This window comes from Haladaptatus sp. DYSN1, from assembly GCF_029489995.1.
Lineage (GTDB): Archaea > Halobacteriota > Halobacteria > Halobacteriales > Halococcaceae > QDMS2.
This window is the reverse complement of sequence record NZ_CP120470.1, coordinates 450,809-559,807: the sequence shown is the minus strand read 5'-3', so window position 1 is coordinate 559,807 and position 108,999 is coordinate 450,809. Positions and strand designations below refer to the sequence as shown.

120 protein-coding genes, 1 tRNA gene and 1 pseudogene (2 of these 122 only partly in view) are annotated in these 108,999 nt (G+C 63.0%); 65 read left to right on the top strand and 57 right to left on the bottom strand.

The features are described 5' to 3' along the window. On the bottom strand, positions 1-286 hold the 5' portion of the coding sequence (locus tag P0648_RS02935) for a DEAD/DEAH box helicase (RefSeq protein WP_277505157.1). It extends 2,057 nt beyond the left edge of the window; only the first 286 of its 2,343 coding nucleotides appear in the window; the start codon lies at positions 284-286; its stop codon lies beyond the left edge, outside the window. An 88-nt stretch (positions 287-374) separates the two neighbouring features. After that, positions 375-1,796, bottom strand: a complete 1,422-nt coding sequence (locus tag P0648_RS02930) for an MATE family efflux transporter (RefSeq protein ID WP_277505156.1) — start codon at positions 1,794-1,796, stop codon at positions 375-377. 189 nt (positions 1,797-1,985) lie between these two features. Here P0648_RS02930 and lipA point away from each other — a divergent pair, with 189 nt between their 5' ends. The 9 genes from lipA to P0648_RS02885 all read left to right on the top strand — a co-directional run bounded on the left by lipA (position 1,986) and on the right by P0648_RS02885 (position 12,320). Beyond that, on the top strand, positions 1,986-2,924 hold the full coding sequence (gene lipA / locus P0648_RS02925; protein ID WP_277505154.1) for a lipoyl synthase: 939 nt from the start codon (positions 1,986-1,988) through the stop codon (positions 2,922-2,924). Positions 2,925-3,186: 262 nt separating this feature from the next. After that, on the top strand, positions 3,187-4,293 hold the full coding sequence (gene pdhA / locus P0648_RS02920) for a pyruvate dehydrogenase (acetyl-transferring) E1 component subunit alpha (RefSeq protein WP_277505153.1): 1,107 nt from the start codon (positions 3,187-3,189) through the stop codon (positions 4,291-4,293). Then, positions 4,294-5,280: an alpha-ketoacid dehydrogenase subunit beta gene (locus tag P0648_RS02915; RefSeq protein ID WP_276245739.1), complete on the top strand. Its 987-nt coding sequence runs from the start codon at positions 4,294-4,296 to the stop codon at positions 5,278-5,280. It abuts the gene before it with no gap. 1 nt (position 5,281) lies between these two features. Beyond that, entirely contained in the window at positions 5,282-6,784 is a 1,503-nt protein-coding gene (locus P0648_RS02910; protein ID WP_277505150.1) for a 2-oxo acid dehydrogenase subunit E2, read from the top strand. Next, positions 6,785-8,209 carry a dihydrolipoyl dehydrogenase gene (lpdA, locus tag P0648_RS02905; protein WP_277505148.1) on the top strand — a complete coding sequence of 475 codons (1,425 nt, stop codon included), beginning with the start codon at positions 6,785-6,787 and terminating at the stop codon, positions 8,207-8,209. A gap of 64 nt (positions 8,210-8,273) precedes the next feature. After that, positions 8,274-8,480 (top strand): hypothetical protein, encoded by a 207-nt coding sequence (locus tag P0648_RS02900; RefSeq protein WP_276274608.1) that lies wholly within the window; start codon positions 8,274-8,276, stop codon positions 8,478-8,480. Positions 8,481-8,584: 104 nt separating this feature from the next. Next, positions 8,585-9,010: an Hsp20/alpha crystallin family protein gene (locus tag P0648_RS02895; protein WP_276245743.1), complete on the top strand. Its 426-nt coding sequence runs from the start codon at positions 8,585-8,587 to the stop codon at positions 9,008-9,010. A gap of 103 nt (positions 9,011-9,113) precedes the next feature. Beyond that, the gene (gene leuS / locus P0648_RS02890) at positions 9,114-11,942 is read left to right on the top strand and encodes a leucine--tRNA ligase (protein WP_277505147.1); all 2,829 of its coding nucleotides are present in this window, start codon (positions 9,114-9,116) and stop codon (positions 11,940-11,942) included. A gap of 75 nt (positions 11,943-12,017) precedes the next feature. After that, positions 12,018-12,320 (top strand): hypothetical protein, encoded by a 303-nt coding sequence (locus P0648_RS02885; RefSeq protein WP_276245745.1) that lies wholly within the window; start codon positions 12,018-12,020, stop codon positions 12,318-12,320. Between the two features lie 6 nt (positions 12,321-12,326). On the opposite strand, the gene P0648_RS02880 is transcribed toward P0648_RS02885, so the two are convergent. Then, positions 12,327-13,322 carry an ornithine cyclodeaminase family protein gene (locus P0648_RS02880; RefSeq protein ID WP_276245746.1) on the bottom strand — a complete coding sequence of 332 codons (996 nt, stop codon included), beginning with the start codon at positions 13,320-13,322 and terminating at the stop codon, positions 12,327-12,329. A gap of 131 nt (positions 13,323-13,453) precedes the next feature. On the opposite strand from P0648_RS02880, the gene P0648_RS02875 reads away from it, so the two are divergent. From P0648_RS02875 to P0648_RS02855, 5 genes are read left to right on the top strand one after another with little or no spacing between them, the layout of a single operon-like run. Beyond that, complete coding sequence (locus P0648_RS02875; protein ID WP_277505145.1) at positions 13,454-14,392, top strand: hypothetical protein; 939 nt, start codon at positions 13,454-13,456, stop codon at positions 14,390-14,392. A gap of 8 nt (positions 14,393-14,400) precedes the next feature. Further along, a complete protein-coding gene (locus tag P0648_RS02870) occupies positions 14,401-16,635 on the top strand; it encodes a hypothetical protein (protein ID WP_277505144.1) in 2,235 nt (744 codons plus the stop codon). Next, positions 16,632-17,549: a hypothetical protein gene (locus tag P0648_RS02865; protein WP_276274610.1), complete on the top strand. Its 918-nt coding sequence runs from the start codon at positions 16,632-16,634 to the stop codon at positions 17,547-17,549. The genes P0648_RS02870 and P0648_RS02865 overlap by 4 nt, the downstream gene beginning before the upstream one ends. Further along, the gene (locus P0648_RS02860) at positions 17,549-19,069 is read left to right on the top strand and encodes a hypothetical protein (RefSeq protein ID WP_277505141.1); all 1,521 of its coding nucleotides are present in this window, start codon (positions 17,549-17,551) and stop codon (positions 19,067-19,069) included. Before P0648_RS02865 ends, P0648_RS02860 begins: the two co-directional genes overlap by 1 nt. A 23-nt stretch (positions 19,070-19,092) precedes the next feature. Further along, positions 19,093-19,983, top strand: a complete 891-nt coding sequence (locus P0648_RS02855; protein ID WP_276274612.1) for a hypothetical protein — start codon at positions 19,093-19,095, stop codon at positions 19,981-19,983. A 63-nt stretch (positions 19,984-20,046) separates the two neighbouring features. Here the strand turns inward: P0648_RS02855 and thsB are convergent, their stop codons facing one another. Beyond that, entirely contained in the window at positions 20,047-21,720 is a 1,674-nt protein-coding gene (thsB, locus tag P0648_RS02850; protein WP_369685306.1) for a thermosome subunit beta, read from the bottom strand. A 303-nt stretch (positions 21,721-22,023) separates the two neighbouring features. Here thsB and P0648_RS02845 point away from each other — a divergent pair, with 303 nt between their 5' ends. Both P0648_RS02845 and P0648_RS02840 read left to right on the top strand, forming a co-directional pair. After that, on the top strand, positions 22,024-22,605 hold the full coding sequence (locus tag P0648_RS02845) for a hypothetical protein (protein WP_276245752.1): 582 nt from the start codon (positions 22,024-22,026) through the stop codon (positions 22,603-22,605). Positions 22,606-22,696: 91 nt separating this feature from the next. Next, positions 22,697-23,287, top strand: a complete 591-nt coding sequence (locus P0648_RS02840) for a hypothetical protein (RefSeq protein WP_276245753.1) — start codon at positions 22,697-22,699, stop codon at positions 23,285-23,287. Here P0648_RS02840 and P0648_RS02835 read toward each other — a convergent pair. From P0648_RS02835 to P0648_RS02820, 4 genes are all read right to left on the bottom strand, one after another. Further along, positions 23,284-23,637 (bottom strand): DUF5518 domain-containing protein, encoded by a 354-nt coding sequence (locus P0648_RS02835; RefSeq protein WP_276245754.1) that lies wholly within the window; start codon positions 23,635-23,637, stop codon positions 23,284-23,286. The genes P0648_RS02840 and P0648_RS02835 overlap by 4 nt on opposite strands. A gap of 135 nt (positions 23,638-23,772) precedes the next feature. Beyond that, positions 23,773-23,854: transfer RNA gene (locus P0648_RS02830), tRNA-Ser, on the bottom strand. 44 nt (positions 23,855-23,898) lie between these two features. After that, the gene (locus P0648_RS02825; RefSeq protein WP_276245755.1) at positions 23,899-24,090 is read right to left on the bottom strand and encodes a hypothetical protein; all 192 of its coding nucleotides are present in this window, start codon (positions 24,088-24,090) and stop codon (positions 23,899-23,901) included. Between the two features lie 52 nt (positions 24,091-24,142). Next, positions 24,143-24,526, bottom strand: a complete 384-nt coding sequence (locus tag P0648_RS02820; protein WP_276245756.1) for a Rid family detoxifying hydrolase — start codon at positions 24,524-24,526, stop codon at positions 24,143-24,145. A 97-nt stretch (positions 24,527-24,623) separates the two neighbouring features. Here P0648_RS02820 and P0648_RS02815 point away from each other — a divergent pair, with 97 nt between their 5' ends. After that, a complete protein-coding gene (locus P0648_RS02815; RefSeq protein WP_276245757.1) occupies positions 24,624-25,484 on the top strand; it encodes an SDR family NAD(P)-dependent oxidoreductase in 861 nt (286 codons plus the stop codon). Then, positions 25,477-26,436, top strand: a complete 960-nt coding sequence (locus P0648_RS02810; RefSeq protein WP_277505136.1) for a patatin-like phospholipase family protein — start codon at positions 25,477-25,479, stop codon at positions 26,434-26,436. Before P0648_RS02815 ends, P0648_RS02810 begins: the two co-directional genes overlap by 8 nt. Here the strand turns inward: P0648_RS02810 and ilvA are convergent. The 3 genes from ilvA to citZ all read right to left on the bottom strand — a co-directional run bounded on the left by ilvA (position 26,412) and on the right by citZ (position 29,489). Further along, positions 26,412-27,623, bottom strand: coding sequence for a threonine ammonia-lyase (gene ilvA / locus P0648_RS02805; RefSeq protein ID WP_276245759.1), 1,212 nt, complete (start codon positions 27,621-27,623; stop codon positions 26,412-26,414). The genes P0648_RS02810 and ilvA overlap by 25 nt on opposite strands. A gap of 267 nt (positions 27,624-27,890) precedes the next feature. After that, complete coding sequence (locus tag P0648_RS02800; RefSeq protein WP_277505134.1) at positions 27,891-28,283, bottom strand: gamma-glutamylcyclotransferase family protein; 393 nt, start codon at positions 28,281-28,283, stop codon at positions 27,891-27,893. A gap of 63 nt (positions 28,284-28,346) precedes the next feature. Then, a complete protein-coding gene (gene citZ / locus P0648_RS02795; protein WP_276245761.1) occupies positions 28,347-29,489 on the bottom strand; it encodes a citrate synthase in 1,143 nt (380 codons plus the stop codon). 103 nt (positions 29,490-29,592) lie between these two features. Between citZ and P0648_RS02790 the strand changes: the two genes are divergently transcribed. Then, positions 29,593-30,822, top strand: a complete 1,230-nt coding sequence (locus P0648_RS02790) for a potassium channel family protein (RefSeq protein WP_276245762.1) — start codon at positions 29,593-29,595, stop codon at positions 30,820-30,822. Here the strand turns inward: P0648_RS02790 and P0648_RS02785 are convergent. Continuing rightward, on the bottom strand, positions 30,798-31,055 hold the full coding sequence (locus P0648_RS02785; protein WP_276245763.1) for a hypothetical protein: 258 nt from the start codon (positions 31,053-31,055) through the stop codon (positions 30,798-30,800). The two genes, P0648_RS02790 and P0648_RS02785, sit on opposite strands and share 25 nt — an antisense overlap. 88 nt (positions 31,056-31,143) lie before the next feature. On the opposite strand from P0648_RS02785, the gene P0648_RS02780 reads away from it, so the two are divergent. After that, positions 31,144-32,100 carry a succinylglutamate desuccinylase/aspartoacylase family protein gene (locus P0648_RS02780; protein WP_276245764.1) on the top strand — a complete coding sequence of 319 codons (957 nt, stop codon included), beginning with the start codon at positions 31,144-31,146 and terminating at the stop codon, positions 32,098-32,100. After that, the gene (locus tag P0648_RS02775; protein WP_277505133.1) at positions 32,100-33,182 is read left to right on the top strand and encodes a threonine synthase; all 1,083 of its coding nucleotides are present in this window, start codon (positions 32,100-32,102) and stop codon (positions 33,180-33,182) included. The genes P0648_RS02780 and P0648_RS02775 overlap by 1 nt, the downstream gene beginning before the upstream one ends. A gap of 328 nt (positions 33,183-33,510) precedes the next feature. Here the strand turns inward: P0648_RS02775 and P0648_RS02770 are convergent, their stop codons facing one another. Then, positions 33,511-33,744 carry a hypothetical protein gene (locus P0648_RS02770; protein WP_276245766.1) on the bottom strand — a complete coding sequence of 78 codons (234 nt, stop codon included), beginning with the start codon at positions 33,742-33,744 and terminating at the stop codon, positions 33,511-33,513. A gap of 166 nt (positions 33,745-33,910) precedes the next feature. After that, on the bottom strand, positions 33,911-35,173 hold the full coding sequence (locus P0648_RS02765) for a tRNA(Ile)(2)-agmatinylcytidine synthase (protein WP_276245767.1): 1,263 nt from the start codon (positions 35,171-35,173) through the stop codon (positions 33,911-33,913). A 148-nt stretch (positions 35,174-35,321) separates the two neighbouring features. On the opposite strand from P0648_RS02765, the gene P0648_RS02760 reads away from it, so the two are divergent. Continuing rightward, positions 35,322-36,284 carry a transcriptional regulator gene (locus tag P0648_RS02760; protein WP_276274618.1) on the top strand — a complete coding sequence of 321 codons (963 nt, stop codon included), beginning with the start codon at positions 35,322-35,324 and terminating at the stop codon, positions 36,282-36,284. A gap of 1 nt (position 36,285) precedes the next feature. On the opposite strand, the gene P0648_RS02755 is transcribed toward P0648_RS02760, so the two are convergent. From P0648_RS02755 to P0648_RS02735, 5 genes are all read right to left on the bottom strand, one after another. Beyond that, entirely contained in the window at positions 36,286-36,675 is a 390-nt protein-coding gene (locus P0648_RS02755) for an SHOCT domain-containing protein (RefSeq protein ID WP_276245769.1), read from the bottom strand. A gap of 136 nt (positions 36,676-36,811) precedes the next feature. Then, on the bottom strand, positions 36,812-37,057 hold the full coding sequence (locus P0648_RS02750; RefSeq protein WP_276245770.1) for a glutathione S-transferase N-terminal domain-containing protein: 246 nt from the start codon (positions 37,055-37,057) through the stop codon (positions 36,812-36,814). Between the two features lie 71 nt (positions 37,058-37,128). Beyond that, positions 37,129-38,568: an NCS2 family permease gene (locus tag P0648_RS02745; protein WP_277505131.1), complete on the bottom strand. Its 1,440-nt coding sequence runs from the start codon at positions 38,566-38,568 to the stop codon at positions 37,129-37,131. A gap of 83 nt (positions 38,569-38,651) precedes the next feature. Next, entirely contained in the window at positions 38,652-39,368 is a 717-nt protein-coding gene (locus tag P0648_RS02740) for a phosphoribosyltransferase family protein (protein WP_276245772.1), read from the bottom strand. Between the two features lie 245 nt (positions 39,369-39,613). Beyond that, positions 39,614-40,159, bottom strand: coding sequence for a CDP-2,3-bis-(O-geranylgeranyl)-sn-glycerol synthase (locus P0648_RS02735; protein WP_276245773.1), 546 nt, complete (start codon positions 40,157-40,159; stop codon positions 39,614-39,616). Positions 40,160-40,261: 102 nt separating this feature from the next. Here P0648_RS02735 and P0648_RS02730 point away from each other — a divergent pair, with 102 nt between their 5' ends. From P0648_RS02730 to P0648_RS02710, 5 genes are all read left to right on the top strand, one after another. Next, positions 40,262-41,098, top strand: a complete 837-nt coding sequence (locus tag P0648_RS02730) for a proline dehydrogenase family protein (RefSeq protein ID WP_277505130.1) — start codon at positions 40,262-40,264, stop codon at positions 41,096-41,098. A gap of 108 nt (positions 41,099-41,206) precedes the next feature. Further along, positions 41,207-41,824: a DUF502 domain-containing protein gene (locus tag P0648_RS02725; RefSeq protein WP_277505128.1), complete on the top strand. Its 618-nt coding sequence runs from the start codon at positions 41,207-41,209 to the stop codon at positions 41,822-41,824. Between the two features lie 39 nt (positions 41,825-41,863). After that, the gene (locus P0648_RS02720) at positions 41,864-42,361 is read left to right on the top strand and encodes a DUF367 family protein (protein ID WP_276245776.1); all 498 of its coding nucleotides are present in this window, start codon (positions 41,864-41,866) and stop codon (positions 42,359-42,361) included. A 41-nt stretch (positions 42,362-42,402) separates the two neighbouring features. Beyond that, positions 42,403-42,615: a hypothetical protein gene (locus tag P0648_RS02715; protein ID WP_276245777.1), complete on the top strand. Its 213-nt coding sequence runs from the start codon at positions 42,403-42,405 to the stop codon at positions 42,613-42,615. 53 nt (positions 42,616-42,668) lie between these two features. Next, positions 42,669-42,818, top strand: coding sequence for a 50S ribosomal protein L40e (locus tag P0648_RS02710; protein ID WP_276245778.1), 150 nt, complete (start codon positions 42,669-42,671; stop codon positions 42,816-42,818). Here P0648_RS02710 and P0648_RS02705 read toward each other — a convergent pair. The 3 genes and pseudogenes from P0648_RS02705 to P0648_RS02700 form a co-directional block, all read right to left on the bottom strand. Further along, complete coding sequence (locus tag P0648_RS02705; RefSeq protein WP_277505126.1) at positions 42,815-42,970, bottom strand: GNAT family N-acetyltransferase; 156 nt, start codon at positions 42,968-42,970, stop codon at positions 42,815-42,817. The two genes, P0648_RS02710 and P0648_RS02705, sit on opposite strands and share 4 nt — an antisense overlap. A gap of 32 nt (positions 42,971-43,002) precedes the next feature. After that, positions 43,003-43,080 (bottom strand): annotated as a pseudogene (locus tag P0648_RS20535) (hypothetical protein); the annotation flags it as partial. A gap of 41 nt (positions 43,081-43,121) precedes the next feature. Then, positions 43,122-43,730, bottom strand: a complete 609-nt coding sequence (locus tag P0648_RS02700) for an MBL fold metallo-hydrolase (RefSeq protein WP_277505125.1) — start codon at positions 43,728-43,730, stop codon at positions 43,122-43,124. 164 nt (positions 43,731-43,894) lie between these two features. On the opposite strand from P0648_RS02700, the gene P0648_RS02695 reads away from it, so the two are divergent. From P0648_RS02695 to P0648_RS02675, 5 genes are all read left to right on the top strand, one after another. Then, the gene (locus P0648_RS02695; protein ID WP_276245781.1) at positions 43,895-44,071 is read left to right on the top strand and encodes a DUF5786 family protein; all 177 of its coding nucleotides are present in this window, start codon (positions 43,895-43,897) and stop codon (positions 44,069-44,071) included. Continuing rightward, entirely contained in the window at positions 44,068-44,619 is a 552-nt protein-coding gene (locus tag P0648_RS02690; protein WP_277505122.1) for a DUF99 family protein, read from the top strand. Before P0648_RS02695 ends, P0648_RS02690 begins: the two co-directional genes overlap by 4 nt. A 26-nt stretch (positions 44,620-44,645) precedes the next feature. After that, positions 44,646-45,233 (top strand): uracil-DNA glycosylase family protein, encoded by a 588-nt coding sequence (locus P0648_RS02685; RefSeq protein WP_277505120.1) that lies wholly within the window; start codon positions 44,646-44,648, stop codon positions 45,231-45,233. A 50-nt stretch (positions 45,234-45,283) separates the two neighbouring features. Beyond that, positions 45,284-45,943 carry an imidazole glycerol phosphate synthase subunit HisH gene (gene hisH, locus P0648_RS02680; RefSeq protein ID WP_276274619.1) on the top strand — a complete coding sequence of 220 codons (660 nt, stop codon included), beginning with the start codon at positions 45,284-45,286 and terminating at the stop codon, positions 45,941-45,943. A 61-nt stretch (positions 45,944-46,004) separates the two neighbouring features. Beyond that, on the top strand, positions 46,005-46,523 hold the full coding sequence (locus P0648_RS02675) for a hypothetical protein (RefSeq protein WP_277505118.1): 519 nt from the start codon (positions 46,005-46,007) through the stop codon (positions 46,521-46,523). On the opposite strand, the gene P0648_RS02670 is transcribed toward P0648_RS02675, so the two are convergent. Together P0648_RS02670 and P0648_RS02665 are read right to left on the bottom strand one after the other, a co-directional pair. Beyond that, positions 46,520-46,867 carry a hypothetical protein gene (locus P0648_RS02670; protein ID WP_276245786.1) on the bottom strand — a complete coding sequence of 116 codons (348 nt, stop codon included), beginning with the start codon at positions 46,865-46,867 and terminating at the stop codon, positions 46,520-46,522. The two genes, P0648_RS02675 and P0648_RS02670, sit on opposite strands and share 4 nt — an antisense overlap. A 46-nt stretch (positions 46,868-46,913) precedes the next feature. Next, positions 46,914-47,423: an HPP family protein gene (locus tag P0648_RS02665; RefSeq protein WP_276245787.1), complete on the bottom strand. Its 510-nt coding sequence runs from the start codon at positions 47,421-47,423 to the stop codon at positions 46,914-46,916. Between the two features lie 87 nt (positions 47,424-47,510). Between P0648_RS02665 and P0648_RS02660 the strand changes: the two genes are divergently transcribed. Beyond that, positions 47,511-48,623, top strand: a complete 1,113-nt coding sequence (locus tag P0648_RS02660; protein WP_277505117.1) for a tRNA (guanine(26)-N(2))-dimethyltransferase — start codon at positions 47,511-47,513, stop codon at positions 48,621-48,623. Here the strand turns inward: P0648_RS02660 and P0648_RS02655 are convergent. Continuing rightward, complete coding sequence (locus P0648_RS02655) at positions 48,616-48,987, bottom strand: hypothetical protein (RefSeq protein ID WP_277505116.1); 372 nt, start codon at positions 48,985-48,987, stop codon at positions 48,616-48,618. The genes P0648_RS02660 and P0648_RS02655 overlap by 8 nt on opposite strands. An 87-nt stretch (positions 48,988-49,074) precedes the next feature. On the opposite strand from P0648_RS02655, the gene P0648_RS02650 reads away from it, so the two are divergent. Genes P0648_RS02650 through P0648_RS02640 form a run of 3 tightly spaced genes read left to right on the top strand, consistent with a single transcriptional unit; the run spans position 49,075 to position 52,025 of the window. Further along, complete coding sequence (locus P0648_RS02650; RefSeq protein ID WP_276245790.1) at positions 49,075-49,872, top strand: YihY/virulence factor BrkB family protein; 798 nt, start codon at positions 49,075-49,077, stop codon at positions 49,870-49,872. A 21-nt stretch (positions 49,873-49,893) separates the two neighbouring features. After that, the gene (locus P0648_RS02645) at positions 49,894-51,141 is read left to right on the top strand and encodes a YihY/virulence factor BrkB family protein (RefSeq protein WP_276245791.1); all 1,248 of its coding nucleotides are present in this window, start codon (positions 49,894-49,896) and stop codon (positions 51,139-51,141) included. Then, positions 51,138-52,025 (top strand): phosphatase PAP2 family protein, encoded by an 888-nt coding sequence (locus tag P0648_RS02640; protein ID WP_277505114.1) that lies wholly within the window; start codon positions 51,138-51,140, stop codon positions 52,023-52,025. The genes P0648_RS02645 and P0648_RS02640 overlap by 4 nt, the downstream gene beginning before the upstream one ends. A 21-nt stretch (positions 52,026-52,046) precedes the next feature. Here P0648_RS02640 and glnA read toward each other — a convergent pair whose 3' ends face one another. After that, a complete protein-coding gene (gene glnA / locus P0648_RS02635) occupies positions 52,047-53,420 on the bottom strand; it encodes a type I glutamate--ammonia ligase (RefSeq protein ID WP_276245793.1) in 1,374 nt (457 codons plus the stop codon). A gap of 126 nt (positions 53,421-53,546) precedes the next feature. On the opposite strand from glnA, the gene lrp reads away from it, so the two are divergent. Together lrp and P0648_RS02625 are read left to right on the top strand one after the other, a co-directional pair. After that, positions 53,547-54,005 carry an HTH-type transcriptional regulator Lrp gene (gene lrp, locus P0648_RS02630; RefSeq protein ID WP_277505113.1) on the top strand — a complete coding sequence of 153 codons (459 nt, stop codon included), beginning with the start codon at positions 53,547-53,549 and terminating at the stop codon, positions 54,003-54,005. A 63-nt stretch (positions 54,006-54,068) separates the two neighbouring features. Next, complete coding sequence (locus tag P0648_RS02625; RefSeq protein WP_277505112.1) at positions 54,069-54,293, top strand: hypothetical protein; 225 nt, start codon at positions 54,069-54,071, stop codon at positions 54,291-54,293. Between the two features lie 145 nt (positions 54,294-54,438). Here the strand turns inward: P0648_RS02625 and thsA are convergent, their stop codons facing one another. The 7 genes from thsA to eif1A all read right to left on the bottom strand — a co-directional run bounded on the left by thsA (position 54,439) and on the right by eif1A (position 61,591). Beyond that, positions 54,439-56,103, bottom strand: coding sequence for a thermosome subunit alpha (thsA, locus tag P0648_RS02620; RefSeq protein WP_276248446.1), 1,665 nt, complete (start codon positions 56,101-56,103; stop codon positions 54,439-54,441). A gap of 133 nt (positions 56,104-56,236) precedes the next feature. Next, positions 56,237-56,785, bottom strand: coding sequence for a pre-rRNA-processing protein PNO1 (locus P0648_RS02615; RefSeq protein ID WP_277505111.1), 549 nt, complete (start codon positions 56,783-56,785; stop codon positions 56,237-56,239). A 50-nt stretch (positions 56,786-56,835) separates the two neighbouring features. Next, entirely contained in the window at positions 56,836-58,077 is a 1,242-nt protein-coding gene (locus tag P0648_RS02610) for an MFS transporter (RefSeq protein ID WP_277505109.1), read from the bottom strand. A gap of 95 nt (positions 58,078-58,172) precedes the next feature. Next, the gene (locus P0648_RS02605; protein WP_277505106.1) at positions 58,173-59,033 is read right to left on the bottom strand and encodes a helix-turn-helix transcriptional regulator; all 861 of its coding nucleotides are present in this window, start codon (positions 59,031-59,033) and stop codon (positions 58,173-58,175) included. A 39-nt stretch (positions 59,034-59,072) separates the two neighbouring features. Next, positions 59,073-60,224 (bottom strand): tryptophan--tRNA ligase, encoded by a 1,152-nt coding sequence (locus tag P0648_RS02600; protein ID WP_276245799.1) that lies wholly within the window; start codon positions 60,222-60,224, stop codon positions 59,073-59,075. 176 nt (positions 60,225-60,400) lie between these two features. Then, on the bottom strand, positions 60,401-61,243 hold the full coding sequence (rio1, locus tag P0648_RS02595; RefSeq protein WP_277505103.1) for a serine/threonine-protein kinase Rio1: 843 nt from the start codon (positions 61,241-61,243) through the stop codon (positions 60,401-60,403). A gap of 51 nt (positions 61,244-61,294) precedes the next feature. After that, entirely contained in the window at positions 61,295-61,591 is a 297-nt protein-coding gene (eif1A, locus tag P0648_RS02590; protein WP_276245801.1) for a translation initiation factor eIF-1A, read from the bottom strand. Positions 61,592-61,693: 102 nt separating this feature from the next. Here eif1A and P0648_RS02585 point away from each other — a divergent pair, with 102 nt between their 5' ends. Further along, a complete protein-coding gene (locus tag P0648_RS02585; RefSeq protein ID WP_277505101.1) occupies positions 61,694-62,755 on the top strand; it encodes a zinc-dependent alcohol dehydrogenase family protein in 1,062 nt (353 codons plus the stop codon). Positions 62,756-62,801: 46 nt separating this feature from the next. After that, complete coding sequence (locus P0648_RS02580) at positions 62,802-62,990, top strand: hypothetical protein (protein WP_276245803.1); 189 nt, start codon at positions 62,802-62,804, stop codon at positions 62,988-62,990. Here P0648_RS02580 and P0648_RS02575 read toward each other — a convergent pair. Then, complete coding sequence (locus tag P0648_RS02575) at positions 62,987-63,217, bottom strand: hypothetical protein (RefSeq protein ID WP_277505100.1); 231 nt, start codon at positions 63,215-63,217, stop codon at positions 62,987-62,989. The genes P0648_RS02580 and P0648_RS02575 overlap by 4 nt on opposite strands. A gap of 128 nt (positions 63,218-63,345) precedes the next feature. Here P0648_RS02575 and P0648_RS02570 point away from each other — a divergent pair, with 128 nt between their 5' ends. Further along, entirely contained in the window at positions 63,346-65,013 is a 1,668-nt protein-coding gene (locus P0648_RS02570) for a bacterio-opsin activator domain-containing protein (protein WP_277505097.1), read from the top strand. 220 nt (positions 65,014-65,233) lie between these two features. Here P0648_RS02570 and P0648_RS02565 read toward each other — a convergent pair whose 3' ends face one another. The 3 genes from P0648_RS02565 to rnz all read right to left on the bottom strand — a co-directional run bounded on the left by P0648_RS02565 (position 65,234) and on the right by rnz (position 69,424). Then, positions 65,234-67,210, bottom strand: coding sequence for a DUF460 domain-containing protein (locus P0648_RS02565; RefSeq protein WP_277505096.1), 1,977 nt, complete (start codon positions 67,208-67,210; stop codon positions 65,234-65,236). Between the two features lie 125 nt (positions 67,211-67,335). Further along, the gene (locus tag P0648_RS02560; RefSeq protein WP_277505095.1) at positions 67,336-68,511 is read right to left on the bottom strand and encodes an MFS transporter; all 1,176 of its coding nucleotides are present in this window, start codon (positions 68,509-68,511) and stop codon (positions 67,336-67,338) included. Further along, on the bottom strand, positions 68,504-69,424 hold the full coding sequence (rnz, locus tag P0648_RS02555; protein ID WP_277505094.1) for a ribonuclease Z: 921 nt from the start codon (positions 69,422-69,424) through the stop codon (positions 68,504-68,506). Before rnz ends, P0648_RS02560 begins: the two co-directional genes overlap by 8 nt. 141 nt (positions 69,425-69,565) lie before the next feature. Between rnz and P0648_RS02550 the strand changes: the two genes are divergently transcribed. Then, the gene (locus tag P0648_RS02550; protein WP_277505093.1) at positions 69,566-70,612 is read left to right on the top strand and encodes a DUF4382 domain-containing protein; all 1,047 of its coding nucleotides are present in this window, start codon (positions 69,566-69,568) and stop codon (positions 70,610-70,612) included. A gap of 39 nt (positions 70,613-70,651) precedes the next feature. Next, positions 70,652-71,650, top strand: coding sequence for an AAA family ATPase (locus P0648_RS02545; protein WP_277505092.1), 999 nt, complete (start codon positions 70,652-70,654; stop codon positions 71,648-71,650). Between the two features lie 4 nt (positions 71,651-71,654). Here the strand turns inward: P0648_RS02545 and P0648_RS02540 are convergent, their stop codons facing one another. Beyond that, complete coding sequence (locus P0648_RS02540) at positions 71,655-72,872, bottom strand: MFS transporter (protein WP_277505091.1); 1,218 nt, start codon at positions 72,870-72,872, stop codon at positions 71,655-71,657. A gap of 383 nt (positions 72,873-73,255) precedes the next feature. On the opposite strand from P0648_RS02540, the gene P0648_RS02535 reads away from it, so the two are divergent. Then, a complete protein-coding gene (locus tag P0648_RS02535; protein ID WP_276274627.1) occupies positions 73,256-74,416 on the top strand; it encodes a D-glucuronyl C5-epimerase family protein in 1,161 nt (386 codons plus the stop codon). 15 nt (positions 74,417-74,431) lie between these two features. On the opposite strand, the gene P0648_RS02530 is transcribed toward P0648_RS02535, so the two are convergent. After that, on the bottom strand, positions 74,432-75,403 hold the full coding sequence (locus P0648_RS02530) for a methyltransferase domain-containing protein (protein ID WP_277505854.1): 972 nt from the start codon (positions 75,401-75,403) through the stop codon (positions 74,432-74,434). Positions 75,404-75,514: 111 nt separating this feature from the next. Here P0648_RS02530 and P0648_RS02525 point away from each other — a divergent pair, with 111 nt between their 5' ends. Further along, positions 75,515-76,075: a TATA-box-binding protein gene (locus P0648_RS02525; protein WP_276245813.1), complete on the top strand. Its 561-nt coding sequence runs from the start codon at positions 75,515-75,517 to the stop codon at positions 76,073-76,075. Positions 76,076-76,117: 42 nt separating this feature from the next. Continuing rightward, positions 76,118-76,492: a hypothetical protein gene (locus P0648_RS02520; RefSeq protein WP_276245814.1), complete on the top strand. Its 375-nt coding sequence runs from the start codon at positions 76,118-76,120 to the stop codon at positions 76,490-76,492. A 12-nt stretch (positions 76,493-76,504) separates the two neighbouring features. On the opposite strand, the gene hisG is transcribed toward P0648_RS02520, so the two are convergent. Next, complete coding sequence (hisG, locus tag P0648_RS02515; RefSeq protein ID WP_276245815.1) at positions 76,505-77,353, bottom strand: ATP phosphoribosyltransferase; 849 nt, start codon at positions 77,351-77,353, stop codon at positions 76,505-76,507. Positions 77,354-77,441: 88 nt separating this feature from the next. On the opposite strand from hisG, the gene P0648_RS02510 reads away from it, so the two are divergent. The 3 genes from P0648_RS02510 to P0648_RS02500 all read left to right on the top strand — a co-directional run bounded on the left by P0648_RS02510 (position 77,442) and on the right by P0648_RS02500 (position 81,206). Beyond that, the gene (locus tag P0648_RS02510) at positions 77,442-78,728 is read left to right on the top strand and encodes an amidohydrolase (protein ID WP_277505090.1); all 1,287 of its coding nucleotides are present in this window, start codon (positions 77,442-77,444) and stop codon (positions 78,726-78,728) included. Positions 78,729-78,962: 234 nt separating this feature from the next. After that, positions 78,963-79,733 carry a hypothetical protein gene (locus P0648_RS02505; protein ID WP_277505089.1) on the top strand — a complete coding sequence of 257 codons (771 nt, stop codon included), beginning with the start codon at positions 78,963-78,965 and terminating at the stop codon, positions 79,731-79,733. A gap of 186 nt (positions 79,734-79,919) precedes the next feature. Beyond that, on the top strand, positions 79,920-81,206 hold the full coding sequence (locus tag P0648_RS02500) for an adenosylhomocysteinase (protein ID WP_277505088.1): 1,287 nt from the start codon (positions 79,920-79,922) through the stop codon (positions 81,204-81,206). Positions 81,207-81,215: 9 nt separating this feature from the next. Here the strand turns inward: P0648_RS02500 and P0648_RS02495 are convergent, their stop codons facing one another. Beyond that, positions 81,216-82,025 carry a formate/nitrite transporter family protein gene (locus P0648_RS02495; RefSeq protein ID WP_276274631.1) on the bottom strand — a complete coding sequence of 270 codons (810 nt, stop codon included), beginning with the start codon at positions 82,023-82,025 and terminating at the stop codon, positions 81,216-81,218. Between the two features lie 103 nt (positions 82,026-82,128). On the opposite strand from P0648_RS02495, the gene hjc reads away from it, so the two are divergent. Continuing rightward, positions 82,129-82,566, top strand: coding sequence for a Holliday junction resolvase Hjc (gene hjc, locus P0648_RS02490; protein ID WP_276245821.1), 438 nt, complete (start codon positions 82,129-82,131; stop codon positions 82,564-82,566). Here the strand turns inward: hjc and P0648_RS02485 are convergent. Beyond that, complete coding sequence (locus tag P0648_RS02485; RefSeq protein WP_277505087.1) at positions 82,563-83,135, bottom strand: SWIM zinc finger family protein; 573 nt, start codon at positions 83,133-83,135, stop codon at positions 82,563-82,565. The two genes, hjc and P0648_RS02485, sit on opposite strands and share 4 nt — an antisense overlap. A gap of 318 nt (positions 83,136-83,453) precedes the next feature. Between P0648_RS02485 and P0648_RS02480 the strand changes: the two genes are divergently transcribed. Beyond that, entirely contained in the window at positions 83,454-83,657 is a 204-nt protein-coding gene (locus tag P0648_RS02480) for a hypothetical protein (protein ID WP_276245823.1), read from the top strand. 2 nt (positions 83,658-83,659) lie between these two features. Here the strand turns inward: P0648_RS02480 and priL are convergent, their stop codons facing one another. The 3 genes from priL to P0648_RS02465 all read right to left on the bottom strand — a co-directional run bounded on the left by priL (position 83,660) and on the right by P0648_RS02465 (position 88,014). Beyond that, positions 83,660-84,742, bottom strand: coding sequence for a DNA primase regulatory subunit PriL (gene priL / locus P0648_RS02475; protein WP_276274633.1), 1,083 nt, complete (start codon positions 84,740-84,742; stop codon positions 83,660-83,662). A gap of 57 nt (positions 84,743-84,799) precedes the next feature. Then, positions 84,800-87,163, bottom strand: a complete 2,364-nt coding sequence (locus P0648_RS02470; RefSeq protein ID WP_277505086.1) for a PQQ-binding-like beta-propeller repeat protein — start codon at positions 87,161-87,163, stop codon at positions 84,800-84,802. A 107-nt stretch (positions 87,164-87,270) separates the two neighbouring features. Beyond that, positions 87,271-88,014, bottom strand: coding sequence for a DNA polymerase sliding clamp (locus tag P0648_RS02465; RefSeq protein WP_276245826.1), 744 nt, complete (start codon positions 88,012-88,014; stop codon positions 87,271-87,273). 255 nt (positions 88,015-88,269) lie between these two features. Between P0648_RS02465 and P0648_RS02460 the strand changes: the two genes are divergently transcribed. From P0648_RS02460 to P0648_RS02450, 3 genes are read left to right on the top strand one after another with little or no spacing between them, the layout of a single operon-like run. Further along, the gene (locus P0648_RS02460; RefSeq protein ID WP_277505085.1) at positions 88,270-88,668 is read left to right on the top strand and encodes a metalloregulator ArsR/SmtB family transcription factor; all 399 of its coding nucleotides are present in this window, start codon (positions 88,270-88,272) and stop codon (positions 88,666-88,668) included. Continuing rightward, positions 88,665-89,489, top strand: a complete 825-nt coding sequence (locus P0648_RS02455) for an arsenite methyltransferase (RefSeq protein ID WP_277505084.1) — start codon at positions 88,665-88,667, stop codon at positions 89,487-89,489. Before P0648_RS02460 ends, P0648_RS02455 begins: the two co-directional genes overlap by 4 nt. 54 nt (positions 89,490-89,543) lie before the next feature. Beyond that, the gene (locus P0648_RS02450) at positions 89,544-90,308 is read left to right on the top strand and encodes a 23S rRNA (uridine(2552)-2'-O)-methyltransferase (protein WP_276245829.1); all 765 of its coding nucleotides are present in this window, start codon (positions 89,544-89,546) and stop codon (positions 90,306-90,308) included. 77 nt (positions 90,309-90,385) lie between these two features. On the opposite strand, the gene P0648_RS02445 is transcribed toward P0648_RS02450, so the two are convergent. From P0648_RS02445 to P0648_RS02435, 3 genes are all read right to left on the bottom strand, one after another. Next, positions 90,386-91,111 carry a queuosine precursor transporter gene (locus tag P0648_RS02445; protein ID WP_276245830.1) on the bottom strand — a complete coding sequence of 242 codons (726 nt, stop codon included), beginning with the start codon at positions 91,109-91,111 and terminating at the stop codon, positions 90,386-90,388. After that, positions 91,101-91,274 carry a ribbon-helix-helix domain-containing protein gene (locus P0648_RS02440; protein WP_276245831.1) on the bottom strand — a complete coding sequence of 58 codons (174 nt, stop codon included), beginning with the start codon at positions 91,272-91,274 and terminating at the stop codon, positions 91,101-91,103. The genes P0648_RS02445 and P0648_RS02440 overlap by 11 nt, the downstream gene beginning before the upstream one ends. 89 nt (positions 91,275-91,363) lie before the next feature. Next, entirely contained in the window at positions 91,364-93,370 is a 2,007-nt protein-coding gene (locus tag P0648_RS02435) for a twin-arginine translocase subunit TatC (RefSeq protein WP_276245832.1), read from the bottom strand. Positions 93,371-93,495: 125 nt separating this feature from the next. Here P0648_RS02435 and P0648_RS02430 point away from each other — a divergent pair, with 125 nt between their 5' ends. Both P0648_RS02430 and P0648_RS02425 read left to right on the top strand, forming a co-directional pair. After that, entirely contained in the window at positions 93,496-94,269 is a 774-nt protein-coding gene (locus P0648_RS02430) for a twin-arginine translocase subunit TatC (protein WP_276245833.1), read from the top strand. Positions 94,270-94,302: 33 nt separating this feature from the next. Next, on the top strand, positions 94,303-94,908 hold the full coding sequence (locus P0648_RS02425) for a histidine phosphatase family protein (RefSeq protein WP_276245834.1): 606 nt from the start codon (positions 94,303-94,305) through the stop codon (positions 94,906-94,908). 18 nt (positions 94,909-94,926) lie between these two features. Here the strand turns inward: P0648_RS02425 and larE are convergent, their stop codons facing one another. Beyond that, positions 94,927-95,802: an ATP-dependent sacrificial sulfur transferase LarE gene (larE, locus tag P0648_RS02420; RefSeq protein ID WP_276245835.1), complete on the bottom strand. Its 876-nt coding sequence runs from the start codon at positions 95,800-95,802 to the stop codon at positions 94,927-94,929. 78 nt (positions 95,803-95,880) lie between these two features. Further along, a complete protein-coding gene (locus P0648_RS02415; RefSeq protein WP_276274636.1) occupies positions 95,881-97,107 on the bottom strand; it encodes an MFS transporter in 1,227 nt (408 codons plus the stop codon). A gap of 161 nt (positions 97,108-97,268) precedes the next feature. Here P0648_RS02415 and P0648_RS02410 point away from each other — a divergent pair, with 161 nt between their 5' ends. The 3 genes from P0648_RS02410 to P0648_RS02400 are packed head-to-tail and all read left to right on the top strand — an operon-like array spanning position 97,269 to position 100,631. After that, positions 97,269-99,251, top strand: coding sequence for an endonuclease MutS2 (locus P0648_RS02410; protein WP_276245837.1), 1,983 nt, complete (start codon positions 97,269-97,271; stop codon positions 99,249-99,251). A 38-nt stretch (positions 99,252-99,289) separates the two neighbouring features. Next, positions 99,290-99,448 carry a hypothetical protein gene (locus P0648_RS02405; protein ID WP_276245838.1) on the top strand — a complete coding sequence of 53 codons (159 nt, stop codon included), beginning with the start codon at positions 99,290-99,292 and terminating at the stop codon, positions 99,446-99,448. A 58-nt stretch (positions 99,449-99,506) separates the two neighbouring features. Further along, entirely contained in the window at positions 99,507-100,631 is a 1,125-nt protein-coding gene (locus tag P0648_RS02400; protein WP_276245839.1) for an ORC1-type DNA replication protein, read from the top strand. Here the strand turns inward: P0648_RS02400 and P0648_RS02395 are convergent. Beyond that, the gene (locus P0648_RS02395; protein ID WP_276274637.1) at positions 100,628-101,338 is read right to left on the bottom strand and encodes an SDR family NAD(P)-dependent oxidoreductase; all 711 of its coding nucleotides are present in this window, start codon (positions 101,336-101,338) and stop codon (positions 100,628-100,630) included. The genes P0648_RS02400 and P0648_RS02395 overlap by 4 nt on opposite strands. A 49-nt stretch (positions 101,339-101,387) precedes the next feature. Beyond that, the gene (gene glmM / locus P0648_RS02390) at positions 101,388-102,692 is read right to left on the bottom strand and encodes a phosphoglucosamine mutase (RefSeq protein ID WP_276274638.1); all 1,305 of its coding nucleotides are present in this window, start codon (positions 102,690-102,692) and stop codon (positions 101,388-101,390) included. A gap of 81 nt (positions 102,693-102,773) precedes the next feature. On the opposite strand from glmM, the gene rpiA reads away from it, so the two are divergent. Then, on the top strand, positions 102,774-103,463 hold the full coding sequence (gene rpiA, locus P0648_RS02385; protein ID WP_276274639.1) for a ribose-5-phosphate isomerase RpiA: 690 nt from the start codon (positions 102,774-102,776) through the stop codon (positions 103,461-103,463). A 72-nt stretch (positions 103,464-103,535) separates the two neighbouring features. Here rpiA and P0648_RS02380 read toward each other — a convergent pair whose 3' ends face one another. Next, a complete protein-coding gene (locus P0648_RS02380) occupies positions 103,536-103,703 on the bottom strand; it encodes a DUF1931 family protein (protein WP_276245843.1) in 168 nt (55 codons plus the stop codon). Between the two features lie 129 nt (positions 103,704-103,832). On the opposite strand from P0648_RS02380, the gene larB reads away from it, so the two are divergent. The 4 genes from larB (at position 103,833) to P0648_RS02360 (ending at position 106,886) form a co-directional block, all read left to right on the top strand. Continuing rightward, positions 103,833-104,603, top strand: a complete 771-nt coding sequence (larB, locus tag P0648_RS02375) for a nickel pincer cofactor biosynthesis protein LarB (protein ID WP_276274640.1) — start codon at positions 103,833-103,835, stop codon at positions 104,601-104,603. A gap of 384 nt (positions 104,604-104,987) precedes the next feature. Continuing rightward, the gene (locus tag P0648_RS02370) at positions 104,988-105,245 is read left to right on the top strand and encodes a GIY-YIG nuclease family protein (protein WP_276274641.1); all 258 of its coding nucleotides are present in this window, start codon (positions 104,988-104,990) and stop codon (positions 105,243-105,245) included. Between the two features lie 37 nt (positions 105,246-105,282). Further along, the gene (locus tag P0648_RS02365; protein ID WP_276274642.1) at positions 105,283-106,656 is read left to right on the top strand and encodes a phosphoglucomutase/phosphomannomutase family protein; all 1,374 of its coding nucleotides are present in this window, start codon (positions 105,283-105,285) and stop codon (positions 106,654-106,656) included. Positions 106,657-106,697: 41 nt separating this feature from the next. Then, on the top strand, positions 106,698-106,886 hold the full coding sequence (locus P0648_RS02360; RefSeq protein ID WP_276274643.1) for a hypothetical protein: 189 nt from the start codon (positions 106,698-106,700) through the stop codon (positions 106,884-106,886). A 12-nt stretch (positions 106,887-106,898) separates the two neighbouring features. Here the strand turns inward: P0648_RS02360 and P0648_RS02355 are convergent, their stop codons facing one another. The 4 genes from P0648_RS02355 to P0648_RS02340 are packed head-to-tail and all read right to left on the bottom strand — an operon-like array spanning position 106,899 to position 108,836. Continuing rightward, on the bottom strand, positions 106,899-107,075 hold the full coding sequence (locus tag P0648_RS02355) for a hypothetical protein (protein WP_276274644.1): 177 nt from the start codon (positions 107,073-107,075) through the stop codon (positions 106,899-106,901). A gap of 25 nt (positions 107,076-107,100) precedes the next feature. After that, positions 107,101-107,490 carry a GNAT family N-acetyltransferase gene (locus tag P0648_RS02350; RefSeq protein WP_276274645.1) on the bottom strand — a complete coding sequence of 130 codons (390 nt, stop codon included), beginning with the start codon at positions 107,488-107,490 and terminating at the stop codon, positions 107,101-107,103. Continuing rightward, positions 107,490-107,687 carry a ubiquitin-like small modifier protein 2 gene (locus P0648_RS02345; RefSeq protein ID WP_276245850.1) on the bottom strand — a complete coding sequence of 66 codons (198 nt, stop codon included), beginning with the start codon at positions 107,685-107,687 and terminating at the stop codon, positions 107,490-107,492. The genes P0648_RS02350 and P0648_RS02345 overlap by 1 nt, the downstream gene beginning before the upstream one ends. Positions 107,688-107,726: 39 nt before the next feature. Next, positions 107,727-108,836, bottom strand: coding sequence for a polymer-forming cytoskeletal protein (locus P0648_RS02340; protein WP_276274646.1), 1,110 nt, complete (start codon positions 108,834-108,836; stop codon positions 107,727-107,729). 115 nt (positions 108,837-108,951) lie between these two features. Here P0648_RS02340 and P0648_RS02335 point away from each other — a divergent pair, with 115 nt between their 5' ends. Then, a protein-coding gene (locus tag P0648_RS02335; protein WP_276274647.1) for a replication factor C small subunit crosses the window boundary here: on the top strand, positions 108,952-108,999 show its 5' end (the start). The gene runs 930 nt beyond the window's last position; the window shows 48 of its 978 coding nt (coding positions 1-48); the start codon lies at positions 108,952-108,954; its stop codon lies off the right edge, out of view.

Genomic DNA, 108,999 nt, shown 5'->3' with positions numbered 1-108,999 from the left:
TGACGACGTAGACGGAGTAGCCGAGTTGCTCGAAGCGTTCCCACTCGGCTTCCTTCTCGTTGGTGAGCGCCCGGAGCGGCGCGATGAACAGCGCCTTGCCGCCGTCGCGCAGCGCCTTGCAAATCGCCAGTTCCGCGAGCGCCGTCTTGCCACTCGCGGTGGGCGCGCTCGCGACGAGGTTCTCCTCGCGCGTCAAAATCGCGGGCAACGCCTCGCGTTGCATCTGGTTGAACTCCTCGAACGGGAACACCGACTCGAACTGCGGGATGGCCTCTGCGACCTTCACGGAGGACACCTCGACGCAGTTCGCAATGGAAACGTGGGAGAGACCGCCATCTGGTAGTGAGGTTGGTCGCCCTGCCAAAAGGCGTTTCCTAGTCGGCCGCCGTCGCGCTCGCCCGCCGGAACATTCCGGTGTTGGCCGAGTGATAGAAGTAGATGCCGAGTCCGACGGCGGCGGCGATGTTAGACAGGGTCACCGCCCAGAACACCGCGTGCATGCCAAAGGAGAGGACGAGGCCGCCGACGGCGGCGATGGGCAGCCGCACGCCCCAGTACTGGACGACCGAGGCGTACATGCTCACCTTCGTCCGGCTCGCGCCGTTGAACCCGGCCTGGAACAGGTAAATCGCGCCGAGTGCGGGGTAGCCGTACGCCAGAATCCGCAGGTACTCGACCGAGAGCGCGAGGCCTTCGGGGGACAGTTCCGGGACGAACGCCTCGGTGAGGACGACCGGGAGCAGCCACTGGATGACGCCGATGACGCCGAGGCCGATTGCGGCGAGCCGGACGCCGAGCCACGTCGTGCGCTTCGCGCGGTCGAGTTTCTTTGCGCCGAGGTTCTGCCCGACGATGCTTTGGGCGGCCTGCTGGAGTCCCTGTGCCGGGATGAACGCGATGCTCGCGACGCGCGCACCGACCGTGTACGCCGCGATGCCCGCGACGCCGCCGACGGCGAAGACCACGGCGACGATGATGAGGCGGACGATTTGATTCGTGCCCTGCTGGACGGCCGTCGGAAGCCCAACCTCGAAGACGGCGCGAATTTCACTCGCGTCTACGACGAACGACCGCTCTGAGAGCATCCCCCCGTTGCGCCCGCGAATGATGAGGGTCAACCCGAGCAACATGCCACTGCTGTAGCCGATGACCGTCGCGAGCGCCGCGCCCGTGACGCCCATGCCCTCGATTGGACCGTATCCGAAGATTAGCAGCGGGTCGAGGACGATGTTCACGCCGACCGACGTGAGGTTCATCCAGAGCGAGGCCCGAGAGTCGCCCCACGCGACGAGTCCGGCTTCGAGCGTGTCTCCGAGCGCGATGAGCGGCAGGCCGAGCGCGATGGTTCCGAGATAGGCGATGGCCATCACGGGGACGACGCCATCGACGCTCATCGGGTTGGTGCTCACGAGCAGCGAGACGAGCGGCTGGGCGCCGAACCACGCGATCACGCCGAGGAGGGTGCCGACGCCGAGCGCGATGTAGATGCCCGACCCCAGCGACCGCCTGGCCCCGGCGACGTTTTCGCCACCGATGCGCTGGGCGACGCGAATCTGTGTGCCGACGTACGGGATGAAAATCGAGAACGAAAATAGCAGCGCGACGGCGGGTGCGGCGAGACCGACGGCGGCGACGGCGTCACCGCTCAACCGGCCGAGAAAGATGAGGTCGACGATTTGCACTACCACCTGAACGAGATTCTGGACCAGGAGCGGGGCCGAAAGAACAACCAGCGCCCGGAGTAACGGTCCGTCGGTGATATCAGATGGAGAGAGCTCAAAGTTTGGTCGCCACATACTGAGATATATTTCTCAATTATTGCCCCGAATACATATATTTGACAGGGTTTCTCGCGGGGAGATATAACGTGGAGGTTCGACCGTCGAATTCGACCTGTGATGCCGCGAGAGCGGGCACATGGCCGGAAGATGCGGTGGGTCGGGGTTACCCCATCTTTTTGTCCCCGTATCCCCAGACATCTGGTAATGAGTCGCGTGCGGAAACCTGACTGGCTGAAGATGCGGCCACCATCCGGCCAGCAGTTCACGAAAATCAAACAGACCCTGCGCGAGCACAACCTCCACACCGTGTGTGAGGAGGCCAGTTGCCCGAACCTGGGCGACTGCTGGAGTGGTCGCAACGGACCGGGCACGGCGACGTTCATGCTAATGGGCGACCGCTGTTCACGGGGCTGTAACTTCTGTGACGTACAGACCGGCGGGATGGAACCGTTAGACGAGGACGAACCTGCGAACGTCGCCGAGGCCATCGCAGAAATTGGCCTCGATTACGTCGTCCTCACGTCCGTCGACCGTGACGACCTGCCCGACCAGGGAGCGGGCCACTTCGCCGAGACCATCCGCGAAATCAAGCGCCGCGACCCAGGCATCCTCGTGGAAGTGCTGATTCCTGACTTCCAGGGCGAACCCGAACTCGTTCGGAAAATCATCGACGCCAAACCCGACGTCATCGCCCACAACATCGAGACGTGCGAGCGCCTCCAGTGGCCGGTTCGTGACAAGCGGGCGGCCTACGACCAGAGCCTTTCGGTGCTCGAACAGGTGGCAGACGAATCCGACATCTACACCAAGACGAGCATCATGCTCGGCGTCGGCGAGTACGACCACGAGGTGTACCAGACGCTCTCCGACCTCCGGGAATCCGACGTGGACATCGTCACCCTCGGCCAGTACCTCCAGCCGTCACGTCGCCACCTCGACGTGACCGAGTTCGTCCACCCCGACCGCTTCGACGTCTGGCGACAGGTGGCGGAGAAGGAACTCGGCTTCCTCTACTGTGCGAGCGGGCCGATGGTTCGCTCGTCGTACAAGGCCGGTGAACTGTTCGTCGATGCGATTCTCCGCGAAGGCAAGACCATAGACCAGGCCCGCGAGGAAGCGCGGGCTGCATCCAATTCGGCCTGAGTCGCTCGTTTTCTGCCTCGATTTCGACCGCGACACGCAGTAGCTAGCCACGCCGTCGCTCGATTTGTCACGAAATTTTATATCTGACCAGAACTGTCCATCAACTCCACAAATATTCTCTAGACTGTCCCACTTTTCTCCCTCGAAATGGGCGAATTTCGAGGAATGGGCGGCAAGAATGGGGGTTATCCAAAGCGCTTTACGAAAATACTTTAACCGAGGATGATGACCTTTTGCTCATGTCAGGAAGGTGGGTTCGACCGTGAGTACGCTTCAGCGTGACCCAAGCGACCAGGTACAGATTCTCGACGAAGATGGGAACGTCTTAGAAGGTGCAACCGTCCCCGACCTCGACGACGACACGCTCGTGGACATGTATCGGAACATGATGCTCGCTCGTCGCTTCGACCAGCGGGCGGTCAGCCTCCAGCGCCAGGGCCGGATGGGGACCTATCCCCCGCTCTCCGGTCAGGAGGGCGCACAGATTGGCAGCATCATGGCCCTCGAAGAAGAGGACTGGATGTTCCCCTCCTACCGCGAACACGGGGCCGCCCTCATTCGTGGCCTGCCGCTCAAACAGACGCTCCTCTACTGGATGGGCCACGAGGAGGGCAACCGCCCGCCAGACGACGTGAACATCTTCACCGCCTCCGTCCCAATCGCGACGCAGGTGCTCCACGCTACGGGTGCGGCGTGGGCCTCGAAACTCAAAGGGGAAAAGAAGGCGTTCATCTGCTACTTCGGTGACGGCGCGACCAGCGAGGGCGACTTCCACGAGGGACTCAACTTCGCGGGCGTCTTCGACACGCCGAACGTCTTCTTCTGTAACAACAACCAGTGGGCCATCTCCGTACCCCGCGAACGCCAGACCGCCGCGAAGACCATCGCCCAGAAGGCCGTCGCCTACGGCTTCGAGGGCGTACAGGTGGACGGGATGGACCCGCTCGCGGTCTATCAGGTCACCAAAGACGCCGTGGACAAGGCCAAAGACCCGCAGGGCGAACTTCGTCCGACGCTCATCGAGGCCGTCCAGTATCGCTTCGGGGCGCACACGACGGCGGACGACCCGACCGTCTACCGCGACGACGACGAGGTCGAACGCTGGAAGCAGAAGGACCCGATTCCGCGCTTAGAGAAGTTCCTCCGCAGTCAGGGCCTGCTCGACGACGAGAAAGTCGAATCCATCGAACAAGCCATCGAGGACGACGTCGCAGAGGCCATCGCCGCGGCGGAGGCCGTCGAACGACCGTCGCCCGACGAAATCTTCGCGCACGTCTTCGAGGAGATGCCCGACCGCGTCCGCAGACAGTGGGAGGAGTTCGAACAGCTCCGCGAACAGTACGGCGACGAACAACTTCTGGAGGAATAAATGAGCGACACCCAAAATCTGACGCTTGTACAGGCGGTCCGCGACGGGCTAAAAGGCGAGATGGAACGAGACGACGACGTCATCGTCATGGGCGAAGACGTCGGGAAAAACGGCGGCGTGTTCCGCGCCACGCAGGGCCTCTGGGACCAGTTCGGTGACGACCGCGTCATCGACACGCCGCTCGCAGAGTCTGGCATCGTCGGGTCGGCCATCGGCATGGCCGCCTACGGCATGAAGCCAGTTCCGGAAATCCAGTTCATGGGGTTCATCTACCCCGCCTTCGACCAGATCGTGAGCCACGCCGCACGCCTCCGCACCCGGAGTCGCGGGCGCTACACCTGCCCGATGGTGGTTCGCGCCCCGTACGGCGGCGGCATCCGCGCCCCAGAACACCACTCCGAGTCGAAGGAAGCGTTCTTCGCCCACGAACCAGGCCTGAAGGTCGTCGTCCCCTCGACGCCGTACGACACGAAGGGCCTGCTCGCGAGTGCGATTCGCGACCCAGACCCGGTCATCTTCCTCGAACCGAAACTCATCTACCGCGCCTTCCGCGAGGAAGTGCCAGACGAGACGTACACCGTCCCACTCGGTGAAGCCGCGACCCGGCGCGAAGGAACCGACGTCTCCGTGTTCACGTGGGGTGCGATGACACGACCGACGCTCAAGGCCGCAGACGAACTTTCAGAAGAGGGCATCGACGTGGAAGTCATCGACCTCCGCACGCTCTCGCCGCTCGACGACGATGCCATCATCGAGTCGTTCAAGAAGACCGGCCGCGCGGCCGTCGTCCACGAGGCCCCGCTCACGGGCGGTCTCGGCGGCGAAATCGCCGCGACGATTCAGGAGGAAGCCCTCATCTACCAGGAAGCGCCCGTAAAGCGCATCACCGGCTTCGACACGCCGTTCCCACTCTACGCCCTCGAAAACTACTACCTCCCGCAGGTTGCGCGTATTAAAGAGGGCATCAAGGAGGCCTACGAGTTCTAAGATGGTATACGAATTCAAACTCCCCGACGTCGGGGAAGGACTGACGGAAGCAGAAATCGTAAACTGGCTCGTCTCGGAGGGGGACGAAGTCACCGAAGATATGCCAGTCGCCGAGGCGGAAACTGACAAAGCAGTCGTCGAAATTCCGTCGCCGGTCAACGGCACAGTAAAGGAAATTCTCGCCGAGGCAGGCGAGATGGTTCCAGTTGGCAACGTCATCATCACGTTCAATGTAGAGGGTGAGGAGCCAGCCGAGGAGGAGACAGAAGCAGCGGAACCAGCCGCCGAAGCTGAAGCGGAACCAGAAGCCGACAAGTCCGCCGCGAACGGCGAGTCCTCGGCCAAGGGTGGCCGCATCTTCGCCGCGCCGAGCGCTCGCCGGCTCGCCCGGGAACTGGGCGTGGACATCGGGAGCGTCGCCGGGTCCGGCCCGAGCGGCCGCGTGACCGAACAGGACGTTCGAGCAGCCGCAGAAGGTGGCGACGACGGCGCACAAGCCGCCGCGGAGCCAGCCGCAGAATCCGATGCTGAGGAACCAGCGCCAGCACCCGAGACCACCGAATCGGCAGGCTCGGGTGGCACACAGCAGGCATCCGTCTCGATGCAGAAGGCGGACCGCGACCGGACGCTCGCCGCGCCTGCGACGCGCAAACTTGCCGCTGACCTCGGCGTGGACCTGAACGCCGTGCCCGAGGTCGAACAGCGCGAGGGCCAGTCGTTCGTGACCGCAGACGCCGTCCAGCAGTTCGCCGAGGCGCAGACGGAAGCACAACAGGCCGACGTGGCGGCGCTCGGAACGACCTCGAAAGAGGACGAGCGCGTGCCGTATCGCGGCATTCGACGCACCATCGGTCGGCAGATGGAGAAGTCGAAGTACACCGCCCCGCACGTCACCCACCACGACGAAATCGACGTGACGGAACTCGTCGAAACGCGCGCAGACCTCAAGGAGGAAGCCGAGAAGCGCGGCGTGAAACTCACCTACATGCCGTTCGTGATGAAGGCCGTCGTCGCCGGGCTAAAGGAGTTCCCGTACATGAACTCCATGCTCGACGAGGACGCAGAGGAAATCGTCCTCAAGAAGGACTACAACATCGGTATCGCCGTCGCCACGGACGCCGGCCTCATGGTGCCAGTCGTGAAAGGGGTAGACCAGAAGGGGATGCTCCAAATTTCGACGGACATGAACGAACTCGTCGGCAAAGCGCGTGACCGCTCCATCGAGCGCAGCGACATGCAGGGTGGCACGTTCACCATCACGAACTTCGGCGCGATTGGCGGCGAGTACGCGACGCCCATCATCAACGTTCCCGAAGTCGCCATCCTCGGGCTCGGCGCAATCAAGGAAAAGCCACGCGTCGTCGACGGCGAAGTCGTCCCACGGCACGTGATGACGATTTCGCTGTCGATCGACCACCGTATCATCGACGGGGCAGTCGCGGCACAGTTTGCCAACACGGTGAAGAACTATCTCGAAAACCCCGCACTACTACTACTCGAATAAATGGTCGTTGGAGACATCGCAACTGGAACGGACGTATTGGTAATCGGTGCGGGACCAGGCGGCTACGTCGCCGCCATCCGCGCCGGACAGCTCGGCTTAGACGTGACGATGGTCGAGAAGAACGCCTACGGCGGGACCTGCCTGAACTACGGCTGTATCCCCTCGAAGGCGCTCATCTCGGCGACCGACGTCGCGCACAACGCCGCGAACGCAGAGGACATGGGCATTCACGCGGACCCCGTCGTCGATATGCAGGGCATGGTCGCCTGGAAAGACGGCGTCGTCGACCAGCTCACCGGCGGCGTCGAGAAGCTGATGAAAGCAAACGGCGTGAACCTGATGCAGGGCACCGCCGAGTTCGCCGGCGAGAACACCGTCCGCGTCGCCCACGGCGGCGAGGGACAGGGCTCTGAGTCCATCGAATTCGACTCCTGTATCATCGCGACTGGCTCGCGGCCCTTCCAGATTCCGGGCTTCGAGTTCGACGGCGAACACGTGCTCAGTTCGCGCGAGGCACTCGCACTCGACGAGATTCCGGAGAAACTCGTCGTGGTCGGCGCGGGCTACATCGGGATGGAACTTTCGACGGTATTCGCAAAACTCGGCACCGACGTGACAATCGTCGAAATGCTCGACGACGCCCTTCCCGGCTACGAGACAGACGTCGCTCGCGTGGTCAAGAAGAAGGCAGAAGCACTCGGCATCGAGTTCCACTTCGGCGAGGCCGCAAAGGAGTGGCGCGAGGAGGCAGACGGCATGACCGTCGTCACCGAGAACGAGGACGGCGAACAGTCCGAATTCAAGGCCGACAAGACGCTCGTCGCCGTCGGTCGTTCCCCGGTCACCGACACGCTCAACCTCGAAGCCGTCGGCCTCGAACCGAACGAGAAGGGCTTCCTCGAAACCGACGAGCAGTGTCGCACCGACGTGGGCCACATCTACGCCATCGGCGACGTCGCTGGCGAGCCAATGCTCGCCCACAAGGCCTCGAAAGAGGGCCACGTCGCCGCCGAAGTCATCGCCGGCGAGCCATCGGCACTCGACTATCAGGCCATCCCCGCTGCCGTGTTCACCGACCCGGAGATTGGGACGGTCGGCATGACACAGGAGGAGGCGAGCGAAGCAGGCTTCGACGTGGCCGTCGGCAAGTTCCCGTTCACCGCGAGCGGGCGTGCCCTCTCGACGGGACACACCGACGGCTTCGTCCGCGTCGTCGCAGACGAGGAGTCCGGCTTCATCCTCGGCGCGCAAATCGTGGGCCCAGAGGCCTCCGAACTCATCGCCGAACTCGCCCTCGCCATCGAGATGGGCGCGACCATAGAAGACCTGACCGCGACGATTCACACCCACCCGACGCTCGCAGAAGCCGTGATGGAAGCCGCCGCCAACGCGAAAGGCGAGGCTATCCACACGCTGAACCGGTAACGCTCGGGTCGCTTTTTACACGCTGTGACGACATTTTTGCTGACTGGGGACCTACAGGTCTAGTATGGTCGAATCGGTCTGGCTGCGACGGGGCGTCAGCATCGTCGTCGGCGTGCTCGTCGGATTTGTCGTCGGCGTCGCCGTAACCGCGTGGCTCGAAGCGGTCGTCTGGCCGTCGCTGTTCGTCGGTATTCCGGCGGCAGTCGTCACCAGCATCGTCGTGGGGGCGGTGGTCTACGCCGTCCTTTCGAGGCGGACGGCGCGAGTGTAGCGCGGAGCGAAAGGTTCGCGATGGCGACAGACGCGCACCAGCGTTAAATCCCAGTCTGACGTATGTTGTACCCGAGGGTCTCGGGGTAGACCCAGTGGTTTCCAATGGCAATGCGAAAATACAACCCGTTCGACGAGCTCGAAGAGATGTTCGACCGCATGAGCCGCCAGTTCGAGGACATGCCTCGACGCGGCATGATGGGCATGTCCCAGATCATGGTGGACGTAGAGGAGCGCGACGAGGACTTCGTCCTCACCGCGGACCTGCCCGGCTTCACTCGCGAGGACATCCACCTCTCGGTGCTCGGTGACCGCGTCACCATCAAAGCCGAACACGAGGAATCGATGGACGAAGAAGACACGAACTACGTTCGCAAAGAGCGACGCCACCGCACGGTTCGCCGCTCGCTGCACCTTCCAGAGGACGTGGACGGCGACAAGGCCAAAGCGTCCTACAAGAACGGCGTCCTCTCGGTGACGCTGCCGAAGATGGAAGGCACGTCGAAGGGCAAGCAGATTAACATCGACTGAGTCGGTTTTTGCTCGTGGGACCCCCAGGTCCCGCGAGGCTATCAGACACCTGCGAGCGTCAGGTATGGGAGTTCTTTTACCTTCGCCACCTGAAGCACAGTACATGGATTACGACCCCCGCACAGTCGAGGGGAAGTGGCGCGAGCAGTGGGCCGAGGCGGGCCTGTACGAAGCCACCCCTGACGACCGAGAGGAGGCGACGTTCATCACGGTGCCGTATCCGTATCCGAGCGGCGGGATGCACATCGGACACGCCCGGACCTACACCGTCCCGGACGTGTACGCCCGGTTCCGACGCCAGCAGGGCGACAACGTGCTGTTCCCCATCGCGTGGCACGTCACGGGCACGCCCATCATCGGTGCCGTCGAGCGGTTGAAGAAGGGCGAGGAGAAGCAACTGTCCGTCCTACGCGACACCTACAACGTCCCCGAGGAGACGTTGAAAGATTTGGAGACGCCGATGGGCTTTGCCCGCTACTTCATCGAAGAGCACTACAAGAAGAACATGAAGGCGCTCGGCCTGTCGGTCGACTGGCGTCGTGAGTTCACGACGAACGACGAGCGCTACTCGAAGTTCATCACCTGGCAGTACGAGACGCTGCGCGAGCGCGGCCTGCTGGAGAAGGGCCTGCACCCGGTCAAGTTCTGTACGAACGAGATGAACCCGGTGACGACTCACGACCTGCTAGAGGGCGAAAACGCCGAGTTCCAGGAGTACACGCTGGTCAAGTTCGAGCAGGGCGATACCGTCCTGCCGATGGCGACGCTGCGTCCGGAGACGGTGTACGGCGTCACGAACGCTTACGTCCAGCCAGACGGCGAGTACCGTCGGGCGACGGTCGACGGCGAGGAGTGGGTCGTCTCCGCCGAGGCTGTCGAGAAGCTGCGCTTACAGGAGCGCGACGTAGAGGTCGTCGAAGAGCTGACGGGCGAGGACCTGATCGGAACGCGCGTCACGAACCCCGTGACCGACGAGGACGTGCTCATCCTGCCCGCCGACTTCGTGGACACGGACAACGCGACGGGCGTCGTCATGTCCGTGCCGGCTCACAGCCCGGACGACTGGGTGGCGCTAGCGGAGGCGAAAGCCGACACAGAACGCATGGAAGCGTTCGGCATCGACCCCGCGGAAGTGCAGGCAATCGAGCCACGCGCAATCCTGACCGTCGAAGATTACGGCGAGTTCCCGGCGAAGGACGCCGTCGAAGCTCACGGTATCACGTCTCCGGACGACCCGGCACTGGAAAAGGCCACCAAGGAGGTCTACAACCGCGAGTTCCACGCCGGGAAGCTGAACGACATGTACGGTGAGTACGCCGGCGAAATCGTCGAACACGTCCGCGAGGACCTGAAGGCCGACTACCAGAGTCGTGGGGCCTTCGACGCGATGTACGAGTTCTCAGAGGAGGTTATCTGTCGTTGTGGCGGCGAAGTCGAAGTCGCGAAACAGGACACGTGGTTCCTGCGCTACAACGACGAAGACTGGAAGCAAAAGACCAAGGAGACCATCGCGAATCTGGACGCGATTCCGGAGAGCACCCGCGAGCAGTACCTGCACACGGTCGATTGGCTGAACGAGTGGCCGTGCATCCGCAATTACGGACTGGGAACCCGCCTGCCGTGGGACAAAGACTTCGTCATCGAGCCGCTGTCGGACTCGACCATCTACATGGCGTACTACACCATCGCCCATCGCATCGATGACGTGCCGACGGAGGACCTCACGCCCGAGTTCTTCGACACGCTATTGCTGGGTGAAGGTGACGACGAGACGGCACTCGACCTGCGCGAAGAGTGGGACTATTGGTACCCGGTGGACTACCGCTGTTCGGGCAACGACCTGATTTCGAACCACCTGACGTTCTACCTGTTCCACCACGCAGAGCTGTTCGAGCCGCCAAAACAGCCACAGGGCATCACCATCATGGGGATGGGCCTGCTCGAAGGCGACAAGATGTCCTCATCGAAGGGGCACGTCGTCCTGCCAGCAGACGCCATCGAGAAGTACGGCGCGGACACCGTCCGCCTGTTCTTGCTGAACTCAGCCGAACCGTGGCAGGACTACGACTGGCGAGCAGACCAGGTGGAGTCCACCCGCAACCAGTTAGACCGCTTCTGGTCTCGCGCCCAGGACATCATCGAGGGCGACGAAGGCGAGAAAGACCTGAAGCACATCGACACGTGGCTGCTGGCGAAACTGCAGGACACCATCCAGACGACGACCGACGCCCTCTCGAACTTCGAGACGCGAACGGCGAGTCAGGCAGCGTTCTACAGCTTCGAAGAGAGTCTACGCTGGTATCGCCGCCGCGCCGACTTAGACCGGCCGGGCGCGAAGTGGACGCTGCGCAAGGTGCTGGAGACGCGCCTGCGCTTGCTGGCTCCCATCATTCCGTTCGCGACGAACGAACTGCACGAGCAACTGACCGGGAAGTCGGTCGAGGAGTCGCCGTGGCCCGAGGTCGAAGCCGAGTTCGTGAGCACGGAGACGGAAGTGCGCGAACAGTTGGTCGAGCGTCTGACCGACGACATCCAGGACATCATCAACGTCACCGACTCCAGCCCGGAGACGATTCGCATCTACACCGCCGCAGACTGGAAGTACACCGTCTTCGACACCGTCGTCGAAACCGGCACGAACGTCGGACAGGTGATGGGCACAGTCATGCAGAACGAGGAACTGCGCGAGAAAGGCAACCAGGTGAACGACCTGGTCCAGAGCCTCGTCGAGGTCGTCCGCGGGCGCGACGACGACGTCCTCGACGCGATGGCCGAACTGGACGAGACGGACGTCTACGAGGACGCCGCCCGCTTCTTCAGCGCGGAGTTCGACGCGAACATCGAAATCTACCGCGAGGGCGAAGCCGCCGTCGACCCCGCAGACAAGGCTCGCCTCGCAGAGCCATTCCGGCCAGCGATTCACCTAGAATAAGCCGGCAAGCAGAGATACGCCGGAAATCCAGACGATAGGCGCGATTTCATTCTTTTACAGCGCGATTAGTAGGGCATGAGTGATAGCGAAACCGCACAACAAGAGACCCCGGTCCTTTCAGACGACCTCAAATCGGTCTACCGCACCGTGACCGAACCGATGGGAATGCACGGAAACAACGAGATGAGCTTGCTCGGCCTCATCTGGTTCGGGCTGCTCGTGGTCCTCCTCATTCCGCTCGCGCCGTTTATCGCCCTCGTCTGGGTGATTGGCTACCTGCGCGAGCGACTCCTCTCGACAGAGGAAGTGGACCTGCAGGTCCGCGACCAGATTCGAGCGAGAGAACGAGCGCGCAGACGGCAGGGCCGTCCGGGCTAATCGCGGTTATCGAAGCGACGTGCCGATGAGGTCGAACGGATAGCCGTTGTTGTTCTCGTCTGCGTGTTCGTAGACGACGTGTGCGGCGGCGACGTCCTGAATCGCGAGGCCCGTGGAGTCGAAGACGGTGAGGCCGTCTGCGTCAGTGCGGCCTTCCTTTTTGCCGACGACGATTTCGCCAATCTGGCCGTAGATGTCCTCGTCCGTGAGGACGCCCTCGTGGAACGGGACGTTGATTTCGCCCGAGTGGGTCGTCTGGTCGTAGTCGTCGATGACGAGTTTCGAGTCGAGTAGAATCTCGTCTGCGAGTTCGTGTTTGCCCTCTGCGTCTGCACCCATCGCGTTGATGTGGGTGTGCTCGCCAACGGCCTCGCGGGAGACGATTGGGGATTCGACGGGCGTGACCGTCGAGAGAATGTCACACTTCGCAGCCTCCTCAATGGAGCCTGCGCGAACGTCGAAGCGGTCGTCGAAGGCGTCGATGAAGTCGGCGACGGCCTCCTCGTCTAAGTCCGAGATGATGACCGTCTCGATGTCGCGAATCTCGCTGATGGCTTCGAGTTGCGTGTACGACTGGACGCCCGCGCCGACGAGGCCCATGGAGGTCGCGTCTTCGACGGCGAGGTGGTCGGTGGCGACGGCGGCGGCCGCGCCCGTGCGCTTCATCGTGAGTTCCGTCCCGTCCATGATGGCAAGCGGGAAGGCGTTCTCCGGGTCCGAGTAGACCATTGTGCCCATGACCGTCGGCAGGCCGAACTTGTCGCGGTTGTCGGGGTGGACGTTGACCCACTTGATGCCCGCGGCGTCCCAGCCGTCTGCTTTGATGTAGGCCGGCATCGACCGGAAGTCACCGTTGTACTGTGGCAGGTCGATGTAGGACTTTGCGGGCATCTGCGCGTCGCCACGCTCGTAGGCCGCGAAGGCGTCCTCGATGGCCTGGATGAGTTCCGACATCTGCGTGTTCTCGTCGACTGCCTCCCGATTGAGCAGCAAGGTTTCCATGGAGGCGATTTTTGCGCCCGGAACTTAGTTCCATCTTTCCGCGTTTCCCACAGAGAACGCAGGAAACGTCCAGATTCACCTTCGCAGGTTGACCAAAAAGCCTATTCCGGGGGGTCGAATCGTCTCATATAATGCACAGGTCCTCCCTCGTAAGTATCCTCTGTGGACTGCTGGTCGTCACCGCCGGGTGTACCGGTTTGACAGGCAGTGAGCCAACGCAGGATGTCTCTGCGACGCCCGCCGACGTGCCGGAAGACGAACACGCAGCAATGTCGTGTACCGTAATGGAAGGTGCCGAATCTTCGAACGACCTCTCTTCGAAACCCCCCAACGCACCAGCAGACAACACATCGTACCCTCCAGGCGTCTCTGAACAGGGCGTCGAAGATAGTTGGGCACTGGTCAAATCCCATCTGCACGCTGCCCCAAATGGGTCGTTCGAACTGACTGCTAGTCACAAAGAAGTGAAACGCGATGACTACGGGAGTTCAGTCAAACACTGGTCTCAACACGTGACCGCAAACACGACCAACGGGATGTTTCTCCTGAATCGAACCAATGTTCGGAACAACAAAACAGTTCAGTGGACGACCTATCAGAATCAGACGAAACTGTTCTGGCGGTCGGTCGGCGAAAACAAGACACTGTGTCACGTACTCCCCGCGGACTCCAATCTCACGGTTGGTGGGTTCGTCGATAACGAGGAGTTCTCGATAATCTCGCAGGCCGGAGATTGGAACGTAACCCGCATCGACGGGACTGAAGACCAGTTCCGCCTCCAGTCGAATTCGCTCAAAGAGGACTCGTGGTTAAAAGACCCAAACTCGTCAGTTTCAGCGTCGAATCTCACCATCGACATGGTCGTGCGGTCCGACGGGACGATTCTCGAATATCGCTACTCGATAGAGAAGACGAGACCGGAATTCGGAGAGACAACGCGAGTTATCACTGAGTACGAGCTTTTCAACCTCGGCGAACACGTCTCCATCGAGGAACCGGACTGGGTTTCAGAAGTGAACGTAACGAGTGAGCGAACAACCGACGGACAGGCGACTACCGCGTCGAGTTGAGAACGGTAATGAGACATTTCGTAGCCGCCGTCGCCGTTTCGTTCCTTCTGGTGACCGCCGGGTGTAGCGGAATTCTTGGTGGTAGTGACCTGTCCGCTGACATCTCCGCGACGCCGGTTGCCGTACCGAGCGACCCGACGTGGCCGCCCGGTGTCAATGAAACGAGTGTTTCCAATGTGACCGCACTCATGACTGGACACAGAGATGCCCTTTCGAATCAGGCGGCGGTAATTCACATAGAGCGAACGACCACCCAGTTGTGCGAGGGGCAGGCCGCACCCCACGGCGACGCAGACACCTGTGAGAATGCGACGATTATCAGGGATGGGTTCTCCGAAGGGAAGTACAGCGCCAATCACAGTCATCACTCGGCCCGTGGCTACACCTTCGCGAATTCGACGCACATGGAGAGAGCGCGCACCTCACACTATCGCACCTACGGTGAGGGCGAGCAACTGTACATCAACCAAACGCACAATGGCAACTCGTCCTACCAAGTCGTCTACGACCAGTACGATTCGTCTGCAGACCCAGACGAACCCTCGCTCCCACAAATGCTCCGGCAGGACCGGGTTGCGGAGATTCTCGAACAGATGGAGGTCGTCGATGTGACGGTGATTCAAGAATCGCCGCAGAAACGGTATCGAATCACCGCCCGTGGCTTCGAAGACTCCCGTGAGATTCTGGAGCGGTACGATGCCAACGACATCAAATCGAGTCAGCTGTCGATGGTTGTCACAGAAACGGGTGCGATTCTATCCTCCGAGTACTCCTACACCCTTGTTCACGACGAAGGGCCGCGACAGTACGAGTACGCTGCAACCCTCGAGTATCCGGATACCCTGTCCCCCGTTAAACCGGACTGGATTTCGACGATGAACGGGGTCGACATGCCACCGGGACTGAACACGTCGGGAATCTCGAACAGTTCTGCCTTGACAACCGCCCACGAATCAGCACTTGCCAATCAGTCGGCCACGATTCACTATTCGAGCGGTCGAGAGGGGGCCCAGTCAGTCGTCGTTGGGCCGAACGCAGACCAGTTCCGACTCGTAACGCGCTCTCCAGGCGGCGTCCGGGAAATCGCTTCGAATGGGTCTGCAACGTACGCGTTCAACGGGAGCGAAGGCTATCAAGTTCAGCAGGTTGACAATCCAGAACAGGCGCGTTCGAACCTGACTCACGGCGAATTCGTCTCTCGTGTCCTGCACACTGCAGAGGAAGCAGCTGCGCTTCGAGTGAGAGGCGAAAATGTCCGGACCGAAAGTCCGGTGTACTACCTGTCCGGCACCATCGAGGGGAACGAAACGTCCCTCGAGCCGGCGATAAACGGGTCGGTAGAGGAGATACGGTTTAGAGCAGAGGTCACATCGAACGGCCTCGTCCGCCATGCGTATCTATACTACACCGTGGCGGAAGATGGGGAAAGGGACAGATACAGGGAGAGCGTTTGGTTCGGAAATGTCGGAAACACCACTGTCTCGGAACCGCCGTGGTGGGGTGAAGGCACGTGGCTGGTCGGGAAGAACGCGACTGGGCAACGCGAGCTTGTAGACAGTCACGAGGCTTCGCTCGAAAACCGGTCCCTGACAATCTACGCGACGAGTCAGACAGAGTCACAAACTGACAGTGGACAGTTCTTGTTCGAATCGTCCACTCGACGCGAAGGACGAATTGCGGCGAATGGGTCGCACTATCGGGTGGACATCCAGCGCTACAATCAGTCTGCGAACGGGACGACCAGAGATCGTGTGGTCGCGTGGGCAAACGGGTCTGCACGGTTCGAACGAACCAATGTGGACAGAGATAGCTACGAGTACACACTGGTTCGTGACGAGCAAGGGAACGTCGCAGACCCAGCCGCTTTGCTGCAGGTCGAACGTATCGATGGCGACGATATCGAGCTGCTCCTTTCCACGATTGAGGTGGACTCGATTTCCGCACACAATCGTGGGACGAGCGGAGATACACTCACCGTCGACTACCGATTGTCTGGCCACAATGTAACCGACCGAGCAGCCTTCGAAGCGTGGACTGGTCACGAAAATGTGTCAGCCCTTTCCATGGAGATGACGGTCCGCGATGGCGTTGTCAGGGAGTACCGACTCGATTACGATACCACTGAAAACGGGACGACCGACCGTATATCACGAGAGGTGAGAATGCACAATATCGGACGGACCGAGGTCCCGTTTCCTGAATGGGTCGAAACAGCGAGAGAACGGACGAACAAATCCACATGAGACGAGTGATTCCAGCGGTTCTCGTTGCCGTGCTCCTCACGACGGCCGGTTGCAGCGGTTTGATGGGCGACGAACCGACGGAAGACGTTTCGGCGACACCCATGGACGTGCCCGAGGACCCTACCTACCCGCCGGGTGTCACCGAGAATGGTGTCGAGAGCGTGAGCACCCTCCTCCATGCGCACAAAGAAGCCCTCGCGAAGCAGTCGGTGACGTTCCATCAGGAGACGACGGCGACGCGCATCTGCTCGCGAGTCAACGCCTCCGACGGCGAGGCATTCAGTTGTGAGAATTCGAGTTTCATGTACGACGGGTTCATTCACGGCCAATACCTCGAAAACAGGAGTCACTTTCTGACCCACACCCGCTCTGAGTCGGCAACGATTTACGACGACTACACCGTCCGCTCGTACGCAGACGGTGAGCGTGTCTACGTCAATCAGACGCGGTCTGATAACTCGACCTACCGAATCGCGTACGGCCCAGACGGCGAACCCACCGACCCGCGCAAGATGATGTTCGTCAATCTGGACAAGGAGGGCGTACTCACGAACTACCTCCACACGATGAACGTCGTGTCAGTCGAACGGATTCAGGACTCCCCGACGGAGCTGTATCGAATCACTGCTCGGGACTTCGAGAAGGAAGACCAGTTCACGAACGACCGCGGGTACGAAGCAGTTTCTGATGGCCGTCTCTCGCTCGTCGTCGCCGAGACCGGCGCGATTCAGTCGTACAACGTCACCTACACCTTCACCGACGAGAAAGGGCGCGTCCGGTTCGAGCAGACAGTGACGTACTCCGACTGGGGCAACACGACCATCGAGGAACCGGATTGGCTCTCCAAGGTAAACGAGTCAGACGCTCAGCGGCCGGAGAGTCATACAGCAACCGCGACGGAGGAGGGACGGTGATGCGTCGCATCGTCGCCACAGTTGCGGTTTTCGTGCTTCTCGTGTCGGCGGGGTGTAGCGGCATCACGGGCGACGAACCCGAACAGGAGTTCTCCGCGACGCCGGTAGACGTGCCGACGGACGAACCGACGCCTACGCCCGAGCCAATCGTTCCCGGCATCGGAGCGGAGGGCGTGTTCGACGCCGACTGGGTGGTTCAGTCTCACGAAGCGGCACTGGCTGGGCAGTCGGTGACCCTCCACGTCGAAGAGAATCATCGACTTCCCGGCGAACGCAGCGCGCACGTCGCGTCGTCGTGGGCGTTCGTCGGGGCCGACCGAGAGCGGTTCCATCTGGTCCAGCAGATTGGTGTGGCAGCGGAGCGAAACAGAACCCTCGTCGAATACGCCTCGAACGGGTCTTCGACGTACGAACTGAGCGAGCAGGCGAACTTCACCATCCGGAACGTCGGTGAGGGCACACCTCCACAGGTCCAGAAAGCGACGTACGGTGAACTGCTTCGCATCCTGTTCTCGTCGGTCGAAATGGACGCCCCACAACAAACCTGGGAAAATGGCGAAGTGTTGTATCAGGTCAGAGGGCGCACGCTCGCCGACGAGCAGGCGTTCGAGGAGTGGGCTGGCGCCGAGAACGTGACGAGCGTGTACGTGAACGCCAAGATTACCGAGGACGGGTTCGTCCGCGCCCTGCAACTGCGATACGTCGTGGCGCATCCGGACGGAAAGATCGTGTTCAACAAGCAACTCACCTACTCCGACGTCGGTGGCACTGAAGTCACGCTCCCGCCGTGGTGGGGGCAAGACCTGTGGCTCATCGGTGAGAACAGCGGTGGCGAGGCCGCACTCGGCAAGCGAAGCGTCGCCGCACTCGAGAACAAATCGATAACGGTTCGATGGTCCAAAGACGTGCTCGATAACGCCTCCGACTATCGGTCGCGCCTTTCGTCCGTACACCTTTACGGAACCCTCGGCGCGAATCGCGACCGATACCGGACGAGAGTGTACATCAACAACTCCACCGAACAGGTCGACTTCGAGGCGTTCTCGAACGGCACCGTTCGAATCGAACGCCGGGTGACGCGCGACACGGAGAACGTCACCGTTGCCTCCGACGAGGCAGGGAATCCAATCGACCCGGCCGCCGCGAGACGAGTTCGGCAACTGTCCGTCGCCGAGGCGGAGACGCTGCTTTCTGCCATCGAGTTCGAGGATGTCATCGTAGACACGAACGCCGAACCGGGCGAAGGACCGGGGCCGCGGTACATCTTCGTTGGGCGCGCTGTTGGAGATGAACAGGCAATGCGGGAATGGACCGGGTACGACAACGTCTCCAACGTCTCAGCAAGTGTGTCAATTGCAGCGTCCGGCGCGATTCGTGGATACAGGCTCGAATACACCATCCACCGAAACGGCCAGTCGGATGGGGTGAGCGAGACGTACTACGTCCACGGCGTCGACGAAGTACAAGTCGACGCTCCATACTGGGCGAATCAGACAACAGAGCCGGATTCAGCAGCATGAGACGACTACTATCGACAATTTTGGTGGCACTACTCCTCACCACTGCTGGCTGTAGCGGCATCCTTCCCGGCCAATCCGAACCGACAGCGGACATCTCTGCGACGCCGGTACCGGTTCCGGGTAATGGTTCGTACCCGCCCGGTTCACAGCACGTCGATATCGCTGACAACGTCTCGTATCCGCCGGGCGTGACGGAAGCGGGGCTCGAAAACGGGGTCGCCCTCCGCGAAGCGAACGCTGACTGGATTTCCGGAAAACGATACACGGTCGTTCGAACGGTGATTCGGGAGCGAACCCAGTCAGCTGAATTCGACAAAACTGAAACGAGGCTGGAAATCGCCAACAACACCTCCTTCTACCTCCAGCGGACGACCTACTGGGACGAGTCACAGACCATGCTCCGTGCGCATTCGCTCTGGGCGACCGGTGACAAAATCTACGAACACGAGGTAGAGGGGAATCAGACAGAGACCGACGTCGTACACGACGGAATCGTCCATCCAACGGGAGAGCGAACGATAGACGGGATTGCCGAAGAGGAACTCGCTCTGCTCCTCTCTACGAACGGAAACGTGACCGTCGAACCGGCTTCAGTCACGATAAATGGGGAACAAGCCTTCGTCCTCACCGGCAAGCAAATTTCAGAAGACGATTTCTTCGACAGCCCACAGTACCTCACTGAGACTGACGGGTTCGCGATTGAGAACGTCACTATCCGAGTGCTGGTGACGAGTGAGGGGAAAATTTGGTCATACCACTACGCACTCTTTGGAGAGCGAGACGGGGAATCGTACACCGAGCGCGCGACGGTCGAGTACAAACACGTCGGGCAGGGGCGCGTTCACGAACCCCACTGGGCTGACGAACTCAACGGAACTGACAGCGATTCCACTCAGGAAGCGGCGTCGGCGTAGAAAAACGGTCGAAACGCGATTCGTTCAGCGGTCAGGTGTGGGAGATGGGCTGAGAGCCGATTTTTACATCATGCCGCCCATGCCGCCCATACCGCCCATGCCGCCACCCATGCCACCGCCGCCCGGTGGCATTTCCTCGTCGCCGCCCTTGTTGGTGGAGAGGTCACCAGCGGCGATGATGTCGTCAATTTTGAGGACGAGGTTCGCGGCCTCGGTGGCACTGGAAATTGCCTGCTCCTTCGCGTGGGCTGGCTCGACGATGCCTGCCTCGAAGGTGTCTTCGATTTCGCTCGTGAAGACGTTCAGGCCAGCGCGCTTCTCACCGGACTCGTGGGCTGCACGGAGGTCGACGAGCGTGTCGATGGAGTCGAGACCAGCGTTCTCGGCGAGGACGCGTGGCACGAGTTCGAGGGAGTCTGCGAACGCCTCGACGGCGAGCTGCTCGCGGCCGCTCACGGAGTCAGCGTACTTGCGCAGGCGGCTTGCGAGTTCGACTTCGATTGCGCCGCCGCCGGCGAGGACGCGGCCGTCGGAGACGGTCTGTGCGACGACGTCGAGTGCGTCGGTGATGCCGCGTTCGAGTTCGTCGACGACGTGTTTCGTGGAGCCGCGGAGCAGCAGGGTGACACCGTGGGCTTCGCCTTCGCCTTCGACGTAGAACAGTTCGTCTGCCTCGTCGCGGCGGATGGTGCCCTTGCCGAGGTCCGATTTCTCGACGCTGTCTAAGTCGGAGACGATGGACGCGCCGAGGACCTCTTTCAGGAACTCGATGTCGGACTTCTTCGTGCGGCGGATGGCGAGGATGCCTTCCTTCGCGAGGTAGTGCTGTGCGAGGTCGTCGATGCCCTTCTGGCAGAAGACGACGTCAGCGCCGACGTCTTTGATCTGTTTGACCTTCTTTTTCAGCTGGGCTTCCTCGTTGTCGATGAACTGCTGAAGCTGAGATGGGTCCGTGATAGAGACCTCGGTGTCGACGTTGGCCTCCTCGATTTCGATGGCTTCCTTGAGCAGGAGGATGTTCCCGTCCTGGACTTCTTTCGGCATCGAGTCGTGGACTGGGTCCTTGTCGATGGCGGCACCGCGGAGGAGTTCGGACTCGCCTGCGGCGCGACCGGTCTGGGTTTCGATGTTGATGAAGTCGAGGTCGACGACGTTCTCGCCTTCGTCGTTCTCGACCGTGACCTGGCGGACGGCGTCGACGATAATCTTGCTGAGGACGTCCTTGTTGAGCTCTGCGCCTTTGCCGGTCATGGAGGTCTCAGCGACCTTGCGAAGCAGGTCTTCGTCGTCGGTGTCGACGCGCTCTGCGATGTCGTCGATTTCCTTGCGGGCCTGCTGGCTCGCGAGGTGGAAGCCCTTGATGATGGCCGTCGGGTGGATGTCCTGTTCGAGGAGGTCCTCTGCGTTCTTGAGGAGTTCACCGGTGACGGCGACGGCGGTGGTCGTCCCGTCGCCTGCCTCGTCTTCCTGCGTTTCGGCGACCTCGATAATCATCTCGGCCGTCGGGTTGTTGATGTCCATCTCTTTGAGGATGGTGACGCCGTCGTTCGTGATGGTGACGTCGCCCATCGAATCGACGAGCATCTTGTCCATCCCTTTCGGGCCGAGTGTGGAGCGTACGGCATCAGCAACTGCACGGGCTGCGCGGATGTTGTGCGCCTGTGCGTCGCGGTCCTTCATTCGCTGTGAATCTTCGCCGAGGATGATCATCGGCTGACCCTGCATTCGCTGACTCATAATCAAGAGCGACTATAATTGTGATTCTACATAAATGCTTTGATTTCCGCTCCGGCCAATTTCCCACACAGTACGCCCGCTGACGCCTGAAACCACCAGAAAGAGCAGTCTCGTTGGAGAGGGTGTGACGGAGACCCACACGACGTGGACGTTCTGTTCGTTCGTTCTTTAAATACAATCTACTAGCCACAGGTCTTCGAAACCATCGACCACCTCGAAACGGCAGTCGAAGCACTCGCTCGCACGATGTAACCTATTGGCTCAGAAACAGGTATTTCTCCTCGCTTCGCCATCCCACTACCAATGGAAAATCGCAGGCGGACGGTGGTCGCGGTGGCCATCGCGGTGCTCTCGATTCTCGGTGCGGCAGTGGTTGCGGGGAGCAGTGCGACGGTAAGCGAGACACAGACCGACCAACAGCTCGTCACGCGGAGCGTCAACGGCGCAACGAACGGTCTCGATGGTCGACTCTACCTCTACGTCGAAGGTGAGCGCGAGGCAGATTCGCTCAGAGCTGCGCTCACGGAAGCGTTTGGCGACCGCGGCGTCGAGGTGCTCGAACTCGAAACTCTCGCGGACACGCACGATGCACCCGTGCTTGCAGTGTTCGCTGAGGAGCCGACAATTCGCTACGCCCCCGGCGAGTCTGTCGGCACGGTGCGATGGGCGCTCTCCTACTCCGCCGCCGGTAACGCCACCCAACTCGCGGCAGTACGCGCAGACCCGACCGCTGGCGTCACCCTGTCCGCGTCGAACCCGTTCGTTCGCACCGGAACGTTCGAAACCCGTGATACCACGAGGGGAGTGTTCTCGCTCCCAACCTATCGCATTCACCTCGCGGACGTCATCGGAACGACAACTGCAGACGCGGTTTTTGCACCCTGACCGGCAAATATTTTCTCTCCTGTGGAAAGAATTAAAATAACATGAAATAAACCAGATAACTATATATTCCTCTCAGCCTTATTAGTGTTCGATGAAAACCCCCATTCGATCCCCTCTTCGCCTCGGGTTAACGCTTCTATTGCTGTTCAACGCGGCGAACGTCGCTGCGTTCAACGCCGTCGAGAGCGATACCGAGACGGAAAGTGTCTTGATTACGAGTAACACTATCGGTGTTGACAACTTGCTCGACGACCGGCTCTATCTCTACGTCGAGGGTGACGTTCGTGATGCGGCGATGCTCCGAGTCGCGCTCACGGAAGCATTCGCCGCAGAAGGCGTGACCACCGTCCCGGTCGATTCGCTCGACGGTCGATTCGATGCCCCCGTTCTCGCCGTTTTCTGTGACGAGGTAGCCCTCGAGTACTCTCCCATCCGTTCGAACTCGAAAGTCGATTGGCAACTGTACTACTCCGCGACGGGCAACGCGGCACAACTCGCCACGCTCCGTGCAGACAACTTCGCCCCCATCGACCTGACCGACGCTGACCCGTACGTCAGCTTCGGGCTGTTCACCACCTACGACGTGACGACGGGCATCTTCACGCTCCCGAGCTACAGAACCCACATCACCGACGAGATGGCCGCTGAAGCCGTTCGCAACGTCGAGATTGCGCAGGCTTAGGCTTCATTCGCGATGTAGACGCCAATCCAGCCGCCAATCGCGCTCAGAACAATCGAGTACGCAACACCGAACAGGACGATAATCCAGAAGAGGAAGCCAAACAGCAGGCCACCGCCCGTCTCGCCGACGCTGAACGCGCCGATGGAGAGGAATCCGAAGATGAAGAACACGATGAGAATGAACGGAATCGCGGCGATTGCGCCAGCGAGTGCACCCACTTTGAGTCCTTCGTCTTTCTGCAGGTAGCCTGCTACGCCGCCGCCGAGGACCGGCGACAGCGGAATCCACGAGAGAACGACACCGATTACCGCCCCGATGAGTGCGTTAACCCAGATATTCTGCTCTGCCATGCCACCAGATTGACCCCGCGGGGAGAATAGTCTATTGGATGATGTGTTTTCAAATCCCATCAGAAAGCGTTTCCCAACGCAACGGGTCCGCAGCGCGACGAGACGCGCTGCTCAGAAGTGTTGCGTTGGAGAAAACGCCAGGACTGGGATTTGAACCCAGAATCCCGAAAGGGAACACGCTTTCCAGGCGTGCGCCTTACCGTTCGGCCATCCTGGCTCGCGTCCGAGACTATCCCCGTGACGCGTTTAAGTCCTTCTTTTTCAGTCGGCGAGTGTCGGTTCGGCGAGGTAGGTCACTACCGTTGCACCGACGCCGACGACGAGGGCCACGGCGAACTTCACGAGCAGGTCCACGGGTTGCCCGGCGACCAGTTCGTAGGCCTGTAGGAGGACCAGAAACGACAGCGCGCCGATGACGCCCCAGAGCAGACTGGCCTTCGTCCGTGGGTTCATGGACGTGGTCGTAGGCTGCGTTTGCGAGTCGAGCGACGAACCGACGACACGCTCACTCCTCGACGGAGGCGATGGCTTCGATTTCGACGTCGACGCCCTTTGGCAGGTTGGCGACTTCGACTGCGCTGCGGGCCGGCGGTTCGTCGTCGAAGTACGTCGCGTACGTGTCGTTCATCGCCGTGAAGTCGTCGATGTCGTTCAGAAACACTGAGACTTTGAGCACGTCGCTCATCTCCGCGCCGGCTTCCGCGAGGACGGCGGTGAGGTTGTCGAGACACTGCTCTGCCTGCACGTCGATAGGTTCGTCGTCTAAGAGTTCGCCCTCCGGCGTGAGTGGAATCTGCCCGGCGGTAAACACGAGCGAGCCGTTCGTCGTTGCCTGGCTGTACGCGCCGACGGCCTCGGGAGCCTCGTCGGTGTGGATGATTCGCTTCATACCCCGAGAGGCACGCCGAGTGTGATAAAACTGCATGAGATGGGTCCACCCGGCGAACGTTGAAGGGGGCTGTCTGTCAACCATCCACCGAGGACAGATGACAGACGACTACGAGATTACACCGCCCGAACTGACCGCAGACCGGATTCTCACCCTCTCAGACCCGCGTTTTTCCGACGACTCTGTCGCCATCGTCACCGGGGCCGCATCCGGCATCGGCCGCGCGACTGCGGTGGCACTCGCGAAAAACGGCCTCACCGTCGTCGCCACCGACATGGACGAGGACGGTCTCGCAGAGACGGTGGCGGTCGCAGACGAGGTCGATGCACCCGGCCCTGTCGAGACGGTGGACGTGAACCTCACCGACGACGCCGAGGTGGAGGCACTCGTGGAGACGGCCGCCGAGCTGGGACAGTTGCGCTACGTCGCGAACATCGCGGGTCTCCAGCACATCGCCAGCATCGAGAACTTCCCGATGGAGACGTACGACCTGATGCAGAACGTGATGGTTCGTGCGCCCTTCCTGCTCACGAAACTCGCCTTCCCCCACATCCGCGAGGCAGACGACGGCGTCGGCGCAATCGCCAACATGGCCTCGGTCCACGGTCACCTGGCGACGAAGGACAAGCCCTCCTACATCATGACGAAGTTCGCCCTGCGCGGGCTGACGCAGGCCATCGCCGCCGAGGGCGAGGGGCGGATTCGCAGTTTCAGCGTGAGTACCGCCTACGTCAAGACGCCGCTCGTGACGAATCAGGTGCCGGACACGGCCCGCGAGCGCGGTATCAGCGAGCGCGAAGTCGTCGAAGACGTGATGCTCGGCCACAGTCGGGTAAAGGAGATGATGGAGCCGGTGGACGTAGCGAACCTGTTCACGTTCGGCTTCTCGCAGTACGGCCAGCATCTGGACGGTGGGGACCTGCGCTGGGACGGCGGCATGACGCTCACGTATGAGTAAGCGCGTCGCCATCGCCTGTCAGGGCGGAGGGAGTCATACGGCGTTCACCGGGGGCGTCCTCAAGGGAATACTGGACGAGGACCCAGACGTGGACATCGTGGGCTTCTCGGGAACCTCGGGTGGGGCCGTGTCGGCGCTCGCCGCGTGGTACGGACTGCTCACGGAGGGGCCCAAGAAAGCCTGTCGCCTCATCGACGCCCTCTGGGGGGACATCGCCGCCAATCCCGGCGTCGACCGCTGGGTCAACAGTTCGATGGTCGCGTGGACGCGAGCGGGCAACAGCGGCCTCCCGATTCCCGAGGTCAGCCCCTACCAGCATCCGTTCTCCGACTGGGGCCACAATCAGTTGCGCGCCACGCTAGAGCAGTTCATCGACTTCGAGCGCATCCCCGACCTGCTCGAAGCGGACAGCCCCGAACTCGTCGTCGGGACGGTGAACGTGAACGCGGGCGAGTTCGAGACGTTCGCCGACGAGGAGATTACGGTCGAAGCCATGCTCGCCTCAACCGCCCTGCCGACGCTGTTCCCGGCCGTCGAGATTCATGGTCACAGCCACTGGGACGGCCTGTTCAGTCAAAATCCACCGATTCACGACCTGTTGACCAACGGCACGAAACCGGACGAAATCTGGGTCGTCCAGATAAACCCGCAGACCCGAGAAACGGAGCCAAAATCGCTCCTCGAAATTCACGACCGGCGCAACGAACTCGCGGGGAACATCTCGATGAATCAGGAACTGCGCTTCATCCACACGGTAAACGAGTGGATAGAGGCGGGTCACCTGCCGAGAGAACACTACAACGTCGTCCGCACGCGGAAAATCATGTTCAACAGAGACCTCCACGCCGCGTCGAAACTCGACCGTTCGTCCGACTTCCTCGCGGAGTTGCTCGAACTGGGCGAGCGACGCGGGCGCAGCTTTATCGATCAGATGAGGACGTCCACTTCGTAGTCGTTCTGCTCTAAGGCCGCGAGTACCTCGGCGACGTGGTCGTGGCCCCGCGTCTCCAAGTCGATTTCGACCTCCGCTGCGTTCATCGCGAGGTCACGCGAGGTCCGGTCGTGCTGGATGGCGTAGATGTTCGCCTTCTCCGCGGCGATGACCTCGATGAGGCGTTCGAGCGCGCCCGGTCGGTCTTTGAGCACCGTTCGAATCTTCAGATAGCGACCGGTCTCGACGAGGCCGCGCATGATGACGGTCGTGAGGACGTTCAGGTCGATGTTTCCGCCACACAGCGCCGGGACGATGACCTCGCCCTCCTCGTAGTCGAACTTCTCAGAGAGCAACGCGGCGAGTGGAACCGCCCCGGCCCCCTCGACGAGCGTCTTGCCGCGTTCGAGCAGCGAGATGAGCGCGACGGCGATTTCCGAGTCGGAGACCGTGACCACCTCGTCTACGCGCTCCTGGATGACCTCGAACGTCTGCTGGCCGACGCTCCGAGTGGCGATACCGTCGGCGATGGTGTCGACGCTGTCTAGCTCCTGGACGGACCCCTTTTCGAGCGACTGGGCGACGCTCGATGCGCCCTCCGCCTGCACGCCGATGACGCGGATGTCCGGGTTCTTCGCCTTGAGTGCCGTGGCGATGCCCGCAATGAGGCCGCCGCCGCCGATACCGACCACGACGGTTTCGACCTCCGGGAGGTCGTCGTAAATTTCGAGGCCGATGGTTCCCTGCCCGGCCATCACCGTCTCGTCGTCGAAGGCGTGGACGTAACAGCGCCCTTCCTCGCGCTCGATTTCGTGGGCTTTCTCTGCCGCTTCGTCGTAGTCTGCGCCGTGCAGGACGACTTCTGCGCCGTAGGCGCGGGTGGCCTTGACCTTTGAGATGGGAGCGTACTCGGGCATCACGATTTTCGAATCGACCCCGTTTCGCGTGGCGGCGAGTGCGACGCCCTGTGCGTGGTTGCCCGCGCTCGCGGTGACGACGCCCGCTTCCTTCTCCGCAGGCGAGAGCGTCGCGATGCGGTTCGATGCGCCGCGAATCTTGAACGACCCGGTCCGCTGGAAGGTTTCGAGTTTGAGGTGGACCTGCGCACCGGTTATGTCCGAGAAGGTGTGAGAGTAGTCGAGCGGTGTGTGGCGAGCGACCGCCTCGACCCGCTCTCGGGCCTCGAGTACGTCAGAAAGTTCGAGCATACCTCCGAGTTGCTGTTGCGCCGCATTAATCGTTTACGTGTAACTCAGGGCGATGAAGTAGGGGGATCGGGACGAGCATCCCAGGGGATGGGGGGCTGTCCCAAAGCGTATGACTGCGTCTGGATGACAGCAGGGAGACCATATAAATGATTGGGAGGTAGAGTGAAAGTGAAACCGGACGACTGCAGCGGGTTCGAGCGGGCGTCAGACGCTCGTCGGCCGGACGTCATGCTGGCGTATCTGCAGGGAATTGTTTGTCAGCCGACACTATTCGCGAGGTCGAACCTGAATCGGTTTTTCCTGGAGATAGCGGGTGACACGCGCCTCGAACGACCCGCTCCCGGGCCACTCGACGGGTTCGGAGACGGCGAGTCGCTCCGGGTCGCCGACGTACAGCGCGATGTCCCGGTCAGGCCCGGGGACGTCTACGCGGACGTACAGGCCGCTCTCGACGCCCTCGTAGGCGTCGAGTGAGCGGATGTCGGCGGTTCGCAGTAGCTTGCCCTCCACCTCGCTGCCCGGTGCCGGACCGAGCGTCAGGTAGTTGCCCGAGACCACTTTGAGCCCTTCGAGCACCGCGTCGCCGACGAACTCGTAGCTCGATACGACGTCTTCGACGGTCTTTCGCTCGGTCAGCGTTCCGTACACGAACACATCCATGGCCGGGGCTATGGCGGCGGATGGTTTGCCAGTTGTGGCTCGAAAATCGAGGGCGTCAGGCGATTATCGCTCGTCGAGCGGCGTGACCGTCAGGTCCTTCTCGCCGACGTAGCGAGAGCGCGGGCGGATGAGGCGGTTGTCCTCGTACTGTTCTAAGACGTGGGCAATCCAGCCACCGGCGCGGGACATCGCGAAGATGGGGGTGTAGATATCGATTGGGATGCCCATCTGGTAGTAGGTCGTCGCGGAGTAGAAGTCCACGTTGGGCGCGAGGCCCTTCTCGTCGCTCACGTACTCCTCGATGGCGACGGAGTAGTCGTACCACTTCATGTCCCCTGCGGCCTCGCCGAGGGATTCAGACTGCTCGCCGAGAATCTTCGCACGTGGATCTTTCACGTTGTAGACGCGGTGGCCGAATCCGGGGACGCGACGGCCGTTTTCGAGGGCGTCTTTGACCCACTGAGTCGGCTCCTTGCCGCTCTCGTCTACCTCTTTGAGCATCTTCATCACGTTCGCGTTGGCTCCGCCGTGGAGGCCGCCTGCGAGCGTGCCGATTGCGCTCGTGATGGCGCTGTGGAGGTCGGTAAGCGTGGAGGCCGTGACCATCGCGGAGAACGTAGAGGCGTTCAGGCCGTGGTCTGCGTGGAGCACGAGCGCCTGGTCGAACACGTCTTCTTTGACCTCGTCCGGTTCCTCGTCGTTCAGCATGTAGAGGAAGTTCGCCGCGTGCGAGAGGTCCTGGCGTGGTTCGACGGGGTCGTTACCGTTGCGGATGCGGTTGTACGCCGCGAGGATGGTCGGAATCTTCGCCGTGATGCGACGGGCCTTGCGGAGGTTGGCGTCGTAGTCGGTCGGGTCGACGTCGTCCTCGGCGTCTGGGTCGTACGCGGAGAGGGCGGAGACGAGCGTTCGAAGGGCCGCCATCGGCTGTTCGTCCTGTTCTGCGAGTTCGCGAATCTCGGCCATGAGGCCGTCCGCGATTTCGCGCTCGGTCGCCATCGCGTCGGCGAATTCGGCGAGTTCGTCCTCGGTCGGCAAATCGCCGTGCCAGAGGAGGTAGAGTACTTCTTCGTAGCTTGTATTTCGAGCGAGGTCCTCGATTGTATAGCCACGATAGACGAGTTTGCCGGCGTCGCCGTCGATAAACGAAAGTGACGACTCAGCGACAAGCACGCCTTCTAGCCCTTTCTTGAGCTCGTCAGACATACCGTGTCACTAGCTTACCTGCCGGGAAAAACATTATTGTTCGCCCGCATTCTGCCGACGGCTCCGGGCAACGTTTTTTGCCGGTGGCGGAGAACTGGCGAGTATGTCCGACGAGGTCGGCTACGAGCCGGTCAGCGTGAAGCAGGTTTTAGCGGAGATGAAAGACATCGCTGAACTGCTCATCGACCTCTCCTACTCGGCGGTGCTCCTCGGCAGTGACGAGGTCGCAGAGGAGGTCCTCGTCTTAGAAGAGCGTATGGACGTCCTCCAGATGCAAGCGCGCATGAGCCTGCTCATGGCCGCACGCAGCCCCGAGGACGCAGAGGCACTCGCCCCTGTCCTCGGCGTCGTCGGCGCGGCAGAGAAGATAAGCGACGCCGCAGGCGACATCGCGAAGGTCGTCTTAGAGGATATCGGTCTCCCTGACGCGATGCGCGCGGCGATTCCGGAAGCCGTCGAAACCCTCGTGCGCGTCACCATCACCGACGACTCGCTCCTCGACGGGATTTCGCTCGGTCGCGAGAACATCGAGACGGAGACGGGCGTCCGCATCATCGCCCTGCGCCGGAGCGGAACCTGGCTGCTCAACCCCGACCACGAGACGAAACTCGCCGCAGGCGACGTCATCCTCTTGCGCGGTCCCGAGGAAGGGGTCGCGCAGGTGTTCGAGCAGGCGAGCGGCCGCGCCTACGTCCCGCCGACGCCGCCGGAACCAGGCATCGAGGACTTAGAACGCGCCGTCGATTCCATCGTCCTGATGAAGAACATGGCCGAACTCGCCGTCGATTTGGCCTACGGTTCCGTGCTGTTCGACAGCGCCGAAGTCGCAGAGGAAGTCGTCGAACTCGAAGCCGAAGTCGACGCCCTCCAGTCGCGCTTCGAGGCGTGGGTGTTGCAGGCGGCCAGCAGGGTGGACGACCCCGTGCAGTTGCGTGGTCTCGTCCATCTCGCGCGGTCGACGGAAGTCATCAGCGACGCCGCCCTCGAAATCAGCGAGGGCGTCCTGCGCGGCCTCGGCACGCACCCCGTCGTCGAACAGGCGGTGCTCGAAAGCGACGAGGTCATCGTCCGCCTGAACGTCGCCGAGGGGAGCGACTTAGACGGCGTCACCCTCCGCGACAAGATGGTCAAGACGGAGACGGGAATGCGCGTCATCGCGGTCCACCGCCGCAACAAAACCCACGACGCCCGCGGCGTCCCCGACGAGTGGGTCGTCTCGCCGGGGCCGCTCACGGCACTCCACGGTGGGGACGTGCTCATCGCAAAAGGAACGCGAACGGGAGCGGAGCGCCTCGCACAACTGGCCGGTCAGGACTCCCTCGACAATCTGTAGGCCGACCGCAGCACGAGGATGACCGTCGCGAACGCGCCGAGCGACGTCGCGAGGACGAACCCGAGCGCGATGTAGAAAAACGGCGAGCGGAACGTCCCCGGCAGGATGACGAAGAAGACGAAGATGGCGACCGTAGCGAGCACGCCGAATGCGAAGCCACGACGGGCGTTTTGTGGCACATTCAGCGCATCGACCATATTCGCTCGCGGGGAGCGGGACCGTTCGTCTGTCACAGCCGGAAGTTGGGACGCGAGTGCAAAAACCACGTTGATTTTCCGCATACCGAACGGCTAAAGAGCGTGGGGCCGCCGTCTAGGGGTAATGACGACCCTCGGCACGGCAGTGGCCGAACCAGGCGAGATGGACGTCGGTCGGTTAGCCGTCGGCGAACTCCGCGACGGCAGTCCGCTTCGCCTCCCTGTCGCCGTGATAAACGGGGCCTCCGAGGGGAAGACACTCTATATCCAGGCGGCGAGCGACGGCGACGAACTCAACGGTGTCGGCGTGCTGAAGACGTTCGTCCCACAGCTCGACCCTGCTGAACTCACTGGAACGATTCTCCTCGTCGGCATCGTCAACTACCACGGCTTTCAGGTGGCACAGCACCGCAACCCAATCGACGACACGAAGATGAACCGGGCATACCCCGGCGACAAACGCGGCACCTCCTCTGAACGCATCGCCGCCGCAACGTTCGAGGTGGCCAGTCAGGCTGACTACGTCTTAGACCTCCACCAGGGCTCGACCAGTCGGATGATAAACGAGACGCGCGTCCGCTGTGGTCGCCGCCACCACCTCCACGACGAGTGTCTCGAACTCGCCCGCGTGTTCGGCTGTGGCCACGTTCTGGACCAGAAAGGCCCGAACGGCCAACTCGCCCGCGCCGCCCCGGACAAGGGCATCCCGACCATCGACCCCGAACTCGGCGGTGCGGTTGGCTGGGACGAACAGAGCATCGGCATCGGCGTCCGTGGCATCTACAACGTGCTGCGCTACTACGGCTTCTTAGACGGCGACGTGGACGTCGAACCCCAGACCCGCGCCCGCGGCTTCCGCCAGTTCGGCGCGCCCGCCGGCGGCGTCGTCACCTTCGAGAAGGAACTCGGCGAGTGGGTCGCCCCCGGCGACACGCTGTTCCGGGTGACCGACGTGTTCGGGACGGTAAAGGAAATCGTCGAATCGGACACCGACGGCATCTTCTGGCGAACCCGCCGCCTGCCACAGGTCGCAACCGGCGAGTACGTCTGCTCCGTGGGCGTCGACATCGACGAAATCTGATGCTCGCCTGTCCCGCCTGCGACCGAACCTACGAATCCGGCCCCGACGAGCCGTGGCGCTGTACGTGCGGCCACGCCCTCGAATTCGCCGAGCGACCGCTTCCCGACGGCCCTGCACCCGACCCCGTCGCGCTCGACACGCGACCCGGCCTCTGGACCTTCACGGACTTTCTGCCGATGGACTCGCTCGTGACCCTCGGTGAAGGCTGGACACCCCTCGTCGACGCGCCCGACTGGAACGCCCAGTTCAAACTGGAGTACGTCTTCCCGACGGGGAGTTTCAAAGACAGGGGCGCGACGACGACGCTCTCACAGGCCAAAGCACTCGGCGTCGAAACCGTCATCGAAGATTCGTCCGGGAACGCGGGGGCCGCCATCGCGACGTACGCCGCCCGCGCCGGCATCGACGCCGAAATCTACGTCCCCGCCTCGGTGAAACCCGCAAAGCGCCGAGCCATCGAGCGGGCGGGGGCAACCGTGATTCCCGTCGAGGGAAGCCGCGAAGCCGTCACCGACGCCTGCATCGAGGCCGTCGAGCGCGGCGAGGGCTGGTACGCCAGCCACGCGTGGAACCCCACCTTCTTCGCCGGGACGCAGACTGTCGCCTTCGAAATCGCCGCCCAACGCGACTGGGACGTGCCGGACGCCGTCGTCCTGCCACTCGGCCACGGGACGCTGTTTTTGGGCGCGTACCGCGGCTTCAAAGCCCTCCTCGACGCTGGCTGGACCGACGAAATGCCGCGATTGCTGGGTGCGCAGGCTGCTGGTTTCGCCCCGATTGCAGACGAATTGCACGGCGATTCGGGCGAGCAAAACGACGTGGCTGACGGCATCCAGATTCGCGAACCCGCACGCAAGGACCAAATTCTGGAGGCCATTCGGGAGACAGGTGGCGATGCGATTGCCGTCGGGGAAGCGGAGACGGCGCGAGAACTGGAGAACCTCCACCGTGCCGGCTTCTACGTCGAACCGACGTGCGCGGCCGCCCCTTCTGCGCTTTCGGTGTATCGGGAACGAGGGGAACTTGCCGACAGCGACGACGTGGTCGTCCCGCTCACGGGGAGCGGGCTGAAGATGAGATGACGGCCGGAATGGCCGTCGCTCGGTAGAATGAGGGTGTGTACCTGCTGGCGCGGCGTTCGGGCGTCGGGCGAACGCCACAGGCCAGGGGTCGCCGGAAGGGGAGCCGTCGACCCGCGGCGGCCGCGCCAGCAGTGGGTATGGCAGTCGGAGGCGCTGGATGACGCCTCCAGGGACCGCGAGGGGGACGCGGTCGGGTGGTGCAGCGCAGTGGGGGTGCGCAGTGGTGGTGGTTCACAGCCGCGCGGGGGACACGGCCGGGGCGATTCACCCGGTGGAAGCCACCGGGGAGCTCCAACCATGAGGGTTGGAGGAGGGTCTGAGTCGTTCCTCAGCGCGCGTCTTTCAGGTCGACGAACGAGCCTGCAGCGGCGGTGATCCACTGGGTCATCAGCTCGTCTTCGGTCGCCTCACGCGGGTACACGGTGCACTCCTCTGTCGGGCCGTTCGTCTCGAGGGTGTAGTCGAGGTCGAATTCCGGCCAGCGGTCGCGCGAGGTGAACTCGGAAGTTGCCGCGCCGTTCGTCCATTCGGACTCGCTGAGGTCGTATTCGTTTCCGCTCATGGTTGGGGTCTCCGTTCACGCCGGGTCGTCGGCGCTTACTCCATCCAAGAACACATACCACCTTTCCTATACACTGACTAATCTAACCGTTAATTCCGTTCGAAGGACTGAAACGGTCTGAAACGATTCGGAAGCGACTGTAAGGATAGGCTAAAAACGCAAGACGCTAGCGCTCTGTGTGAGTTTCACAGTCGAACCCGCCACGAATTAACGGTTTTGCGATATGTCTCCGGGCACACGGGGGCACTTCGTACCAACCGGGTTCGATGTCGCGCGCGACGGAAACCTCGACCTTGCCCGGCGCGGTCGTCCCACAGTCGCGACAGCGATAGCCCTGGTTCGCGCCCGCAGACTTCATTCGCCGGTCGCACCCGGGACACGTGGGCGTTTCGAGCGCGGTGGTCTGCACGGCGCGAACTGCGAATTTCTCGAGTTTCAGCGTGCCGTCGCTGCATTCGCCACACACCACGAGGTCGTCGCCGACCCGCAAGTTTCGGACGTGGTCGCGAAACCGCTTCGTCGGCTCGAATGCCGCACACTGCAGGCGATTAATCCCGGCTTGAATCTCGAAGAAGACGTGGCCGCCCTCCCGCGTTTCCGGTGGGGTGGTAACGACCCCCGAAAGGCGGTACGAGCGGCCGTTTTTTGCAGTGGAAATGGTACCCTCTCGGAGGTGAGCGTCGGTGCCCTGGTTGGTCACGAACAGGGCCGTCTCGGCGACCGGTTCACTCTCGATGGCGGCGGCGACTTCCCGGACGGCGTCGGGGTCGTCGCCACGGATGCCGTAGAGGATGGGACCGGGCGTGTGGGGCACGCAAACGGCCTGCCCCTCCACTTCGTCCACCGTGTCCCAGACCGCTGGATAACCGGCTTCCGCCGCGGCAAACACGGAATCGTAGTCGATGTCACGCTCCGTTCCCCACCGCCCGCGGGGTCTATAAGAGATGTGCTCGTAGGTCCACTCTGAGAAGGTGTCCCACGCGCCGACGGCGGCGAGCGCCCCGATGAGGCCCCGTCCCTGCTTCCACTCAGCATGAAGGAAGCCGGCCTGCTCGATGAGCGCGCGGGCGTCGTCGATTTCGTGAAAGTCGCGGACTGCGGCCCGAGCAAAGTCGATAACATCCGCAGAGACGGCATCATCGGGACAGACGACCACGCCGGGATTCGTGCGCGGGTCTGCGGTTTCGGCCGAGGATTCGACCTCGTCGCGGGCGAGTTCGAGGGCCGCCTCCGGGTCGCAGTCAGTGTGGATGCAGAGAGCGGCGTTACCCCGGGTTTTGTGCTTGACAGCAGGATTCAGCCGCACGAGGAGGAGTCGGTCAACGTCGTTGCCAGCCTCGCGGATGCGGCGTGCGACCCGGGCAGCGGCGTAGGTCGTACACATCCCGCGGTCGCGTGAATCCGTGTCGTCGAGGCCAACGAGCGTCACATCGAGGCGTTGTCGGTGCGCGAATTTCCCGGTTTCGGACCGGGGACAGAATATATCAATCTATCCCCACAGACCGGGCAAATCGCCCGAAGGAGTGGGTTTTCGAGTGGCACAACGCATATATGGCAGGAATAGCTTATTATTGTCCATGTCACGGTCAGCACTGGTCGAGAACGTGACCGCAATGCTCGCCGACGCGGGCTTTACGGTGAGCGACCGGTGTGCCATCCGTCCGAAAAGCTTCGACGTGGCGGCCCGCCGGCACGATGACCTCATCCTGGTCAAGATTCTCGGCAACATCGACGCCCTCGACGCACACACGGGCATCGAGATGCGTCGCCTCGGGCAGTTTTTGGACGCGACACCCCTCGTATTGGGCCTCAGAACCCGCGACGAGGACCTGAAACCCGGGGTCGTCTACTTCCGACACGGCGTCCCCGTCGTCAGCCCGGACACCGCGATGGACCTCTTCGTCGAAGGGGTTCCGCCGCTCATCTACGCTGCACCGGGCGGCCTGTACGTAAACATCGACGCCGAAGTGCTCGCAGACGCCCGCGAGGAACAGGGCTGGAGCCTGGGACAACTGGCCACCGAACTCGGCGTCTCGCGGCGCACCGTCTCGAAGTACGAAGACGGCATGAACGCGAGCGTCGAGGTCGCGGCCCACTTAGAAGAACTGTTCAACCGACCACTCACGAGTCCCGTCGAGATGCTCGCGGAGGAACTCGACGAACAGGAGCGCGAACCCGACACCGCGGCGGTCGACCCGGACGACGAGCAACTCGTGACCATCCTCACGCGGGTCGGCTACCAGGTCCACCCGACCGCTCGCGCCCCGTTCAAGACCGTAAGCGAGACCGACAACCGCGAAGACCGCGTGCTCACTGGCCACTCCGCGTTCACCAAAACCGCAGAAAAGCGCGCTCGCATCATGAGTTCGCTCGGCGAAGTCACCCGCACCCGGTCTGTGTACGTCGTCGACCGCGCGAAACGCGAATCGGTCGAGCACACGGCCATCATCGAGCGCGATGAAATCGCCCGCATCGACGACCCCGACGACCTACGTGACCTCATCTACGAGCGCACGAAGCGCTCTGGCTCTGAGGCCTGAGTCACTCAGGTTGTTTTTCTCGGGCCTGCGCTCGCTCTTCGACGTTTTCGAGCGTTTCAGTGTCGAGCAGTCGCTCTAGCTTGCGCTCGAACTGCTCGTCGGTGAGTTCGCCGCGTGCGTAGCGGTCTCTGAGGGTATCGAGCGCGTCGCGCTGGCTCTCGTCGTCTGCGTCCTGCATCGGTGAAGTGGCGTCTTCCTCGAGTTCCGGTTCCTCCTCGTCGTCGCCGAACAGGATGCCGACGATAGGGACGATGACGATGTACCCAAACAGCATGAACGGGAGCCACCAGTCCAGCCCCGACAACAGCGCGGCGAGCCAGATGCCGGTGACCAGCAAACTCGCGATTCCGGTCGCGTTCCCCACGAGTCGCTCCCGGAGTGTCGAACTCATACAGTGCAGTTGGCGCGAGGGGAGTAAAAATCAGGGCGGTGAATCTGCTATCTCGCGGCCAGTTCTCCAGTCGAAACGAGGGGGTGTGGGTGGCGTTGGCGAACGCCACCGCGACGAACGGTCCGGGAACGCGGGATTACGCGTAGGTCTCTTCTAAGTACTGGACGATGTCCGAACTCTCCGGCATGCCGGAGACGTCGTGCTCTTCGTCGACGAGGACGGGAACGCCGGTCTGACCGCTCACATCCTTCACTTCGGTGCGCTCGCTACGCGCGGCCGGTACCTCGATGGATTCGTACTCGAGGTCCAGTTCGTCGAGTTTGCTCGTGACCTTCGCACAGAACGGGCACCCGGGGAGTTCGTAGAGTTGAATGGAACTCATCAGACACACGTATGGGTGGAAGCATAAAAAGCCAACTGGCGGTGTGCGGCCCGCGCACACCAGCGGCCAGTTCAGAGTTGGCCGGCGAGCAAGCCGCTCGTACGGACGAAGAAGTAGAAGACGAACAGCACGGCGAGAATCCACTGGCCGGCGTGGACGTCGCGTGCCTCACCGACGGCAGTCTTCACGAGCGGGTAGGAGATGATGCCCGCGGCGATGCCGTAGGCGATGGAGAACGTGAATGGCATCACGAGGATGGTCAGACCCGCCGGAACGGCGTGGGAGATTTTGTCCCATTGCACGTCCGCGATGTTACGGAGCATGAGCACCGCGACGACCACCAGCGCGAGGTGCGAGGCGTAGAGCGGGACGGCCGCGGCGAGTGGGACGAGCGCGAGCGAGGCGAGGAACAGGAGGCCAACCACGAGTGCAGTCATACCCGTGCGACCGCCCTCCTCGACGCCAGTCGCGGATTCGATGTACGTCGTGACCGTCGAGGTGCCGAGGATGCCGCCCGCGGTGGTGCCGACTGCGTCGGCCATGAGCGGTTTGTCGATGTCTGGCAGGTCACCATCTTCGTCGAGGAAGCCCGCCACCTGCGCGACACCCGTCAGCGTGCCTGCAGTGTCGAAGAAGTCCACGAAGAAGAACGTGAAGACGATGAGCGAGAAGGCGAGGGCGTCGACGTTCTGGAAGCCCTGGATGAATGCGCCGACGAGTGGCGTGATGTCGTAGCCTGCGGCGGAGTAGGCAATCTGGGTCGACCCGACGAGCGAACTGTCGGCGAGCGTCGTGCCCTGTGGGGCCTGGTCTGCCGGGAACGCCCGGTAGCCCATCGCGTGGGCCGCGTAGCCAGCGATGGTGGTGAGGATGATGCCGAGAATGATAGATCCGCGAACGCCGCGGGCGTAGAGCGCGAAGGTGACGAAGAGGCCGACCGCCGAGATGATGGCGACCGGGTCGGAGGCGAAAACTGGGTTGAAGGCGACGAAGGTGGCGGCGTCGCCGGTGACGACGCGCATGGCTTCGAGGCCGATGATGGCGAGGAACAGCCCGATACCGGTTCCGACGGCGAATTTGACGGGTTCGGGGAACAGCCCGATGATGAACTCACGTGCCCCGATGGCGGTGAGCGCGATGAACAAAATCCCCTCGACGACGACGGCGGCGAGCGCCGTTTGCCACGGGACGCCGAGGCCGAGGACGACGGTGAACGCGAAGAACGCGTTCAGGCCGAGGCCCGGAGCCTGCGCGAACGGCCGATTCGCGTAAAAGGCCATCACGAGCGTGGCGATGGCGGCGGAGATGAGCGTGACGACCGCAATCATCTGGAAAGTTTGTGCGTCGGTGCGCCCGGGGACGTCGATTGCGAGGTTGAGAATCGCTGGGTTGACGACGACGATGTAGGACATCGTGAGGAACGTCGTGAGCCCGGCGAGAACCTCCGTCCGGAGGTCCGTGTTGTATTCCTCGAAGCCGAAGTAATCGGCAATTGTGTCAGTTATCGCCATAATGCACGTTTAAGCACAGCGCCTGAAGTAGACTTAAGTCTTATCCAATCTTCGCCACGAAAATCAGCACAGACGTGAATACCTCACGGTTCGAGCTGGGTGAGCGCGCCGACCGGGGCTGGGGTGAGTTCGCGCGCTCGGCCAATGCCCTCCTCGCCCACGGCGATGAGCGCGAACACGCCACCCACGTCGGCGTCGGCACTCGCGGCGATGTCGAGGAGGAGTTCCTGCGTCTCGCCCGAACGAATCAGGTCGTCGACGACGAGCACGGAGTCGTTCGCGTCGATGGCCGAACTCGGGAGGTAGTAGGTGAGTTCGATGCCAGACTGGAGGCGCTGGCGGGCCTCGATGAAGTCCTCGACGGCGGTCTCCTTCGACTTCTTCGCGTAGGCGAGCCGTGCGCCGAAGTAACTCGCCATCGCGGCGGCGAGCGTAATGCCGTCGGTGGCGGCCGTGAGCACCACGTCGGGCGTTTCGAATTCGAAGGCATCTGCGGCGATTGGGGCGACGAGGTCCAAGAAGGACTGGTCGAAGACGACGCCGGAGTTGTCCACGTAGCCTTCGTCGTCCACCCGGATGCGAGAGTGTAGTTCGCGGGCGAGTTCCTCGCGGCCGACGCCGCCGACGACTTCGCGGGCGCGTTCGACGCCGGGGAGGACGTGGCCGTTGACGTAGCGATTCAGGTCACCGGCGGGGAGGCCGGTGAGGTCGGCGAGCTCGTCGTAGGTCCGGCTCTGCTTCAGCATTCGCAAGACGGCGACTGCCTGCAACTGGATGGCGGCTTTCTCCGCTCGATTCATGCCCTGTACCTCACGTTTGCACAGTTATGAATACATCGATGGATTGTCGTCTTGGAAGTAACCATTGACGTGCATTAGCACGGCGGCGTCGTGTTACGGGAGAAGAACGAAGAGCGGTGCGGTTGCGGTGTGGAAGCTGTCCAGTGTAACACCCGAACGTGAGCGAAGCGAGCGTTCGGTTTTTTCGGGCGCGTTTTTGCAACGAGCGGTTTGCCGAAGGCGAACCCGAGTTGTAAAAAGGTGCGTTACCAGGGTTCGTTCTTCAGTCCAAGAACGTAGGCGATCACGTTCGTGAGGATGTGGAGAACCGGCGTGAGGATGAGCACGGTCACAATGACGGGGAGGGTGAACGTCTGTCTGAACCAGCCGGTTGCGACGAGGAAGGTGAGCAGGAGCGCCACGACGACGAAGTCGAGTTGGTCAAGCAGGGGGAAAGCGGCCCCGCGTTCGCGTCCCGACCGGCGCTTGATGAACGAAGCGAGGATATCGCCGAGCATCGCACCGAAGGCGAGGCTGAAGGCGGCGACGAGCGGGAACGCCGGGAGGGTGAAGTCGAGCAGCTGGTTGAGCGAGGGGCGGATGGCGTTTAGCGCGACGCCGACGAGGACGCCGATGAGCGTTCCGGCGGCGGTTCCGCGCCAGGTCTTCCCGTCGCCGAGAATCCGTCTGCCCCGCCACGTTCGACCGCCGTCGATCGGCGGGCCGCCGCCGAAGAGGACCGCCGCGTTGTTGGGGATGTAGGCCGGCAGCATCGCCCAGAAGGCAATCGCAATCACCGCAAAGATACCCATATACTCTCCCTGAATCGCGGCGGTGACTTAATCTCGGGTGGTTCTCGTCTGGGACGTAGTCAAAACAACATTCTGAATAGGGGAGCGAAAAAAGTGCCTGCAATGATTCCGCCCATCGCGAGCAAATTCGTGGCCGGTGAGACGGAGGCGACCGTCTTAGACCACACCCGAAAACTCAACGAACGGGGCGTCAAGGCCATCCTCAATCTGCTCGGCGAACACTACGACGAGCGCGCCGAGGCCGACGCCGACGCCGACGTATACATCGACCTCGTCGACGAAATCGCCGCGGCGAATCTCGACGCCTGCATCTCGGTGAAACCGTCACAGGTAGGCCTCGACTTCGGCGCTGACGTGTTCGGGGAGAACGTCACGCGCATCGTCGACCACGCCGCAGCCAAAGGGGTTTTCGTCTGGATTGACATGGAAGACCACACGACGACCGACGACACCCTCGACGTGTTCGAGGAACTCGCCCGCAAACACGAGGGCGGCGTAGGGCTCGCGATTCAAGCAAATCTGAAGCGCACCAAAGCAGACTTAGAACGACTCGTCGACGTGCCGGGCAAGATTCGACTCGTGAAGGGGGCGTACGACGAACCGAAAGCAATCGCCTTCAAGGATAAAGCGGACGTGAATCAGGCGTACAAGGACTACCTGAAGTTCATGTTCGAGGAGTTCGAGGGCGGCATCGCCGTCGGGAGCCACGACCCGGCGATGATTGCCTACGCGAAGGAACTCCACGAGGAGTACGGGACGGACTTCGAGATTCAGATGCTGATGGGCGTGCGGGAATCGGCGCAGTACGAACTCGCAGAAGAGTACGAGATGTGGCAGTACGTGCCCTACGGCGACCGCTGGGCGCAATACTTCTATCGTCGCGTCATGGAACGTAAAGAGAACGTCCTGTTCGCGCTTCGGGCCATCGTCGGGCGCTGAGCCGCGCTATCTGCCGAATCGTTCACGTTTGCTGAGTGACTACTGTCCGATAATGTAATCGGCGCGAAGGAAAGGGCTGATAATCGTTGGGCGTGTTGGTACCGTCAAATGGCCTCCTGGAAACGTGATATGGCCAGCGGCCTGGTCGTCCTCATCCCTATCCTCGTCGTCGCGTACGTCGTCTTCCGACTGTACGTCCTGATCGCGTCGATTTCGGGGTTCGCCAACATCGAACCGATCTGGCTCGGCGTCATCCTGACGCTCATCGTCTTTTCGCTGTTCGTCCTGTCGGTTGGCTACCTGATGCGCACGGCATTTGGGAGTTTCGTCGAAGAGACCATCGACAGTGTAATGAACCGCCTGCCGGGCCTTCGCATCGTCTACAACGCCTCGAAGATGGCCATCGAGACGGCCCTCACCGGCACCGAGGACCTCCAGAAGCCCGTCAAGGTCGAGACGTGGGACGGCCTCCGCATGACCGCGTTCAAGACCGGAAAGATGGCTCCCGACGGCCGCGAAGTGCTCTTCTTACCGACCTCACCGAACATCACCACCGGATTCGTCATCGAAGCCGAATCGGACCGCTTCGAAGAAATCGACGAGAAGGTAGAGGACGCACTCATCCGCGTTCTGTCGGCCGGATTCGGGGAGAATCGCGATAAGGCAGGCGTGAAAATCGACGTCCACGAAGACGGCGAGACGCCTACGCCCGGCGACGACGACTGAACGCAGCGCCTTTACTTTCCTCCGCCCTACCTCTCGCCAGTGAAGCTGCACGTCCGCTACGAGGGCGACGACGACCCGAAGAAATGTACCGCCCGTAAACTCGCACGATTCGACCTCTGTGAGTTACACCGCTCTGCGCGGGCGACCCCCTACGGCGTGATTCTGAATCCGCACGCTGAGCAGGCGCTCTCGCCCGCCGACGCGGGGCAATCGAACCTCGTCGCGCTCGACTGCTCGTGGGAAACCGCGGGCGAGGCGATGTTCAAAATGCGCGGCGAACACCGGGCGCTCCCCTTCCTCGTCGCCGCGAACCCCGTAAACTACGGGAAGCCCTTCCAGTTGAACACGGTGGAAGCCTTCGCCGCCGGACTCGCGATTCTCGGGGAGTACGACCACGCAGAAGAAATTCTCTCGAAATTCCGCTGGGGCCACACCTTCTTGGAGATGAACGAAGAACCCCTGCGTCGGTACGCCGTGTGTGCCGATTCTGCGGAAGTCGTCGAGGTCCAACAGGAGTATCTGGACCGGGGGAACTGACCTCCAGAAGGCTTATTCTACGTGTCGTTGATTTGTTATGTATGGTCAATCCAGTCGGCCTCGTCCTCATCGCATTCGGCCTTCCGGCCGCCATCTGGCCATACCGAATCTCGCGACTCCAAGAGCGTCTCGACGCCGTCGGCAGCACGACTCCGTGGGACGAAGTCGAACCCGCAGATTGGCGCGTCGCCCTCACTCGAATCGTGGGCGTTAGCCTGTGTCTCGTCGGGTTGGTCGGCTTCCTGCTCGGGTGACCTGCCGGCCCAACTCGGAACATTTTAACCGCCACAGACGGTACCCCGCCAGTATGGCCAGCTTTGAAGCCGCGGAAAAGCGGATTCTCGAGAAGATGATCTGCATGCGGTGCAACGCACGGAACCCGAAGCGCGCAGAAAAGTGCCGCAAGTGCGGCTACGCGAAACTCCGCCCGAAGAGCAAAGAGCGCCGCGCAGCCTAATCGAGCCACTCGCGGGCGAGAATGGCGTAGTGGGCTACCGCGACGCGCTCACCGTCCAGAATCGCCGCTTCTTCGAACGTCTCCTCGTGTCGATAGCCGAGGCGCTGCCAGATGGGCGCCGAGGCTTCGTTCGGGGCATCGTTTCTGCACACACATGGTGTAAGCCGCGTTCGCGAAAGCCGTAGTCAGTCACGAGGCGACTCGCCTCGGTGCCGTGGCCCTGCCCCCAGAACTCGGGGGCGAGATTCAGTGAGCCAGCCATAGCTGAAAGGCGATTGAAAGTGAGAAAAAACGGTTGCTCGATTACTCGGGGTACTTCGATTTTCGCTGCTCTGCGCGGCCGAGTGCCGTCTCGATGACGTCGCGGACGTCGCCGTGGAACTCGTCGCCGTGGCCCGAGTACATGTGTTCGACGCCCTCGGGGAGCCGGGCTAAAATCTCCTTGATGCTCTCGATGAGGCGTTCGCGAGACTGTCCTGGCATGTCCGTGCGCCCGAAGCTGCCGTAGTCGAAGGCCGCGTCGTTGTGGACCACGACGTCCCCGGAGAAGATGGTAGCGTCACTGGTGAGGGCGATGTGGTCTGCGGCGTGGCCGGGCGAGTAGATGGCCTCGAACTCCTCGTCGCCGATTTCGACGGTGTCGCCGTCGTCTAAGTGGTCCGTCCGAAGGTCGTGGTCGCCGTAGGCGAAGCACGGACAGTCGAACGCATCGAGAACTGTCGCCAGTTCCGAGACGTGGTCGCCGTGCTGGTGGGTGAGCACGACCGCGTCCAGCGAATCGGTGTGCTCGCGGATGGCCGCTACGACGCCGTCCATCGCACCTGCGTCGACGAGCACCGTCCGCTCACCGAGAACGAGGTAGGCGTTGCAGGTGAACACCTCCGCATCTTCGGTGATATTGATAACTTCCATACCGTCCACTTGGCCCGGGGGTTCTTGAGGCTACCGGGGACGGCAAGTGAGAGACGACAGGCCCGTCTGGCGATAGTGACGCGGACAGCGAACTGAAGGTGTCGGGCATCACGCACGTGATAGGTGGCGTGGCTTTTTTCCCCGAGAATCCACAATGGTTGCCCATGGGATTTGGGAGCTACGACGAGTCTGAACAGGAGCGACAGGAAGTCGACGGTGACTTAGACGAGAGTGACGGCGTAGCGACCAGCGAGAACGACCATCAGGGGAGCATCGACTTCGAAAACGGCGCTTCGAACGACGAACTGCTCGACCGCCTCCAGGAAATCAAACAGCAGTGAAGTCAGGAGTGCGGACGCTCGGTGTCGCCGAGTCGTTCCGCGACGAACGGAGCACGCTGGCTGGCGTCGTCACCCGCGCCAGCCGCATCGTAGACGGCTTTTCTTTCGGCGAGTGTACGGTCGGCAGCCTCGACGCGACGGACGCTATCAGTGACCTCTACGACCGGCTGGGCCGCGAGGACGCCCAGTCGGTCATGGTTTCGGGCATCGCTCTCGCGTGGTACAACCTCGTGGACCTCCACCGACTCCACGAGGCGACAGCGCGCCCGGTCATTTCGGTCACCTACGAGGCGAGCGATGGTCTCGAAACCGGACTGCGAGACGCCTTCGACGGGACGGAACTCGACGCCCGTCTGGCCATCTACGAGGCACTTCCTCCGCGTCACGAACTTCAAGTTGGGGCGGAGACGGTGTGGGTTCGGTGTGTGGGTTGTGAACCCGACGAGGCCGCCGAACTGGTGCGGGGATTCACGCCGGAAGGCGGCCGCCCGGAGCCACTTCGCGTCGCCAGGTTGGCCGCCCGGGCGGCCGACGAGTGGTGGCATTAAGTATGCACGTCTCGCAGTTTTTTCCAATGGGAACAATGGAAGGACTCGACGTCGTCGAGTGTACACGGTGTCCCGAACTCGTCGAGTGTCGGTCGCAAATTGTCAATGGGGTCGGTCCCGCCGATGCAGACATTCTCTTCGTCGGCGAGGGCCCGGGCGCACAGGAAGACGAGCAGGGCGAACCCTTCGTCGGGCGCAGCGGGACCGTCCTCAGCGACACGCTGCGCGACGTGGGCTTGGAGCGAGAGGTCGTCCGCATCACCAACTGCGTGCGGTGTCGCCCGCCGGACAACCGCAACCCACGCAAAGAGGAACTCGCAAACTGTCGTGAGTATCTGGAGAACGAAATCGACCGCGTGGACCCAGAACTCATCGTCACGCTCGGGAAGGTCCCCTCTGAACACCTCCTTGGTCGCTCCGTCGCCGTGACCAACGAGGCCGGCAACATCGTGGACAAAGCGATTGGTGGCAAGCCCCGGCGCATCCTTGTTTCTGTACACCCGGCCGCGACGCTCTACGACCGCAGTCAGACCGAGACGTTCGTGAAGACGCTCACGAAGGCCGCAGAGTTCACGAATGAGACCGGCGACCAGTCCCGACTCGGCGACTACTGAGTTTCACCGCAACGGAAAGCGACTTGTTCGAGACCCCCTCTAGCTAGCGTATGAGCCAGCGTGCCCCACAGCAGGCGACGACGGCCGACGTCGTCGTCGTGGACTACGGCCTCGGCAACCTCCGGAGCGTGACCCGCGGGCTGGAACGCGCCGGTGCGGCGGTCGAAATCACCGACGACCCCGACCGCTTCGCCGACGCAGACGGCATCGTCCTCCCCGGCGTTGGTGCCTTCCGTGAAGGTGTCGAGAACGCCGCTCCCTACCGTGAGGCGCTCCGCGACGCCGCCGACCGTGGCCAGCCAATTTTCGGCATCTGCCTCGGAATGCAGATGCTCCTGACCGCGAGCGAAGAGGCAGACCGGGCCGGACAGGGCGACGTCACCGGTCTCGATTTCATCCCTGGAAACAACGTCAAGTTCCGCGAGGGCCAGAAGGTCCCGCACATGGGCTGGAACGAACTCACCGTGAAACGCGACCACCCACTCGTGGAGGGCATTGATGGTGAACACGCCTACTTCGTCCACTCCTACTACGCCGTTCCCGACGACGAGAACGCGATTGTCGCCACGACCGACTACGGCGTCGAGTTCCCCGCCATCATCGCAAACGAATCGGGCACTATCTTCGGCACGCAGTTCCACCCCGAAAAGAGCGGCGAGACCGGCCTTCGCATCCTGCGGAATTTCGTCGATATCTGCGATTCGGCGTAAGCTAAAATCGGTTTTTGTGTCACGCGAGAGTTAATATACGGAGCGGACGCAGTGGGACTCGATGCGCGCGCTCACCGCTGTCGCCATCGCCCTCACCGTCGTTCTCGTCGGCGTCGTTGCGGGTGGCGTCTACCAGTCTGCCGAATTCGGATTACCCGACGGACCCGCTCCCGACGAGGCCCGCGTCCTCTCCTTCGAATCCGGAGGCGGTCAGTGCGTCGAAACCACGAATCGGAACATCACGTCGACACAGCGGGGTAGCGACCGAGCTACGGTCATCGAGACGCGGGCCAACGTCACCGTTCCCGACGCGAACTACGCCCTCACCGACCTGACCATCACGAAGGTGGGTGAGCGACGGTACGTCGTCTCCTTCGAGAGTGAAGAAGTACCAGAAAAGGCCGCGCGTAACTGTCAGGCGATGGCTCGCTACCACCTGACGTTCGAGGTCCCTCACGGTCAGGCAGACCGCTTCAACGTGACCGTCGAATACAACGGCGAAGAAACGCAGTGGTTCGAAAATGGACCGGATGGGTCGGGAAGCGGCGCGAACGCCGGCGGCAGCGACGCGACCACCTAGAGGAACTCGCGGACGTCCGAGTACCACATGTCGTGTTCGTCCACCATGTCGATGCGACGGGCGATTTCCGCAGCCAGCACGTGCCAGCACAGCTGTTCTGGGTCGTCCTTGTCCAGATTGAACGCCGCGTCCTGACAGCCACAGGCTCGGCCTTCGACGACGTACTCGTCCTCGTGGCCGACGACGACGGTGAAGTCTCGGTACTGTTTGACTCGCATCTCTGAGACGGCCTCGATGGCGCGGACGCCCCGCGACCCGTGGACGGAGATGATGCGGTCGACGATAGCGGGGGCTAGCGAGCCGCGTTCAGCCAAATCGGCCTGCCAGCGGTCGACCGCGTTCACGCCAGACCCTACGGCGTGCGCACCAAAAACCCATGCGATACCCGTATCAGGTGCGGCTGGGGTCCCCGGCGCGGAACCGCTCGATGGAGCGGCAGGTGACCTGATGTGCGGCGACGAGAATGGTGACGCTCACGACGATGGTCGCCGCCTCGTACGGCGTCGAGAGCAGCCCGAGCGAGACGATGAGGGTGGTCGCACACGCCGGAGCGTGGACGGTGTCAGTTTCGAACATCCCGAAGCTGGTGAGGGAGATGGAGAGGATGCCGCTCGCAGCGAGACGAAGGCCGTCCGGCGAGGAGGGAGCGAGTGTGGCCGTGACGACCACGCCATTCGCGAACAGGAGATAGGCGACGAGACCGGCGAGTGCGCCGATGAAGTGACTCCCGACGACGCGACGTAGGTCCGTCGCCGGGCCCTTCTGCTCGACGGCGAGGATGAACGCGGAAGGGCCGAGGCTCGGGAAGATGAACGGCTGGCCCGTGACCCACGCGAGCGCCCCGAGGACGGTGAACAGCGCCCCGGCGTAGAGGCTCGTTCGCAGGCGGCGACGACGCATATCGGTGTGCTGCCGGCGGAGCAAGAAAACACCTTCTTCTCGCACCGAGAGCGTGTCCCTTTTCGTCTATCGCCGGAGAGAACAGGCATGAACGTCCGGGAAGGGGCCATCGAGGTGGCGGTACCCGAACAGTCAGGCGACTCGATCGAGGACGCCGTGTTCTTCAATCCGAACCAGGAGTTGAATCGCGACATCACCATCGCCGTCCTTCGGGCCTACGCCGAGCGAAACGAGTACGCCAGTTCGTACCTAGATGCGACAGCAGCAAGCGGTATCCGCGGGGTTAGAGCCGCGAACGAGGGGTGGGAGGCTACCTGCTGTGACGTAGACGAGGAAGCCGTCTCGCTTTGCGAGGAGAACTTCGAGCGAAACGGCCTCGCTGGGACCGCCGTCCGCCGAAACGCGAACGCCCTCATGCACGAAGAACGCTTCGACGTGGTGGACGTAGACCCCTTCGGAACGCCCATCCCCTTCGCCGACGCCGCGTTCAACAGCGCCCACAACCTCGTCTGTGTGACGGCGACGGACACCGCCCCGCTCTGTGGCGCGCACTTCAACTCCGGCGTCCGCAAGTACTCGGCGGTCCCCCGAAACACAGACTACCACGCGGAGATGGGGCTCCGCATTCTCCTCTCGGCGCTCGCCCGGACCGCCGCCCGCTACGACGTTGGCGTCACGCCCATCCTCAGTCACGTCACCCGCCACTACGTCCGGGTGTACCTCGAGTGCAGTCCTCGGGCGACGGACGCGAACCACGCAATCGACGAACTCGGCTACGTCCACCACTGCAACGAGTGCATGCACCGCGAGTGGGAGGACGGGATGATTGCCCACCCCCCAGCCGCGTGCCCGAACTGCGAGACGAGTATGGTCACCGCTGGCCCGGTCTGGCTCGGTGCAATTCGTGACCGTCACTTCACTGCGCAGGTCCGCGACCAGTTGAGCGAGGAGATGGGGCAGGCGAAGAAAGCAGAACGCATGCTCGCCACCATCGAGGACGAACTCGACCTCCCGTTCCACTTCGACCAGCACAAGGTCTGCAAGCAGTGGGGCATCTCGGCCCCGGCGATGGACGACTTCCTGGAGGTGCTCCACGAAGCGGGCTACGAGGCGCGACGCGCCCACTACGGCGGAACCACCTTCCACACGGACGCGACGATTGCGGAAATCGAGGACGCCGCCCGCGCTCGATTCAGCTAAGACGGTCTGCGAGTGATTCTCCTGTTGACTGCGCCCATTCGATAAGCGGCCAGAACAGGACGAACGAGAGCCCAATCACGAGTAGTTTGACTCCCGTTTCCCTGAGCCCGGCGGGCGACCCGCCGCGTTCGAGGGCGAACACGACGGCAGCGAAGGCGAACGAGAACCACGCGACTGCGAGGTGTTCTGAGCGTGCGACGAGATAGTAGCCAGCGAGCAGCATAGCCGAAAGGATGGCAAAACCCCCCGCGAGTGCCAGCGTCGGCGTGACGCCAAGGAATCCAGCTACGACGACGATTGAACTGGTCACGAGGAACGTCGCGAGCGTCTGTCGGCGACCATTCGGGGCGGCGTACTCGGACACGGATGTTCGTTCCGGCCGAACTGTCAAGAATGCACGGGAGTGGCCGAAACCCTTGAAAGGGCCGACTGGTAACGGACTATCCATCGAATGGCCGCCCTCCACACCGCGAAGTCGGTCGTCACCGTGGCGAAAGAAAAACAGTTGAACGTAAAGGCGGCGAGTCTCGCGTACTTCGCCGTCGCATCGTTCATCCCGTTCGTCCTGCTCCTCATCATCGCACTTTCGAAGTGGGGCGGTGACGGCTTCGCGGCGTTCGTCATCGACAGCGTCCTCTCGCGAGTCCTGCCGGCGCAATCGGGGCAACTTAGGGAGATGGTGATGAATGCGGCCGGCCGGAGTCGGGCGACGGCACTCTCTGGAATCGTGCTCTTCTGGTCGTCGCTGCGGCTGTTTCGCGGCCTCGACGCCGTGTTCGTCGAGATGTACGGCGACCGGGAAAAGCACGGTATCGGGGACCGAATCGTCAACATCCTCCTCGCGTTCCTCACCGTGACGGGGGCGCTCGCGCTCTTGCTGGTGGTGGGCGTTGCCCTCGCCATCAACTTCGATGCCGCGTTCTGGAGATATCTCGCCCCACTGCTCTTGGTTCCGGGGCTCACGCTCGTATTCCTCCCGATGTTCCGCATCTTCCCGAAGGGGACGGTTCCGCTGCGCGAGGCGCTGCCCGGGGCACTCATCTCTGCAACCTCGTGGGCGCTCCTGTTCGCCGGCTTCCGCCTCTACATCACGACCATCGGCCAGTCGCGGCTCTACAGTTTCGCGGGCCTCGCGCTCATCGTCCTGACGTGGCTGTATCTCGGCGGCATCGGCTTACTCCTCGGCGTCGTGTACAACGCCGTCACCAACGGCCACGTCAAACCCGAGCGGCCACCGAGTTTTTTGTAGTCCTTTTCGTAAGAGAGCAGTGTGAATCAACGCGTCGCCACCCTCGCCGACACGGGTCGCACCATCCTGCGTGAGGCCCAGGACCACCAAATCACGTTTCTGGCGGCCAGTCTCGCCTACTACGCGTTCATCTCGCTCATTCCGCTGTTGTTGCTCGTTCTCGCCCTCGGGTCGCTGTTCGGCGGTCAGGAGTTCGCGGCCGCCATCGTGGGTTCTCTCAGCGGGCTGCTCTCCGCACAGGGGCAGTCCGCCATCGAGGAGGCGCTCACCGGAAGTGCCGGACGAGGCGGGGCGACGCTCATCGGGGTCGCGTTCCTGCTCTGGAGCGCGCTCAAAATCTTTCGCGCCCTCGACATCGCCTTCTCCAGGGTGTACGACAGCGAGTGGCCCGATTCGCTCGTCTCACAGCTCAAAAACGGCCTCGTGACGCTCGTCGCCGTGGGCGGCGGCCTCGCGCTGACCGCAGCCGTCGGCGCGGCGATTTCCCTGCTCGGCCTGCCGGTGTTGGAGATTATCGGGCCGTTCGCCCTCGTCGTCTTCCTCGCCGTGGCGTTCGTCCCATTGTACTACTTTTTGCCCGCGAAGGACGTATCCATCCGTGAAGCACTGCCCGGCGCGGCGTTCGCCGCGGTTGGCTGGACGATACTCCAGACGGGCTTTCGCATCTACGCCTCGCAGGCGGGCAACTTCGAAGCCTACGGCGTCATCGGCGCGGGCCTGCTGCTCGTGACGTGGTTCTACCTCGGCAGCGTCATCCTGCTCGCCGGTGCCGTCATCAATGCCGTCCTCGCCGGGCGCAGCGACGCATCGACGGACCGGCAGTTACACAAAGGCGGCCCCCGAGGTGACAAGCGACAACTGGCGAGCATGACTGACGAACGCGACGACACAGAGGCGGCCGCAGAATCGGTTTCCGACGAACTCAACGCCCTCCGCGCGGACTTAGAGGCCTTCGAGGAGGAAATCGAACAGCGGACGGTCCAGCGCGACCAGGTCGAAAGCGACTTGAAACGATACGTCCGAAGCCGGATGCGACGCGGCCACGCCCGCGGCTGGGGGCCGTATCTCGTTTTGCTCTACGGGACCATAATGACCCTCGGCGCGTTCTTCTACCTCTCGGGTGGCTGGGCCATCCTCGCCATGCTCGTCGTCTGGCTCTCGACACTCGGCCTCTACGTCGTGATGCTCGCCGTCGGCGTCGTGGGTGGGGCGGTAAACGTTCCCGGTCGACTGCGTGACCGCTACACCGCGTGGCGACAGGACCGATGACCAGGAGCTTTGGCGTAGTCGAATTTCTGCGCGAACTCGTCCCCGAGTTACTTATTCCGCTGTTCGCGCTCGTCACGCAACTCGGCGACCTGTGGTTCTACTTCCTCGTCCTCTCGCTGCTCTACTGGCTCGGCCCGCGCACGCCACTCTGGAACGATGGCGTCTCACGCGACCGCATCGCCTACGTCATCGCAATTACGCTTGGGGCGCTCTCGCTCACCCTCGCGCTCAAGGGCCTCTTCGCACTTCCCCGCCCACCCGCGCCGGACGTCGTTCCCGGGAGTCGGTTCATCCCAGACGCCTACCACGCCGCCTACGAGTGGCTCGCGGTCTCTGACGGCTACGGCTTTCCGAGCGGGCACGCCCTCGGGTCGACGGTGGTCTGGGGCGGGCTCGCACTCACCCTCGGTGTGAGTACGTTCCGCCGCCGAATCGTGACGGCGGGAGCCATCATCGCCCTCATCTCGCTGTCGCGACTCGTTCTCGGGGTTCACTACCTCGTGGACATCCTTGCGGGCATCACGATTGGCGTGACCTACCTGCTCGTCGAACGGCGAATCACTGGCGAAGACCCGCAACTCGCGTTCTGGGTCGCCGCCACCATCGCGCTGTTCGCGTTCGTCACCAGTGGCTTCGGAACCGAGGGGGCCGCCGCCGTCGGCGGTACGGTCGGTGGCATCCTCGCCTGGCAGTACGTCGAACCGCGACTCGACCAATTCCCCTCTTGGCGCCAGGCACTCCTGACCGTCATCGTTGGCCTGCCGGTGCTCGGCATCCTGCTCGCCATCGTGACGACGGTCACTGGGTCGGTGATGGTCTCGCTGCTCGGTAACGCCGTCGTCATCACCGGGCTACTGGCGCTGCCGCTCGTCGCGAACCGCTGAAAAAGACCTGAATAGCGGGAGTTAGAACGTCTCGAGGTAGCGGTCGAGTTCCCACTGGCTGACGGAGATGCGGTACTCGTCGTACTCCTGGGACTTCGCCTGCATGAACTTCTCGTAGACGTGTTCGCCGAGTGCGGACTGCATGTCCTCGTCTGCTTCGAGCGCAGAGAGTGCCTCGCCGAGGTTGGCCGGCAGCGTGTCGATACCGTATTCGGCGCGTTTGTCGGCGTCGAACTCGTAGATGTTCTCGCGGACCGGGTCGGGCGCTTCGAGGCCGCGCTCGATGCCGTTCAGACCGGCGTGGATGATGACGGCGAGCGCGAGGTACGGGTTGCACGATGGGTCCGGCGAGCGCAGTTCGATGCGCGAGGCGGCAGGCACGCGGGCGGCCGGCCGGCGGATGAGCGCAGAGCGGTTGCGGTCGGACCACGCGACGTAGACGGGTGCCTCGTAGCCGGGGACGAGACGCTTGTACGAGTTAACCGTTGGGTTGCAGACGGCGGTGAGCGCCGGGGCGTGTTCGAGGACGCCCGCGAGGAACTGCTTTGCCGTCCCAGAGAGGCTGAACTCGTCGTCGCCGTCGTGGAATGCATTGTTGCCGTCCTCGTCGAACAGCGAGATGTGGGTGTGCATGCCCGAGCCGTTGATCTTCGCGATTGGCTTCGGCATGAACGTGGCGTGATAGCCGTGTTCGGCGGCGATAGCGCGGACGACCATGCGGAAAGTCGCGACGTTGTCGGCCGTCGTCAGGGCGTCGTCGTACTCGAAGTTGATTTCGTGCTGGCCCTCTGCGACCTCGTGGTGGCTGGCTTCGATTTCGAAGCCCATGTTCTCTAAGCCGTAGATGATGTCGCGGCGAACGTCGGAGGCGAGGTCCTTCGGCGCGACGTCGAAGTAGCCGCCTGCGTCGTTGGTGATGGTCGTCGCGCGGCCATCTTCGTCTTCCTCGAACAGGAAGAACTCGGGTTCCGGCGCGGCGTTTACCTTGTAACCCATCTTCTTCGCGCGGTCGAGCGCCTGCTTCAGAACGTAGCGTGGGTCGCCGTTGAACGGTTCGTCCGTCGTGGTGTCCACGACGTCGCACATGAGACGCGCAGAGGCGCTCTCTTCGGTGTTGCGCCATGGTAAAATCGCGAACGTCGAAGGGTCGGGTTTCAGACGCATGTCCGATTCCTGAATGCGGACGAAGCCTTCGATAGAAGACCCGTCGAAATAGATGCCCTCCGAGAAGGCCTTTTCGGCTTGCGAGGCGGGGACAGCGACGTTTTTCACTGTACCGAGAATGTCGGTGAACTGGAGTCGAAGGAAGTCTACGTTGTTCTCTTCGATTTTGTCAACGACTGCCTGCGCTTCCGCCGAAAGACCACCATCAGGGGCAATATTTTCGTTTGTCATCTTTCTCTTACATGCCTTCGGACTACCTCAACCATTAAAACACTAATGGTCGGCGCAACTCTCCGAATCGCGGGGTAAAATTGGATATTCGTAAAATTCTAATGGGTGGGGAAAGTGATAGCAAATATGACGTACGAAAATCTCGACAGCAAACTCATCAACGCGCTCCTCAAAGACGGGCGGGCAAGCCTTCGCAGCCTCGCAGACGAACTCGACGTCTCCGTGACCACCGTCTCGAACCACCTGAAGAATTTAGAGGAAGAGGGCGTCATCACCGGCTACACGCCAAAGGTGAGCTACGACAAACTCGGCTACGGCGTCACCGCCGTCATCCAGCTCAAAGTCGAAGGGTCTGCGCTCCCAGACATCACCGAACAGCTTCGCATCCACCGCCAGATGGTCTCGGTGTACGAAGTCACCGGCGACCACGACATCATCGCGATTGGCAAGTTCAAGGACACAGACGACATGAACAAGCAAATCAAGGCGCTGCTCGTGGAGCCGGAAATCAAAGAGTCGAACACGAGCGTCGTGCTCAACGCCGCCGCAGAGCACGAGCAGTTCGACTTAGAAATCGAAGAGTAGACTCCCGAACAGTCACGTTTTCCAGCACTCACATCTAAGCCGGTTGACATGGAAGTCGGTGGTATGGCTCCCGCCCCACAGACGCGAAAACAGGTCGAACAAGCGACGTCCCGATTCCGTATCGGCGTCGTCGTCTTTCTCGTTCTCGGCGGCCTGTTCGGCGTGCTGACGATGGACGGCCACGCCGGCGCACTCGTCGCTGGCGCGTCCGGCCTCGGCCTGTTCGTGTACCTGACACGACTCGCCGGGCAGCTATCGCGCCATCCGTGGAACCGTGGCCGCGTCTAGCGGCGCGGCGACGAAAGAAGAATGTCTGGTTTTCAAGTCGGTACTGGAACCGCGGGGTAGTGGGTGTAGGGTGTCTAGGGACGATTTTCAGCCGCTTTGCCGAGTTATACTCGACAGCCCATGTGAAATTGTTACCTGCTCAATTTCACATTGCGCCGCCCATACCGCCCATACCGCCCATGCCGCCCATGCCACCGCCGCCCGGTGGCATGTCCATGTCGTCGTCGTCGCCGTCGACCTGGCCGCCGGAGAGGTCGCCTGCGGCGATGACGTCGTCGATGCGGAGGATCATGACCGCGGCTTCGGTTGCGGATTCGATGGCCTGCGTCTTGACGCGGAGTGGCTCCACGACGCCTTCGGCTTGCATGTCGATGATGTCGCCGGTGTAAGCGTCGAGACCCGTCGTCGTCTCGCCTGCGTCGTGCTTCGAGCGAAGATTGACGAGACTGTCGATTGGGTCGAGGCCAGCGTTCTCTGCGAGGGTGCGTGGGATGACGTCGATTGCGTCTGCGAACGCCTCGACGGCGAGCTGCTCGCGGCCGCCGACGGAGTCGGCGTAGTCGCGCAGACCGAGGGCGAGTTCCGTCTCCGGAGCCGCGCCGCCGGGCAGGACTTTGCCGTCTTCGAGCGTGACGCGAACGACGCCGAGGGAGTCCTCGATGGCGCGCTCGACTTCGTCGACGACGTGCTCGGTGCCGCCGCGGAGAATCAGCGTGACGGACTTCGCTTCCTTCACGTCCTCGACGAAGATGCGGTCCTTGCCGCCGACGTCGCGCTGGGCGACGGAACCGGCGTAGCCGAGGTCCGCTTCCTCGATGTCCTCTAAGTTCGAGACGACGCGAGCTCCCGTCGCGCGAGCGAGGCGCTTGATGTCGGACTTCTTGACCCGGCGGGCCGCGAGGATGCCTTCCTTCGCGAGGTAGTGCTGGGCCATGTCGTCGATGCCCTTCTGGCAAAAGACGACGTCAGCGCCGACGGCTTTGAGCTTGTCGACCATCTCCTTCAGTTGCTTCTCTTCCTGGTCTAGGAACTGCTGGAGCTGGGCCGGGTCGGTGACGTTGACTTCGGCGTCGATTTCCGTCTCCTTGATTTCGAGGGCCTGGTCGAGAACTGCGACGTTCGCGTCCTCGACGCTGTACGGCATGTTGTCGTGGACGCGCTCTTTCGAGATGATGACGCCCTCGACGAGTTCGGACTCGTCGATGGAGCCGCCGACGACCTTCTCGACTTTGATGTTGTCCGTGTCGATACCGTCCTCGTCTGCGACGGCGCGAACGGCGTCGACGACGAGCTTCGAGAGCGTGTCCTTCGCGCTCTCTGCGCCCTTGCCGGTCATCGCGGTCGCGGCAATCTGGGTGAGAATCTCCTCGTCGTCCTCGGAGACGTCGATGGCGATGTTCTCGAGAATCTCCTTGGACTTGGCTGCGGCCTGGCGGTACCCCTGTGCGAGCGTGGTCGCGTGGATGTCCTGCTCTAAGAGGTCCTCGGCCTGCTGGAGGAGGCCGCCCGTGATGACGACGGCTGTGGTCGTCCCGTCACCGACTTCGTCCTCCTGAGTCTGGGCGACTTCGACGATCATGTTCGCCGCCGGGTGTTCGATGTCCATCTCTTTGAGGATGGTGACGCCGTCGTTCGTGACGACGACCGAGCCCATCGAGTCGACGAGCATCTTGTCCATCCCTTTCGGGCCGAGTGTCGTGCGTACCGCCTCGGCGACCGCCTTGCCGGCGGTGATGTTCATCGACTGCGCATCTCGACCTGAGGTGCGCTGGCTGTCCTCCGAAAGTACGATGAGGGGCTGGTTGCCCATTCGCTGAGCCATAATCAGTCAACAGATTGAATGTGCTTCTATATGAATCTTTTGCCGGCCCGGTGAGAAATCGTACCACACAGACCCCGTCGAGAGGTGTGTGAAGCCGTGTCAAACGAGAGTTTAAATAGGATTATCCGGAGAAGTTGTGGTACTCCATCCCCTGAGTCTTCAGTTCGTTGTGCGCCCGTTCGAGGTAGGAGTACACCGTCCCGTGGGGAGCGCCGTCGAGAATCATCTCGGCGGCCCGCCGGGCGACTTCCACTTGCTTTGGCGTCCCGATGATGCCGAGGGTGGAGCCGTAGATGGTGACCGATGCGCCCGAGAGTTCGGCCATCAACTGGCGGGTGCGTCCGCCCTCGCCGATGAGCCGACCTTTCTGGCGTTTCAGGTCGTTTTTGTTCCTGCTGTGGGCGTCGATGTCGATGAGGTCGAACATCATCATATCGTCGTTGAGCAGCGAGAGGGCGTCGTCCGGGGAGAAGCCACGACCGATTGCACGCACCACGTCGGGCCCTTTCAGCCCGGAGATGGGGTCGCCAACCGACTCGACTTTCACCGACCCGGATTCGGAATCGATGTCGAGGCGCACCTCTGCACGCGCTTCGATTTCGCGCATCGTCGCACCGCCTTCACCGATAAGGACGCCAATGCGGTCCTGCGGAATCTTCACGTGTTGCATGCGCCTCACTACTTTCTCACGGCGTTTTAAGCCTTCGCACACGGAACGAATCAGTCGGCAGCGGCCCCAACAGCGAACTCCACGTCGCCGATGGGCCCCAGTTTTCGAAGCCGCGGCAGGGCGATGACGTAGCCGGCGACGAAGACGAACGAGACGCCCGTAGCGAGCATGACGACCGTCGGGCCGGAGGCATCCGCCGCCGCCCCACCGAGGAGTGCGCCGAAGGGTGTCGCCACCGTCGCCATGCTCACGAGGACAGACGTGACCCGCCCGACGAGTCGCTCGGGCATGCTCGTCTGGACGAGCGTCATGACGAGGACGTTCGTCGCGCCGATGGGCACGGCCGCAACCGCAAACAGGGCCGCGGTCAGCGCGAGCGACGGGGCGAGGACGGCGAGCACCCAGAGTACGCCCGAGAGTAGATACGAGACGACGATGAGTCGGCCAAACGCGAAGTGGTCTACCGTCCCCGCGCCGAGCGCCCCGGCGAGCATCCCCGCGGATAAGGCGGCGAGCAGCAGGCCGTACGCCGCGGAGTTGCCGAGCGTGTCCGCGTAGGCGGGGAGCACGGCGAAGTAGCCGCTGAAGGCGAAGTTCGCGACCACCGCGCCGAGAATCAGGAGGAACAGCGGGGACGCCCGGAGCGCCGCGATACCCTCGCGGAGGTCCGTAAGATACGTCTGCAGGGGTGATTCGGTGGCGTCTGCGTCTGCGTCTTCAGCAGGGGGCACGCGAACCGAGAAGAACAACAGAGCGGCCGCGGCGAAGGTCACCGAATCCACGAGAAACAGCGTGACCGCGCCGAACACGGCGACGACGATGCCGCCGACGGCGTTGAACACGAGGTCGACCCCCTGATAAGCAAAAGAGAACGCCGAGTTCGCGGGGACGAGGTGCTCGTCGTCCACGAGTCGCGGGAGGGCGGTAATCTGGGCGGGGTAGACGAGCTGGTTGAGCGAGGCGAGGACGGGCATCACCGTGAGCACGAACCAGACGGTGAGGTGGCCGGTGTAGTGGGCGAGCGGAATCGTGAGCACCAGAACGCCCTGAATCACCTGCGTCGTCACGAGGACGCGGCGAATCGAAACGCGGTCGACGAGCGGTCCGGCGAGAAACTGGAACGCGCCGGGCAGCATCGTGAGAAAGCCGGCCAGCCCCGTGTAGAACGCAGACCCCGTGAGCGAATAGACGAGCCACATCGCCGCGATGTAGTAGAGACTGTCTCCGGCGTTGGTCACCAGTCGACCCGCCATGAGGCGGACGAACGGGCCGTTTCGCAGGAGTGGATGCACGGACGAAGGGACGAACGACTGGCGAATAAATGATCGCAGAAATACATTTCTGTCCGACCAGTTGCAGAAACGCGCTTCTGTAATCGTCGCGAGGGCTACCCGTCGCGCGTCGTTTCGAGAACCGTGAGCGAGTCGTCGATGGTCACCCGAAGCGTGCCGTCCCCGACGTGACCCGTGACGCGAAGCCGAAGCGGGTCGGTCGAAACCGTCTCGACGGTGGTATCGTCGAGCCACTCGAGTCGCCACGTCGGTTCGGCGTCAAGGGCGACGCCCTGTTCGTGGTGGAAGGCGACGACTGCCGGGTCGGTGACGAGCGCCTCGGGAATCGTCATGTAGACCGTTCCATCACACCGCACGCAGGTGAATCGCACCATCCGGTCGTCTGTGCCGAACTCCTCCGGGTCGAGCAACACCTCGGGGATAGACCGCCCCTCACACGAGAGACAGAACCCATCGATAACGCTCCTGACCTTCGAGCGAATCCAGCGGTCGTACACCATCGGATACTCGTGAGGGTCGTAGCCGTCGAAGACGCCGGGGGGAACCGAGCTCTGGAGGGTCGTCCGGTCACAGTCGGCACAGACGACCAGCGCCCGTTCGTCCTCGTAGGAAAATTCGAGTGTCCCGCCGCAGACCGGACACGGGTCGTCGAGCGAAAACGGCCCGACGGTCCCGGCCTGCTCGTAGGCACCCGCCAGAATCGCGCCCATCACGTGCGCCCCGGCATAGCGCAGGCGGTAGCCGGCATCGACCTTGTCGATGAAGATACCGGTGAGTTTGCCGAGGTGGTAGTTGAACTGTCCGCTGTCGCGCATTCCCACCCGCTCGCGGAGTGCAGAAAACGAGAGCGGCGTGTCCGAGGCGTCTGCGAGTTCACGCAGGATGGCGACGCGCGTCTCGTTGCCGAGCAGCGCGAACGCCTCGTCCGGTCGCGTGTCCGCGCGTGAGTCGTTCATGACGGCACAACGCCACTCTCGAATAACAGCGTTTCGCCGTCAGAGACCGAGGGCAGCGAGCGCGGCTCGGCGCTCGTCCGCGGTCAATCTAAAGGGGGCGAGTCGTTCGTCCAGTTCCGCGTCCGACGGCCGTCGCGACTGGTGGGCGGAGAGGAAGTTCGCAATCTTGTCCGCGGCGTACTGCTTCAGTTCGCCGCTCAGTAACTCTCCCGAACGGTACTCGCGGGCGAGGCGGTCGAGTTCGCCGTCGTCGGGTTCGAAGAACGCCTGCAGGTACTGGAACGCCACGTCGATTTCGGGATTGCCGCCCTGTTCGCGGTGGGCATCGAGGCTCGATTGCCCGCCCGAGAAGGCGTACTGCTGGAGTTTCTCGGTCACCGTCTCCCGGTCGTCGGTGAGGCGAATCGAGGGGGCGTCGTCGCTCGAACTCATCTTCCCCGGCCCGGCGAGACTCGGGAGGAATTTCCCGAGGAGCGCTCCCGGTTTCGACACGGGGAACTTCTGCAGGTCGGCCACGTCCCGACAGAGGCGGACGTGAGGGTCCTGGTCTACGGCAATCGGGACGAGCGTCGGATGTGCGCCGTGGACGAGTTGCGGGAGCACGAGGTGGGCGGCCTGCACCGCCGGGTAGAACCCAAGGCCGATGTTCGGCGGGTCGCCGTACGTCGCCGAGATGGTGGCGGGCGTGAGGTGCTTCGCGAACGCGGCGGCCGCGGGGTACACCACGTCCGCGTCCTGCGTGTCCACGAGGATGCGGGTGTTCTCGGGGTCGAACCCGACGGCGAGCAGGTCCTTGAGGTTGTCTCGCGTGTAGGCGCGCCCTTGCGCGAGGGTCTGGTCCTTCGCGAAGTACTTCTCGTCGTCCGAAAGCGGGATGTAGACCGTCGCGCCGGTCTGGTCTTGCAGGTGCTGTGCGAGGGAGAACACCTGGATGTGGCCGAGGTGCATCGGTCCGGAAGGTCCGATGCCGGTGACGATAGAGTGGTGCTGGCCGGCGTTCGCGGCAGCGAGGTAACGGTCTACGTCGCGGTGGGCGTAAAACACCCCACGGCGAACGAGCGGGTGAACCGGCTGTGGAAAGTGTTCGAGGTGGTCTGTAGTCAGTGCGTCTGCGCCGAACTCGGCGAGGAGTTTCTCGTAATCGACCTCGCCGGAGACGGCGTACGGGGTGACGGAATTGGATGCTGGCATTGTGGGTGCGTCGCTGGTGGTCTGAAGACGGTGCGAAAAGAGAGCGAGGGAGCCGTCGACGGGCGGGCAGTCGGGTTAGGCCGCGACGCCTGCACAGGCAAAACTGTCCGCTCTCGAACCGGGCCAGCGCCAGTCGAAAGCGGACTCCATGCGAGAAAGAAGTTGCCGTGAGAACTTTAGCGTTCCTGCTCGGTGACGTGTGCGAGCAGGGATGTTCCGTCGGTGTCGACGCCCTGGCGGGCGAAGAAGTTCGCGATATTCCGACAGTCGCGTTCGAGGAAATCGCGGGAGTTCGGGTGGTGGACGGTGACCGCCTGTCCGAGGTCGATGATGGTGAGTTCGCCCTCGTGGACGACGATGTTGTACTCAGAGAGGTCGCCGTGGACGAGACCGGAATCGTAGAGACGGCGCATGTACTCACGGACGACCTCGAAGGCGGTTTCGGGGTTCTCGATGTGAACTTCGCCGAGCCGGCGGGCGCGGTCGTCGCCCTGACCGAGATACTCCATCACGAGCACGTTGCGTTCGACGGCGATGGGGTTCGGGACGCGAACGCCCGCTTCCTTCGCCCGCCTGAGGTTCGCGAACTCCTTTTTCACCCACGCCATCACGACCTGGCGTTTCTGGTTGCCAATGCCCTCGAAACGTGGGTCGCCCTCCAGATAGTCACGCATCTGGCGGAAGTTGCTCGTGTTTATGAGGTACACCTTCACCGCGATTTCGCCGTCGGGGCCGTCTGCGAGGTAGACGTTCGCCTCCTTGCCGGTCGAAATCGGCCCGCCGAAGGCGTCGATGTAGCCGTCTTGAACGAGTTTGTAGAGTGCGGCGAGCGTCGCATCGTCGAACACAGCCCCCTCTACTTTGAACTGCTCTGTGTCCTTGAGCCGAATCGCGAACTCCTCGAAGTCGCGGTCGTGGCTCTTTGCGATGCGGTCGGCCTCGCTGTCTTCGACGTGGATTTCCTCCCACTCGTCTGGGTCGGCCATCTCGGTGTCAACGAGGCCGTGGTCGTCGCTCATCTACCGGAGCGTACGGGGTGGAACCGTAAAAGCGGTGGTGCTCCGGGCGTGTCAGGCCGTGATGTGGCCTTCGCGGCGCAACTGGTCTGCGTCTGCCTTCTCGAAGCGCCAGACGATGTCTGCCTTCTCGTCTTGCCAGTCCCAGGGCTCGACGATGACCACGTCGTCTTCGCGAATCCAGACGCGCTTTCGCATTCGACCGGGAATTCGAGCGGTCCGCTCGACGCCGTCCATGCACCGCACTTTCACACGGTTCGCGCCGAGCATATCCGTCACGATGGCGAACACTTCTCCGTCGTCGGGCATCCGGAGGTTCTTCCGGCCCTCGTTGCTCTCGTTCTCGCTCATGGGGGCCTGTTTATCGGCAGGCCATTTAACAGTTGCAACCTTCGGCAGGTCCGAACTGCCGCGTGCAGCACACTTAACCGCTCGCTACGATGACTGATACCAATGCGCGCAGTAGTGTTTCAGGGAGTGGGCGAACCGCTCACCGTAGAAGAGGTCGATGCGCCGACGTGCCCGCCTCATGGCGTGGTCGTGGAGACGGAAGCCTGTGGCATCTGCCGGTCGGACTGGCACGCCTGGCAGGGCGACTGGGACTGGGTCGGCGTGACGCCGAAACCGGGGCAAATTTTCGGCCACGAACCGGTCGGTATCATTGCGGAGGTCGGCGAGGAAGTCACCCAGTTCAGCGAGGGCGACCGGGTAACGACCCCGTTCAACCTCTCGGACGGAACCTGTCCGCACTGCCGGGCGGGCCGGGCGAATATCTGTGAGAACATCGTCCCGCTCGGTTTCGTCGGACCGGCACAGGGCGCGTTCGCAGAACGCTTCACCATCCCCGATGCGGACCACAACGCCGTGTTGCTCCCCGAGGGTGTGGACCCGACGGCGGTTGCGGCCCTCGGCTGTCGATTCGCCACGGCGTTTCACGGTCTCGCCCACCGCGTGGACGTGGCTCCCGGCGACTGGGTCGCGGTTCACGGCTGTGGCGGCGTCGGCCTCTCTGCGGTCCACATCGCGGCGGCCCTCGGTGCGAACGTCGTCGCCGTCGACATCGGCGCGGACAAGCTCGACCGAGCGCGAGAACTCGGCGCCCACGAGACGGTGAACGCGACGGACGCAGACAGCGTCCCTCGCGAGATAAAACGGCGCACCGGGGGCGGCGCACACGTCTCGGTGGACGCCCTTGGCATCGCGGAGACCTGCCGGAACTCGGTAAACTGCCTCGTTAAGGGCGGCCAGCATCTCCAGATTGGCCTGACCACGAGCGAAGAGCGCGGCGAAATCGCCCTGCCAATCGACGCCATCGCGATGGGCGAAAAGGAGATTTACGGCGCGTTCGGGATGCAGCCAAACCGCTACGACGAGGTGTTCCGGATGATTGCGAGTGGGAGCGTAAACCCCGGCAAAATCGTCTCTGAAACCGTCTCCCTCGACGAGGTGCCGGAGAAACTGGCGGCCCTCGGAACCTACGAGCCGGTCGGGATTCCGGTCGTCGATACGTTCTGAGCCGCCATCACCGCACTTAAGAGGGCAGGCCGTGCACTCCCCGCGTATGTTGGATAAGCTCGGAACGGGCGGCCTCGTTGGCCTCCTGTTACTGGTCGTCGGCCTCGGCGTCATCGCCTACGCAAACCCACTCGTCGCCGCCGGGCTCGCACTCGTACTCGCGGGTGTCGGACTCGTCGCGAAGGGACTCGTCTCCGGGATGCTCTCCGCATTCGGGATGGGTGAAATGTTCTAACTGCGGGAGAAGAGGTACGCGAACAGGCCGAACGCGCCGGTTAGCACGTTGACCAGGAAGAGCGCACCGACGAGCAGCCCCCAGACTGGTGCGCGGGATTTCCCCCTGCGATTTGCGTCGCGGTAGACGTACCGACCGGCAGCGATTGCGAATACGGTGTTGCAGACCAGAAAGAACACCACCAGCACCGCGAGGTCAGGGCCTCCCGCGAACGGAAACGAGACCATACACAGTCTCTGCGGACGGAAAGCAAATACTTGCTGGCTCGTCCCGTTGGCGGTTGTGACGGTATCGTTTCGTGATAGATGACAGTTGGCAGGTACATTTATCAGCAGGAATCTCCGAGTGTTAGCTAGTGACGCGCGACACCGACGTCGCCCAGTCAGAAGCGATAACGTCAAAGATTCTCGAAACCAGTCCGGTCGGTATCGCTGTTTTCGATGGAGACGCTCGAATCGTCCGCGTCAACGACCGCCTCGCTGACCTGCTGGGTGCGACGAAAGCCGAGATACTCAAGGGGGCGAGCGAGCTGCAAGAGTGGCCGGTGTACGACGAAGACGGAAACCACGTCACGAAAGCAGAACTCCCGATTCGCCAGGCCATTCTCACGGGCAAACCGATATACAATCAGGCCTATCAGGTTCCTCGAAACGACGACGAGCTGTTCTGGTGTTCGCTGAGCGCCTCGCCTATCTTCGACGAGGACGGCTCCGTCGCGTTCGTGGTCGTCTCGGTAGAGGACATCACGGAGGCGAAACGACGCGAGCAGGTCCTCGAAACCCAGACCCAGGAGTTAGAGACGGTCAATCAGATAAACCGCATCATCCGCGACATCAACCGGTCGCTCGTGTCCGCGACCACGCGCGGAGAGATAGAGCAGGCGGTCTGTGACTGTATCGTGAAGTCTGGGCTGTACGCCTTCGCCTGGATTGGCGAGCGCCACAGCAGCGGCGTCGGGTTGGTCCCCCGGGCGCGGGCCGGGGTCGACGACCGCTACTTTGCGACCCTCGAACGACTCGCGACAAACCATCCCGAACGGTCCGAATCCTGGCCGTCCACCATGGCGCTCACGACGGGGGAGTTGATGTTCGAACCCGACGTCGCGGCCACCGAGTCGATTCCGGAGTCGATTCGCGCCGAATCGCTGCGACTCGGCGGCGAGTCGGCCGTCGCCATCCCGCTTCGCTACGACGAAACCGTCTACGCAGTGCTCGTCGTTGCGTCCACTCGAGAAGCAGCCTTCGCCGAGCGCGAACTCGACGTGCTCACCGAACTCGGCGAGAGCATCGGCTACGCCATCAACGCGATTCAGGCGCGACGGCTACTGTTCTCGAACTCGGTCATCGAACTCGAATTCGAACTCACGAACCGGGACGCTGTGTTCGCCCGTCTCTCGAAGGACGGTGACTGTAGAATCCAATTCCAGCAGATGGTGGCTGGCCGCGACGGGAGCCTGTTGCTCTACTGTGGCATCACGGGGGCAACGGCCGAAACCATCGAATCGCTGGCCGGTGAGTTTCCCGAAATCGAACAGTGCCGGCTCATCCGCAAGGACGACGAGGAGACGCTGTTCGAGTTCGTCGTCTTCTCCCCGTCAGCGGTCAAGTCATTGATGGACCTCGGCGGGCACATCTCCGCAACCGTCGCAGACCGGGGCGTGAGTCGCATTCGCGTCGAGTTCCCACCAGACGCCGACGTCAGAGCGGCTGTCAACGCCGTCCGCGACCTGTACCCTGACGCGAAACTCGTCGCCAAGCGAGAACGCGACAACCCCGTCGAGACCACCCGCGAGTTCAGGCACAAACTCGACGAGCAGCTCACCGACCGCCAGCGCTCGGCGCTCAGAGCAGCCTACTACGCGGGCTACTTCGACTGGCCGCGGGGCTCGACGGCTGAGGAAATCGCAGCGTCGATGGGTATCTCCTCGGCGACGTTCCACCAGCATCTCCGGGCCGCACTCCGCAAACGCTTCTCTGCGTTCTTCGGTGACGACACTGACGAGACCACGAACCTAATTACATAGGCATATTATTTGTTGCCACGGCTGGCATAGCAGGTGATACCTCTCCGGGAGAGAGGTGCCTCTATTGCGGTACGGAAGGTGGGGTAGGGGGGAGGGGCCGTTTCCGGCGCCTTCTGCCACTCCACAGTGGACAAAGTGCCACACGTCTCGGAGTAGCATACTCATTTAGGGTGTGGTACGGTTAAACGTGACTGTAAGTGACACACGGAAAGTACAAGCCTCAGTCACTCTCACCGTGACCGGCACGATGTTCGCTGATGAGACGGTCTATCATCGCCTCCTGCTGTGCCTTTTCGCGTTCTTCTGCGCGCTCGTTCCAGGCGTCGATGACCGCTTCGACGTCGCTTTCACGCGCCACCGCGAGGTCGTCAATCTCCTGAATTGACACTTCCTCCGCGGACCCGACGGGGATGTCGTGTTCAAACAGTACCGCGTCGGCAGCATCAGAGAGCGTCCCGTACTTGAGCACGACGCGCGGTTCGGTCGCCGCGAGCGCCTCAGCCGTGCTCCGGCCCGCGCCGCTCGCGTCTCGCAGGAGAATCACGTCCGCCTTTGCGAGGCCGTACCGTTCTTGCGTGTCGGCGATGGCTCCCTTCGTGAACTGCGCGATTGGCTTTACCGACACGAGGTCCTCGTTCTCCGCGGTAACGTCTGCGAAGTTCGAGTGGTCGATGCGCCAGAGTTCTTTCAGGCGCTCCAGTTTGTCGCGCAACTTCTCGCTCGTCTCTTTTTCCGTGACGAGTTCGCGTTTCAGACGGTCTGTCTCGCGTTCGAGACGGGTTATTTCGCGGCGCTCTCTGGCTTCTTTTCGCTCCTCGCGGCGGGCCGTCGAGAGTTCTTTCTCGTACTCCTGTACCCGCTCGTTTTTGGTGGCAATCGTGTCCCGAAGGTCCTCGACGTGCGATTGGAGGCGGTTGACCTGCGCTTCGAGGTGCTTGATGCGCTTTTCCTCTTTGGTCAGTTCACGTTCGGTGTGTTCTGACTGCTGCTCTTCCGAGTCGTCTTCGGCCAGCAGGTCGTCGAGAACGCCCTCCACCGACTCGCCGCCGGCCACTACCCGTGCGGTTACTTCGCCGCGGTCTACGGGCGCGGGCACCTTCTTCGCGATGCGGTCGAACTGGTCTTCGTGGGCGTCGTAGGCGAACAACGCTGCGGCCATCGCGTCGCGTTCGTGGTCGTTGTCGTATCCCTCCTGGCGCGTCCGGTGTTGTTTTTCGTCGACAGGGAGGTCGCGCTGTGGAACCCACGCCGCCGCGTTGAAACTCCGGCGTATCTTCTCGACTGTTTCGGGCATCGGCGTCACGTCGGCGGCGACGAGAATGGGCCGCCCGTGTTCGATGATCCACTCGATGACGTCAGCGGTGTCCGCGGTGCGCGTAGAGAGGACGTCGAGCACTTCGCCGTCCAAGCCGACGATGGCCACCGCCGTGGTCGTGCCGGGGTCGATACCGACGAGGACGTGGTCGCGTCGCTTTGCGAGCGGCCGAAACTCGATGCCGTCGCGTCGCTCGCGCTCCATCTCCACGCGCACGTCACCAGAGCGGTGGGTCGTCACCGGAATCTCGTCCGGTCGGCCTTCGACCCGGAAGACGGCGTTCGCGTACCCGCCGTACTTTTCGGTAACGTCCTTCTCGAAGTCGAGGCCAACGTCCTTGAGCGTGGCTTCGACCTCACGGGACCGGGTGCGGACCGCGCCGTGAATCCGCCGCGTGAAGCGGTCTTCGCTCCAGCCACCCTTGCCGGTCGAGCGGCCCCGCGAGACCTTGATTCGCGTCGTGTTGGTGAACGCAGAGACTTCGTACCCCACGTTCGCAGCGGCGAGGCGGGCAGCGGCCTCCGCCTCCTTCATCGGGTCTTTACCGTAGGGGACGCCGTGGCGGGCGGCGACCCGAGAGAGCGGTTCTGGGCGCTCGTCGCCGGTCACCTGGACGAGTTTCGTCTCGCTCGGGAGTTCCTGTAGGAAGTGGACGAGGGCGTCCTTGTCTGCCGCGAGTTCGTACATGTTGTCCGTCGCGACGATGGCCGGCTTCTCGCGTTGGATGAGCCGACAGAGCTTGCGAAAAGTGACGACGTCGCGGTCGAGCGACTCTCCTTCGAAGGCGACGAGGGCGAAGGAAGGCGCATCACCCCGGATGTCGCCGCTTTGCACGTCGACCCCGAAAATCAGGGCGTCGAGGGCACTCGTTCGAGTACTCACACACTTGGGTAGGGCGTCATGTGACTTATACTGTCGTCTGTAAGCACTGAAGAATCCGACACCAGCAGGTGTCGAGTATCGTGAAAACGTTACAGACGACAGTACAGCGAATGGGGGGGTTCACTTCACGCGGTTTGCTTGACGACGCCGCCGAAGAAGACGGCCGCGAGCAGGGCGAAGACGACGAGCACGCGCCACCCGGCGGCGTAGCCGCTCGCGTCCGCGACGTAGCCAAAGAGCGGTGGGATGACGAGCGCGCCGGAGTTGAGCGCGGTCTGTGCGCCGGCGGTCGCCGCCCCCACCTCGCTCGGTGCGACGAGCATCGTCACAGAGGCGTGGTACAGACCCGTGAACCCGAGGACGGAGAGGCCGAGCAGGGCGAACACGGCGATGGCGGCGAAGCGGGCGTCCATCATCGGCAGGACGAAGAACAGCGCCGCAGAGCAGAGCGCGAGCACGACCATGATGAGGGCGCTGGCGTTCACGGGGTCACCCGGGAGGCGGTCTGCGAGGCCGCCAAAGGCCACCCGACCGGTGCTCCCCATCACCTGCACGAGCGCGAGGGTGAGGCCCGCAACCCCCACGGAAATCGACACGGATTCGGTGAGGTAGGGGACGAGGTAGCCGGTCATCGTGAACAGTGTCGCCGCGAGAAAGAGGCCACCGACGGTGAGCAGGACGTAGGCGCGATTGTCGGCGAGGCCGCGCACGTCCGGAATCGAGATGGTGCCCGAACCGTCGTGCTCGTTGGGATAGCCCCGCGAGAACGCGGCGGTCACGAGGAACGCGAGGCCGGCAGCGACGTAGAACCCGGCGTCCCATGGCACGCCGGCGCGTGCGGCGAGGCCGGTGACGACGAGCGCGCTCGCCCCGGCCCCGGCGGAGACGCCGACCTGTTTCACGCCGAGAGCGAGATTGCGATGGGAATCAGGGACGCCCTCGACGATGGCGCGATTGGTCGCGGGCATGGCCGAGGCGTAGGCCGCCCCGAGCGCGAACACCGCCCCCAGCAGGAAGGCGAACGAAGAGGCGAGGGTGACGCCGATGACGCCGAGCGCGAGGGCGACGAGGCCGCCGATCATGACGCGTTTCTCGCCGAGGCCGTCCACGGCCGCCCCCATCGGGAACAGAAACAGGGTGTACCCGAGGGTGAGTGTCGAGACGACGATACCGAGGGAGAACTTAGAGAGGCCGAATCCAGACTGGATGAGTCCGGTGGCGGCGAACACGCTGTAGTAGCAGACGCTCGCGGCGACTTGCCAGGCGAGAATGACGCCGACGGTTCGCCGTGCCTCAGTCATCCGGGTAGGGGACATCCACGGTTTGCCCGTCGTGAGGGACGAACACGTCACCGTCGAAAGCGGCAACAGCGTCGCTGTGGATGGCCCCGGCGTTCCCAGCGTAGCGCGAAGAGATGTGCGTCAGCGCGAGGCGTTTGACGCCGGCTTGCTGAGCGACTTCGCCCGCCTCGGTGCCAGTCGAATGACCCGTCTCGCGGGCGCGGTCGGCGCGTTCGTCGTCGAACGTCGCGTCGTGGATGAGCAGGTCTGCGTCCGCCGCCGCCTCGACGACGCTCTGGGCGGGGCGGGTGTCGCCGGTGTAGACGACGCGGCGGCCAGGACGGGGTTCGCCGACGACCTGTGCCGGTTCGACGACCGTGCCGTCGTCGAGTTCGACGGGATTGCCCGCGTGGAGTTCCTGAAACAACGGCCCGACGGGGACGCCGAGTTCCTCTGCGCGCTCGCGGTTGAACCGCCCTTTGCGGTCTTCTTCGACGAGGGCGTAGCCGACCGAGGTGGTGCGGTGGTCTGTTTCGAAGGTTCTGACTTCGTACTCCTCGCCCCCGTGGGCGACCTCGTCCGGTTCGACTTCGTTGATGTGGACGGGGTAGGAGGGGCGTGCGCCCGTGGCTTCGACGAGGTTGCGAATCTCGCGGCGGGTTCCCGTCGGCGTGTGGATGGTGAGCGGGTCGTCGCGGCCGTTGAAATCCCACGTCTGGATGAGGCCGGGAATCCCGAGGACGTGGTCGCCGTGGAGGTGCGTGACGAAGAGGTGAGAAACGGCAAAACCGGTTCCAAAGCGCATCATCTGTCGCTGGGTGCCTTCGGCGGCGTCGAACAGCAATCGCTCGCCTTCGCGGTTGACCATCAGCGCACTGGGATTGCGCTCGGTGGTCGGCACCGCCCCACTCGTTCCGAGAAACGTCACGCGCATGGCCCGAATTTGGGCGGTGAAGCATTAAACGCGCTTCGGAAACGGGCCGTGAGTCAGGCGAAACCGGTCGCAACCCGGTCACGACGAAATCGTTGTTCGAAGGCGAGTTCTTATCAATTAGAGAGTTTTTGAAAACATTGTATGTCTACAAAACTGATTGGTTCGCTGCTGGTGGCAGCCATGCTCGTGCTCGCTGGCTGTACCGGCGGCATGGGACCAGCCGACGACACCACGACGACGGCGGGAGACGGTGACCCATCCGAGACGGGGACGGTCAACTTCTTCATCTCCGACCAGGAGAACGCCATCTCCGCGTTCTCGCACCTGAACGTGACCGTCGATGCGGTGTCGTTCCGTAAGGCGGGGAGTGACGACGGAGGCGACGACGAGAAATCGACCACGGCTGAGACTGCAACGACCACGGCTGAAACGACCTCGGCCGAGGCGACCACACAGGCCGACACGACAACCGAGACGGAAACCGAAGCCGAGACAGAAACCACGGAAACCGAGTCAGAAGACGGTGACGACTCCGGCTGGGAGACCTACGAGGTCGATTCGAAGACCTTCGACCTGACCGAGCTACAGGGTGAGAACGCACAGAAGCTCGCCGCCTTCGACCTCGAATCCGGCACCTACACCGAGGTTCGCCTCCACATCTCCGACGTGGACGGAACGCTCAAAGACGGTGAGGAAGTGTCGGTGAAACTTCCGAGCGACACGCTCAAAATCAAGTCCGAGTTCACGCTCGACGCCGAATCCGAGGTGGACTTCGTCTACGACATCTCCGTCCGTTCGGCGGGCAACAGCGGCAAATACGTCATCCAACCGGTCGTGAAGGAGTCCGGCGTGAACGTCCCGTACACCGACATCGGGAGCGACGAGGGTGACGAGGAAACCGACAGCGCAGACGGTGACCTGGCGCTCGAACTCGTCGGCGACGCCGTCGCCGGCGAAGAAGCCACCGTGAAAGTGACGCAGGCCGGCGAACCCGTCGCGAACGCAAACGTCACGGTCAACGGCGAAGCCGCCGGAACGACCGGCGAAGACGGAACCGTCTCGTTCACCGTCCCCGTCGGGTCCGAGGTGAACGTCGAAGCGACGTCAGGCGAGGCCGAAGGCGAACTCGACGTTTCGCTCGAGGGTACCGCAGGCGTGACGAGCGACTCCCTCGCCCCGCTCGCATAATCGACCGATTCTTACCCCCACATTTCCTTCTATGCGGTAATGGACGGGCCGCTGTGGACCGATACGCACGCGCCGGCACTCTCAGACCTCCCCCAGCCGGAGGTCCGCGACTACCTCACGCGGGCCGTAGACGAGCCGATTAACCTCGTTCTGCACGGCCCACAGGGCAGCGGGAAGACCGCCGCCGTGCGTGCGCTCGCGAGAGAAGCACACGACGACCCTGACAACGATTTGGTAGAAATCAACGTCGCCGACTTCTTCAACCGAACCAAAAAGGAGATTTCGAACGACCCGCGCTTCGAGCACTTCCTCACTGGAAAGAGCGACCTGCCGAAACGCGACATGATAAACCACGTCCTCAAGGAGTCTGCGAGTTACGCGCCGGTGTCGGGCACCTACAAGACCATCCTGCTCGATAACGCGGAAGCCATCCGCGAGGACTTCCAGCAGGCGCTGCGACGAGTGATGGAGCGCCACCACAAGACGACCCAGTTCGTCGTCACGACCCGGCAACCGACGAAGCTGATTCCGCCCATCAAGTCGCGCTGTTTCCCGGTTCCTGTCCGCGCACCGACGGCGAAGGAAAGCGCAGAAGTCCTGCGTCGAATCGTCGAAGCCGAAGAAGTCGAGTACGAGGAAGACGGCATCCAGTACCTCGCTGGCTACGGCGGTGGTGACCTGCGCAAGGCCATCCTCGGCGCACAGACCACGTTCGAAGACGCCGGTGAAATCACCATGCAGACCGCCTATGAGGCACTCGGCGAAATCGGGAACAAAGAGCAGGTCGAGACGATGGTCGCGAAGGCCGAAAAGCGCCAGTTCACGGACGCGCGCAAAATTCTCGACGACCTGCTCGTAGACGAGGGCTACAGTGGCAGTGAAATTTTACAGGACATCCTCGGGGTGGCGCGGTCGCGCTACAGCGGCGATAATCTGGCTCGGCTTTACGAGATTGCCGGTGAGATTGATATGGACCTCGCAGAGGGGACGAGCGACCGGATTCACATCTCGCACCTCCTCGCTGAGATAGGGCGGTAGTCGCTCACTTTTTCCCACCAGCCAATCGCGTCGCCTCCGGGCGCAGCCGAAGTCTCAACATGGAGAGCGTGCCGAGCAGTGGCCCAATCGCGAGCGGCGCGAACGCCCACTGCCACCCGACGAGGTCCACGAGGACAGGAACCAGTTGAATCGAGGCGATAGTGAGCAGGAAGCCGAGGGCGGTCTGGAGGGTGAGCGCCGTCCCGACGTAACTCGATTCGGCGAGTTCCGTGACCGCGACCGAGAACTGGGCGGAGTCGGCGACGATGGTGAATCCCCAGAGGAGGACGAACGGCGCGAGAATCCAGAGCGGTGCGCCGAAGACGAACCCGGCGGCGAGACAGCTCAGGCCGCTCACGCCCATACTGACGCTCGTGACCGTGGTTCGACCGAGGCGGTCTGCGGCGAGGCCGGCGACGAGTGCGCCCGCGCCGCCGATGGCGATGGTGCCGAAGGCGAGCAGGCCGGCGGTTCGCTGTGAGCCGGGGGTTCCGGCGGCGAGGCTGGCGACGAGGAAGACGGGAATCCACGTCCAGACGGCGTAGAGTTCCCACATGTGGCCGAAGTAGCCGCCGTTCGCGAGCAGGGTCGGACGGTCACGAAGAATGCGGACGACGGCGCGCGGGTCGAACGGGGCGGCGGGCGACTGGTAGGGGCCTTCGGTCACGAACAGCGCGAGGGCTGCGCCGACGGTGGCGACGCCCGCCGCGCCGAAGAGGACGAGTCGCGGGTTGTCGACACCGCCGATGACGCGGATGAGGTGGGGCAGGGCCGAGCCGACGGTGAGCGCCCCGACCAGAACGCCGACGGCCATGCCCCGCCCGGCGCGGAACCACCCGGCCATGAGTTTCATCCCCGGTGGGTAGACGCCGGCGAGCATCATGCCGGTCAGGAAGCGCAGGACGACGGCGGGAAGGAGCGATTCGACGAACGCGGCGATGGCGGCGGTTGCCGCCGCGCCGACGAGGGCCGCACCGGCGACGAGGTACTTCGGCGTAATCACGTCGGAGATGGTGAACGCCGCAGAGAGGAGTGCCCCGGTGACGAAGCCGAGTTGGACGGCGTTCGTGAGCCACGCCGTCTCCGCGGGCGTGAGGTCCCACGCCGCGGCGAGTTCCGGGGCCGCCGCCGTCGCCGAGAACCACAGCGACATTATCAAAAGCTCCGCCGTGGCGATGAGCAAGAGCATCCGAAGACGGCGGGTGGACGAAACGCCCGTCATTATTCAGAACGATGACAGGCGACGGCTAAAGGCTTGCCCGCGCGTGTGAGGAGCGCGCAGCCCGTACAGCTTTTTTCGTGGTCGAAACCGTTTATCAAAAATTCTGGGTTGGCACACTGACACAAATGACAGAACGTTCAGTCTAAAAGAGTGTAACACAGCTCTTTCCGCTGGTTTTTACACATTGTGCAGCCGACCTATATGGTTAGCGTACGTGAATTATTGACCAAAAGACATTTACTCGGACTCGCGGTTACACACGGTGATGTTGACGAGTGGCCGACGAACCTCCCTCCAGGTTCTCGGTACCCTGGTGGGGACGGACAGATACGACACAGGATTGACAGCACAGTCGCGGTTCGCGACCAAGGAGTGCGTGTAGCATGAGCGACCAGCCCTCCAAGCGTGGTCCTCGACCGTCTCGACGACACCTGCTCGCGCTCGGCGCGTCACTCGGCCTCGCGGGGTGCATGGACATCACCTCCGGGTTCGAAAAGTGGCGACAGGACGGGCCTGCGACCACTTCGACGAACACCCCGGCAGCGACGTCGACCGCAACCCCACAGACTGAGACGGCCACAGAGACGGAGACAGAAACGCCCGAACCGGTCGAAGAAGCCGTAAACGGCGTCCCAATAAAGCGCACCGAGTTCACGTATCGCGAACTGCCCTACGAAGAACGTCCTCAGTTCTTCGGGCAGTACCGTGACGCGAAGCCACAGTGTGACAAGACCGTCTCACAGGTCAACGAACTGCCCGACCTCATCCCGGCGACGGTCGGCGACCACACCGGTCACTTTCCGCTCCGGACGACACGTTGGCTGCTTCGCTGCCTGCACTGTTATCGCGAAAGCGGAAAACAGGGCTACCTCGACCGCGCAGAGGAGTTCTCCCAGGCGCTCGTAGACGACGCCGCGATTGGCCCAAACGACGGCATCTACTTCTCGTATCGTCTCGACAAGGCGGGGTCGAGCGCCGACCTGAAAGCGCCGTGGTACTCGGGAATGTGCCAGGGCGTCGGCCTCTCTGCGTACACTTACTTCCACGAGCTCACGGGCGACGACAAGTACCTGGACTTAGCAGAGCGGGTGTTCCAGACGTTCAAGTCCGTAAAGCGGACCACTGACGGCCCGTGGACGACGATGGTCGACCCAAACGGCTACTACTGGGTCGAGGAGTATCCCTTCGAACCGCCGACGCACGTTATAAACGGCAAGTGTATCGGCATCTGGGGGCTGTACGACTACTGGCTGCACACCGAATCTGCGGAGGCGAAGTTACTCCTCGACGCCACGCTCACCACGGTGCAGAACTACGCCGACCACTGGCGCGTCCCCGGTGAAGTGAGCTACTACGGACTCGACGGCTACCGGCGCTGGCAACTCGGCCAGACCGACCGGTATCCGGACCCGTACCGTGGCAACGACTACTACCACGGCGTCCACCTCATCCAGATAGACAAGCTCTACAAGCTCACCGGCGACGAGTTCTTCAAGCAGATGTGGGAACGCTACAAGTCGGACGACCCCGGCGACATGTCCTGACCACGTGGCCAGCTTTTATTCGAGCACGAGAATGTGGCGGGTCAGCGTGCCGTGAACGTACCGCTCGAACGAGTGAGTGACTTCCCAGCCAGCCGCTCGCGCTTCCTCGGACCACGGGCGGTCCGCGACGAGGACGCACTTCTCTCCGACGCGCCTCGCTTCCGCGAGCGCACCGGCTACGAGGTCCGCGAGGTCGAGGTTCGCGATTTTCGACTGGCGACCGTACGGCGCGTCGAACACGACGGCGTCAACCGAATCGTCACGGAGGGCGAGGGCAGTCGCATCGCCGCGCACGATGCCGAAGTCCGCGTCATCGGGCAGCAGTTCGGTGAGATTCTGCTTCGTGCCCCGAACCATCTTCCACTGGGCGTCGTTGCCGACGAGACGCGCCCCCACGAGACCGCCTTCGAGGAGGACGCCGCCAGTTCCGCACATCGGGTCTAGAAGGGTGCGCCCCGGGCCGGCCCCGGCGATGTTCACGAGCGCCCGGGCGAGCAGCGGTTCCATCGACCCGGGCTGGAAGAAGGGACGGGCGGTCGGATTGCGGTCACCGTAGTCGCGGAGGCTCGCGGCAGCTTCCCAGCCGAGTGCGCAGACGTCGTCTGCGAACAGCGCGCGGAGGGTGTGGTCGGGGTCGTCCAAATCGACGGTGAACCCGTGGTCTACGAGCACGCCACCGAGCACGCGCTCTGCCTGCTGGGTGCTCACGTTCGCCGTATTCTGGATGTCCCGGGCGCGGACGGCGACGCTCCCCTCACGGTCGAACGTCGCGGATTCGAGCAGCAGGCGGGCGCTCTCGACGGAGGCATCGGTGTGGCCCACGAGTTCGTTCGCGCGGTGGGTGTAGGCGAGACGCGCGATGGCCGCGGCGTCGATGCTCCCGGCGCGGACGAGGCCGGTGGCCATCGGGGTCACCGCTGTCGCCGCGCTCTCGGCCTCGCAGGCGGCGAAAGCGTGGTCTTCACCACCGAGTTCCAGGACGTACACGATGCGCACTCTGGAACCTCGAACAAAGAGCGTATCGGTTAAATACGCCGAAACCTGTCAACGGCTGGCACCAACATTTATAAACCTTAAATACAAGTTTTTAAACGAAACATGACTGACCCCAAGGAGACTATTAATATTGAGAACGTGGTTGCCTCCACAGGCATCGGTCAGGAACTCGACCTTCAGTCTGTCGCGATGGACTTAGAAGGTGCCGACTACGACCCCGAACAGTTCCCCGGTCTCGTTTACCGCACCCAGAACCCGAAGTCTGCCGCACTCATCTTCCGCTCTGGCAAAATCGTCTGCACCGGTGCTAAGAGCACCGACGACGTCCACGAGAGCCTGAACATCGTGTTCGACAAGCTCCGTGAACTCAACATCAACGTAGACGAGGACCCTGAAATCGTCGTCCAGAACATCGTCACGAGCGCGGACCTCGGTCGCAACCTGAACCTGAACGCAATCGCCATCGGGCTCGGCCTCGAAAACATCGAGTACGAACCAGAGCAGTTCCCCGGCCTCGTCTACCGCCTCGACGAGCCGAAAGTCGTCGCCCTGCTGTTTGGCTCCGGCAAACTCGTCATCACGGGTGGGAAGAAACCGGTCGACGCAGAACACGCCGTCGACAAGATCGTCTCGCGCCTCGAAGAACTCGGCCTGCTCGAGTAACTTCCGGCACACACAAGCCTTTTCGCACTCTCACAGACGAGTATGGACTCTACCGCACTGCAGGTCGTCCCAGCCGAAGGCGGCCCGCTCGCGGTCGCTGGGACGTTCGTCCTTGGGGCGCTTTTCTACGCACTCACCGCGCACATCGCCGCCCGGTACGTCCTCGGCGACGTACCGCCGACCCGTGCCCTCATGGTCGGCCCCGTGCCGGCACTGGTGACGATTCTCCTCCAGCAATACCCCGTCGCCGTAATGTTGCTCATGGGATTCATCGCCGACTTTCTGGCGATTCGGTTCATCTACCGCGTGCGGCTCAAAACAGGTGGTCTCATCGCCGTCGTCCACTACACCGTCACGGTGTTGCTCGCGCTCGTCCTCGCGAACCTCGTGGCGCTACTCGGAACCGCACCGACCTGAAAAATCCAGTTTCTATTCGACCAATCGCTCGATTTCCGTCACGAGAATCCCCGACGCGCCGAGTTGCTTTACCTCCGTGATGGTCTCGAACACGTCGCGCTCGTCCACGACCACATGGACGGCGACGTTGTCTCCGCCCGCGATATCCATCACCGTCGGGCCGCCGAGGCCGGGCAATGCCTCGCGAATGGCGTCGAGCTGGTCGCGAGGTGCGTTCATCATCAGGTAGCGCTTGCCCTCCGCGTGGAGCACGGAGTCGAGCGCCGTCTTGATTTGCCCCACTTTCTCGTCCTCGACGACGTCCTCGCGAGCGAACAGGCGCACGGAGCTGCCCAAGACTTCATCAAGGATAGCGAGGCGATTGACGCGTAGCGTCGTCCCGGTGGAGGTGATGTCGATGATGGCGTCGGCCATGTCCACGTGCGGTGTGAGTTCGGTCGCCCCAGTGACCTCCACGATGTCCGGGTCGATGTCCCGCTCTGCGAAGTAGTTGCGCGCGATGTTCGGGAACTCCGTGGCGACGGTCTTCCCATCTAAGTCGTAAATCTCCTCGATGTCGCCGTCTTCGGGCGCAGCGAGCACGAGGCGACACTGCCCGTAGCCGAGGTCCAGCAGGTCGACGAGGTTCGAGACGCCCGACTCGTGGACCTGGTCTAGGCCGGTGATGCCCACGTCCGCCGCGCCGTCTGCGACGTACTCGGGGATGTCCGCGGCGCGGACGAAGAGGATAGTGACAGCTGGGTCGACCGTGCTGGCGTAGAGTTTGCGATCTGCGCCGTCCACGACGTGCAGCCCTGCGCGTTCGAGCAGGTCAATCGTCGGGTCGTGCAGTCGGCCTTTGTTCGGCACAGCGATGCGCATATATTCGGGCGAAGGGGGCGAGGGGGCAACTGTGTTTCGTCCGTGGCAGACCGGTGGCTTTTCGCAGACGGACACAGAATCTCCGGCTATGACCACGCTCCAGATTACCGGCGGGAAGGTCCTCCTGCCGGACCTCTCGGTCGAAGACGCAGACGTGCTCGTAGACCAGGACGCGGGCACGATTCTCGACGTGGGCGACGTCGAAGCAGGCGACGAGACCTTAGACGCCTCCGGGTCGCTCGTCATGCCGGGGCTCGTGAACGCCCACTGCCACGCCGCGATGACCCTGCTCCGGGGCTACGCCGACGACAAGCCGCTCATGGACTGGCTCCAGGAGGACATCTGGCCGGCAGAGGCGCAGTTGACGCCCGAAGACGTGCGCGTCGGGACCGAGTTGGGCATCGTGGAGATGCTCAAGGCTGGCGTCACGACGTTCGCGGATATGTACTTCGAGGTGCCCGAAGTTTCGGCGGCGGTCGAGGACCTCGGCGTCCGCGCCCGCATCGGCCACGGAATCGTGACCATCGGCAAGGACGAGGACGACGCCTGGGACGACATCGAGGAATCCATCGAGGTGGCCTCCGAGTTCGACGGCGCGGCAGGCGGGCGCATCAAGACGGCAGTGATGCCACACAGTCTCACGACGGTCGGCGAGGAGTACTACCGCGAGTTCCTGCCCGAGGTGCGCGAGGCGGGGCTTCCGGTCCACTACCACGCGAACGAGACGTTAGGTGAAGTCGAGCCAATCGTGGAGGAGCACGGCGAGCGTCCAATCGAGTACGCCGCAGACCTCGGGATGCTCGACGCGGGCGACTTCTTCGCCCACGGCGTGCACCTGGACGAGACCGAGATTTCGGTGCTCGCAGCCCACGACGCCTCGGTCGTCCACTGCCCGGCGTCGAACATGAAGCTCGCGAGCGGGATGGCCCCCGTGCAGGCACTCCGCGATGCGGGCGTGACCGTCGCGCTCGGCACCGACGGCGCGGCCTCGAACAACGACTTAGACCTGTTCGACGAGATGCGCGACGCGGCCATGCTCGGGAAACTCGCCACCGGTGATGCGAGCGCCGTCCCCGCCGAGGCCGTCGTGGAGATGGCGACGCAGGGCGGGGCGGACGCACTTGGCTTCGACGTGGGACGCATCGAGGCGGGGGCGAAAGCCGACCTCGCTGTCGTGGACTTCGAGGCCCCGCACCTCACCCCGGCACACGACTACGTGAGCCACCTCGCCTACGCCGTCCGCGGCTCTGACGTGCGCCACACCGTTTGCGACGGTCAGGTGCTCATGCGCGACCGCGACGTGCTCGTCTGCGACGAGGCCGCGGTGCGCGAGCGGGCGGCAGAACACGCCGCAGCGCTCGTCGACCGCGCCTGAGCGGTCGACTCGCCGGTTGGTCGCCGAAGATCCAGAAAATCTAACAGTTAGGGTTTGTGAAACGACGACCTATTTGTCGCCAATCATAAGGGTAGAAATAAACGTATAGAGTCGTTTCTAAACGGTCTTGAGGAACCTCTACCGCCATATCTCGTCGCATGAACTGAACGAACAACGAAAACTGAACTGAACAGAAATCTGTATTTATCTCGTTTCCTGAATATCGTTGTCTCGATGAATTCGAAACCGAAGTTGTTCGCCATCGCAGCCGTGATGGCGTTGTTGCTCGCGACCGTCGGCCCCGTGGCCGCGTTCGCGGGTGACGAGACAGCGGGCAACGATTCGATGAGTACAGCTGGAAACGACGCACCGCTCGCGGTGCACGTTACAGAGACGGGTACCGACGTGACCGTCACCGTGACCAACGCGAGTGAGCACGTCTCGAACGCGAACGTGACCGTCGCGCCGGTGGGCGACGCCACCTACGACGGTGCTGGTGAGTACACAACCGACGAGAACGGGACCGTTTCACTCCCCGTTCCGGGCGAACAGGTCGAAGTCGAAATCGTCGCCACGAGCGGTGACGAGCGCGTGACCACGACCACCGTGCTCGGCGACTGGCGACCGACCGTGGACGGCGACGCACCGTTCGGCCAGCACGTCTCACGGTTCGTCCACTACCTGTTAGACCGCGATGATTTAGACGACGACAAGCCGTTCGGGCAGATGGTTCGCGAGTTCGTCCACGAACAGAAACAGCGGGCGGACAAGCACGCGAAGAAACACGACGACGAGAGTGAGAGCGCGGATGAAGAGTCCGACCGCGAGGACAAACGTCCCGACCACGCGAAGGATAAGGCGGACAAGGAAGACAAGCGCCCCGACCACGCCGGACCGAAGGACGGCCACGAGCGCGGCACTGACAAGACATCTGACGACGGCGAGGACGAGGATAGCGAAACCGACGACGAAGACGAAGCGGAGAACAGCGACGCGGAAAACTGAAGTAGAGTCCGCGAAACGGGCACTCCGCGGTCGGAGCTGAATCGCACGCAAACTGACCCATCTGAACTGTCAGTGGCACCCCGCTCCGAGTTCTCGGAGCCAGCACGTCGATTCGGGATGTGAGTTTTTCTGCGGGCTGTAGACGAGTCCGGTAGCGTTTTGACCCGCCTGTGCCATTCTTCCGCCATGAGTGACGCTTATCCGCCTGTCAGCGAGCACCTCGACGATATCGAGGCCGCCCGCAAAGAGGGCCGTCGCAAGATGGACTGGGCGCTCCAGCACATGCCCATCCTCCAGGCACTCCGCGAGACGTACAAAGCCGAGAAACCGTTCGCCGGCCAAGTCATCGGCATGGCGATGCACGTCGAGGCGAAGACCGCGAACCTCGTCGAACTGCTCGCCCTCGGCGGCGCAGAAGTCGCCATCACGGGGTGCAATCCGCTCTCGACGCACGACGACGTGAGCGCCGCGCTCGATAACAACGACAACATCACCTCCTACGCCGTCCGCGGCGTTGACAGCGACGAGTACTACGACGCTATCGAGGCTGTCATCGCCCACGCACCCACCATCACCGTCGACGACGGGATGGACATGGTCGCCGCGATTCACGAGAACCATCCGGAACTCATCGATTCCATCATCGGCGGCGCAGAGGAGACGACGACGGGTGTCCACCGCCTGCGGGCGATGGACCGCGACGGGGAACTCAAGTACCCAATCTTCGCCGTCAACGACACGCCGATGAAGCGCCTGTTCGACAACATCCACGGCACGGGCGAATCGAGCCTCGCCACCATCGCCATGACGACGAACCTCTCGTACGCCGGGAAGACCGTCGTCGTCGCCGGCTACGGCTACTGTGGCAAGGGCGTCGCGAAGAAAGCCGCCGGGCAAAACGCGCACGTCGTCGTCACGGAAGTCGACCCACGCCGCGCCCTCGAAGCCCACATGGAAGGCTACGAAGTCATGCCGATGGCAGACGCCGCGGAGGTTGGTGACGTGTTCATCACGACCACCGGCAACCGCGACGTCATCACTGAGAGTCACTTCGAGGTCATGAAAGACGGCGTCCTCCTCGCGAACGCCGGCCACTTCGACGTCGAAATCAATCTCGACCAGCTCGAAGCGATGGCAGCGAACGTCTACGAAGCCCGCGACGGCGTCATGGCCTACGAACTCGAAGATGGCCGCGACCTGAACGTCCTCGCCGAGGGCCGCCTCGTCAACCTCGCGAGTCCAATCGCGCTTGGCCACCCGGTCGAAGTGATGGACCAGAGCTTCGGCGTGCAGGCCGTCGTCGTCGAGGAACTCGTCGAAAATGCAGAGAAATACGACGCCGGCGTCCACGACGTACCGGACGAACTCGACCGCCGCGTCGCAGAAATCAAGCTGGACGCAGAGGGCATCGACTTCGACACCCTCACCGACGCCCAGTCAGCGTATCTCGGCTCCTGGGACCACGGGACGTAAGCCAGTGCCCTATTTTCCGCCGCGGACGACGTGGCCATACTTGAGCAGCGAGACGAACACCGCCCCACCGAGCGCGTTGCCCACCGTCGCGAGGGCGAGGAAGTGCAGGTAGTCGAGGAAGCCGAGTTCCGGCACGAGGAACAATCCGGCGAGCACCTCGACGTTGCCCGCGATGCTGTGAGGCAGGCCCGCGAGTCCGATAGTGACCGTTACGAGCCAAACGAAGAACACGCGGCTGATGGTCTCCTGGGCGGCCGCGACGAGCCACGAGAGCAGGCCCATGAGCCAGCCAGCGAGCACCGCGGCGGTGAACAACCCCCACGTCGAGTGTTCCGTGAGTTTGACCGCAATTTCTGCGAACGCAGAGGCGTCCGCGATGCCGTAGGAGGGCGCTGCGGTCACGGCGATGGCGGCGAAGATGATGCCGCCGACGATGTTCCCGACGTAGACGATGCCCCAGAGCCGCCCGAGTTGGGCGAGCGTCGCATCGCGATTGAGCACGGGTAACACGGCGAGGGTCGTGTGTTCGGTGAACAGTTCCGAGCGTCCGAGGACGACGAAGATGAAGCCGACGGCGTAGGCGTTGGCGAGCGCGATATGGAGCAGGGGTTCGCTCCAGAGGTCGCCAGCCATCGTGATGATGACGGCCATGAGCAGCGGCCCGAAGCCGATGTCGAGGCCCGCAGACAGCGCAGAGAGAAACAGCCCCTCGCGTGGTCGCCTGAGTTCGTTGAGTCCCTCGTCTATCTGCCGGGAAAGAATCGTCTTCGAGGAGGTTTGTTCGGTGGTTCCGCCATCGACCACTGGGTCGCCACTCATGACTCTCTAGGCGGGTGTTCTGCAATTCGCTACTAAAGTGGTTGGGCCGTTCACTGTCAGGTAGCGGTTTTTATACGTCCCCACCGACCAGATTCACGTACGAATGGCAAACTCCAACTCGAAGGGCAACCGCCGCGAGCGGGAACTCGTGAACCTGCTCGACGAAGCCGGGTTCGCGGTCATGCGCGCCCCCGCGAGCGGCGCGGCGACCACGCGAGAACTTCCGGACGTGCTCGCGGGCAACGGCGACGTGTTCTACGCCATCGAGGCGAAGGCGTCCTCCGGGCGGCCCATCTATCTCACGGGCGAAGAAGTCGAAGCTCTCGTCTACTTCTCACAGAATTTCGGCGCGAAACCGCGCATCGCCGTGCGCTTCGACCGCGAAGACTGGTACTTCTTCCACCCCGCAGACCTCTACGTCACCGATGGCGGGAACTACCGCGTGAAAAAGGAGACGGCACTCTCCGAGGGCGAAGACCTGGACGAACTGACCGGAAAATCGAAAAAGACGCGGCTCACCGACATCGGCGAGGACGCTTAACCGGTGGCACCGGCCGCCGGCTGTGGGGAGTCGTCGCCCGCGGCTTCGAGGGTCGCCGGTCGCGCGAGTCGCGAGTAGGGGAACGAGTAGCGGCGGAGTCGTGACCGTCGCAGCGTGTCTCGTGGGTAGACCGCCTCGACGACGAGGTCGTCGCGGTCGTACAGGTGGTTGCCGGGATAGCCCGCGACGGTCGTGTTCGCGGTGGGGATTTCGACTTCGTCCGCTCGGTCCGTGGTGACCCGATAAACGATGAGGGGGTCGCCCGTCTCGCGGTCGATTACCCGGTCGCCGGGTTCGAGTTTGTGCCCGGGACAGAGGAACGGTCGCGGCGCACCTCTGCGAGCCATGAGTCGGTCGCCACAGACGGCGCACTTCGTGGTGAACTTGCCCGGCGGCGGGACGCGCCCGAGGGTGATTTCGAGCGCGACCCGCCGCTGGTGTTTGCACTTCGCGTTTCTGAGTTCGTAGTCCGGACACGAACACTCGTGTTTTGCGAGGTCGACGACGTAGGTCGCGCCGCTCTCGCTATCGACGGCGTAGCGTCCATCAGGAAGCTGTCGGACGGCCATGCGTTCCGTCCACGCACGTGCAGACCGACTATCCATTCTGGAGGTGTCGGGCGCGAGTGCGATTTTTCGTGCTGGTGACGCTGGTGTTGCTTGCAATGGCGTCATGATTGCTCCGTGGGTGGCGCACATCATCCGCCGTGGCGTCCGCCAACCACTCCACGTGAACAGTAGGTTCCGAAGGGACGTAAACTCTCGGTATGGACCGTTTATACCTATAATTCTCTGTCGAAAGTAGCGTGAAAATTCCCCCTTCATTTCGACTGGAGCGCGCCTCTGAAGCTTCGAAGCGCTTTTGAAGTGGGGAACAGAAGGCGGCGCATGGAATTAGAGCGGGACGCGCTTGTCGAAATCGTCGTCTCTACGGTCGCCGTCGTGCTGTTTGTCGCGGTCGTCGTGGCCGTCGGGGCGACGTACACGAGAGATTCGCTGAGCAGCCAGGGTGCACTCGCACTCGTCGGCACCATCGTTGGCTTCGTGTTGTTGATGGCGGGAATCGGCTTCTGGCTCTCGCGAAAGAAGTAGACTCAGGCCTCTTCTGACTCGGCTTCTGCGTTCTCCGTACGCCAGTCGGTGAGGTCATCGTCGTCCGCGTCGTCGATGGCTTTCTCGTAGTAGGCCATCGGGTGCGAGATGGTCTCACAGCGGTCGTCTTTGTTGATACAGTCGCCGTAGGATTGCATCGTCGCACACGACGGTGCCGAGTATTCGGTCGGACTCGTCGCCCCGCGGATATGATTCGTCTGATAGCGCGTAATCTCCTCACCGAAGCCGGGATTCACCTCGTAGAGCGAGACGATTTCGTCCGTGTCCATCCCGATACTGGCGAGGAAGGCGGTGATGGCGAACCGAGAGTGGTGCTCCAGATGTTCGCCCTTCTGAATCTTGTCGAGCAGCGCCTTCATGCACGGCGGGAACAGGTCGGGGACCACGGTGTCGATTTCGCGGGTGAGGTCGAGTTCCGAGATGACCTGCTCTAGGTGTTCGACCTCGTCTGCGAGCGACTCGGCGATGGCGTCGGGGACGTTCAGGGGGAGTCCGTCCTCGATGCGGTGTTGAACCGCCTGACGCAGGAGCTGGTGGCACTCTGCCTGCGTGACGGGGACCTGTCCGTCCGCGAGTTCGCGGTTGACGAGTCGCCACTCGTCGCCCCACATGTCCGCCGCGAGCAGGAGGTACGTCGCCACGTCGACGCGATAGCCCGCGCCGTCTTCGTGGACGTGGCTCGCGAGGTCGAATTCGGCGAGGAGTTGGTCGAACGAGAGGCGTTCTGTCTGCGTGCTCTTGAGTTCCGTGCGTTCCTCGAACTCCGCGACGAACTGTTCGTGGGCGGCTTTCGCCTCCGCACGGGCGTACCGCCGGGTGCAGATGTGAACGTCCACGAGCGAGACGAGCACGCGGGCGACGGGATACGAAAGCAGTTCCGTGCGGGCGCTCCGGTCGGGTTCGCCCACGTCACCGTCGGTGAGTGCGCCCTCCACGCGCGCCACGGCCCGCGCGACGACGGGGTCGTCCTCGCGGGCGACGAGTTCGGCGAGGTCCACGCCCGCCTCTTGGACCGCCTGCCGCGAGGCTGCGAGGAACGGGTATCTGGCGTGGAGTTGCTTCATTGAACTTCACCTTCTTGGTGAGTCCGAATAAATTGAATGGATTCTCGGAGAGTCGGGTTAGCTGTCTCGCATGAAGGCGAACGTGGTGCCAAGGTGCGTGCCGACGAGGACCGTGCCGTCGGTGACTGTTGGGGCTGAAACTGCGTCACCTTCGAGTTCGTATCGGGTCAGGAGTTCGCCCGAATTCGCGTCGTACTTGTGGAGTCGCCATTCGTCGGTGCCGGCGTAGATGCTATCACCTGCGACAGCGAGTTCGCCAAGTCCGACGTAATTGCTGTGCGGCGATGGACGAGTGTTGTGCTCCCATTCGACGGTCCCATCCGTCGGCGAGAGTCGGTAGAGCCGGTGGTTGTCGATGTCGTTTCCGATTGCGTCATCGTTACCTGCGGTGACGAACACCGCGTTGTCAGTCGAGACGATGGAATCGACGTAGGTGTTCTCGTCTTCGCGCCCGTGTGAGAACGTTTTCGACCAGCGTTCGATTCCGTCGATATCGTAGGCTACGAGGTTCGTCCGTGGGTCCTCGTTTCGTGTTTGACTTCCGGCGAGAACGGTGGTGTCGTAGGCTTCGAGCGATTCGAGTCGTGGACCGCGTTCGCTCCAGCCAAGCGTTCCAGTATGACGCTCTACGGCCCACAGACGGCCATTCGTGTCGTTGAAGATGACGAATGGACCGCCGATAACGGGCCCAGCCGCAAAGCCTTCGAGGCCGGGGCAGGTCTTTCCACTGAAGTCCCACTTCACGCTCCCGTCGGCAGCATCCAGTGCGTAGAGTTTCGACCACGGGTGGCGGTATTTCGTGCCAACGAACACCGTTCCGTCTGCGACGGCCACGTCGGTGTCGAGCGGTCGTTCTGGTGAGAAGCGCCACTGTTCGACGCCAGTAGCACGGTCGACAGCGTACAGCACATCGCGGTCAGCCACGAACACGGTTCCCTGTTCGCTTGCAGGGCCAAACTGGAGCGACCCCTGTGCAATGAACTCCCATTCCTGCTCGCCCGTCTCTGGGTCAAGGCCGTAAAGTCCACCGTCCGCGTCTGCCGTGACGGTCAGTTGCGTGCTGTCTGCGAGTGGCGATGCGTGAGCCGCTTTCGTATCGAACCGCCATGCGAGTGATTCGGGTGGTGCGCCAAACTCGTAGACGCTCCCCCCGCCAGTCAGGTACAGTCGGCCGTCGGCGACGATTGGATTCGAGATGTAGGTCGAATTTGGTCGTGCAGGCAGAACGTTCAGGACATCCCCCGTTTCCGTGTCAAAGGTGAAGAGATGATACTCCCCGTTATTGAGCTGTGCGAGGGCGAAAAGCTTCGAATCGGCCGCGACGATCGTGCTGTAGAACCCGGAAATCGCCATCTGATCCCAGGTGTCACCTCCGGGATGTGTGTCGTATTGGCGTTCCCAGCGATATTCTCCAGTCGCAGCATCGATTGCCCAGAACGTGTTGTAGCCGTCCCTCACGTAGACGGTGCCGTTCGCTACTGTTGGCTGTGAAACCCCCCGGTGATTCGTGACGTCTCGTGCCCAAACCGGCGTTCCGTCTGCTGGGTCGTAGGCGACGACTCGTCGTCCAACCGTGAGGTAAACGAGTCCATCTCCGACGACCGGGGAGACGCTCAATGGGGTTCCTCTGTCGTCTCGCCACACCTCACTACCGTCTTCGGTCGAGAGGGCGAGAATTCGCTGTTGGTCGGTGAAGTAGACAGTTCCATCTGTGACGGCCGGTGCGTCGGGTTCCCCGTCGGACAGATTTCCGTGTTCGTTGTCTCGTGGGGACGGACCGTCGACTCGCCACGTCTCTGAACCGTCTTCGGTATCGAGTGCGACGAACGCGCTTCGGTGGCCGTCGACACCGATGAGTTTGAAAAAGACCTGTCCGTCTGCAAGTGTCCCGACAGAGGGATACTTTGCGTCTGATTCGTACCGCCAGAGTTCAGCCCCATCGGACCGCGAAAACGCGGCGACATCGTTCTCGACGAATACCTGTTCACCAGATGCGACACCGACGACGATAACACGGTCTTCGTGGACGATTGGCGTGTACTTCGACCCCGAATTGCCGATTTCTTTGCTCCAGGCTGTCGACTGGGACGCGAGGTCGATGGCCGACAGGTACAGTGTTCTATCAGTGTGTGAGGCCGTGACCTCGTGTACGACGTACGCAACGCCATCAGCGATTGCTGGCGCATAGGGGGCAGCCTCCGGCGTGTCGACGCTCCAACGGACCATCGCGTCCGTGTCTGGAGCGGCTTCTCCCGCTGCGTGCCAGGTGTTCTGTGAATCGTAGGCGTACGTCGGATAGCCACTAACCGCCGTCTCTGCTGCCGCAACGTCGGAGAGTGTGGACAGACCCGCGCCTGTCGCACCTGCACCGAGGAGGGCACCGAGCGCTTGGAGGGTAGTACGTCGGTTAAGTTCCGTCATCGTCTAGAGATATTCTAAAAAGCCTGTAAGTGTCTTCTGGCTAAGATAATAACTAGACAAACCGAATGGTCAGCAACCTATCGTGAAAAAATCGCAAGAAATGAGGGTTAGTCGCTCTGGATACGTGGGGCGAGCATGTAGGTGACGCTGCCCTGGCCCTCTGCGAGTTCGAAGTGGAGTTTCACCGGGAACTCCTCGCCTAAGTCGATGGTGACCTCGCCGTCTTTCGGGATGGCCTTGTTCATATCCTTCAGATAGTCGAGCGAGAACAGCGAGCGGGCCTGCCCGGCCTGCAGGTCGATGAGGTCCTCGCGGGGGAGTTCCAGACGCACGTCGTCGGTGTCGCCCTCTGCGGAGACGTAGAACAACTCGTCTGCCTCTTCGACGCCCAGTGCGATGTGGTCGGAGACCATATCTGCGGCCTTGACTGCCCGGTCGATGTCGCGTCCCTCGATGACGACCTGTGCCGGCAGGTCCAGGTTGGGGATGTCCGGCTCCTGCCGGATGGAGTCGGGGTCGATGAGCGCGAGGGTATACTCTAAGCCCTCAATCTGGATGTGGAGCTTTCGCGTCTCCTCGTCCAGTTCGAGCTGCACGAGTTGGCCAGAGCTGGCCATCCCTGCGATGTTCTCCAGTCGGGAAAGATTAACGCCAATGACGCCGCCGTCCGCCTCGTAGGACTCGAAGGCGCTGGCATCGAGCGTGAGGTCCACCATCCCAACGTTGGCCGGGTCGACCGCCCGAATGGCGAACCCGTCCTCGTTGAGGTGGATTTTACACTCGTCTACCAGCACACTCACGGAATCAAGGGCCGTCCGGAGCGTTTCAGCGCTCACGATAGCCTTGAACATGTATTTCGGGGTACGAAAGCCCGGCATAAAAAGACTCGCGTTCGCGCCTGCGACTGCGCGCGTGCGCGAATCGCCGCGGCCGAACGATATCGGCTAAGGGTGGCCGACACGACCTCCCGAAATCCGGTGATGACCGAACGCGAGAACGACCGTTGAACGGCTGAATCGATGCCCTTCCAGGGGCAGGCATTCGGCGCGAGAACGGCAGAAAAGCCGCCGCAACGTTTATCTGAATAGCTGTTCAATTATTCAACTATGGCCCAGGACACGACGCAGCTGCGCCGTCTCATCAAGGACGAGCGCGGGACGTGCTGCGACGCGGCGCTCACGGAGCGACTGGACGAATTGAAGGCGCTCTCCGATGGGACCAAATCCTCGTTCGAGCGCGACGTGGCCGCGCTCAAGGCGCTTGGCAACGAGACGCGCTACGAAATCGTCCGCCTGCTCACCGCGGCTGACCGAGAACTGTGCGTCTGTGAGTTCTCGCCGCTACTGTCGGTGAGCGAGAGTGCCGTGAGCCACGCGCTTCGCGGCCTCACGGACGCTGGACTCGTCTCCCGGCGCAAAGAGGGGACGTGGCGGTACTACCAGCCGACACCGCTTGCAGAACGGTTGCTGTCGGCGCTCGACGGCTCGCGAGGTGAACAGGAATGAGCGACGAATTGGGGCTGTCGGCGCAAGCACAGCGGAGAGCCGTGCGAAACCGCTACGCACAAATCGCGACGGGGTCAGGGAACAGCACTGACGCGGACGACGATTGCTGTGGGAGTTCCGACGGCTGCTGTGGCGACGAGGCGTCGCAGGCGGACTCGACGGCACTCGGCTACACTGACGACGACGTGGTGGCCGTCGCGGCCGGTGCGGACCTCGGACTCGGCTGTGGGAACCCGACGGCGCTCGCCTCGCTCGAAGCGGGCGAGACGGTCCTCGACCTCGGGTCGGGAGCTGGCTTCGACTGCTTCCTCGCCGCCCAGCGCGTCAGGGGAACAGGCCGCGTCATTGGCGTGGACATGACCGTCGAGATGGTCGAGAAAGCTCGTGCCAACGTCGAGAAGAACGACGCGACGAACGTCGAGTTCCGACTGGGCGAAATCGAACACCTCCCCGTCGCAGACGAGACGGTCGACGTCGTCATCTCGAACTGCGTCGTGAACCTCTCGCCGGACAAGCCGCAGGTGTTCCGCGAGGCGTTCCGGGTGCTCAAGCCGGGCGGCCGTGTGGCGATTTCTGACGTCGTCATGACCGCCGACCTCCCCGACTCTGTTCTGCGCGACCCGGAATCGGTCGCCGCCTGCGTTGCGGGTGCGTCGACCATCGACGACCTCGAATCGGCGCTCGCTGCGGCGGGGTTCGAGGACATCGACATCGCGCCGAAAGACGACAGCGGGGAGTTCATCCGCGAGTGGGACGACTCGCTCGACTTGAGTGCGTACATCGTATCCGCGGACATCTCGGCGCGAAAACCGTCGCGCTGACCTCGCTCGGTCGAAGGGCGTAAGAAGCCGCGTTTCCTACGCCACGGCAATCAGATGCCGCGCAAAGACCACTATTACAACAAAGCCAAACAGGAGGGCTATCGCTCCCGTGCGGCCTACAAGCTGAAGCAACTGAACGAGGAGGCCCACCTCATCGAGAAGGGCGACACCGTGGTGGACCTCGGGGCCGCCCCCGGCGGGTGGCTCCAGGTCGCAAAGGAACTCACCGGCCCGTCGGGCACGGTCATCGGCGTCGACCTCCAGCGCATCAAGCCCATCGACGGCGTCGAGACCATCAAGGGCGACATGACGACCGACGAAATCAAGGACGCCGTCCGGGAGACGGCGGGCGAGGCCGACGTCGTCATCTCCGACATGGCCCCAAACATGACCGGCGAGTACAGCTTAGACGCTGCGCGCTCTGCCTACCTCGCTCGCCAGGCGTTCGAGACGGCGACGGATATCCTCGCCCCCGGCGGCGACTTCGTCGCGAAGATTTTCGACGGACAGGACGTGAAACCGCTGCGCGACGACATGGAACAGGAGTTCGAGTACGTCCGCGCCATTCACCCTGACGCCTCCCGCGACGAATCCTCCGAACTCTATCTGGTCGCGAAAGGGTTCCTCACCTCGCCGGTCCGCGAAGGCGACACCGTGGAAGTCACTATCGCGAACATCGGCAAGGAAGGCGACGGCGTCGCCAAACTCGACGGCTACACGCTGTTCGTGCCGGGCACGGAAGCGGGCGAGACCGTCGAGGTCAGGGTGACGGACATCAAGCCGCGCTTTGGCTTCGCAGAGCGCATCGACGACGAGTAAAAACCGATTTTGCTACTGCTCAATCAGCAGTGAGCCGACCAGGACGATTCGCGGATAGTCGACGTGAAAAACGGTAGTTACTCGAAGGCGAACTCGCCGGCGTCGGCGACCTGTTTCTCGCGGCGCGACGTGACGAAGCCCACGACGGCGTAGACGAACGGGGTGTCGCCGAGCGCGATGAGCAGTTTGAGGAGGTACTGGCCGATGATGAGGCCGGCGACCTGCACCAGCGGCAGTGGGTTGCCCGTCCCGAGCAGTTGGGGAACGAGGTAGAACGCGAGCGAGACGAAGATGACGGTGTCGATGACCTGGCTGCTCGCGGTCGAACCGATGTTGCGCAACCAGAGGTGTTCGCCGTTCGTGAACTCGCGAATCTTGTGGAACGCGAAGACGTCCCAGTTCTGACTCACGACGTAGGCGGCGAGACTGCCGATGACGATGTTCGTACTCGCGCCGAGGACGGACGCGAAGGTGGTCGCATCGACCGGCGAGAACTGGAATGCAGGGGCCTGAATCGTCGTCCAGACGAGCACCAGCATGACGAGCGTCATCCCGAAGCCGACGTTCACGAGCATGGTCGCCGGTTTGCGCCCGTAGAGTTCTGCGTAACAGTCAGAGGCGAAGAAGGTGAGCGCGTAGGCGAGCGCCGCGCCCGGCAAGATGAGCGTGTTGCCAGCTAGCGGCAGCGAGAATGGAATCGAGAAGGCGAGGACTTTCGAGGCGGTTAGCTGGGCCGTGACGAGTGCAGTGATAAACAGCGCGACGAGCGCGAGGCGTACTGGGTCCCCGGCATCACTCGTCATCGATTCTCCCGTGACGGTCGTCGATTTCGTCGAGGAGGTCGAGCATCTTGCGAATCGAGGCTCGAATCGCTTCGCTTCTGTTTACGAATTTGCCGTCTTCCCCCACGTGGGCATCGAGGTCAGAAAGAAGTTCCTCTGGAACCTCAACGCTGATTTTTGGCATGGTAGGATATTACTGGAAGAATACTTAAATCCTCTCTTGGGAGTCCACGAGAGAATGTCTCTCCCGCCCGAAATCAGCCAAATCGCCGGTTAATCGGCCCCAGCGCGTTCTTTTTCGGGAACGCGACGACCGCCGAGGGTCACGACCCAGAGCAAGCCGAGGCCGAGGAAGTACGCGAGCAGCGTCGGAATCGCGAGGATGAACATCATGAACATCCCGCCCGGCGCGCCGAAGGCGGCGATTGCGAGGATGCCGATGGTCACTTCACGCCAGCGGGTGCGGAAAGTGCGGTAGGTGATGATACGCCCGCGGTGGAACAGCAGCATCGAGACGGGAATCATCCCGAGGATGCCGATGCCGGCGGTCGTGAGGAACACGAGCCACCCGAAGGCGTTGATGCGGTAGGAGATGATCATGTTCGCCTGAATCGCGTCTGCGGCGAGCCACGAGACGATGGTCGGTGCGACGTACGAGTATCCGACCATCGTTCCGGCACCGATGCCGACCAGCATCGAGAGGCCCCACAGGAGCAGAACGTTGCGGTTCCCGCGGGCGAAGCCGCGCTCTTTGAGCGACGGCCACGCGAAATAGAGCAATACCGGAATCACTGAGACGGCGGCGAGGACGGTTGCGATTTTCACCTCGAAGATGAGCGCCTCGACCGGGTGAAGCGCGACGATACCGAAGTCGATGCCGTCTGCGGCGATGGCCTCTGGAACCTTGCTCAGGAAGTTGTCCCGGATGATTTTGATGCCACCCGAGTAGAGGAAGATGAACACGCTCGCGAGGACGAGCATGAACGTCCCCACAATCCAGAATGCTTTCGAGGTGAGACTTTCGAGGATGAACGCGATGTCGTAGTAGTAGCCGCCGATGTCGTCTTCGGTCTTCTCGTCCTCGGAGAAGGCGTTCACGATACCGGTCGTCGTGCGGGTGATGGCGCTCCCCGATTCCTCGTCGGTGTCGTCGGGGCGAACGTCATCGACGTCGCCGTCTGCGGCGTCTGTATTCGCCGCAGGAGCCTCCGCGTCCTCGTCTTCTGGCATATCGTTGACGGCGGCGGCAGTCGCGCCGTTCTCGACGGGGTCAGCCTCGACGGCTTCTTGCACCTCGTCGAAGCGGTCTAAGATGGCCTGTGCCTTGTCGGCGTCGTCGTCCTGCATCGCCGTGCTGGCGTGCTGGAGCGCCTCGTCTTCGGACATGGCCGCGAACACTTCCGTGGGTGCGGCATAGATAGCGGCGGCGTCAAGGCTGTCGATGTCGATTTCCGCTGGGTCGCCCGCGCTCGCTGGACTCGGCGCGTCGCGCTGGCGGCGCGTCGAGACGAGCACCTTCGTCAGGCCGAGACTGAACCCGTAGAGGAAGAGCAGCGGCACGGCCCACATAATCTGGGTGAAGGGGTCTGGCGGCGAGAACAGCGCCCCGAAGATGAAGATGGCGACGACGGCGTGACGCCACTTATCGCGCCACGTCTCGTAGGGGACGATTTCGATGTACGCGAGGCCGGTCATCGCGAGCGGGAGCTGGGCGGCGAGGCCGAAGGAGAGGGTCAACAGGAAGACGAACTGCGCCCAGTGGACGATGGAGTACGTCGGCTGGAATCCGCCCTGAATCGCATTCCCGGCGAGGAACTCGAACATGAGCGGGAAGAAGAGGGCGTAAGCGTAGACGACGCCGCCGACGAACAGTCCGAGGCTCAGCGTGAGGATGAAGGTGAATTTCCAGAGGCCGATGCGCTGGGTCGGCCAGAGGCCGCGTTCACGGAGCGCGTCGCGGGAGTAGTACAGGAGGAAGGGAATGGCGAGCAAGATACCCACGACGAGGCCGATTTTCACTTGCAAGAGGATGACGTCGAACGGTGTGACGGCGATGACGTCGGTCTGGTCTGCGACGTCTGGGCCCATTTTCGAGAACAGGTCCGCCTTGAGTTGGACCCAGACGAACTCGCGCAGGGCGTAGATAGTGCCCATCAGCCCGATGACGAACACGATGAAGACCTTCTGTAGATGGGTCTGTGCCGTGCTGAGCATCGCGCCGACCGTTTCCCGACCACTGGCGACAGCGCGTTTCGTGTCGTCGTCTATCGCTCCAGACATCCCCGTATCTGGCGAAGGTAGCCCGGTCTGAGTTATCAATCTTGTTCTCTGCGCGGAGAAGAAAGTTTACAAACGTTGGCCTGACTATCAGCGAGTAATGACGGGAGTGTCGGAGGGTTCGGACGATGGCTGACCACTTCTCAGCCCCAGCCGTAAACGAAGATGGCTCTGTGCAGAACGGGCCGGCGTCTGACAAGGAGATGCCGCTTGCGGACCACATCGAGGAAATGGTCCGCCGGACGGGCGTCGTCCTCGTCATCATGGCCGTGATAAGCGGCATCGTGTTCCCCTTCGCAGACCAGATCATCAACTTCCTCTGGAACAACATTCTCCCGGGAACCGACGTGGCACGACCCCGACTCTACCACCCGCTCGCGCTGGTCCTCGCGCGGCTGAAAGTCGCCTCGCTCGCCGGGTTCATCATCGCGTTACCCGTGTTCGTCTACGAGACGTACCTGTTCATGCGTCCCGGCCTCTACAAGCACGAGCGCCGGTACTATCTCGCGGCCGTCCCGACGAGTCTCATCCTCGCGTTCATCGGCGTTGCCTTCGCGTTCTACCTCGTTCTCCCGACCATTTTCACCTACTTCACCTACTACACCCAGGGAGCCGCGACTGTCGCCTACGGCCTGACCGAGACGTTCAACCTCATCGTCCTGCTGATGGGCTTTTTCGCGCTCATCTTCCAGATTCCGCTCATGGTCATGCTCGCCATCATGATGGGACTGACCACCCGCCAGTGGCTCGCAGACCGTCGCCTCTACTTCTGGGGGGCGTTCGCGGGTATCGCGTTCCTGTTCAGCCCCGACCCGACCGGGATGGCACCTATCATCGTCGCGGCCACGATGATTGCCCTGTTCGAGGGGACGCTGTTGCTCCTGCGCTGGACCCAGCGGTAACACTCTTTTCTCCCCCCTCCCTCTCACCGGACGATGAGAGTGTTGCTGGTTCGCCACGGCGAGACGCACTGGAACCGCGAGCGACGCATGCAGGGGTGGGCTCCCTCACGGCTCACCGAAAACGGCGAGCAACAGGCCCGGGTCACGGGTGAGACCCTCGCGGCGGAGTACGACATCGCCCACATCTACGCCTCAGACCTGACGCGCACTCGGGAGACGACGGTGCACATTCGCGAGTCGGTAGAGGCAGACGCTACCTTCGACTCGGCGTGGCGTGAACGTGACCTCGGCGTCTATCAGGGACTCACCCACGACGAGATAACCGAGCGATTCCCCGAATTCTCGCTCACGCGAGCGGGCCTCGAAGCCGCGGCGAAAGTACCGGAAGGTGGAGAAAGTCTCGTACAGGTCAGAGACCGCGTGCTCTCCGGCTGGGAGGACCTCACCGAGAATCACCGCGAAGGCGACACCGTCCTCGTAGTGAGCCACGGCGGGCCGATGTACCTGTTGCTCGGCCACCTGCAGGGTCACGACATCGTCGAGAGTTACACCCGACTGCGCCTGAAGAACTGTTCGGTCTCAGAAATCGCGGTCGAGGAGGAGTCCCGCGTGGTGCGGGAAAACGAGACGCCGTACTAGTTGTCGGGTCGCTTCGGACTACTTACCGGTCGGGTACTCAGCGTCGAAGACGTTCTCGACGAGCGGTTCGTCGGCCGCCGTGGCCTGCCCGGCGGGACTCACGCTGCCGGTGCGATAGCCAAAGAGGTCGAGGGTGACGTGGTCAAAGCCGGCGTCCTTGATGTGGTCACGGGCGGCGCGGATGAAGTCAGCGTCTAAGGCACGGTCCAGTTCGTCCTCGGCGATTTCGATGCGGGCGAGGCCGTCGTGGTCGCGCACGCGGAACTGCGAGAAGCCCCACGTTCTGAGGAGTTGTTCTGCCTTGTCCACGCGAGAGAGGCGTTCTTCGGTGACTTCGAGACCGGTCGGAATGCGCGAGGAGAGACACGCCATCGCCGGTTTGTCGGCGACTGAGAGGTCGTACATATCCGCAATCTGGCGCACCTCGTCTTTGGTGATTCCCTGGGCGACGAGCGGGGAGTAGGCGTTTAACTCCTCGACGGCGCGCAGGCCGGGACGGTGGCCCTCGCCGAGGTCGGAGGCGTTCGTGCCGTCGCAGACGATTTCGATGTCGAGCTCTCGGGCCTTGTCGAACATCTTGCCGAGGCGCATCGTCCGGCAGTGGTAGCACCGGTCTTCGTCGTTTTTCACGAAGTCGGGGCTGTCGAGTTCGCTGAACTCGACGATTTCGTGCCGGATGCCGATTTCGTCTGCGACCGAGACGGAGTCGTCCAGTTCGGCCGCCGGGAGCGTCTCACTCTTCGCCGTACAGGCCACCGCGTTCTCGCCGAGGGCGTCCGCGGCGAGTGCCGCGACCACGCTCGAATCGACACCGCCGCTGAAGGCGACGAGGACGCTGTCGCGCTGGGCGAGGTCCTCGCGGACGGCTGCTGCTTTCTCCTCAACCGTAGGCATAGACACGGCTACTTGCCGCGTAAACAAAAGTACGTTGTCCGCGGCGAATCCTATCAGCTGGGCGAAACGAGGGTGCGGTCAGACCGCCTCGTCCGGCTTTTCCGGCGGGGTCCCAGCGCGGTCGAGCGACGAGCGGAGAGCAACCCCGATGAGGAGCGCGAGGGTCAGCGAGACGAGCCCTGCGCCGAGCAAGAGCAGCGGGTAGCCCGTGACCGCGGCGAGACCCGCGAACAGCGCCGGGCCAGTCGCCCGTCCGAGGAAGGTGGTACTGTTGCGCAGGCTGAGCGCCCCGGCGCGGTACTCGCCGGTCACGAGGTCGCTAATGGCGGCGTCCACGGCGGGCATCGAGAGGCCAAGTCCGGCCCCCACGACCACCGCGCCGAGGGCGACGACGAGCGCGGAGGGGGCGAGCCACGCGACGACGAGACCGACGCCGAAACAGGCGAACCCGCCCGCGACGAGGAGGCGATTCGAGATGTGGCGGGCGAGTCGGCCGTTTTGCGTCGAGACGACGATTGACCCGACCTCCGCAGCCACGATGATACCGCCGATGAAGACCGGCGCGAGACCGTACTGTGCGGTGAGCAGGAACGGCAGAACCGTGAGAATTGCGCCGAACAACAGCAGTTCGGTGGCGAACGCCGCACCGTACAGGAACAGCGTGTTCGGCCCGGTGACTACTGAGAGCGCCCGCCGGATGTAGGCGACGCCGCGCGCCTCGCGGACGAGTGCCGGTTCTTCGAGCGCGAAGAGGGCGAACAGGCCCACGGGAATCGCGAGCAGACAGGCGAGGAAGGGGACGTTCCACCCGAAGGAGACGAGGATGCCGCCGACGAGCGGGAACAGCGCCGCGCCTGCAGAGAGCACCGCGATGTTCATCCCGAGGACGGCATTTCGTTGCGTTCCCTCGAAGGTGTCGCCGATGAGTGTGACCGTCGCGACGAACAGCCCGGCGGCCGCCGTGCCCTGAATCGCCCGGAGTGCGAGCACCCACTCGAATGACGGCGCGAAGTAGATGGCTCCGCCGGTGACGCCGAAGGCGAGCAAACTCGTGACGAGCACGCGCTTTCTGCCGAGGCGGTCTGCGAGCAGGCCGATGAACGGCGAGAGGACGATGCCGACGACGAAATAGGCGCTGACGACGAGGCTGGCACGCGCGTCGGTGACGGCGAAGGCGTCGCGGATGACCGGCAGCGCCGGAGCCACGAGCGGGACACCGAGCGGCGCGAGCAGCGTGCTCAACAGCACGACCTGTACCGTCCGCGAACGCCACGGCACGCGGTCTGGTCGAAGATTCTCAGCCATCAGGACGTCCCCCGGATGCCGACCGCACGGGCGGCACCCCATCCCCAACTCATGCGTAGAGATTCGCTGGCTGGGCGGATAATCCTGCGTCAAAACGTGGGTCGGCCGCCGGGACCGGACCGCGAACGCTTTTTGTCCCCGGGTGGGTATCACACGGCTGAATGGATTTCGAGGGTATCCCGGGCGTTGGCGAGAAAACCGCGGCCGCACTCGCGCAGCTCGACGACCCCGAGACGGCGCTCAAACGCGGCGACGTGCTGCGATTGGCGAGCGCCCCCGGCATCACTGAAGGGCGAGCGGCGAGCATCGCGCGGGCGGCGATTCGAGAGCAACACGGCGACCCCGGGACGTTCCTCGCGACGAATCGAGCCCGTGAACTCTATCAGGACACGCTTGCCCTCCTCCAGCAGCGCACCGTGACCACCTACGCGAAAAAGCGCCTGGAGACGCTGTTTCCGAGTTCGAAGCAATCACGCATCGACGAGGTGCGCGCCTTCGTCGACGATGCGACGACACGCGACCCGACGCCTGAGGTGTTGGAGGCGCTGACCGCCGTCGAACCGCTCGCCCACCCCCGAAACGTTCGGGTGCGCGACCGCTGTCTCGCGACGATGGACGCGGAAATCTACGCCGAGGCGAAGGAGGCCGTGCCTGAACTGAGCGTCGAAATCGTCGAGGACGCCCGCAGGCTCGGCGACCTGGCACGCGGCTACGCCACCGTCATCGCGCTCGACGAGGAATTCGCGGGCGTCGACATAGACGGCGACGTACAGGTGAAACCGAAGGCCTTCGAGAATCCCGTGGACATCGTCCCCGAGCGCACGCTCGCGTTTTTCGCGGCGAACCGCGAACGCCTCTCGGCGGCGATTCGCGTCCACCGCGCCGCCGACCTCGAACCGCCACAGGGCCTCGAACTGGATGCACTCGAAGCGGGCCTCACACGGCTGAACGACGACGGCACGGTGAAAGGTGACGAGGAGTTAGAACGCCTCACCGCGGCTGCGAACGACCTGGACGCGGCGGTGTCGATGGCCGAGAACGTGGCGAACGACCGGCTGCGCGAGGCGATTCAGGCCCGCGACGTTACCATCGAGGGGTCAGACCTGCTCTCGCTGGTCGAACAGGGTGCGGGCGTCGATTCGCTGCTGTCGCGAGAACTTGCAGACGAGTACGACGCAGCCATCGAGGCCGCCCGCGACCACCTCGTCGATTCCCTCTCGCTCGATTCGGGCGAGGCGGAAATCGGGCGGATGATTTTCGGCGAGGAGCCAACCTTCCCCGTCGGCCACCAGGAGCAGGTCGTGAATCGGTTACGTGAAGACCTGACCGTGGCCCGCGACCGCCGCGCGGCCCGGCGAAAGCGCGAGGTGGCCGTCGAACTCGACGGCATGACCGAGGCCGTCGAAGAACTCGTCTTCGCGTCGCTCGAACTCGACGTGGAACTGGCCATTGCTCGGTTCGTCGCGGATTACGACTGCGTGCTGCCCGACCTCGCGGGCGAAGGCTTCGACATCGAGGGCGGGCGCTCGCCTCTGCTCGACGTGCCCTTCGACGAGGTGGACCCGGTGGACTACGCCGTCGAGGGCGTGACGCTGCTCTCGGGGGTCAACAGCGGGGGGAAGACCTCCACGCTCGACCTCTGTGCCGTCGTCGTCATCCTCGCGCACATGGGGCTTCCCGTGCCCGCAGCGAAGGCGCGCATCAGCCTCGTCGAAGAGCTCCACTACCACGCGAAGACCCAGGGAACCCTCGACGCCGGCGCGTTCGAGAGCACGCTCCGTGACTTCGCGGGCCTGGTCACCGGCGACGCGAAGAAACTCGTCCTCGTGGACGAACTGGAGTCGATAACCGAACCCGGCGCGAGCGCGAAAATCATCGCCGGCATCCTCGAAGCGCTCTCGGAGCGCGACGACTCGGGCGTGTTCGTCTCTCACCTCGCGGGCGAGATTCGAGACGCCGCGGACTACGCGGTGGCGGTCGACGGCATCGAAGCCGTCGGTCTCGTGGACGGCGAACTCGTCGTGAATCGCTCGCCACAGAAAGACCACCTCGCCCGGTCGACGCCCGAGTTGATTGTTGAAAAACTCGCCGCCGAGGGTGACGCCACGTTCTACGGGCGGTTGCTCGAAAAGTTCGAAGCCTGAGCGCGCATTTACCCCTTCTCGCCGCCTACACTCCGTCAATGCCTGTCGTCTACCGCTGTCCAGTCAGAGGATGTGCATTCGTCGTGCAGGCGAATGACTCGAATCACGTCCTCGAACTGGCGCGCAAACACCACGACATGAGACACAACGTGCCCGTCTCCGGTGAAGAGGTCAGACGGGCGATGACGCACGTCTGACGCCGAGATACCCCAATTTGGCGAACAGTTAAGTAGCGTCACAGGCACGGTGAAAGTGATGGCTGATGACCCCGACGGGGGGATGCTTTCGTGGGACGAATCGGTGTTCCGGGACGAACACGTGTTCGAAATCGACTACGTCCCCGAGGTGTTCCGCCACCGCGAGACGCAGATGCGGAGCCTGAAGTACGCGCTCCGGCCAGCGGTGCGTGGGTCTCGTCCGCTGAACGTGATGATTCGCGGACCGCCCGGGACCGGCAAAACCACTGCCGTCCAGACGCTCTTTGGCGAACTCGAAGCCGAGACGGACGTGCGGACGGTGCGCGTAAACTGCCAGGTCGATTCGACGCGCTACTCGGTGTTCTCGCGCATCTTCCAGGGTATCTTCGAGTACGAACCGCCCTCCAGTGGCATCTCGTTCAAGAAACTGTTCGGACAGGTCACAGACCACCTCGTGGACGAAGACGAGGTGCTCGTGGTCGCGCTGGACGACGTGAACTACCTGTTCTACGAGTCCGAGGCCTCCGACACGCTCTACTCGCTGCTGCGCGCCCACGAGGCCCACGCCGGGGCGAAAATCGGCGTCATGGTAATCTCCTCTGACCTCGGCTTAGACGTCATCGAAGAACTCGACAGCCGCGTCCAGAGCGTGTTCCGCCCCGAAGAGGTATTCTTCCCGGCGTACGACGAATCTGCGATTCGCGACATCCTCGCAGACCGCGCAAAACGCGGCTTCCACGAAGGCGTCATCGAGGGCGACGTACTGGACCGCGTCGCCGCGCTCACCGCCGACACGGGCGACCTGCGCGTTGGCATCGACCTGCTCCGCAGAGCGGGCCTGAACGCGGAGATGCGCGCCAGTCGGGTCGTCACCGGGAAAGACGTGGAGGAAGCCTACGACAAGTCGAAGTTCATCCACCTCTCACGGAGTCTCCGGGGCCTCTCGGAACCCGAACGCGCCCTCATCAGGGTCATCGCAGAACACGAAGGTGAGCAAGCCGGCACCGTCTACGAGGCGTTCCACGAAGAGACGGACCTCGGCTACACGCGCTACTCGGAACTCATCAACAAACTCGACCAACTCGGCCTCATCGAAGCGCGATACACGAACGTCGAGGGGCGCGGCCGCTCGCGCGAGTTGACATTGAAATACGACGCGCAAGCCGTCCTCGACCGCCTCTAAAATCGCTCGACGTGTGGCCGGACGTCGAGTTCGAGCGTCCACGAGTCTTTTTCCTGTTCAATCAGATGCCAGTAGGAGTTCGCGATGGATTCAGGTTCGAGATACTGGTACGGGTCACCCTCTACGTCTGCATCGGAAACGGAGGGGTCGCGAATCTGCCCGTCGATGACGACGTGGGCGACGTGAATCCCCACCGGGCCGAGTTCGCGGGCCATCGACTCGGCCATGCCCCGGACGGCGAACTTGGCCGCTGAAAACGCGATGGCCCCCTCCTTGCCCCGAATCGAGGAGGTCGCTCCGGTGAAGATGATGGTTCCCTCGCCCGCTTCGAGCATGTCGGGGATGACCGCCTGCGAGCAGAGCAGGCCGCCGACGGCGGCGACCCGCCAGGCGGCTTCGAACTCAGCGGGGGTAACGTCGTGCACTCCCTTCCAGACCGAATCGCTCGCATTGTTGACGAGCACCGAGACCGGTCCGAGGCGCTCGTGAACCTCCTCGAAGGCGGCGGTCACGGCCGCCGGGTCTGCGACGTCCACGGGAATTGCGATGGCCCGCCCCGGTCCCGCTTCGAGTTCGGCGGCGAGTTCTCCGATGTAGTCACTCGACCGGGCGAACAGCGCGAGTTCACAACCCTCGACGGCGAATCGACGCGCGAGTGCGGCTCCGAGTCCGGGGCCGACACCCGCGATGACGACGGTCTTGCCCATTGCTACCAAAGAGCAGTTCCGAGGAGAAAAACCGTTGGTCTGCGTCGGGTTATTGGGAGTCTGCGACGATTCCGGTCGCCCGCTCGAACACTTCGTCTGCGCGTCCGGGGTCGCGGGCCTCAGCGGTCACGCGGATGAGCGGTTGCGTGCCCGAAGCGCGAAGTAGGAACCAGGCATCGCCGAGGTCCACGCGCACGCCGTCTAAGGTCTGAACATCGTCGAACTCGTTGTGGACGCGGGCTTCGATGGCGGCCATGAGTTCGTCCTTGTTCTCGACTTCGAGGCTCGTCCGGCGAATTGGGTACGGTTCGATGTCGCCGACGCGGTCCGCGAGCGGGCGCTTGCTCGCGAGTTCCACGAGGCGAACCGCGGCGAGCGGCCCGTCCGGGCAGAGCGTCTCTTCTGGCCAAATCCACGCGCCGGACGGCTCGCCGCCGAACACCACGTCCGGTTCGGTGGCACGTTCTGCGACGTACACGTCGCCGACTTTCGTCCGGGTGAGCGACGCGCCCTGGTCTGCGAGCAGGTCCGCGACGACGAGACTCGTGTCCACTGGGGCGGCGACGCGTTCTCCCGCGCCCGCTGCGTCGAGCGAGAAGAGCGCGAGGAGGATGTCCCCGGAGATGAACTCGCCCGCTCCGGTGACCGCCATCATGCGGTCTGCGTCACCGTCGTGGGCGATACCGAGGTCGGCGTCCGACGCGCCAACGAGCTGGCAGAGCGACTCGCAGGTTTCGGCGGTCGGTTCGCTCGGGCGACCCGGGAACCGGCCGTCCGGCTGTGCGTTCAGCGTCTCGACCTCACAGCCGAGGCGGGCGAGGGCTTCTGCGGTGACGCCGCCCGCACCGTTGCCAACGTCCACGATGACCGAGAGCGGTTCGGCGAGGTCCACGGCGTCGACGAGCGTCTGGACGTGGCGCTCTGCGCCGTCGCGCTCGATGCGCGTGCCGAGGCCTTCCCAGCCGACCGGTTCGAAGTACTCCTCGCGGATGCGTTCGGTGACCGCTTCGCGCTGGGCCTCGTCGAACGCTTGGCCCGAGGGGTTCCAGAGTTTGATGCCGTTGTCGGGGGCGGGGTTGTGCGACGCCGTAATCGAAACGCCCGCCGCTGCGTCCTCTGCGGCGACGGCGCGGGCGACGGTCGGCGTGGCCGCGAGGCCGATGTCGACGACGTCCGTGCCGCTCTCGCGGAGCCCGGCGACCAGCGCATCAGTCAAAAATTCGCCACTTTCTCGGGGGTCGCGGCCGACGACGACTCGGGCTGCGTCGGCGGCGAGGGCGCGCCCGACGGCGAGTGCGAGGTCGGCGGTCACGACCTCGCCGACGGGGCCTCGAATACCACTCGTTCCAAACATGATAGTGGCGACGGAGTACGACAATAAAAAGTGCGTGGCCGGAGGGCGCGCTTTTTCACTCCCCACGTCTATGGTGCCCACATGAAAACGACCGGCGGAAGCGACGACGCAAAGCGACGCGCGGGCGAACGCGCCGCGGAAGAAGCCACAGACGGGATGGTCGTCGGCCTCGGGACGGGTTCGACCACCGCCCACGCCATCCGCGCCCTCGGGCGGGCGGTGGATTCTGGCCTCGACATTTGCGGGATTCCGACCTCGTTTCAGTCACGCCAGTTGGCCATCGAGGCGGGCATCCCACTCACCGCGCTCGACGAAGTCGAGACGGTCCACCTCGCCATCGACGGGACAGACCAGTTCGCGGGCCGTCACCTGATAAAGGGCGGCGGCGCGGCCCACACCCGCGAGAAACTCGTCGATTCGGCCGCCGAGCGATTCGTCGTCGTCGCAGACCCCTCGAAGCAGGCTGAGGTCCTCGACCACCCGGTTCCGGTGGAAGTGCTGCCGGATGCCTGGACGGTCGTCACCGAGGAGATCGCGGCGAAAGTCGGTGGGGAAGCCACCCTGCGGGAAGCCGAACGCAAAGACGGGCCGGTCGTCACGGACAACGGAAATCTCGTCCTCGACTGTGACTTTGACGAAGTTCGCGACCCCGCCATGCTCGCGCTCGACCTCGCGGCGATTCCGGGCGTCGTCGAACACGGCCTGTTCATCAACCTCGTCGATACGGTGTACGTCGGAACCGACGACGGCGTCGAAGAACACCAGTTCTGACCGGGAGCTGTCGCTCTCGGCGAGAAGTGTGAAAGAATGGTTGGTGTCCCCCCAGGGGGAGTGCTATCCTATTTAAAGGTCGCGCGGCTGAACGGTCTTTCGGTCGTTCTCTTTTGCGCGACGTGCGGCGTCTTCGAGGAGCTCGGAGACTTCCTCGTCGAGTGCGTCGTAGAAGTCGGACGCAACGTTCATGTCATCGAGTGCTTCCTTGACGGCGGCTTTGACGATCAGGTCTGCCATACGCACGTCTGTTTCCCATCACCGTTTATAAGGTTTCTCAAATAGACTCGGTGTAAGAAGGCCCCTACCCTCTACAAACCCCCGTTTCGAGTCGATAACTAGGTACGCTCGTAGTGTGAACGTGCGAATATGCGCGACATCTTAGAAGCGGTAGCGGCGGGCGACCTGAGCGTCGCGGCCGCAGAAGCGGAACTGGCCGGGTACGCAACCGACGACGTCGGGCGGTTCGACGCCGCTCGCGAGACGCGAAGCGGCGTCCCGGAAGCCGTCTACGGGACCGGTAAGACGACCGAAGAAATCTGTGGCCTGGTTGCCACGTCGCTCGAAACGACGGGCCGGGCAATCGCGACTCGCCTCTCGATGGCCGACGCGAGCGCCGTCCGAGAACGCCTTCGCCCCGAATTCGAGGGGAGTCTCTCGTTCGACGAACGCTCAGGCGTGCTTCGGGCGCACGCCCCGGAGTTCGAGCGCCGGGACCTCGACGCGACGGTGGGCATCGTCACAGCAGGCACCGCAGACGGCGGCCCGGCGGGCGAGGCGGCTGCCATCGTGAGCGAGATGGGCGCGACCGTCAAGCGAATCGACGACGTTGGCGTCGCCGGGATTCACCGGCTGTTCGACAACCTCGCGAACATGCGCGCGGTGGACGTGCTCATCGTCGCCGCGGGCCGAGAGGGGGCACTCCCCACGGTCATCGCCGGTCTCGTGGACGTGCCCGTCATCGCCCTCCCTATCGCCTCGGGATACGGTCGCGGTGGCGACGGCGAGGCCGCCCTCCTCGGGATGCTCCAGTCGTGTACCATGCTCACGACGGTGAACGTGGACGCGGGATTTGTCGCGGGCGCGCAGGCCGGACTGATAGCCCGTCGCCTCCACGCCGCGCGAAACGAATCCGCGTAGGCCTGAACGAGGCGAATATTGCACGAATATCTGAAGAATATATAACGAATCGTGCAAGAGTATATCAAGGTACGACACGAACGAGTCGTGCCGGTAGACAATTGCCGGTACGTGAGATATGCCAGAGTGCAATTACTGTGGCGCGCACGTGTCCGACCGCTTCGCGCGGGTATTCGCGGACGAGAATGGTTTGGTGAACGCATGTCCGAACTGTTCGGCGAATGCGGGAATTGCGGAGGCATCCAGGACTCGTGCGGATCGGCAACTCGCCAGATAAGGACGCGGAACTGTATCGCCAAGAAACCAACTTCGGCGCTTTTCCCTCTCTACCCCCATTCTCGGCTCCGAAATGACTACACGATAGCGCCGCGACTGTCCACGTGAATGCACTTCGTCTACATGCTGGAGTGTGGCGACGGGACGCTCTACACGGGCTACACGACCGACGTAGCGCGCCGCGTCGAAGAACACAACGCCGGAACCGGCGCGAAGTACACTCGCGGGCGAACCCCGGTCGAACTCGTCTACACCGAATCGTTCGAGACGAAGTCGGGGGCGATGAGCCGCGAGTACGAAATCAAGCAGTTTTCCAGAGCACGCAAAGAGCGACTGGTCGAGTCGGCAATTTCTGCAGGCCCGTAGCAACGACCTTTTTCACCCCCCGCAAGGAGTGTCGCACATGGACGAAATCTCGTTTGGCACCGACGGGTGGCGCGCGACGCTCGACGTGTTCACCACCCCGCGCGTGCGCATGGTCGGCCAGGCCGTCGCCTCCTATCTCGCCACGACCGACGAGCAGCGCCCGCTCGCCATCGGCTACGACGCCCGCGAGACCTCCCGCGAGTTCGCAGACGCCCTCGCTGGCGTACTCACGGCGAACGGCTTCGACGTGGTGATGCCACCCCGGGACTGCCCGACGCCGGTCGTCGCGTGGAACATCGTCGAGCGCGGCCTCGCGGGGGCGCTCATGGTCACCGCCAGCCACAACCCGCCCGAGTACAACGGCGTGAAATTCATCCCTGACGACGGCGCACCCGCGTTGCCCGACGTCACGGACGAAATCGTGAGCCACCTCGCCGAACCCGAAGGGCTGCCCGAGGCCGACCACGGCACGGTCGAGGAAGTGGACTTCGTCGGCTCCCACCGCGAGCAGGCACTCTCGCTCGTGGACGGCAACCTCTCGGGTCTGACGGTCGCCTACGACGCGATGCACGGTTCGGGACGCGGCGTCACCGACGCCCTGCTCGAAGCCGCGGGCGCGGAGGTCATCCGCCTGCGCGAGGAGCGCGACGTGACCTTCGGCGGAACCCCGCCGGAACCGAACGCGGAGAACCTGCAGGCGCTCGCAGATTACGTCGAATCCGGTGAGGCCGACCTCGGCGTGGCGAACGACGGCGACGCAGACCGCATCGGCGTGGTGACCCCAGAACGCGGCTACCTGAGCGCGAACCACTTCTTCGCCGCCATCTACGACTACCTGCTCGAATCCGACACGGGGCCGGCCGTCCGGACGGTTTCGACGACGTACCTCATCGACCGTATCGCCGAGGCGCACGGCCAAGAGGTCGTGGAGACGGCAGTCGGGTTCAAGTGGGTCGCGCAGGCGATGCAGGACCACGACGCCCTGATGGGTGGCGAGGAGTCGGGTGGGTTCTCCATCCGCGGGCACGTCCCCGAGAAAGACGGCGTCCTGATGGCCCTGCTCGCGGCGGTTGCCGAATCCGAAAAATCCCTCGACCAGCGCGTTACGGACCTGCTCGCAGAACACGGCGAGATTCACCAGAGCAAGAGTAGTCTGGATTGCCCCGATTCGGAGAAAGCGCGGGTCATCGCGGCACTCGACGGCGACCTGCCCGAGACGGTGGCCGGCGTGAGCGTGAAGAACGTGAACGCCACGGACGGCTTCAAAATCGTCCTCGAAGACGGGTCGTGGCTGCTCGTCCGGCCGTCTGGAACCGAACCGAAACTGCGGGTGTACGCCGAAGCAGGCAGTACCGAGCGCGTGGGCGAACTGCTGGACGCGGGCCGCGAACTGGTCGAACCGCTCGTCTGAACGCGGCAGCTTTTTGTTGGCTGTTTGTCCAGAATTAGCTAATGGACGCTGCATTACGACGCTATCTGAACGCGATTCTCATTCTGCTCAGTCTGCTGGTGGGGCTTCTGGCAACCGAGTTCGTCATCTCTATGGGCGGCGTGAGCGCATCGATGCTGGCCCTCCCCCTCGTGTTCACGCTGGTGGTGGGTGCAGGCGCGTGGGTGGTCGCGAAACCGGCCGCCTACTAGTCGTCGGCAAATCTACTGCTCGTTCTCGCGCTCGACTTGCTCGCGGTTTATCGGCGGCGTTTGCCACTCAGCCGCTCCGTCGGCTGTGCCAACTTTGACGAGTCCCCAAAAAAACGCCGCCCAGATGGTCAACAACACGAGGGCGAGCAAAATCGTCATCGCCAATTGCAGTTCAGACGGAATCGCCATACCCACGTTTCGAAAAGTTAGGTAATCAACGTTTTCGACACCCGGAGCGAGGCAATTCGCGAGTGCCTCGCAACCGCTCGTCGTCGAATTCCTCGATTTCAAACCTCAGTTTCTCGTAGAAGGGGCGGTTTTTCTCGTCGAATTCGGCCGTCAGTCGCGAAACGTCCTCGCCAGCGGCGTCCACCAGTTTCCGGCCGATTCCCTGCCCGCGTCGAGCGCGACGGACGGCCACGGCGTCGATGTGCTGGCCAGTGCGGACGAGCGCGCCGAGAATGCGCCCCTCCGATTCTGCCACGAGTGCCTCGCGGGTGTCACATTTCTCGCGAATCGCGGCGGCGTCCGCTTCGAGCATCGCACCGTCTAAAATGGTCATCACCGTCGGGAGGTCGGCGTCGGTGGCGGGGCGGACGCGCATTAGCCGCCTTTGATGAGTCGGAGAATTTTCACGTGCGCTGCTTCCACCGGTTGGTCCTCGGGGACGAGCGCCCCGTCTACGAGGACGGAGACTTCGTGGACGTTCAGGTCCACCGCCTCCACGAGGTCGGCGTAGGTGCCGCCTTCGAGTTCCACCTCGTGGGTGTCCTCACCGACGACTTCGACCGTGACGCGCATGTCACAGGGGTAGCGACGGTGCGCCCTAAACGTGTCGCGTCAGGTCGGCGGAACCCAGGTGTCGCCCGTCTCGTCTGCCTCGCCTTCGACGAGCGGTTCTGGCGGGCTCGCCTCGCCGCGGTAGGTGCGGTAGGCCGTGAGTGCGAGCGCACCAAGCCCGAGGATGAGCACGAGGAACTCGATGAGGCCGCCGACGAACGGCAGGCGGGTTGCGAGTTCGACGACCAGCAGGCCGAGGAACAGCGCGACGAAGCGGTTCGAGTAACCCGCGTAATCGAGCAGGAACGACCCGATAGCGTAGCGCCCGTAGATGGTCCCCACCCACACGACCAGCGCGAACAGGAAGATGCCGGCAATGGACAGCGGGATGCCGACGATGGTTATGAGCAACACCAACAGCAGGATTGGCACGCCGATGAGTGTGAGCAGACCCACGCCGCCTGACCTGAGTGGTGCAGTCGTCGCGGCCGCGGAGACGCGCCCCGAGAACGCCGGGAAGGCGAGCAGGAGAATCGCACCGAGGACGAAACTCACGAGGAAGCCGTAGACGGCGAAGATACCCGGCAGGACGCCGAAGCCGGGAACGTCGGTGCCGCCGTCGCCGAGTTGCAGGTTCGGGTTCTGGGTCACGGTACCCGCGACCACCGCGCCGTCCGCGACGTCGAGTTCGCCGTCGTATTCGAGGTTGCCGCCGACCTGGGCCGTCTCGCCGAGCGCGATAGAGCCGCTGTCGATGCGGGCGTCGCCGGTCACCTGCCCGTTGACGACGGTCGAACCGCTGCCGGATTCGAACGTGCCGAGGACGGCGGTCGGGCCGACCACGACGCTGCCACCGAACGCCCCGGTGGTTCCGGTGACCTCGCCGTTGATGACGCTACTCCCGGTGAACAGCGAGAGGTCGCCGTTGATTTGGCCGTTCACGACCGCGTTTCCGCCGAAGACGTTCACGTTCCCGTTGACCGTGCCGTCGATGACGACGTTCCCGGCGTACACCTCCAGGTCCTCGTTGATGACCTCCCCTTCGGCGATTCGGACATCGCCGCCAGTTCGCGTGTCAGCCGCCACGACCCCGGGGATGGCCCCGAAAACGACGATGGCGACGAGCAATGCTGCGAGGATACGTCTGTGGATAATTCCCCGTCCCCTCATAGTGCTAGACGTACGTCCTGGACGGGCTTAAGTCGGTATTGCGCGAAATTGACCACACTGTGAGCAGAGCGAGAGTCTCGGAGCGTTTACAAACCGATAGCCCCTCACTTCGGCCATGAGCGAGGCGGATGCCAATTCGCGGGCCGGACGCGAGGAGATCTGG

Excerpts from the sequence above, each read along its gene's own strand:
- citZ (WP_276245761.1), bottom strand. The coding sequence starts at position 29,489 with ATGTCTGACGAGCTCAAGAAAGGGCTAGAAGGCGTGCTTGTCGCTGAG.
- P0648_RS02695 (WP_276245781.1), top strand. The coding sequence starts at position 43,895 with ATGGGATTTGGGAGCTACGACGAGTCTGAACAGGAGCGACAGGAAGTC.
- P0648_RS02485 (WP_277505087.1), bottom strand. The coding sequence starts at position 83,135 with ATGGCCGTCCGACAGCTTCCTGATGGACGCTACGCCGTCGATAGCGAG.
- rnz (WP_277505094.1), bottom strand. The coding sequence starts at position 69,424 with ATGCGCGTGACGTTTCTCGGAACGAGTGGGGCGGTGCCGACCACCGAG.
- P0648_RS02845 (WP_276245752.1), top strand. The coding sequence starts at position 22,024 with ATGGAAAATCGCAGGCGGACGGTGGTCGCGGTGGCCATCGCGGTGCTC.
- larE (WP_276245835.1), bottom strand. The coding sequence starts at position 95,802 with ATGCCTACGGTTGAGGAGAAAGCAGCAGCCGTCCGCGAGGACCTCGCC.
- P0648_RS02870 (WP_277505144.1), top strand. The coding sequence starts at position 14,401 with ATGAGACATTTCGTAGCCGCCGTCGCCGTTTCGTTCCTTCTGGTGACC.
- P0648_RS02580 (WP_276245803.1), top strand. The coding sequence starts at position 62,802 with ATGTTGGATAAGCTCGGAACGGGCGGCCTCGTTGGCCTCCTGTTACTG.
- ilvA (WP_276245759.1), bottom strand. The coding sequence starts at position 27,623 with ATGCTCGAACTTTCTGACGTACTCGAGGCCCGAGAGCGGGTCGAGGCG.
- P0648_RS02730 (WP_277505130.1), top strand. The coding sequence starts at position 40,262 with ATGATTCCGCCCATCGCGAGCAAATTCGTGGCCGGTGAGACGGAGGCG.
- leuS (WP_277505147.1), top strand. The coding sequence starts at position 9,114 with ATGGATTACGACCCCCGCACAGTCGAGGGGAAGTGGCGCGAGCAGTGG.
- P0648_RS02840 (WP_276245753.1), top strand. The coding sequence starts at position 22,697 with ATGAAAACCCCCATTCGATCCCCTCTTCGCCTCGGGTTAACGCTTCTA.
- lpdA (WP_277505148.1), top strand. The coding sequence starts at position 6,785 with ATGGTCGTTGGAGACATCGCAACTGGAACGGACGTATTGGTAATCGGT.
- P0648_RS02875 (WP_277505145.1), top strand. The coding sequence starts at position 13,454 with ATGCACAGGTCCTCCCTCGTAAGTATCCTCTGTGGACTGCTGGTCGTC.
- thsA (WP_276248446.1), bottom strand. The coding sequence starts at position 56,103 with ATGGGCAACCAGCCCCTCATCGTACTTTCGGAGGACAGCCAGCGCACC.
- P0648_RS02895 (WP_276245743.1), top strand. The coding sequence starts at position 8,585 with ATGGCAATGCGAAAATACAACCCGTTCGACGAGCTCGAAGAGATGTTC.
- P0648_RS02355 (WP_276274644.1), bottom strand. The coding sequence starts at position 107,075 with ATGGCGATTCCGTCTGAACTGCAATTGGCGATGACGATTTTGCTCGCC.
- P0648_RS02380 (WP_276245843.1), bottom strand. The coding sequence starts at position 103,703 with ATGGCAGACCTGATCGTCAAAGCCGCCGTCAAGGAAGCACTCGATGAC.
- P0648_RS02745 (WP_277505131.1), bottom strand. The coding sequence starts at position 38,568 with ATGGCGATAACTGACACAATTGCCGATTACTTCGGCTTCGAGGAATAC.
- P0648_RS02930 (WP_277505156.1), bottom strand. The coding sequence starts at position 1,796 with ATGTGGCGACCAAACTTTGAGCTCTCTCCATCTGATATCACCGACGGA.
- P0648_RS02685 (WP_277505120.1), top strand. The coding sequence starts at position 44,646 with ATGGGAACAATGGAAGGACTCGACGTCGTCGAGTGTACACGGTGTCCC.
- P0648_RS02550 (WP_277505093.1), top strand. The coding sequence starts at position 69,566 with ATGTCTACAAAACTGATTGGTTCGCTGCTGGTGGCAGCCATGCTCGTG.
- P0648_RS02435 (WP_276245832.1), bottom strand. The coding sequence starts at position 93,370 with ATGTCTGGAGCGATAGACGACGACACGAAACGCGCTGTCGCCAGTGGT.
- P0648_RS02410 (WP_276245837.1), top strand. The coding sequence starts at position 97,269 with ATGGATTTCGAGGGTATCCCGGGCGTTGGCGAGAAAACCGCGGCCGCA.
- P0648_RS02445 (WP_276245830.1), bottom strand. The coding sequence starts at position 91,111 with ATGACGAGTGATGCCGGGGACCCAGTACGCCTCGCGCTCGTCGCGCTG.
- hisG (WP_276245815.1), bottom strand. The coding sequence starts at position 77,353 with ATGCGCATCGCTGTGCCGAACAAAGGCCGACTGCACGACCCGACGATT.
- P0648_RS02860 (WP_277505141.1), top strand. The coding sequence starts at position 17,549 with ATGCGTCGCATCGTCGCCACAGTTGCGGTTTTCGTGCTTCTCGTGTCG.
- P0648_RS02710 (WP_276245778.1), top strand. The coding sequence starts at position 42,669 with ATGGCCAGCTTTGAAGCCGCGGAAAAGCGGATTCTCGAGAAGATGATC.
- P0648_RS02735 (WP_276245773.1), bottom strand. The coding sequence starts at position 40,159 with ATGGGTATCTTTGCGGTGATTGCGATTGCCTTCTGGGCGATGCTGCCG.
- P0648_RS02770 (WP_276245766.1), bottom strand. The coding sequence starts at position 33,744 with ATGAGCGGAAACGAATACGACCTCAGCGAGTCCGAATGGACGAACGGC.
- P0648_RS02460 (WP_277505085.1), top strand. The coding sequence starts at position 88,270 with ATGGCCCAGGACACGACGCAGCTGCGCCGTCTCATCAAGGACGAGCGC.
- P0648_RS02760 (WP_276274618.1), top strand. The coding sequence starts at position 35,322 with ATGTCACGGTCAGCACTGGTCGAGAACGTGACCGCAATGCTCGCCGAC.
- lrp (WP_277505113.1), top strand. The coding sequence starts at position 53,547 with ATGACGTACGAAAATCTCGACAGCAAACTCATCAACGCGCTCCTCAAA.
- P0648_RS02510 (WP_277505090.1), top strand. The coding sequence starts at position 77,442 with ATGACCACGCTCCAGATTACCGGCGGGAAGGTCCTCCTGCCGGACCTC.
- P0648_RS02585 (WP_277505101.1), top strand. The coding sequence starts at position 61,694 with ATGCGCGCAGTAGTGTTTCAGGGAGTGGGCGAACCGCTCACCGTAGAA.
- P0648_RS02665 (WP_276245787.1), bottom strand. The coding sequence starts at position 47,423 with ATGCGTCGTCGCCGCCTGCGAACGAGCCTCTACGCCGGGGCGCTGTTC.
- P0648_RS02540 (WP_277505091.1), bottom strand. The coding sequence starts at position 72,872 with ATGACGGGCGTTTCGTCCACCCGCCGTCTTCGGATGCTCTTGCTCATC.
- P0648_RS02350 (WP_276274645.1), bottom strand. The coding sequence starts at position 107,490 with ATGCGCGTCCGCCCCGCCACCGACGCCGACCTCCCGACGGTGATGACC.
- glnA (WP_276245793.1), bottom strand. The coding sequence starts at position 53,420 with ATGACAAACGAAAATATTGCCCCTGATGGTGGTCTTTCGGCGGAAGCG.
- P0648_RS02885 (WP_276245745.1), top strand. The coding sequence starts at position 12,018 with ATGAGTGATAGCGAAACCGCACAACAAGAGACCCCGGTCCTTTCAGAC.
- P0648_RS02505 (WP_277505089.1), top strand. The coding sequence starts at position 78,963 with ATGAATTCGAAACCGAAGTTGTTCGCCATCGCAGCCGTGATGGCGTTG.
- P0648_RS02780 (WP_276245764.1), top strand. The coding sequence starts at position 31,144 with ATGACGACCCTCGGCACGGCAGTGGCCGAACCAGGCGAGATGGACGTC.
- thsB (WP_369685306.1), bottom strand. The coding sequence starts at position 21,720 with ATGAGTCAGCGAATGCAGGGTCAGCCGATGATCATCCTCGGCGAAGAT.
- rio1 (WP_277505103.1), bottom strand. The coding sequence starts at position 61,243 with ATGAGCGACGACCACGGCCTCGTTGACACCGAGATGGCCGACCCAGAC.
- P0648_RS02750 (WP_276245770.1), bottom strand. The coding sequence starts at position 37,057 with ATGAGTTCCATTCAACTCTACGAACTCCCCGGGTGCCCGTTCTGTGCG.
- hjc (WP_276245821.1), top strand. The coding sequence starts at position 82,129 with ATGGCAAACTCCAACTCGAAGGGCAACCGCCGCGAGCGGGAACTCGTG.
- P0648_RS02725 (WP_277505128.1), top strand. The coding sequence starts at position 41,207 with ATGGCCTCCTGGAAACGTGATATGGCCAGCGGCCTGGTCGTCCTCATC.
- P0648_RS02455 (WP_277505084.1), top strand. The coding sequence starts at position 88,665 with ATGAGCGACGAATTGGGGCTGTCGGCGCAAGCACAGCGGAGAGCCGTG.
- P0648_RS02700 (WP_277505125.1), bottom strand. The coding sequence starts at position 43,730 with ATGGAAGTTATCAATATCACCGAAGATGCGGAGGTGTTCACCTGCAAC.
- P0648_RS02430 (WP_276245833.1), top strand. The coding sequence starts at position 93,496 with ATGGCTGACCACTTCTCAGCCCCAGCCGTAAACGAAGATGGCTCTGTG.
- P0648_RS02425 (WP_276245834.1), top strand. The coding sequence starts at position 94,303 with ATGAGAGTGTTGCTGGTTCGCCACGGCGAGACGCACTGGAACCGCGAG.
- P0648_RS02740 (WP_276245772.1), bottom strand. The coding sequence starts at position 39,368 with ATGAATCGAGCGGAGAAAGCCGCCATCCAGTTGCAGGCAGTCGCCGTC.
- P0648_RS02900 (WP_276274608.1), top strand. The coding sequence starts at position 8,274 with ATGGTCGAATCGGTCTGGCTGCGACGGGGCGTCAGCATCGTCGTCGGC.
- P0648_RS02500 (WP_277505088.1), top strand. The coding sequence starts at position 79,920 with ATGAGTGACGCTTATCCGCCTGTCAGCGAGCACCTCGACGATATCGAG.
- P0648_RS02415 (WP_276274636.1), bottom strand. The coding sequence starts at position 97,107 with ATGGCTGAGAATCTTCGACCAGACCGCGTGCCGTGGCGTTCGCGGACG.
- P0648_RS02575 (WP_277505100.1), bottom strand. The coding sequence starts at position 63,217 with ATGGTCTCGTTTCCGTTCGCGGGAGGCCCTGACCTCGCGGTGCTGGTG.
- P0648_RS02775 (WP_277505133.1), top strand. The coding sequence starts at position 32,100 with ATGCTCGCCTGTCCCGCCTGCGACCGAACCTACGAATCCGGCCCCGAC.
- P0648_RS02545 (WP_277505092.1), top strand. The coding sequence starts at position 70,652 with ATGGACGGGCCGCTGTGGACCGATACGCACGCGCCGGCACTCTCAGAC.
- P0648_RS02615 (WP_277505111.1), bottom strand. The coding sequence starts at position 56,785 with ATGCAACACGTGAAGATTCCGCAGGACCGCATTGGCGTCCTTATCGGT.
- hisH (WP_276274619.1), top strand. The coding sequence starts at position 45,284 with ATGAGCCAGCGTGCCCCACAGCAGGCGACGACGGCCGACGTCGTCGTC.
- P0648_RS02450 (WP_276245829.1), top strand. The coding sequence starts at position 89,544 with ATGCCGCGCAAAGACCACTATTACAACAAAGCCAAACAGGAGGGCTAT.
- P0648_RS02915 (WP_276245739.1), top strand. The coding sequence starts at position 4,294 with ATGAGCGACACCCAAAATCTGACGCTTGTACAGGCGGTCCGCGACGGG.
- P0648_RS02825 (WP_276245755.1), bottom strand. The coding sequence starts at position 24,090 with ATGAACCCACGGACGAAGGCCAGTCTGCTCTGGGGCGTCATCGGCGCG.
- P0648_RS02675 (WP_277505118.1), top strand. The coding sequence starts at position 46,005 with ATGCGCGCGCTCACCGCTGTCGCCATCGCCCTCACCGTCGTTCTCGTC.
- P0648_RS02465 (WP_276245826.1), bottom strand. The coding sequence starts at position 88,014 with ATGTTCAAGGCTATCGTGAGCGCTGAAACGCTCCGGACGGCCCTTGAT.
- P0648_RS02560 (WP_277505095.1), bottom strand. The coding sequence starts at position 68,511 with ATGACTGAGGCACGGCGAACCGTCGGCGTCATTCTCGCCTGGCAAGTC.
- P0648_RS02405 (WP_276245838.1), top strand. The coding sequence starts at position 99,290 with ATGCCTGTCGTCTACCGCTGTCCAGTCAGAGGATGTGCATTCGTCGTG.
- P0648_RS02520 (WP_276245814.1), top strand. The coding sequence starts at position 76,118 with ATGGACTCTACCGCACTGCAGGTCGTCCCAGCCGAAGGCGGCCCGCTC.
- P0648_RS02865 (WP_276274610.1), top strand. The coding sequence starts at position 16,632 with ATGAGACGAGTGATTCCAGCGGTTCTCGTTGCCGTGCTCCTCACGACG.
- P0648_RS02345 (WP_276245850.1), bottom strand. The coding sequence starts at position 107,687 with ATGCGCGTCACGGTCGAAGTCGTCGGTGAGGACACCCACGAGGTGGAA.
- P0648_RS02400 (WP_276245839.1), top strand. The coding sequence starts at position 99,507 with ATGGCTGATGACCCCGACGGGGGGATGCTTTCGTGGGACGAATCGGTG.
- P0648_RS02525 (WP_276245813.1), top strand. The coding sequence starts at position 75,515 with ATGACTGACCCCAAGGAGACTATTAATATTGAGAACGTGGTTGCCTCC.
- P0648_RS02815 (WP_276245757.1), top strand. The coding sequence starts at position 24,624 with ATGACAGACGACTACGAGATTACACCGCCCGAACTGACCGCAGACCGG.
- P0648_RS02800 (WP_277505134.1), bottom strand. The coding sequence starts at position 28,283 with ATGGATGTGTTCGTGTACGGAACGCTGACCGAGCGAAAGACCGTCGAA.
- P0648_RS02835 (WP_276245754.1), bottom strand. The coding sequence starts at position 23,637 with ATGGCAGAGCAGAATATCTGGGTTAACGCACTCATCGGGGCGGTAATC.
- P0648_RS02715 (WP_276245777.1), top strand. The coding sequence starts at position 42,403 with ATGGTCAATCCAGTCGGCCTCGTCCTCATCGCATTCGGCCTTCCGGCC.
- P0648_RS02625 (WP_277505112.1), top strand. The coding sequence starts at position 54,069 with ATGGCTCCCGCCCCACAGACGCGAAAACAGGTCGAACAAGCGACGTCC.
- P0648_RS02495 (WP_276274631.1), bottom strand. The coding sequence starts at position 82,025 with ATGAGTGGCGACCCAGTGGTCGATGGCGGAACCACCGAACAAACCTCC.
- P0648_RS02365 (WP_276274642.1), top strand. The coding sequence starts at position 105,283 with ATGGACGAAATCTCGTTTGGCACCGACGGGTGGCGCGCGACGCTCGAC.
- P0648_RS02650 (WP_276245790.1), top strand. The coding sequence starts at position 49,075 with ATGGCCGCCCTCCACACCGCGAAGTCGGTCGTCACCGTGGCGAAAGAA.
- P0648_RS02605 (WP_277505106.1), bottom strand. The coding sequence starts at position 59,033 with ATGAACGACTCACGCGCGGACACGCGACCGGACGAGGCGTTCGCGCTG.
- P0648_RS02360 (WP_276274643.1), top strand. The coding sequence starts at position 106,698 with ATGGACGCTGCATTACGACGCTATCTGAACGCGATTCTCATTCTGCTC.
- P0648_RS02470 (WP_277505086.1), bottom strand. The coding sequence starts at position 87,163 with ATGACGGAACTTAACCGACGTACTACCCTCCAAGCGCTCGGTGCCCTC.
- P0648_RS02340 (WP_276274646.1), bottom strand. The coding sequence starts at position 108,836 with ATGAGGGGACGGGGAATTATCCACAGACGTATCCTCGCAGCATTGCTC.
- P0648_RS02600 (WP_276245799.1), bottom strand. The coding sequence starts at position 60,224 with ATGCCAGCATCCAATTCCGTCACCCCGTACGCCGTCTCCGGCGAGGTC.
- eif1A (WP_276245801.1), bottom strand. The coding sequence starts at position 61,591 with ATGAGCGAGAACGAGAGCAACGAGGGCCGGAAGAACCTCCGGATGCCC.
- P0648_RS02910 (WP_277505150.1), top strand. The coding sequence starts at position 5,282 with ATGGTATACGAATTCAAACTCCCCGACGTCGGGGAAGGACTGACGGAA.
- P0648_RS02395 (WP_276274637.1), bottom strand. The coding sequence starts at position 101,338 with ATGGGCAAGACCGTCGTCATCGCGGGTGTCGGCCCCGGACTCGGAGCC.
- P0648_RS02820 (WP_276245756.1), bottom strand. The coding sequence starts at position 24,526 with ATGAAGCGAATCATCCACACCGACGAGGCTCCCGAGGCCGTCGGCGCG.
- P0648_RS02790 (WP_276245762.1), top strand. The coding sequence starts at position 29,593 with ATGTCCGACGAGGTCGGCTACGAGCCGGTCAGCGTGAAGCAGGTTTTA.
- P0648_RS02755 (WP_276245769.1), bottom strand. The coding sequence starts at position 36,675 with ATGAGTTCGACACTCCGGGAGCGACTCGTGGGGAACGCGACCGGAATC.
- P0648_RS02440 (WP_276245831.1), bottom strand. The coding sequence starts at position 91,274 with ATGCCAAAAATCAGCGTTGAGGTTCCAGAGGAACTTCTTTCTGACCTC.
- lipA (WP_277505154.1), top strand. The coding sequence starts at position 1,986 with ATGAGTCGCGTGCGGAAACCTGACTGGCTGAAGATGCGGCCACCATCC.
- P0648_RS02640 (WP_277505114.1), top strand. The coding sequence starts at position 51,138 with ATGACCAGGAGCTTTGGCGTAGTCGAATTTCTGCGCGAACTCGTCCCC.
- priL (WP_276274633.1), bottom strand. The coding sequence starts at position 84,742 with ATGAAGCAACTCCACGCCAGATACCCGTTCCTCGCAGCCTCGCGGCAG.
- P0648_RS02660 (WP_277505117.1), top strand. The coding sequence starts at position 47,511 with ATGAACGTCCGGGAAGGGGCCATCGAGGTGGCGGTACCCGAACAGTCA.
- P0648_RS02535 (WP_276274627.1), top strand. The coding sequence starts at position 73,256 with ATGAGCGACCAGCCCTCCAAGCGTGGTCCTCGACCGTCTCGACGACAC.
- P0648_RS02370 (WP_276274641.1), top strand. The coding sequence starts at position 104,988 with ATGCACTTCGTCTACATGCTGGAGTGTGGCGACGGGACGCTCTACACG.
- larB (WP_276274640.1), top strand. The coding sequence starts at position 103,833 with ATGCGCGACATCTTAGAAGCGGTAGCGGCGGGCGACCTGAGCGTCGCG.
- P0648_RS02480 (WP_276245823.1), top strand. The coding sequence starts at position 83,454 with ATGGAATTAGAGCGGGACGCGCTTGTCGAAATCGTCGTCTCTACGGTC.
- glmM (WP_276274638.1), bottom strand. The coding sequence starts at position 102,692 with ATGTTTGGAACGAGTGGTATTCGAGGCCCCGTCGGCGAGGTCGTGACC.
- rpiA (WP_276274639.1), top strand. The coding sequence starts at position 102,774 with ATGAAAACGACCGGCGGAAGCGACGACGCAAAGCGACGCGCGGGCGAA.
- P0648_RS02880 (WP_276245746.1), bottom strand. The coding sequence starts at position 13,322 with ATGGAAACCTTGCTGCTCAATCGGGAGGCAGTCGACGAGAACACGCAG.
- P0648_RS02810 (WP_277505136.1), top strand. The coding sequence starts at position 25,477 with ATGAGTAAGCGCGTCGCCATCGCCTGTCAGGGCGGAGGGAGTCATACG.